This window comes from Cupriavidus sp. Met-2, assembly GCF_049843575.1.
GTDB classification, from domain to species: Bacteria; Pseudomonadota; Gammaproteobacteria; order Burkholderiales; family Burkholderiaceae; genus Cupriavidus; species Cupriavidus metallidurans.
In genome coordinates this window covers 343,285-456,285 of record NZ_JBBHZL010000003.1, presented here as the reverse complement: position 1 = coordinate 456,285, position 113,001 = coordinate 343,285, and the positions used below count along the sequence as shown (strand labels likewise).

108 protein-coding genes and 4 pseudogenes (2 of these 112 cut by a window edge) are annotated in these 113,001 nt (G+C 63.2%); 79 read left to right on the top strand and 33 right to left on the bottom strand.

Going from position 1 to position 113,001, the window contains the following annotated elements:
• A protein-coding gene (locus WD006_RS10475) for an efflux RND transporter permease subunit (protein WP_011229391.1) crosses the window boundary here: on the top strand, positions 1–838 show its final stretch. It extends 2,333 nt beyond the left edge of the window; 838 of the gene's 3,171 nt are visible here — the last part of the coding sequence; its start codon lies off the left edge, out of view; it ends in the stop codon at positions 836–838.
• Positions 839–1,574: 736 nt separating this feature from the next.
• On the opposite strand, the gene WD006_RS10470 is transcribed toward WD006_RS10475, so the two are convergent.
• Positions 1,575–2,417, bottom strand: coding sequence for a class I SAM-dependent methyltransferase (locus WD006_RS10470; protein WP_223277385.1), 843 nt, complete (start codon positions 2,415–2,417; stop codon positions 1,575–1,577).
• 513 nt (positions 2,418–2,930) lie between these two features.
• Here WD006_RS10470 and WD006_RS10465 point away from each other — a divergent pair.
• Entirely contained in the window at positions 2,931–4,211 is a 1,281-nt protein-coding gene (locus WD006_RS10465; protein ID WP_008642705.1) for an MFS transporter, read from the top strand.
• 96 nt (positions 4,212–4,307) lie between these two features.
• Here the strand turns inward: WD006_RS10465 and WD006_RS10460 are convergent, their stop codons facing one another.
• From WD006_RS10460 to flgB, 3 genes are all read right to left on the bottom strand, one after another.
• Positions 4,308–6,425, bottom strand: coding sequence for a putative bifunctional diguanylate cyclase/phosphodiesterase (locus tag WD006_RS10460; RefSeq protein WP_011229389.1), 2,118 nt, complete (start codon positions 6,423–6,425; stop codon positions 4,308–4,310).
• A 9-nt stretch (positions 6,426–6,434) separates the two neighbouring features.
• The gene (locus WD006_RS10455; RefSeq protein WP_008642702.1) at positions 6,435–6,770 is read right to left on the bottom strand and encodes a hypothetical protein; all 336 of its coding nucleotides are present in this window, start codon (positions 6,768–6,770) and stop codon (positions 6,435–6,437) included.
• 194 nt (positions 6,771–6,964) lie between these two features.
• The gene (gene flgB / locus WD006_RS10450; RefSeq protein ID WP_008642701.1) at positions 6,965–7,387 is read right to left on the bottom strand and encodes a flagellar basal body rod protein FlgB; all 423 of its coding nucleotides are present in this window, start codon (positions 7,385–7,387) and stop codon (positions 6,965–6,967) included.
• 272 nt (positions 7,388–7,659) lie between these two features.
• Here flgB and WD006_RS10445 point away from each other — a divergent pair, with 272 nt between their 5' ends.
• Positions 7,660–7,905 carry a hypothetical protein gene (locus tag WD006_RS10445; RefSeq protein WP_008642700.1) on the top strand — a complete coding sequence of 82 codons (246 nt, stop codon included), beginning with the start codon at positions 7,660–7,662 and terminating at the stop codon, positions 7,903–7,905.
• Between the two features lie 652 nt (positions 7,906–8,557).
• Here the strand turns inward: WD006_RS10445 and WD006_RS10440 are convergent.
• The 6 genes and pseudogenes from WD006_RS10440 to WD006_RS10415 all read right to left on the bottom strand — a co-directional run bounded on the left by WD006_RS10440 (position 8,558) and on the right by WD006_RS10415 (position 16,450).
• A complete protein-coding gene (locus tag WD006_RS10440; protein ID WP_008642699.1) occupies positions 8,558–9,784 on the bottom strand; it encodes an MFS transporter in 1,227 nt (408 codons plus the stop codon).
• Positions 9,785–9,792: 8 nt separating this feature from the next.
• The gene (locus WD006_RS10435) at positions 9,793–13,023 is read right to left on the bottom strand and encodes a CusA/CzcA family heavy metal efflux RND transporter (protein WP_008642698.1); all 3,231 of its coding nucleotides are present in this window, start codon (positions 13,021–13,023) and stop codon (positions 9,793–9,795) included.
• A pseudogene (locus WD006_RS10430) lies at positions 13,020–13,910 on the bottom strand (efflux RND transporter periplasmic adaptor subunit); the annotation flags it as partial. The pseudogene WD006_RS10430 and the gene WD006_RS10435, both read right to left, overlap by 4 nt.
• Positions 13,911–13,931: 21 nt before the next feature.
• Positions 13,932–14,213, bottom strand: coding sequence for a hypothetical protein (locus tag WD006_RS10425; RefSeq protein WP_051069083.1), 282 nt, complete (start codon positions 14,211–14,213; stop codon positions 13,932–13,934).
• Positions 14,210–15,466 carry a TolC family protein gene (locus WD006_RS10420; protein WP_011229386.1) on the bottom strand — a complete coding sequence of 419 codons (1,257 nt, stop codon included), beginning with the start codon at positions 15,464–15,466 and terminating at the stop codon, positions 14,210–14,212. The genes WD006_RS10425 and WD006_RS10420 overlap by 4 nt, the downstream gene beginning before the upstream one ends.
• 120 nt (positions 15,467–15,586) lie before the next feature.
• The gene (locus tag WD006_RS10415) at positions 15,587–16,450 is read right to left on the bottom strand and encodes a tripartite tricarboxylate transporter substrate binding protein (protein ID WP_017514964.1); all 864 of its coding nucleotides are present in this window, start codon (positions 16,448–16,450) and stop codon (positions 15,587–15,589) included.
• A gap of 497 nt (positions 16,451–16,947) precedes the next feature.
• On the opposite strand from WD006_RS10415, the gene WD006_RS10410 reads away from it, so the two are divergent.
• Together WD006_RS10410 and WD006_RS10405 are read left to right on the top strand one after the other, a co-directional pair.
• Entirely contained in the window at positions 16,948–17,826 is an 879-nt protein-coding gene (locus WD006_RS10410; protein WP_011229384.1) for an alpha/beta fold hydrolase, read from the top strand.
• A 1,047-nt stretch (positions 17,827–18,873) separates the two neighbouring features.
• Positions 18,874–20,514 carry a P-loop ATPase, Sll1717 family gene (locus WD006_RS10405; RefSeq protein ID WP_017515034.1) on the top strand — a complete coding sequence of 547 codons (1,641 nt, stop codon included), beginning with the start codon at positions 18,874–18,876 and terminating at the stop codon, positions 20,512–20,514.
• 125 nt (positions 20,515–20,639) lie between these two features.
• Here the strand turns inward: WD006_RS10405 and WD006_RS10400 are convergent, their stop codons facing one another.
• The 3 genes and pseudogenes from WD006_RS10400 to WD006_RS10390 all read right to left on the bottom strand — a co-directional run.
• Positions 20,640–20,957 carry an H-NS histone family protein gene (locus tag WD006_RS10400; RefSeq protein ID WP_017515035.1) on the bottom strand — a complete coding sequence of 106 codons (318 nt, stop codon included), beginning with the start codon at positions 20,955–20,957 and terminating at the stop codon, positions 20,640–20,642.
• Positions 20,958–21,105: 148 nt separating this feature from the next.
• Positions 21,106–21,225 (bottom strand): annotated as a pseudogene (locus WD006_RS10395) (IS3 family transposase); the annotation flags it as partial.
• Positions 21,226–21,291: 66 nt separating this feature from the next.
• Positions 21,292–22,028, bottom strand: a pseudogene (locus WD006_RS10390) (IS3 family transposase); the annotation flags it as partial.
• 311 nt (positions 22,029–22,339) lie between these two features.
• Between WD006_RS10390 and WD006_RS10385 the strand changes: the two are divergent.
• Both WD006_RS10385 and WD006_RS10380 read left to right on the top strand, forming a co-directional pair.
• Positions 22,340–22,744 (top strand): hypothetical protein, encoded by a 405-nt coding sequence (locus tag WD006_RS10385; protein ID WP_227874024.1) that lies wholly within the window; start codon positions 22,340–22,342, stop codon positions 22,742–22,744.
• 120 nt (positions 22,745–22,864) lie between these two features.
• Entirely contained in the window at positions 22,865–23,176 is a 312-nt protein-coding gene (locus tag WD006_RS10380; protein ID WP_017513085.1) for a hypothetical protein, read from the top strand.
• Between the two features lie 444 nt (positions 23,177–23,620).
• Here the strand turns inward: WD006_RS10380 and WD006_RS10375 are convergent, their stop codons facing one another.
• Positions 23,621–23,929 carry a helix-turn-helix domain-containing protein gene (locus WD006_RS10375; RefSeq protein ID WP_104669951.1) on the bottom strand — a complete coding sequence of 103 codons (309 nt, stop codon included), beginning with the start codon at positions 23,927–23,929 and terminating at the stop codon, positions 23,621–23,623.
• 87 nt (positions 23,930–24,016) lie between these two features.
• On the opposite strand from WD006_RS10375, the gene WD006_RS10370 reads away from it, so the two are divergent.
• The 3 genes from WD006_RS10370 (at position 24,017) to WD006_RS10360 (ending at position 26,819) form a co-directional block, all read left to right on the top strand.
• Entirely contained in the window at positions 24,017–24,457 is a 441-nt protein-coding gene (locus WD006_RS10370; protein WP_128646586.1) for a hypothetical protein, read from the top strand.
• Positions 24,458–25,959: 1,502 nt separating this feature from the next.
• Positions 25,960–26,157, top strand: a complete 198-nt coding sequence (locus WD006_RS10365) for a type II toxin-antitoxin system VapB family antitoxin (protein ID WP_011229380.1) — start codon at positions 25,960–25,962, stop codon at positions 26,155–26,157.
• 404 nt (positions 26,158–26,561) lie between these two features.
• Positions 26,562–26,819 (top strand): type II toxin-antitoxin system Phd/YefM family antitoxin, encoded by a 258-nt coding sequence (locus WD006_RS10360; protein ID WP_011229379.1) that lies wholly within the window; start codon positions 26,562–26,564, stop codon positions 26,817–26,819.
• A 185-nt stretch (positions 26,820–27,004) separates the two neighbouring features.
• Here the strand turns inward: WD006_RS10360 and WD006_RS10355 are convergent, their stop codons facing one another.
• Positions 27,005–27,157: a hypothetical protein gene (locus WD006_RS10355; RefSeq protein ID WP_011229378.1), complete on the bottom strand. Its 153-nt coding sequence runs from the start codon at positions 27,155–27,157 to the stop codon at positions 27,005–27,007.
• 476 nt (positions 27,158–27,633) lie between these two features.
• On the opposite strand from WD006_RS10355, the gene WD006_RS10350 reads away from it, so the two are divergent.
• The 13 genes from WD006_RS10350 (at position 27,634) to WD006_RS10290 (ending at position 41,384) form a co-directional block, all read left to right on the top strand.
• Entirely contained in the window at positions 27,634–28,278 is a 645-nt protein-coding gene (locus WD006_RS10350; protein ID WP_029307106.1) for a GbsR/MarR family transcriptional regulator, read from the top strand.
• A 3-nt stretch (positions 28,279–28,281) separates the two neighbouring features.
• On the top strand, positions 28,282–29,643 hold the full coding sequence (locus WD006_RS10345; protein WP_029307105.1) for a cytochrome ubiquinol oxidase subunit I: 1,362 nt from the start codon (positions 28,282–28,284) through the stop codon (positions 29,641–29,643).
• Positions 29,640–30,677, top strand: coding sequence for a cytochrome d ubiquinol oxidase subunit II (locus WD006_RS10340; protein WP_008652469.1), 1,038 nt, complete (start codon positions 29,640–29,642; stop codon positions 30,675–30,677). The genes WD006_RS10345 and WD006_RS10340 overlap by 4 nt, the downstream gene beginning before the upstream one ends.
• A gap of 49 nt (positions 30,678–30,726) precedes the next feature.
• On the top strand, positions 30,727–31,659 hold the full coding sequence (locus tag WD006_RS10335; protein WP_011519639.1) for an oxygenase MpaB family protein: 933 nt from the start codon (positions 30,727–30,729) through the stop codon (positions 31,657–31,659).
• 146 nt (positions 31,660–31,805) lie between these two features.
• Positions 31,806–34,187 carry a tetratricopeptide repeat protein gene (locus tag WD006_RS10330; protein ID WP_029307104.1) on the top strand — a complete coding sequence of 794 codons (2,382 nt, stop codon included), beginning with the start codon at positions 31,806–31,808 and terminating at the stop codon, positions 34,185–34,187.
• Positions 34,188–34,199: 12 nt separating this feature from the next.
• A complete protein-coding gene (locus tag WD006_RS10325; RefSeq protein WP_029307103.1) occupies positions 34,200–35,345 on the top strand; it encodes a DegT/DnrJ/EryC1/StrS family aminotransferase in 1,146 nt (381 codons plus the stop codon).
• 2 nt (positions 35,346–35,347) lie between these two features.
• A complete protein-coding gene (locus WD006_RS10320) occupies positions 35,348–36,049 on the top strand; it encodes a WbqC family protein (RefSeq protein WP_029307102.1) in 702 nt (233 codons plus the stop codon).
• A complete protein-coding gene (locus tag WD006_RS10315; RefSeq protein WP_060784776.1) occupies positions 36,046–37,020 on the top strand; it encodes a hypothetical protein in 975 nt (324 codons plus the stop codon). Before WD006_RS10320 ends, WD006_RS10315 begins: the two co-directional genes overlap by 4 nt.
• Entirely contained in the window at positions 36,983–37,825 is an 843-nt protein-coding gene (locus WD006_RS10310) for a phytanoyl-CoA dioxygenase family protein (protein WP_425648197.1), read from the top strand. The genes WD006_RS10315 and WD006_RS10310 overlap by 38 nt, the downstream gene beginning before the upstream one ends.
• A gap of 4 nt (positions 37,826–37,829) precedes the next feature.
• Complete coding sequence (locus WD006_RS10305) at positions 37,830–38,567, top strand: class I SAM-dependent methyltransferase (protein WP_011519645.1); 738 nt, start codon at positions 37,830–37,832, stop codon at positions 38,565–38,567.
• A 23-nt stretch (positions 38,568–38,590) separates the two neighbouring features.
• On the top strand, positions 38,591–39,868 hold the full coding sequence (locus WD006_RS10300) for an ATP-grasp domain-containing protein (RefSeq protein ID WP_227874023.1): 1,278 nt from the start codon (positions 38,591–38,593) through the stop codon (positions 39,866–39,868).
• A gap of 9 nt (positions 39,869–39,877) precedes the next feature.
• Complete coding sequence (locus WD006_RS10295) at positions 39,878–40,642, top strand: TylF/MycF/NovP-related O-methyltransferase (RefSeq protein ID WP_029307098.1); 765 nt, start codon at positions 39,878–39,880, stop codon at positions 40,640–40,642.
• Positions 40,643–40,688: 46 nt separating this feature from the next.
• Entirely contained in the window at positions 40,689–41,384 is a 696-nt protein-coding gene (locus tag WD006_RS10290) for a class I SAM-dependent methyltransferase (RefSeq protein WP_029307097.1), read from the top strand.
• 28 nt (positions 41,385–41,412) lie between these two features.
• On the opposite strand, the gene WD006_RS10285 is transcribed toward WD006_RS10290, so the two are convergent.
• Together WD006_RS10285 and WD006_RS10280 are read right to left on the bottom strand one after the other, a co-directional pair.
• Positions 41,413–42,954 carry an MDR family MFS transporter gene (locus WD006_RS10285; RefSeq protein WP_035832347.1) on the bottom strand — a complete coding sequence of 514 codons (1,542 nt, stop codon included), beginning with the start codon at positions 42,952–42,954 and terminating at the stop codon, positions 41,413–41,415.
• Positions 42,955–43,118: 164 nt separating this feature from the next.
• Positions 43,119–44,030 carry a LysR family transcriptional regulator gene (locus WD006_RS10280; protein ID WP_029307095.1) on the bottom strand — a complete coding sequence of 304 codons (912 nt, stop codon included), beginning with the start codon at positions 44,028–44,030 and terminating at the stop codon, positions 43,119–43,121.
• Positions 44,031–44,139: 109 nt separating this feature from the next.
• Between WD006_RS10280 and WD006_RS10275 the strand changes: the two genes are divergently transcribed.
• On the top strand, positions 44,140–44,694 hold the full coding sequence (locus tag WD006_RS10275) for a DMT family transporter (RefSeq protein WP_011519651.1): 555 nt from the start codon (positions 44,140–44,142) through the stop codon (positions 44,692–44,694).
• Here WD006_RS10275 and WD006_RS10270 read toward each other — a convergent pair.
• Positions 44,651–45,592, bottom strand: a complete 942-nt coding sequence (locus WD006_RS10270) for a LysR family transcriptional regulator (RefSeq protein WP_035820604.1) — start codon at positions 45,590–45,592, stop codon at positions 44,651–44,653. The genes WD006_RS10275 and WD006_RS10270 overlap by 44 nt on opposite strands.
• Positions 45,593–45,733: 141 nt before the next feature.
• On the opposite strand from WD006_RS10270, the gene WD006_RS10265 reads away from it, so the two are divergent.
• Together WD006_RS10265 and WD006_RS10260 are read left to right on the top strand one after the other, a co-directional pair.
• Entirely contained in the window at positions 45,734–46,735 is a 1,002-nt protein-coding gene (locus WD006_RS10265) for a tripartite tricarboxylate transporter substrate binding protein (RefSeq protein ID WP_029307094.1), read from the top strand.
• Positions 46,736–46,743: 8 nt separating this feature from the next.
• A complete protein-coding gene (locus WD006_RS10260) occupies positions 46,744–47,856 on the top strand; it encodes a CoA transferase (protein ID WP_011519654.1) in 1,113 nt (370 codons plus the stop codon).
• A 47-nt stretch (positions 47,857–47,903) separates the two neighbouring features.
• Here WD006_RS10260 and WD006_RS10255 read toward each other — a convergent pair whose 3' ends face one another.
• Positions 47,904–49,952 carry a methyl-accepting chemotaxis protein gene (locus tag WD006_RS10255; RefSeq protein WP_029307093.1) on the bottom strand — a complete coding sequence of 683 codons (2,049 nt, stop codon included), beginning with the start codon at positions 49,950–49,952 and terminating at the stop codon, positions 47,904–47,906.
• A 911-nt stretch (positions 49,953–50,863) separates the two neighbouring features.
• Here WD006_RS10255 and WD006_RS10250 point away from each other — a divergent pair.
• From WD006_RS10250 to WD006_RS10215, 8 genes are all read left to right on the top strand, one after another.
• Entirely contained in the window at positions 50,864–51,184 is a 321-nt protein-coding gene (locus WD006_RS10250) for an RNA chaperone Hfq (protein WP_011519656.1), read from the top strand.
• A gap of 222 nt (positions 51,185–51,406) precedes the next feature.
• On the top strand, positions 51,407–52,603 hold the full coding sequence (locus WD006_RS10245) for a flagellin FliC (protein ID WP_011519657.1): 1,197 nt from the start codon (positions 51,407–51,409) through the stop codon (positions 52,601–52,603).
• Between the two features lie 115 nt (positions 52,604–52,718).
• A complete protein-coding gene (locus WD006_RS10240) occupies positions 52,719–53,099 on the top strand; it encodes a flagellar protein FlaG (RefSeq protein ID WP_011519658.1) in 381 nt (126 codons plus the stop codon).
• Positions 53,100–53,141: 42 nt separating this feature from the next.
• Positions 53,142–54,614: a flagellar filament capping protein FliD gene (fliD, locus tag WD006_RS10235; protein WP_017511933.1), complete on the top strand. Its 1,473-nt coding sequence runs from the start codon at positions 53,142–53,144 to the stop codon at positions 54,612–54,614.
• Positions 54,615–54,638: 24 nt separating this feature from the next.
• Positions 54,639–55,073, top strand: coding sequence for a flagellar export chaperone FliS (fliS, locus tag WD006_RS10230; RefSeq protein WP_011519660.1), 435 nt, complete (start codon positions 54,639–54,641; stop codon positions 55,071–55,073).
• 21 nt (positions 55,074–55,094) lie between these two features.
• On the top strand, positions 55,095–55,439 hold the full coding sequence (locus tag WD006_RS10225) for a flagellar protein FliT (protein WP_011519661.1): 345 nt from the start codon (positions 55,095–55,097) through the stop codon (positions 55,437–55,439).
• Positions 55,440–55,538: 99 nt separating this feature from the next.
• A complete protein-coding gene (locus tag WD006_RS10220; protein WP_060784775.1) occupies positions 55,539–56,882 on the top strand; it encodes a flagellar hook-length control protein FliK in 1,344 nt (447 codons plus the stop codon).
• Positions 56,879–57,154, top strand: a complete 276-nt coding sequence (locus WD006_RS10215) for an EscU/YscU/HrcU family type III secretion system export apparatus switch protein (RefSeq protein ID WP_011519663.1) — start codon at positions 56,879–56,881, stop codon at positions 57,152–57,154. Before WD006_RS10220 ends, WD006_RS10215 begins: the two co-directional genes overlap by 4 nt.
• Before the next feature lie 70 nt (positions 57,155–57,224).
• Here WD006_RS10215 and fliE read toward each other — a convergent pair whose 3' ends face one another.
• Positions 57,225–57,545 (bottom strand): flagellar hook-basal body complex protein FliE, encoded by a 321-nt coding sequence (gene fliE, locus WD006_RS10210; RefSeq protein ID WP_011519664.1) that lies wholly within the window; start codon positions 57,543–57,545, stop codon positions 57,225–57,227.
• 369 nt (positions 57,546–57,914) lie between these two features.
• Between fliE and fliF the strand changes: the two genes are divergently transcribed.
• From fliF to WD006_RS10165, 9 genes are all read left to right on the top strand, one after another.
• Complete coding sequence (gene fliF, locus WD006_RS10205) at positions 57,915–59,606, top strand: flagellar basal-body MS-ring/collar protein FliF (RefSeq protein WP_029307092.1); 1,692 nt, start codon at positions 57,915–57,917, stop codon at positions 59,604–59,606.
• Positions 59,593–60,606 (top strand): flagellar motor switch protein FliG, encoded by a 1,014-nt coding sequence (gene fliG, locus WD006_RS10200; protein ID WP_011519667.1) that lies wholly within the window; start codon positions 59,593–59,595, stop codon positions 60,604–60,606. The genes fliF and fliG overlap by 14 nt, the downstream gene beginning before the upstream one ends.
• Complete coding sequence (fliH, locus tag WD006_RS10195; RefSeq protein WP_017511938.1) at positions 60,593–61,429, top strand: flagellar assembly protein FliH; 837 nt, start codon at positions 60,593–60,595, stop codon at positions 61,427–61,429. The genes fliG and fliH overlap by 14 nt, the downstream gene beginning before the upstream one ends.
• The gene (gene fliI, locus WD006_RS10190) at positions 61,422–62,882 is read left to right on the top strand and encodes a flagellar protein export ATPase FliI (protein ID WP_029307091.1); all 1,461 of its coding nucleotides are present in this window, start codon (positions 61,422–61,424) and stop codon (positions 62,880–62,882) included. Before fliH ends, fliI begins: the two co-directional genes overlap by 8 nt.
• Positions 62,875–63,327 carry a flagellar export protein FliJ gene (gene fliJ / locus WD006_RS10185; RefSeq protein ID WP_011519670.1) on the top strand — a complete coding sequence of 151 codons (453 nt, stop codon included), beginning with the start codon at positions 62,875–62,877 and terminating at the stop codon, positions 63,325–63,327. The genes fliI and fliJ overlap by 8 nt, the downstream gene beginning before the upstream one ends.
• Positions 63,328–63,342: 15 nt before the next feature.
• Positions 63,343–64,836, top strand: a complete 1,494-nt coding sequence (locus WD006_RS10180; RefSeq protein ID WP_029307090.1) for a flagellar hook-length control protein FliK — start codon at positions 63,343–63,345, stop codon at positions 64,834–64,836.
• A 182-nt stretch (positions 64,837–65,018) separates the two neighbouring features.
• Entirely contained in the window at positions 65,019–66,053 is a 1,035-nt protein-coding gene (locus tag WD006_RS10175) for an alpha/beta fold hydrolase (RefSeq protein WP_029307089.1), read from the top strand.
• 66 nt (positions 66,054–66,119) lie between these two features.
• A complete protein-coding gene (gene alkB / locus WD006_RS10170) occupies positions 66,120–66,782 on the top strand; it encodes a DNA oxidative demethylase AlkB (protein ID WP_029307088.1) in 663 nt (220 codons plus the stop codon).
• 156 nt (positions 66,783–66,938) lie between these two features.
• Positions 66,939–68,408: an SLC13 family permease gene (locus WD006_RS10165; RefSeq protein ID WP_029307087.1), complete on the top strand. Its 1,470-nt coding sequence runs from the start codon at positions 66,939–66,941 to the stop codon at positions 68,406–68,408.
• Between the two features lie 43 nt (positions 68,409–68,451).
• Here the strand turns inward: WD006_RS10165 and WD006_RS10160 are convergent, their stop codons facing one another.
• Positions 68,452–68,742, bottom strand: coding sequence for a helix-turn-helix transcriptional regulator (locus tag WD006_RS10160; RefSeq protein ID WP_324608775.1), 291 nt, complete (start codon positions 68,740–68,742; stop codon positions 68,452–68,454).
• A 248-nt stretch (positions 68,743–68,990) separates the two neighbouring features.
• Between WD006_RS10160 and araD the strand changes: the two genes are divergently transcribed.
• From araD to WD006_RS10125, 7 genes are all read left to right on the top strand, one after another.
• On the top strand, positions 68,991–70,730 hold the full coding sequence (araD, locus tag WD006_RS10155) for an L-arabinonate dehydratase (RefSeq protein WP_029307085.1): 1,740 nt from the start codon (positions 68,991–68,993) through the stop codon (positions 70,728–70,730).
• Positions 70,731–70,737: 7 nt separating this feature from the next.
• Positions 70,738–71,457, top strand: coding sequence for a ribonuclease activity regulator RraA (locus tag WD006_RS10150; RefSeq protein ID WP_017515521.1), 720 nt, complete (start codon positions 70,738–70,740; stop codon positions 71,455–71,457).
• Positions 71,458–71,536: 79 nt separating this feature from the next.
• Entirely contained in the window at positions 71,537–72,505 is a 969-nt protein-coding gene (locus tag WD006_RS10145; protein WP_008647177.1) for a Bug family tripartite tricarboxylate transporter substrate binding protein, read from the top strand.
• Between the two features lie 43 nt (positions 72,506–72,548).
• Positions 72,549–73,487 (top strand): 2-hydroxyacid dehydrogenase, encoded by a 939-nt coding sequence (locus WD006_RS10140; protein WP_029307084.1) that lies wholly within the window; start codon positions 72,549–72,551, stop codon positions 73,485–73,487.
• A 107-nt stretch (positions 73,488–73,594) separates the two neighbouring features.
• The gene (locus tag WD006_RS10135; RefSeq protein WP_029307083.1) at positions 73,595–74,428 is read left to right on the top strand and encodes an intradiol ring-cleavage dioxygenase; all 834 of its coding nucleotides are present in this window, start codon (positions 73,595–73,597) and stop codon (positions 74,426–74,428) included.
• A 285-nt stretch (positions 74,429–74,713) separates the two neighbouring features.
• Positions 74,714–76,303 (top strand): EAL domain-containing protein, encoded by a 1,590-nt coding sequence (locus WD006_RS10130; RefSeq protein WP_011519681.1) that lies wholly within the window; start codon positions 74,714–74,716, stop codon positions 76,301–76,303.
• A 74-nt stretch (positions 76,304–76,377) separates the two neighbouring features.
• Positions 76,378–76,995, top strand: a complete 618-nt coding sequence (locus WD006_RS10125) for a LysE family translocator (protein WP_011519682.1) — start codon at positions 76,378–76,380, stop codon at positions 76,993–76,995.
• Between the two features lie 54 nt (positions 76,996–77,049).
• On the opposite strand, the gene WD006_RS10120 is transcribed toward WD006_RS10125, so the two are convergent.
• From WD006_RS10120 to WD006_RS10110, 3 genes are all read right to left on the bottom strand, one after another.
• Entirely contained in the window at positions 77,050–78,045 is a 996-nt protein-coding gene (locus WD006_RS10120) for a Bug family tripartite tricarboxylate transporter substrate binding protein (protein ID WP_029307082.1), read from the bottom strand.
• A gap of 100 nt (positions 78,046–78,145) precedes the next feature.
• Positions 78,146–79,072 carry a LysR family transcriptional regulator gene (locus WD006_RS10115; RefSeq protein ID WP_011519684.1) on the bottom strand — a complete coding sequence of 309 codons (927 nt, stop codon included), beginning with the start codon at positions 79,070–79,072 and terminating at the stop codon, positions 78,146–78,148.
• An 11-nt stretch (positions 79,073–79,083) separates the two neighbouring features.
• Positions 79,084–79,263 carry a hypothetical protein gene (locus WD006_RS10110; RefSeq protein ID WP_223277374.1) on the bottom strand — a complete coding sequence of 60 codons (180 nt, stop codon included), beginning with the start codon at positions 79,261–79,263 and terminating at the stop codon, positions 79,084–79,086.
• A gap of 27 nt (positions 79,264–79,290) precedes the next feature.
• Between WD006_RS10110 and WD006_RS10105 the strand changes: the two genes are divergently transcribed.
• Positions 79,291–79,770: a polyhydroxyalkanoate granule-associated phasin gene (locus tag WD006_RS10105; protein WP_035832340.1), complete on the top strand. Its 480-nt coding sequence runs from the start codon at positions 79,291–79,293 to the stop codon at positions 79,768–79,770.
• Between the two features lie 164 nt (positions 79,771–79,934).
• The gene (locus WD006_RS10100) at positions 79,935–80,276 is read left to right on the top strand and encodes a hypothetical protein (RefSeq protein WP_029307080.1); all 342 of its coding nucleotides are present in this window, start codon (positions 79,935–79,937) and stop codon (positions 80,274–80,276) included.
• A gap of 156 nt (positions 80,277–80,432) precedes the next feature.
• Here the strand turns inward: WD006_RS10100 and WD006_RS10095 are convergent, their stop codons facing one another.
• Entirely contained in the window at positions 80,433–81,437 is a 1,005-nt protein-coding gene (locus tag WD006_RS10095) for a dienelactone hydrolase family protein (protein ID WP_029307079.1), read from the bottom strand.
• Between the two features lie 266 nt (positions 81,438–81,703).
• On the opposite strand from WD006_RS10095, the gene WD006_RS10090 reads away from it, so the two are divergent.
• A complete protein-coding gene (locus WD006_RS10090) occupies positions 81,704–83,056 on the top strand; it encodes a serine hydrolase domain-containing protein (protein ID WP_029307078.1) in 1,353 nt (450 codons plus the stop codon).
• 162 nt (positions 83,057–83,218) lie between these two features.
• Here WD006_RS10090 and dbpA read toward each other — a convergent pair whose 3' ends face one another.
• Positions 83,219–84,622: an ATP-dependent RNA helicase DbpA gene (gene dbpA / locus WD006_RS10085; RefSeq protein ID WP_029307077.1), complete on the bottom strand. Its 1,404-nt coding sequence runs from the start codon at positions 84,620–84,622 to the stop codon at positions 83,219–83,221.
• Between the two features lie 331 nt (positions 84,623–84,953).
• Here dbpA and WD006_RS10080 point away from each other — a divergent pair, with 331 nt between their 5' ends.
• The 5 genes from WD006_RS10080 to WD006_RS10060 all read left to right on the top strand — a co-directional run bounded on the left by WD006_RS10080 (position 84,954) and on the right by WD006_RS10060 (position 90,520).
• On the top strand, positions 84,954–85,934 hold the full coding sequence (locus tag WD006_RS10080; RefSeq protein WP_017512410.1) for a quinone oxidoreductase family protein: 981 nt from the start codon (positions 84,954–84,956) through the stop codon (positions 85,932–85,934).
• 70 nt (positions 85,935–86,004) lie between these two features.
• Positions 86,005–87,072, top strand: coding sequence for a 3-keto-5-aminohexanoate cleavage protein (locus WD006_RS10075; protein WP_008644170.1), 1,068 nt, complete (start codon positions 86,005–86,007; stop codon positions 87,070–87,072).
• A gap of 132 nt (positions 87,073–87,204) precedes the next feature.
• Positions 87,205–88,197: a Bug family tripartite tricarboxylate transporter substrate binding protein gene (locus tag WD006_RS10070; protein ID WP_011519691.1), complete on the top strand. Its 993-nt coding sequence runs from the start codon at positions 87,205–87,207 to the stop codon at positions 88,195–88,197.
• Positions 88,198–88,506: 309 nt separating this feature from the next.
• The gene (locus WD006_RS10065) at positions 88,507–89,667 is read left to right on the top strand and encodes a porin (RefSeq protein WP_011519692.1); all 1,161 of its coding nucleotides are present in this window, start codon (positions 88,507–88,509) and stop codon (positions 89,665–89,667) included.
• Positions 89,668–89,761: 94 nt separating this feature from the next.
• Positions 89,762–90,520 carry an SDR family NAD(P)-dependent oxidoreductase gene (locus WD006_RS10060; RefSeq protein WP_011519693.1) on the top strand — a complete coding sequence of 253 codons (759 nt, stop codon included), beginning with the start codon at positions 89,762–89,764 and terminating at the stop codon, positions 90,518–90,520.
• Positions 90,521–90,598: 78 nt separating this feature from the next.
• On the opposite strand, the gene WD006_RS10055 is transcribed toward WD006_RS10060, so the two are convergent.
• Complete coding sequence (locus WD006_RS10055; protein WP_029307076.1) at positions 90,599–91,345, bottom strand: SDR family NAD(P)-dependent oxidoreductase; 747 nt, start codon at positions 91,343–91,345, stop codon at positions 90,599–90,601.
• 61 nt (positions 91,346–91,406) lie between these two features.
• A complete protein-coding gene (locus tag WD006_RS10050; protein ID WP_029307075.1) occupies positions 91,407–92,342 on the bottom strand; it encodes a 3-keto-5-aminohexanoate cleavage protein in 936 nt (311 codons plus the stop codon).
• Between the two features lie 200 nt (positions 92,343–92,542).
• Between WD006_RS10050 and WD006_RS10045 the strand changes: the two genes are divergently transcribed.
• Positions 92,543–93,388: a TauD/TfdA dioxygenase family protein gene (locus tag WD006_RS10045; protein WP_011519696.1), complete on the top strand. Its 846-nt coding sequence runs from the start codon at positions 92,543–92,545 to the stop codon at positions 93,386–93,388.
• Positions 93,389–93,415: 27 nt separating this feature from the next.
• A complete protein-coding gene (locus WD006_RS10040; protein ID WP_011519697.1) occupies positions 93,416–93,985 on the top strand; it encodes an RBBP9/YdeN family alpha/beta hydrolase in 570 nt (189 codons plus the stop codon).
• Positions 93,986–94,039: 54 nt separating this feature from the next.
• On the opposite strand, the gene WD006_RS10035 is transcribed toward WD006_RS10040, so the two are convergent.
• Complete coding sequence (locus WD006_RS10035) at positions 94,040–95,032, bottom strand: Bug family tripartite tricarboxylate transporter substrate binding protein (RefSeq protein ID WP_029307074.1); 993 nt, start codon at positions 95,030–95,032, stop codon at positions 94,040–94,042.
• A gap of 285 nt (positions 95,033–95,317) precedes the next feature.
• On the opposite strand from WD006_RS10035, the gene WD006_RS10030 reads away from it, so the two are divergent.
• Positions 95,318–96,361: an AraC family transcriptional regulator gene (locus tag WD006_RS10030; RefSeq protein ID WP_029307073.1), complete on the top strand. Its 1,044-nt coding sequence runs from the start codon at positions 95,318–95,320 to the stop codon at positions 96,359–96,361.
• Between the two features lie 245 nt (positions 96,362–96,606).
• Here WD006_RS10030 and WD006_RS10025 read toward each other — a convergent pair whose 3' ends face one another.
• Positions 96,607–99,198, bottom strand: coding sequence for a bifunctional aconitate hydratase 2/2-methylisocitrate dehydratase (locus WD006_RS10025; protein ID WP_029307072.1), 2,592 nt, complete (start codon positions 99,196–99,198; stop codon positions 96,607–96,609).
• Between the two features lie 448 nt (positions 99,199–99,646).
• Between WD006_RS10025 and fliL the strand changes: the two genes are divergently transcribed.
• The 7 genes from fliL to fliR all read left to right on the top strand — a co-directional run bounded on the left by fliL (position 99,647) and on the right by fliR (position 104,217).
• On the top strand, positions 99,647–100,135 hold the full coding sequence (fliL, locus tag WD006_RS10020) for a flagellar basal body-associated protein FliL (protein WP_017514583.1): 489 nt from the start codon (positions 99,647–99,649) through the stop codon (positions 100,133–100,135).
• Positions 100,136–100,281: 146 nt separating this feature from the next.
• A complete protein-coding gene (fliM, locus tag WD006_RS10015; RefSeq protein WP_011519703.1) occupies positions 100,282–101,292 on the top strand; it encodes a flagellar motor switch protein FliM in 1,011 nt (336 codons plus the stop codon).
• A complete protein-coding gene (gene fliN / locus WD006_RS10010; RefSeq protein ID WP_011519704.1) occupies positions 101,285–101,755 on the top strand; it encodes a flagellar motor switch protein FliN in 471 nt (156 codons plus the stop codon). The genes fliM and fliN overlap by 8 nt, the downstream gene beginning before the upstream one ends.
• Positions 101,752–102,312: a flagellar biosynthetic protein FliO gene (fliO, locus tag WD006_RS10005; RefSeq protein WP_029307071.1), complete on the top strand. Its 561-nt coding sequence runs from the start codon at positions 101,752–101,754 to the stop codon at positions 102,310–102,312. Before fliN ends, fliO begins: the two co-directional genes overlap by 4 nt.
• The gene (fliP, locus tag WD006_RS10000) at positions 102,309–103,103 is read left to right on the top strand and encodes a flagellar type III secretion system pore protein FliP (protein ID WP_011519706.1); all 795 of its coding nucleotides are present in this window, start codon (positions 102,309–102,311) and stop codon (positions 103,101–103,103) included. The genes fliO and fliP overlap by 4 nt, the downstream gene beginning before the upstream one ends.
• 13 nt (positions 103,104–103,116) lie before the next feature.
• Positions 103,117–103,386, top strand: a complete 270-nt coding sequence (gene fliQ, locus WD006_RS09995; RefSeq protein WP_011519707.1) for a flagellar biosynthesis protein FliQ — start codon at positions 103,117–103,119, stop codon at positions 103,384–103,386.
• Positions 103,387–103,431: 45 nt separating this feature from the next.
• Positions 103,432–104,217, top strand: a complete 786-nt coding sequence (gene fliR, locus WD006_RS09990) for a flagellar biosynthetic protein FliR (protein ID WP_029307070.1) — start codon at positions 103,432–103,434, stop codon at positions 104,215–104,217.
• A 28-nt stretch (positions 104,218–104,245) separates the two neighbouring features.
• Here fliR and WD006_RS09985 read toward each other — a convergent pair.
• A pseudogene (locus tag WD006_RS09985) lies at positions 104,246–104,338 on the bottom strand (OXA-1206 family carbapenem-hydrolyzing class D beta-lactamase); the annotation flags it as partial.
• Between the two features lie 230 nt (positions 104,339–104,568).
• Here WD006_RS09985 and WD006_RS09980 point away from each other — a divergent pair.
• The 11 genes from WD006_RS09980 to WD006_RS09930 all read left to right on the top strand — a co-directional run bounded on the left by WD006_RS09980 (position 104,569) and on the right by WD006_RS09930 (position 111,019).
• On the top strand, positions 104,569–105,741 hold the full coding sequence (locus tag WD006_RS09980) for a tyrosine-type recombinase/integrase (RefSeq protein ID WP_029307069.1): 1,173 nt from the start codon (positions 104,569–104,571) through the stop codon (positions 105,739–105,741).
• A gap of 354 nt (positions 105,742–106,095) precedes the next feature.
• Complete coding sequence (locus WD006_RS09975; RefSeq protein ID WP_029307068.1) at positions 106,096–106,521, top strand: hypothetical protein; 426 nt, start codon at positions 106,096–106,098, stop codon at positions 106,519–106,521.
• Positions 106,522–106,524: 3 nt separating this feature from the next.
• The gene (locus WD006_RS09970; protein ID WP_051723003.1) at positions 106,525–106,836 is read left to right on the top strand and encodes a hypothetical protein; all 312 of its coding nucleotides are present in this window, start codon (positions 106,525–106,527) and stop codon (positions 106,834–106,836) included.
• The gene (locus tag WD006_RS09965) at positions 106,837–107,700 is read left to right on the top strand and encodes a hypothetical protein (protein ID WP_051723001.1); all 864 of its coding nucleotides are present in this window, start codon (positions 106,837–106,839) and stop codon (positions 107,698–107,700) included.
• Positions 107,697–108,053, top strand: coding sequence for a hypothetical protein (locus tag WD006_RS09960; RefSeq protein WP_029307065.1), 357 nt, complete (start codon positions 107,697–107,699; stop codon positions 108,051–108,053). The genes WD006_RS09965 and WD006_RS09960 overlap by 4 nt, the downstream gene beginning before the upstream one ends.
• 2 nt (positions 108,054–108,055) lie before the next feature.
• The gene (locus tag WD006_RS09955; RefSeq protein ID WP_029307064.1) at positions 108,056–108,277 is read left to right on the top strand and encodes a hypothetical protein; all 222 of its coding nucleotides are present in this window, start codon (positions 108,056–108,058) and stop codon (positions 108,275–108,277) included.
• Positions 108,270–108,608, top strand: coding sequence for a hypothetical protein (locus tag WD006_RS09950; protein ID WP_029307063.1), 339 nt, complete (start codon positions 108,270–108,272; stop codon positions 108,606–108,608). Before WD006_RS09955 ends, WD006_RS09950 begins: the two co-directional genes overlap by 8 nt.
• Before the next feature lie 11 nt (positions 108,609–108,619).
• The gene (locus tag WD006_RS09945; RefSeq protein ID WP_029307062.1) at positions 108,620–108,934 is read left to right on the top strand and encodes a hypothetical protein; all 315 of its coding nucleotides are present in this window, start codon (positions 108,620–108,622) and stop codon (positions 108,932–108,934) included.
• 63 nt (positions 108,935–108,997) lie between these two features.
• Complete coding sequence (locus WD006_RS09940) at positions 108,998–109,183, top strand: hypothetical protein (RefSeq protein ID WP_141192895.1); 186 nt, start codon at positions 108,998–109,000, stop codon at positions 109,181–109,183.
• A 179-nt stretch (positions 109,184–109,362) separates the two neighbouring features.
• Positions 109,363–109,620: a hypothetical protein gene (locus WD006_RS09935; RefSeq protein WP_029307061.1), complete on the top strand. Its 258-nt coding sequence runs from the start codon at positions 109,363–109,365 to the stop codon at positions 109,618–109,620.
• A 190-nt stretch (positions 109,621–109,810) separates the two neighbouring features.
• Positions 109,811–111,019, top strand: a complete 1,209-nt coding sequence (locus tag WD006_RS09930) for a phage major capsid protein (protein WP_029307060.1) — start codon at positions 109,811–109,813, stop codon at positions 111,017–111,019.
• A 254-nt stretch (positions 111,020–111,273) separates the two neighbouring features.
• On the opposite strand, the gene WD006_RS09925 is transcribed toward WD006_RS09930, so the two are convergent.
• Positions 111,274–112,287, bottom strand: coding sequence for a DUF3800 domain-containing protein (locus WD006_RS09925; protein ID WP_029307059.1), 1,014 nt, complete (start codon positions 112,285–112,287; stop codon positions 111,274–111,276).
• A 105-nt stretch (positions 112,288–112,392) separates the two neighbouring features.
• Positions 112,393–113,001, bottom strand: the 3' portion of a protein-coding gene (locus tag WD006_RS09920) for a hypothetical protein (RefSeq protein ID WP_029307058.1). The gene runs 264 nt beyond the window's last position; the window shows 609 of its 873 coding nt (coding positions 265–873); the start codon falls outside the window, past its right edge; its stop codon occupies positions 112,393–112,395.

The following is a 113,001-nucleotide window of genomic DNA, read 5'->3' as shown; positions in this document are numbered from 1 at the left end:
CTCCATCGATGCACTGCGGCGCCTGCCAATTGTGACCGACAGCGGCTTACAGATTGCGCTGGCCGATGTGGCCCGCATTACTGTCATGCAGGGCCCACCGATGTTGCGCAGTGAGAACGCACGTCTTTCCGGTTGGGTATATGTTGACATTCGCGGCAGAGATCTTCGGTCCACCGTGCGTGACATGCAGGCCGCCGTGGCGAAGGCCGTACCAATGCCCGCCGGGTATGCCCTCAGTTGGTCAGGCCAGTTCGAGTATCTGGAGCGTGCTACGGCCAAACTCAAGGTCGTCGTCCCCTTTACCTTGCTGATCATCTTCGTACTGCTCTATCTAGTTTTCGGCCGGCTGGATGAAGCCATGCTGATCATGGGCACGCTCCCCTTGGCCCTAATAGGCGGCTTCTGGCTGCTGTATCTGTTGCGCTACAACCTCTCTGTGGCTGGGATAGTTGGGTTCATCGCGCTTGCGGGTGTGGCCGCAGAGTTCGGCGTCATCATGCTGCTGTATCTCAAGCACGCGTGGCACGACCGGTTGGCGCGCGGTGAAGATACGCTAGATGCGTTGCTCGACGCCATCCAGGAGGGTGCGGTATTGCGCGTCCGGCCGAAGGCGATGACGGTGGCGGTCATCCTGGCGGGCCTGATTCCGATCATGTGGTCACATGGCACAGGGTCTGAGGTCATGCAACGGATTGCTGCGCCAATGGTGGGTGGCATGGTGACAGCGCCGCTGCTATCGATGTTCGTCGTGCCCGCCGTATATCTGTTGCTGCGCCGGCGCTTGTTGCCCTCGCCCTCCACCACCGCCAAGCAGGCAGAACTGGAGCGGGCCGTGTAGCAACTGTGCCTGGCGAGTCCCGGGGGCCGCCAGGCCAGTCTTCAGTGCATTGGGAACGTTCACCAGTGCGGCGCGCATCCATGAGAGGGCACCCGCCCTACGGCACTTCCCGGGCGTTTGCTCGAGGTGCCGCCACAATATCAAGACACCGCGCTGGTGAGCTCCCGCAACACGTAGGGCACCCTCCGTCGGCAAATCGCCGCGACCCACCTTCTGGACAGCTAGCACACCAGGCCCGAAAATCCCCGTATGCGTCCGCCTCCCATCCTGCATCTGCCGCCCGCGGTCGTCGCGGTAATTCTGGTCGGGCTGGTGACCATCCTCAGCTTGATTGTCCTGCTAGCCCGGCACCTGCATCGCAGCCAACCGCCGCCTCGCAAGCACCGCAGCAAGAGTCCCAAACCAGGGCGCTTGCGCAAATGACCTTGCGGACAGTGCTGCGGCCCAACAGCGGCGACGCCAAGTTGTACGAACGCGGGTAGGCCGCCGTTATTTCCGACGGCCAGAGCGAGGGCTCTTTCGGGGCCGGCCCCGGCGCGGCAGCCGCGGGCGCCCGCGACCATAGGTGCGATTCAGATAGATGACAAATGCCAGGAACGCAATGATGCAGAGCACGGCAACCAGCAATAGCGAGGACAGCACGCCATGCGGCAAATCGAAGACGTAATATCGGTTCAAGTTTCCAATCGCCCTGTGTGGCAGGCCGCCTCTCGTGCGTACTCAGTGAACGCCATCCTCAAGCGAATCGGCGCACGGCGACGATCAGCGCACCATCGCCATTGGCGAACCGCACGCCGCCCTTCTCCAATTGCCTCTCGATCATGCAGAGTCCGCCAAACATGTCATTCAGGATGGGACCACGGCGTCGATGGTCGCCAACCGCCATGGGGAACGGACGCGTCCTTTGCTTGCTCATGCTCAGCGTCATAAGCGGCAATGCCAACGTGCAGAATGTCTGGCTGTGTACGACAGTGAAACCTGCGGCATTGACCTTGCGAATCAGTGCGGGAAGCGTGTAGCGCGCTTCTGGCGCCCTCGGGGCATTGCCGCGCAGTCGTCGCGTTCGTTGATGCGGTACGGTCACGACAATACCGCCACCCTGGCGACAAGCCTTACGCAACTGGTCAAGCACTATCCCGTCTGACGCGGCATGCTGCAGGACGTCGAACGCCCCGATGACGTCAAAGGCGTCCGCGAACGGCAGGTGCATAGGATCCATCTGCAAACAGGAAAAGCCATATTCCCGGCGCACCTCGCGTAGTGCATCCACGCAACGGTCGGCCGCGACCAGCGTGGCGGCCGGATAGCATGTCCGGAAATCATCCAGGAATTTTCCCGCACCGCAGCTCAGATCCAAGAATGACTCAATCTGCGGGAACCACCGAGACAAGGCCTCGATGATCAGTCGGCGGCGATATGCAAACCAGAAGTTCCGGTCTTCAACGTGCGCAAATTCCCGCAACAGCGACGCTTGATTCCCATCGTGATCCCCGATCAGTTCGGGTGCGAGGCACACAATGCCTGATGTCGACGGCGGCTGCCAGTCGCAGGACCAGCAATGCCACCCCTGCGTGGACAATGCATTGCCACATCTCACGCACGATCGCATCGCCGGCCTCAGATTGAAATCGGAGGCCCTCCCGCAAGGGGCCCTCCATCGCTTTGCAGAATCCTCGTACTCACCCAGGCTGGCGTTGAGCCCACGCGCGATGCGGCGGCGTGCTGGCGAAGTCGTCTGGACGCGTATCCGACTCACACATCCATGCGCGCGGTCAGAAGGCTGACATTCGATTTTATGGAGATGACCTGTCGCAAACATGACGGGGAAATTACCAGGCGCCGCACCCGTTGCTATCTGCGGCAACATCGGACAACATGCACGGCGGCGCGGCCTTTTTCCAACAGATGCGAACGATGTCATGGATTCGACGCCGACAATCCACACCGCGCCTGTGGCGACTTGTGATTGCAGACTTTAGGGATTTCCTGGACAGCGCCGCGCCAGACCAGTGCGCTCAGCGTTTTCGTCAGCCCGGCCTTGGCCAACTTTGGTTTCGATCGTCGTGGGCAATGCGCCCGATCGCGAGACAGCATGACAGATTCAAAGGACACCGCACCGCTGTCGAATGACAAGCCCCCGGCAGCCCCCGTGCCGCTGCAGCGAGAATGGCTGAATCGCACCGTTGTCGGTGCCGGGCTCACGAGTGCACTAGGCGATTTCTGCTACGAGACCACCACCGTCATCCTGCCCGGCTTCCTGGCAATACTCGGGATCCCGGCGGCGGTTCTGGGACTTATCGAAGGCCTGGCCGATGCGGTGGCGAGCTTTACCAAGATGATTTCGGGTTACGTCGCCGACAAGCTCGGACATCGAAAGCTTCTGGTGCTGGTCGGCTACGCCCTGACGCCTGCGGGTCAGATCGCAATCGCATTGGCCACGGCGTGGCCAATGCTACTTGTGGGGCGAATCATTTCCTGGTTCGGAAAAGGGCTGCGCGGCCCGCTTCGCGACGCGATTGTCATCCAGGCAATCCCGCCGCGCGCGCGAGGCCGTGCCTTCGGGTTTCATCGGGCTATGGATACGATTGGCGCAGTAGTCGGACCGCTGCTTGGTGTCGCATTGCTTGGCTGGGCCCAAAGCCATCATGGGTGGAACGACCCCATCGGTCCGTTCCGTCTGGTCCTATGGCTAAGTGTCATCCCGGGGGTTCTGGCCGTCCTGGCTTTCCTCGGCTTCGTCAAGGATCCGGCATTTTCCCCAAATCCCGGGCTGCGATTTTTCCGGGCCTTGCGCGGCCTTCCGCCAAAATTCAAGCGCTATCTCGGCGCCGTCGGGTTGTTTGGCATGGGTGATTTCTCCCACAGCCTGTTGATCCTCGGCGCCACGAAATTGCTGACCCCCGCACTCGGCATCGTGCAGGCCGCGCAAATCGCCGGTGGCCTCTACGTCTGGCGAAACGTCGTGCAATCGGCGGCGTCATTTCCAGTCGGCATGCTGGCGGATCGCGTCGGTGCGCTGCGCATTCTCGTGCTTGGCTATGCGCTAGGCGCGATGACCGGCCTGCTCATGGCCATCACGTTCTGGCTCCACGTCAACACCCTCGCACTGCTCGCGGCCGTCTTCCTGCTTGCGGGCCTGTACACGGCCGTCCAGGAAGCCCTGGAGCCGACGGTGATCGCCGAGATGGTGTCGGCTGACACCTTGGCCATGAGCATCGGCGCGCTCGGCACCACGAACGGCACGGCGAAGTTCATCTCGAGCGCCGGCGTCGGTCTCATCTGGTCGGCGCTATCACCTGTCCTCGGCTTCGCATTCGCCACCATCACCATGGCGGCCGGCACAGTCATGCTGGCGAGATTACGGCACATCTAAATCTCGCCACATCGCCCGGAGATCGAGCGCAGTGCGGGAGTCCCCGCCACGAGCCATCCGCGCGGTCGTGCCGACCGTCGGGACGCCAAAGATCGCCTAGCCGTCGGCAAGCATCGCCTGTACGTCGACGGCGGGCGCATCGAGTAGCTTGACCAGCGCGTCAAAGTCGATCGGCCGGCTGAACAGGTAGCCTTGCCCCACCTCGCAGCCAAACTCCCGCAACACCGACACTTGCCAAACGTACTCGACCCCTTCGGCCACGACGCGCAGCCCAAGCATATGCGCCATGCTAATCATGGCCTGCACGATTTGCCTGTCGCTGTGCGAGCCTTGCATGTCATGGATAAAGGCGCGATCAATCTTGAGTTCGGTGACCGGTAAGTGCTTCAGACTGGACAGATTGCTGTATCCAGTCCCGAAATCGTCGATGGCAATTCCGACGCCCGCGGCGCCCAGCTCCCGCACAAATTCTAGCAGCCCTTCCTCGTGCACGAACAACGCGTTCTCCGTCAGCTCAATCTTGAAGCGCCGACAATCAACGCCAAACTGCGCGATAGTCTGCAGCACAGGCTCCTGCCTGTGCCAACTCAGTTGCAAGGGCGAGAAGTTCACCGCCACCCTGAATTCCGGATCGATCGCCAGTGCCTCGAGCTTCGCGACGTATCGACAGGATTCGCGCAATACCCAATCCCCGATCGCGCCGATTACCCCGGTCTCTTCGGCTACCGGAATGAATTCGGCCGGCGAGACGGGAACGCTGCCATCTCGCATCCAGCGGAGCAAGACTTCCGCACCGATGACCTTGCCCGTGGTGAGCGACACCTGGGGTTGCCAGGCCAGCGAAAATTCGTTGGCCTCGAGCGCGCGGTGCAGCGCGTTGGAGATGTCGAGGCGCTTGAGCACCTTCGTATGCAGGCCGCGAGAAAAAAAATGACAAGCGCCGATGCCATCCTCCTTGGCGCGGTACATCGCCGCATCGGCATTCATGATCAGCGCTTCTGCGGTCGTGCCATCGGCGGGAAATCGGCTGACCCCAATGCTCGCGGAGACGTAGCTTTGCGTACCGTTCAGGACAATCGGCTTGGCCAGTTCATCGAAGATCCGCCGCGCGATCGACTCGACCTGAGCAGGATCCGCGGTGTCGTGCAGAATGAATGTGAATTCATCGCCGCCGATACGGCCGACAAAATCCGCTTCCTTCACCAGTCGCTTGAAGCGCTCCCCGACCACCTCGAGTAGCCGATCGCCAAACGAGTGGCCCAGTGTATCGTTCACGTCCTTGAACCGGTTGAGGTCAAGGAAAAGCAGGGAAAATTCCGTACCCTTGTTCGCCGAACGTTCGATCGCATGGCCAAGCCGGTCCTGGAACAAGCGTCGATTTGGCAGACCGGTCAGGCTGTCGTAGTAGGCAAGGTGCATGTACTGGGCGCGCAGGCTTTCGCGCTGCATGATGTCCGCGAACATCGCCACGAAACTGAACACTTCGCCATGCTCGTCGTGAACCGTCTTGATCGTTACCCAGTCGGGCGCGATCGAGCCGTCCGCCCGCAATAGCCAGACCTCCCCTTCCCAGCGTCCGCCATCGCGCAGGGTTGCAAATATCTCCGCGTAGAAGCCCCGTCCATGCCGGCCAGACCGTAAGAATCCGGCCGGCCGCCCGACAATATCCGCGCCGGGATAGCCCGTCGCGGCTGTGAAGGCACGATTGATGTACTGGATGCGCAAGCGAGCGTCCGTTACCAGCACCGCGTCACTAGTTGACTCGAGCACATTGGCCGATATCTTGCGGTTTTCCAGCTCAGTACGCAATTGGCTAACCAGCGCCTCGCGTTCACGACGATTGATGTCACTGCGACAAACGAACTCGGCCAGCAAGGACGCCATGGAGACAATGCCGATGTATCGCCCTTGCGCATCGAAGACGGGTAGGTGCTCACAAGCTTCCTTACGCATGCGCTTGAGCAACTGGATCGCGCTGGCATGCCCCTGCACGGGCTCGGGTGGACGTCGTGCGATCAGATCCGCGAAAATCCGTGCTGGAAAAAGCGTCGCCTGCCGGTCCGTCACGACACCGAGAAACGTGCCGTCGTCATCGAAGACCGAGAAGACGTTCGTCGATGTCTGATTGACCCCGACCAGATCCCGATATCGCTGGTCGAGCGCAACGCGGCGTGCCGTCAGGTCGAGGCACTCCGAAACAAGCAATGTGTCCATCTGCAAGCCTTATCCCAGCTTTTGATCCACGAACAACTCGACTTCCAGCGCCAGGTGAAGGATTTCCTCGGCTCCCATGGCCGGTTTGATCTCATCCAGGATGAACGTCTTGAGCTCTGCGGCGGGGATCTTTCTGAGAATCGCCTTTCGAATGAGGATGTCAGAAATCACGTCGTCGTCGATTTCTATATGCTCGAAGGCCGTGGTTGACAGCAAACTGAGTGCTCGCCCGACCGCAACGTGTCCAATTGGCGAGGCGCGCCCTAGCACGAGCCCATCGGTAATTGGCGGAAGGACAAACTCCTTGATGTGGGCGCGCAATCGCTTCTGACGACGTTTCTCCATTCCGACACTAACCTTTCCGATCCAAGATCGAACGCGCCAAGGAAGCACCGCACGCAAATCCGGCGCAGCACGACATCCTTCGCGGGCCGTTTGTACCAGACATTCCTGCCACCGACTACCCATCAAACGTGGGCCCGCAAGAGTTGCCATGCTTTGAGTTTCTACTCCTACTAGTGAGTATCCGTGGATACCGCCTAGGGACGCATATCCTGGTAGAGCTTGAGCATGTCCTTGTATTCACCCGCCGTCTTCTGAATGGAAAACCGCATACGCACCGCATTCTCCGCAAATGCCACGCGCTCGACGTCCATCTCGACCGTATTGCCATCGATGCCGGACTGCATCGGCACCCGGTAGAGCAATGCCTCCTCCGCCGCTGACGGACGGGACTCCAAATGCCGCCGCGAAGTCGTCGCCATGCCCACAAACGCATTGCCGCTTGCCATCGCCCGTTCCAATTCGGCGCCAAAGTCGATGTCCCGCGCCTTGTAGTTCGGGGTATCCGCGTTGGCGATATTGGCTGCCAGAAACTCCAGCCGGCGAGTGCGCAGCCTGAGCGCCAGTTCATGAGCGTTTTCCGCGCTACGCGCAGCATTCTGGATAAATGCGGTTTCCATCTCGCCTCTCCAACGCATTCGGAAGAGGGCAGACTAGCCTACCCCACTCCGCGTCATTGCGAGGATAAGCGATCAATTTATCAACGTTTCAAATGACCAAGTTGCAATGATCTTGACACCGTTGTGCCGTACAGAATTCGCCTGCTTTGGACGCATTTCCCTCAGATGACCGGTTCGTAATATTCGAGTCATTCGACTGATCGTGTCGGGCCGATAGACTGTGCACACGGTGAGCGAGACAGACTCGCCAACATGACTCCGGAGAACTTTCCATGAAGAAGCTTCACACTGCCATTCTTACCGCCGCACTCTCGATCCTCGCAGGCACTGCCGTGGCCGCTCCCGCCGAGGGGCAGGTCCATCGCCCTCGCGATCCCTTCACGGACGGCGCACGCGCCGGAGCCTCAGCCAGCGACGTGTACGCCGGCGGCGCGCGCATCGACAAGCGTGACGTTTTCACCGACGGAGCACGTATTGGGGCGCGAGACGTCTTCACCGACGGCGCTCACGGGCTCTGACAGGTTGACGCCCATGCCAGTTTGACACTTGCACAAGTGTGAGGGGAGCCAGTCATCCGTCCAGGTTGACTGGCTTCCGGTGCTGCTCTTTTGCCTCTACCGTGGCACGAAGAGCTTGTGGCTTGCCTCCTACGGAGGCAAGCCATTTTCTTGGGTGCGCGTCTGGGCTAGCGCCATGCTAACGGCCATGCGGCGCATCAGAACTTGAACGGAAAGGTGCCCCCACCCACACTGTCCGGAACGACCAGTCCGGTGGAAACGCACTCCGTTCTACCGGAACGAATTTCGTCGGAACCACAGCGGGCGGCGAAGTGCTTTTCCTGGCCCCCCGTAGTGCCCCACGCGGATGCCCAGATGACTGGCTCGCTGTCAATTCTGTCGAGGTAGATTTTCCGGCGTAAGCACCGGCGTGTTGCAACTGGAACGCATCGGCAATGTGCTGCTGCGGAATCACCTGATAGATGACCCGTTTGGCATGGATGGCCGCCAGGCCGCACGAACTCTGGTTGATCATTGCGGCTGCCCCCGACCAGTCCCAGCACGCGCTGCTGACGTACGAAAAGTCTGGCCGTTGGTTCTGGACCTGCGCCACCGGTCAGCACGTCAATCATGGCAATTTTCTCGCCAACCCTTCACGCCGCGAGGGATTGTGTCAGCGCACCGGGACCGTATCCTCATGATTTGCTGCTGGCCACACGCGCCAGGCAGCGAGAAATCCGACAACAGAAACGCACGCAAGCACCACAAATGCTGCACGCATCCCGTATCGCGCCCCCACCTGCCCCGCGAGCGGATAGGCAATCAGCCAGCACGCATGCGAGAGGGAGAATTGCGCAGCAAACACTGCAGGGCGATCGGCTGAAGCCGCCGAGCGTTTCAGCAGACGTCCGCTTGGCGTCAACGTCATCGAGTACCCGATGCCGGTGGCAAACCACGTCAGCAGAAGCATGGGCCATTCGATGACTTGCCCGAACCCGGTCAGTGCTACTCCAAAAGCGAGACTGGCTGACATAAGGATGGCGCCGCCCAGCATGGCTGGACGATCAGGACGATTCGCCAACAGCCTCGGCAGTAACAGTGCCACAAGCATCGATCCGCAGCCGAAGGCCGCCAGAGCGAATGGGACATCAGACGCCGGACGCTGCAGCTTGCTTTGCACATAGACGACCGTGTTCACGATGACCATCGAGCTGGCGGCGGCCGCGGCGAGGTTCAGGGCCAGAAGCCCTCGCAAGCGGTGCGTCCGAAGGTAGATCGACATACCCCGAAACGTTTTGGCATACAGGCTCTCCTTGCGAGCTATCGCCTTGGATTGCGGCAAACGCACCGAAACGACGAACGCAGCCGACACCAGGAAGCCCACGACAGTGCCGCCGAACAGCCAGTGAAAGCCGATGACCGATAGCAACGCGGCGGCCAGCATCGGACTCACCAGACTCTCCATGTCATACGCCAGGCGCGACAGGGATAAGGCATTCGTATAGGCCTTCTCTTCAGGAAGGACGTCCGGGATGGTCGCCTGAAAAGTTGGCGTGAACGCCGCCGATGCCGACTGCAACAGGAAAATCAGGATGTAGATCTGCCAGATCTGCGTCACGAACGGCAGAGAAATTGCCACCAGCGCCCGCACGAGGTCCATCGCAACAAGGAATGCGCGACGCGGAAGCCTGTTGGCGAACGCACCCACAACCGGGGCAATGCCCACATAGGCAACCATCTTGATTGCCAGCGCGGTTCCCAGGACGCTACCCGCGTTCGCACCAGCCAGATCATAGGCGAGCAGACCCAGCGCGACCGTCGCAAGCCCGGTGCCAATCAGCGCGATCACCTGCGCACCGAACAGGTGCCGATAGGTTCGGTTCCGCAATACGTCCAGCATGCAACCTCCTAAGCTTCAGCGAGTTCGTCGCGACCCACGCCCGCGCCCCGTTTCCGGCGCACCACCATGCCGCATATCGCGGGCAACACGAAGAGCGTGAGCACGGTGGCCGTGATCAATCCACCGATCACGACCGTTGCCAGTGGCTTTTGCACCTCCGCACCCGTCCCCGTTGCGAGGGCCATGGGCACGAAGCCCAGAGATGCCACCAAGGCAGTCATGAGCACCGGTCGCACCCGTTCCATCGCGCCATCGATCACGGCCGCGTCCGGCGCCACCCCGTCTTCCAGCCGTTTGCGGATGGCCGATATCAGGACGAGACCATTGAGAACGGCCACGCCCGAGACAGCAATGAAACCCACTGCTGCGGAGATGGAGAACGGGATGCCGCGCAGCAGTAGTGCGAACACGCCTCCCGCCAGCGCCAGGGGCACAGCCGTCAGAACTGTCGCGGTCAGCATTGCATTGCCGATCGCCATATACAGCGCCGCGGCGATCAGCACGAAGCAGGCGGGCACAATCATGGCGAGTCGCTTGGTCGCGGCTTGCAGGTTCTGGAACTGGCCGCCCCATTCGATGTACATGCCGGGAGGCAACTTGACGTCCCGCGCGATCCGCGCAGCAGCATCGTCTACAAAGCTGCCGAGGTCACGCCCGCCCACATTGGCTTCCACGTACACGCGACGCTTGCCGTTGTCGCGGCTCACTTCGTTCAGGCCCTGTGTGAATCGGAACTCGACAAGCTGCCGCAATGGCACGGAAACCCGCGCCTGGTCCGAGGCGGCTGGCAGCATCACGGGCAGCGCGCCAAGCACATCGAGGTTCTCCCGCTGATTGCCTGGCAGGCGGATGACAATATCGTAGCGCCGATCGCCATCGAATATCTGGCCTGCCGGGCGGCCCGCCATCGCTGCCGAGACGGTATCGGCCACTTCCTTCACCGTCAGCCCATACCGCGCGATAGCGGCGCGATCGAATACGATGTCGAAGGTGGGAAACCCGCTGGTCAGCGGTACGCGCACATCCGTTGCTCCGGGTGTCTTGCGCAAGACGGCGGCAATGCGTTGCCCAGTGGCGGTCAGGTCGTCGAGATTCTCGCCATAGATCTTTACGGCGACATCGCTGCGCACGCCACCGATCAGTTCATTGAAGCGCATCTCAATGGGTTGGGTGACGTCGTAATTGTTGCCCACCATCGGTGCCGTCTTCTCCCGGATACGCTCGATCACCTGTTCCTTGGTGGTTACGCCATCCGGCCATTCACTCTTCGGCTTGAGGATGATGTAGTTGTCGGAGGCGTTGGGCGGCATGGGGTCAGCCGCCAGGCTGGCGGTACCCGCCTTGGAGTACACAGTCTTCACCTCAGGGAGCGAGAGCACGGCGCGTTCCAGCGGCAAATCAATCGCCACCGACTGATCGATCGATGTCGATGGAATGCGAACGGAGGACAGGTTAAGGTTCTGTTCGTCAAGCGTTGGCATGAACTCGCGACCGACAAAGGCGAACGCAACTGCAGCCAGTGCCAGCACCAGCAAGCCGGCGCCGACAAACGGAATCGGTCGCGCCACCGCCCGCTCCAGCCACGGGCGGTACCACTGCTTGGTCGCGACGATCACCCGTACTTCCTTTTCGGAAACTTCCTTGCGTAGCAGCACAGCCAGCATCGCAGGCACGAAGGTCAGGGACAGCACGAATGCGGACGCCAGCGCCAGCATGAGCGTCATCACCATCGGCGAGAACATTTTTCCCTCCACGCCCTGGAATGTCAGGCACGGCAGGAATACCAGGAAGATCACGAGTTGCCCATAGATCGTGGGGCGAAGCATTTCCCGTGACGACAGCAACACTTCGTCCAGGCGTTCCCTCAGCGTCAGTAGACGACCTTCCTGATGCTGACGCTGCGCCAATCGCCGCAGGGTATTCTCGACGATGATCACCGCACCATCGATGATCAGGCCGAAGTCCAGCGCACCCAGACTCATCAGGTTGCCGGAGATCCCAAGCTGATTCATGCCGATAGCACTGACCAGCATCGACAATGGGATGACCAGCGCTGCAATGACGGCAGCGCGCCAGTTGCCCAGCAGCAGGAACAGGATTACCACCACCAGCAAGGCGCCTTCCACCAGATTCTTGGCGACTGTCTCGATGGTGGCGGTCACCAGTTGCGATCGGTTAAGCGTAGGAACGATGACTACACCCGGCGGCAGCGTCTTCGAGATTTGTTCCAGCTTGTCGCCAACATCCTGCGCCACGGTACGGCTGTTCGCGCCAACCAGCATCAGCGCGCTGCCTATCACCGTTTCCTGGCCATTGCGGCTGGCCGCACCGGAGCGAAGTTCTCCGCCAATCTTGACGGACGCCACCTGGCCGACCGTGATCGGCACGTTCTGGCGATGGGCGATCACGGCGCGCGAGATCTCGTCCGCCGACTTGATGCGCGCATCGGCACGCACCAGGTACGATTCACCCGAACGGCGCATGAAGTTCGCACCCACCGAAAGATTGGCATCCTCCAGAGCCTGTGCGAGGTCGCCATATGAGATGCCGTAGGCGGCCATTTTTGCAGCATCAGGCTCGACCACGAACTGCTTGACATAGCCACCCAAGGAATCCACGTCGGCCACACCAGCCGTTGTCCTCAACTGAGGGCGAATGATCCAGTCCTGCACGGTTCGCAGGTATGCAAGCTTCGACACACGGTCATCAAGCCGTTCCCCGCGCTCGGTCAAGAAACTTCCATCGCGTTGCCAGCCCGGCGCCCCGTCCTTGAGCGGTGCGCCCTTGCCATCAGGGTATTGATACTCCACGCTGTAGTGGAATACCTCGCCCAGACCAGTGGAAACCGGACCCATCTGCGGCTCGGCGCCTGCGGGCAGGCTGGGACGTGCCTGCACGAGTCGCTCCGATACCTGCTGGCGCATGAAGTAGAGGTTGGCGCTCTCCTTGAAGATGACGGTGACCTGGCTGAACCCGTTGCGGGACATCGACCGCGTGTTCTCGACGCCGTTCAACCCTGAAATAGCGGTTTCGATCGGATACGTCACGCGCTTCTCGACCTCCACGGGGCTTAGGGTTGGCACCACCGTGTTGATCTGCACCTGCTTGTTCGTGATATCGGGCGTGACATCGATCGGCAGCAGCTTGAGCTGCCAGGCGCCGATTGCGGCAATCACGACCGTCAGGAACAGAACAAGCCATCGGTAGTGAATCGATCCACTGAGGACATTGCCAATCATTCGTCGTCCCCAGCTGCCTTGTTCATCTCGGCCTTCACCAGAAAGGCATTACGCGTTGCCACCTGCTCCCCGGCGCGCACACCGGAGAGAATCTGCGCCATGCCGCCACTGCGCGTACCGACCAGAACCGGCTGCGCACGGAATCCATTTTCCGTGCGCACGAATAACGCATCGGTGCCATCAATGTTCTGTACGGCATCTTCGGGAACCGACAACTCGCCATTGTTGTTTGCCTTGGCGCGCAAGCGAACCTGGACACCTTCGCCTACCACCAGGCGGTCCGAAGGTTGCTCCGGTCTCACGACGACCGTGGCCGCGCGTGCACTGCCCGATACGGTTGGCGTGACAGCCTGGATCTTCGCCGGCAACGGCGATCCGTTGGAAAGCAGAATCGCGGCTTGGCCACCCGGTGAAATACGGCCCAGATCCCCTGCAGTGACGGCGGCCTCGACCTGCACGGCGCCCAGGCCAGCCACACGGAACAGATCGGCCTGCTGCGCGACATACGCGCCCAGCGTCACCGATTGGGCAGTAATCTTGCCGGCGATGGGGCTGACCACCGCGACCGCCCGGCCATCGCTTGTCAGGTGCGCAGCCTCGGCAACCGTTGTGGCGCGCTGCGCCTCGGCCTGCGCGACCTCCAGTGCCGCTTTGGCTGATTCCATTTCCTGGCGCGGTGTCACGCCTTGCTGAAACAGACTGGCTTCACGTTCATACGTCCTGCGGGAGAGATCCGCCCTGGCTTGTGCTACCCTGCGTTCCGAAGCCATCGCTGCAGCCTCCGGACTTTCGACGGTGGCCAGCACATCACCGGCGCGCACACCCTCGCCAAGGCGACGTTGAACCCGCAGCACCGTGCCCGCCGCACGGGACACAATCACAGCCTCGCCTCCCGGTACTGCGGCGACTCAGGCAGGCGCCAGAATCTCCGAACCCACCCCAACACTGGCGACCGGCTCGACGGCGATGTTTGCCGCCGCCAGATACTGGGTCGGAATTCGAACCTCTCGTGGGCCTGCCGGTTTGGCTGCCGCTGCTTCCGATGCGGCTTGCGCGTCGGCTGCCTTCGCGGGAACGGGCCCATTCCCCGGCAACAGCACGCGCGCGACGCCGAATCCCATCAACGCTGCTACCGCAGCAACGCCTGCAACCACCGGCCAGCTTGCAGGCTGACGCTTGTTCTTCATCATTTGGTGTCCTCGAATGCCAGGTGGCCGTCCGCCTGGGCAAGCACCGCCAGTGCGCGCACGCGCGCCAGACGCGCGTCAATGGTGAGTTGCCTGGCCTCCAGCAAGGCACGCCGGACGGCAAGCAATTCCATCAGCGGCGTCTTGCCGGCGTTATAACCGACGCGGCCCATTCGATAGGCCTCTGCCGCCGCCCTTTCACCCTCCTCGGCCGCGGTGATCTGGCGATCCGTTGCGCTGACCTGCGAGATGGCGGATCGGCGCGCCGCTACGGCTTCCAGTCGCATGTTGTCGAGCCTGGCCTGCGCGGCCGCGACGCGCTCCACGGCCGCATTGATGCCGCTGCGGTTTTGATCGAACAGGGGAATCGATGCCGTCACCCCGACAACATATCCGCTGGCGTTCGTCCATCCGTATCGACGCACGCCGGCACTTACGCCCACGTCCGGAATCCAGCGCTTTCTTTCCACGCCAACTTGTGCATCCAGCGCATTGCGCTCGGCCTCTGCCGCAGCGACGGTCGGGGCCTCCTGTCCGGGGAGTGCCGCGGTCGGCACGGTGCCTTGTGTCGTTAGCAGGGAACTGGACACCGCGGTGTACGGTTCGGCAGCTCCCGTCATGGCCGACAGCCGCGCCAGTGCATGCGTGGCGTCATTGTCGGCGGCGGCCTGCGCAGCCTGAGCGGCCGCCACACTTGCCTGCGCTTGCGCGCTGCGCAGCGCTGCTTCCTTTCCGGACTGCACTAGCGCACGCGCAGCAGTGAACTCCTCGTTCGCACGTGCCAGGTTTTCCGTCGCCAGCGCCATCCGGGCGGCCATGGCCTCCGCGGCGGCATAGGCAACCGCTAGTTCTGCCGCGTAAGCAACCCGTGCCAGGCGCTCACGCGCTTGCGCTGCGGCATAGTTGCGGTCCCCCACTTCGATTCGTGCGCCCCGCTTGCCACCAACCTCAAATGGCTGGGTAATCGAGTAGGTGTTCTGGCGCTGGCTCGTGCCGTCGCTTGACGGTGCGCCGAGGTTCTCCAGGACCGTATCGATCCGTGGATTCAGCCAGGCACGTGCTTGATTGGCATCGGCATCTGCGGCGCGGACGGTGGCGGCCTGCGCCATCATCGCCGGGGCACTTGCCATCGATTGCTGCAACAGGACACTATAGGGCGGGGCTTCCGCCGCGACCCCTCGCACCGAAGCCAGGAGCCATAAGACGGCACCGATGTAGTGCACTTTGGCTGGCGTGAACAAGGTTACCTGGGTCATCTGAGAGTCGTAAGCTTTGCTACTTCTATCAATACGCGGCGCGAACGGATACACAAGTCGTCGGCACGTCGAAATCGCTCGTCGGCACATGACAGGGGCGCTGCGAGCGCCCTTTCTTCGTCAGTCGACCTTGAGCCGCCCTTTTGCTGCCAGCTTCTTCCATCCCGCCACCTCGCGAGCGATCCGTTCCTGCAGCAAGGAAGGTGTTCCGCCAGCGGCCGAAACACCATCGCGTTGCAGGTGCTCGTTGGCATCAGGCGCTTTCAGAAAGGCATTGACGGCCGAGTTCACCTTTGCGACCACCTCTTGCGAGAGGCCCTTCGGTCCGATCAGACCATGCCAGTGGGGTACGTCGAAACCGGGTATCCCCGACTCGGCAACCGTCGGAACGTTCGGCAGGGCGTTAAGGCGGGTTGGCGTTGTGACCGCTACAGCAACAAGCTTGCCGGCGCGAATGTGCGGCAAGGCAATTGCAACACTGCTGAAGTAGACGTCGCATGTGCCTGCAAGAGTGTCGGACATTGCAGGCGCGGCGCCCTTGTAGGGGATGTGCGTCATTCTGATGCCTACGCGATCCATGAAGAGTTCCGTCGCAGCGTGAGCAACCCCGCCCGCGCCGGAGGTCGCATAGTTGATCTTGTCCGGGTTGGTCTTGGCCTTCTGAATCAGGTCACCGATCGTCTTGATGTTGGTCTTCGGGTTAGCGACGATGAGCAGCGGGCCATTCGAGATCTGGACGATGGGCGTCATGTCTGCCACAGGATCGAACCCAAGGTTGTAGACCGCAGCGTTCACGCTGTAGCTCGAAGCGATGAGGGTCAGCGTGTAGCCATCGGGCGCTGAGTGCAATCCCTGCTCCGTGCCAAGGTTACCGCCTGCTCCTGGCCTGTTGTCGACCACGAACGGCTGCTTCAACGCGGCGTTGAGCCTGGAGGCGGTAAAGCGCGCGATGGCATCCGAGCCGCCTCCGGCCGCAAACGGCACGACGATTCTCACAGGCCTTGACGGCCAAGCACCTTGCGCAGGCGCAGGGAGGGCAGCCGCTGCAACCGCGGCCGCAGCTCCGCGCAGAACTGCTCGCCGGCTCAGGCAAAACTCGCTCCTATCTACTTGCGTCAACGTCGTCTCCTTTGAAAACAAGCAATGGTCCTTCGGCGACGCATGGGCGTCTATCGCAAAATCTTCAGCGATTCTTGATCGTTGTGCATGTATCAGGCTTTGGGCGGCCGACCGTTACCTTTGTCGCAGCGACAGAGCTGATGAACTGCCGAATCTAAGAGTCGAATTCGAAGCGGCCGACAGCACGTGTGAAACTCTCGGTACATTCCCCGAGATGGAGGCCGACAAGGGGCCGGCCTCCATCAAGGCAGCGGGGACTGACCGAGAGCGAGCTTATCGGTGGAGGGCGTCGTCAATCCGTGGTGGTCGCCCGTGGTAGGGTAGGGTGTTTTGACTTTGGAACCCTGGCGTTCCATATCTCCATGTCAACAGCTTGCACGCTTCCCACCGCCGTCGTTACCCTGGCCGATGCGGCGGCGCTCGATGCGGCGTCGAGTCGCTTTGTGGTGCCCTGCGGCGACGGTGACATCCTTGTGCGTGCCTGGGGCCTGCCTGGGGGGCGGCCTACGGTACTGCTGCACGGCGGCTCGGGTAGTTGGGTCCACTGGGCGCGCAACATCAGCGCGCTCGTCAGTGCCGGCCGGCGCGTCTGGGTGCCCGACCTGCCCGGTTTCGGTGACTCTGCGCGGCCGCCTTTGGGCACCGATGCTGACGCGCTGCCTGAACCTGTCGAGCGGGCACTCGACCAACTGCTGGACGGCGCCGCGTACGATCTGGTCGCCTTTTCGTTCGGCACCATGGTCGCCAGCTTCATCGCCGCGCGTTGGCCTCATCGCGTAAGACGGCTGGTGCTGGTCGGTGCGCCTGCGCTCGGCATCGGGCCGGCGAATCCGCTGGGCCTGCGTGCGTGGATGCATCTGTCTCCCGGGCCCGAGCGTGACGATGTCATGCACGCCAATATGCGCGCGCTGATGCTCGCGCGCGAGGCGACGACAGATGACGACAGCCTTGCCTTCCATCTCTACCGCGCTGACCTGCTGCGCGACCGCATGCCCAAGCGTCGTCTGCACCAGACGGACGTCATCCAGCGTACCCTGCCTGCCGTGCGGTGCCCGCTCTTCGGCATCTGGGGCGAACAGGATGCGCTCTATCGGGGGCGCACGGACCTGATCGCCGGTGCGCTGAGCAAGGCACCGGCATTCAGGTGGCTGCGCATCATCCCCAACGCGGGCCACTGGGTGCAGTTCGAGGAAGCCGCGGCATTCGATAAGGTGTTGGACCAGGCTTTGACCGAAAGCTGAACGGTGGTCACCTGAAGCACCTGTTTCGGACTGGCCCGAACGCCTACCGCGCTGACCGCGCGCGCGACAGGTAAGGGAACCGACTCGCGACGCCGTGCGTCCGCTATCTGTCCGACCGACACGAGAACGGCGCTTCCTCGTTAAGCACCATCAGGTGCATTCTGCGCCAGGTGATCGCGTTTCGCGATCGCCCGCCACGACATGATCTGACCGGGGTGCTAGGCCCCGGCGGGACGCCGGGCAAGACAGGTTTCGCAACGCCTGCGTGCCGGCGCCGATGCAGCCAACGGTACAGCGCTGACGACTCGGGGGCCGACCTTGACCGCACTCATTGACCGACATGCTTCCGGGTCTTGCTGAAGATGCGCCATCCCTTGACGCGGCTGATATGCCTGCTGGCCGACTTAGTAAGGCGAACGACTGCTCTACAACTGGGAGCTTCCGCTGATGATGCGTAGGCCCCAGTGGCCGAAATGGGTCGGGAACGGAAGTCCACGGTTCCGGCGGGCCTTGGCGACCGACGAACTTCCGCGTTCGGCCAGGAACGGTCACTGCGAACGTACCCCCCAAAACGGGCATTCAGTTCTCGGGTACTATCGACGTGCCCGATTGCAGGGCTCCCGTTCCCCCGCCGGAAGCCGTTACAGAGGCAGTTCCGCATCCGGTGGTCTTGCAGCTTGCTTGGACTACGACACGCCGGAGGGGGTACGCAAGGTGAAAGTACGGGCTGCAAATGCTGGCTACATGCTAAGACGCTAGAATGTCGACTGCTCACCGGACCACAGTCTACGGGTCCACAATTCGCGCTCTGGCTTGCTGATCCGCTAGCGTTGTATGGCGCCGACAGCGCCCCACTCGCGCCTGGTTACGTAAACCCGAAGGCGGACGGGAAGCAGCGGACAGTGAAGGCAATGTAAGCAGTAATCGCGGATAATTGCACGATCATCCTCGCCTTCATAACTGCCGGCAAAAATACGCATCCCATCGAACAAATAGAACGGGGGTCACATGAAGTATGTTTTTCGCAGAAACAGCTCAGTGGGGGCCATGGACGCCGAGTCCGACGAGCAGTTCTTGCGCGACTGCTTTCTCGACACGGGAGACTTGGAGTCTTTGATTGACTCCGACAACCCCAAACGTATTGTCGTTGGCCGTGTTGGCGCAGGGAAAAGCGCTCTACTTGCGCGGCTCCTGGAGACCCAGTCGAATGCCTTCGAGCTTCGCGCGGAGACACTATCGCTGAGCTATGTGGCGAACTCCGACATCATCCAGTTCTTCGAGTCCGCCGGCGTCAAGCTTGACCTCTTCTACCAGTTACTGTGGAAGCATGTTTTCGTGGTGGAACTACTTCGGCGGCGTTACAAGATTACCGAGCATGAACCCTGGGGCTTTTTGGATAATTTCCGGGATCTCTTCCAGAAAGACCAGGCAAAGAAACGCGCCGTGGAGTATCTCCGCCAGTGGAACGACCAATTCTGGCAGGACACGGAGACACGCGTCAAAGAGTTCACCACCAAACTCGAGCGCAAGCTTGCCGGTACGCTGGATGCAAAGGTTCATGGCTTCTCACTAAATGCTTCAGCGGCGAAAAACCTTACTGACGAGGTAAAGGCAGAAGTCATCCATAAGGCCCAGTCCGTCGTCAACGAGAATCAGGTTCGGGAGCTTGGAGAGATCATTACGCTCTTGGCGGATGAGATCTTCACCGACCCCAAAAATAGGTTTTACATCGTCATCGACAGGCTAGACGAGTCTTGGGTTGACGATCGCATCCGATACAAGCTGATTCGAGCTCTCGTTGAGACAATCAGGGCATTCCAGCGCGTCAGGTCAGTCAAGGTCGTTATAGCGGTTCGGGAAGACCTGCTGCGGACGGTCTTCGAGTCAACTCGCGAGGCAGGCTTCCAGGAAGAAAAATTCGAAAGCCTTATCCTCCGCCTGAGGTGGAGCAAAGCCCAGCTTAGGCAGCTCCTGGACCTTCGTATCGAGAAGCTCATCAGAGAACAGTTCACGCAGAGGAAGGTCACATTCGACGACGTTTTCCGGGGCGCAGTTCGAAACGAATCCGCCATCGACTACCTTCTCAGCAGAACTTTATTCAGACCACGCGACGCCATCTCGTTCGTCAACTGCTGCATTGAGCTTTGCGAGGGAAAGGAGGCGGTCCCACCTTCCGTCGTTCAAGACGCAGAGCGCAAGTACTCTATGGGGCGATTGCGATCTCTCCGTGACGAGTGGAGTGGCCACTATTCTTCGCTCAACGCATGCGCTGAACTCATCCGGGGGAGACAATCCCATTTCAAGTACTCCGAAATCACCGAACAAGACTTGGCTGATTGCGTCCAGGAGCATTGGACTGAAATCGAGGAGACTGACCCTTTAAGGATTGCAGCAAACGACTACATGCAGAGCACGCGCTCTGCCAACTCTTGCATTATTCAGATTTTGAAGGTCCTCTACACGACATCGATAATCGGCATCAAACCAGAGGCCACGGAACGGGTGAGCTGGTCGCATCTCGATGACCGCGGAATCTCCGACGGCCAGTACAAGAAGAGCTCGGCAATCAATGTGCATCCAATGCTTTGGCGCGCCTTGGATATCGTTCAGCCTGTTCGGATAGATAGTCGCCGGCGCGACGACCGGCAGAAGGCTGCCAGCAAGGAACTCAAAACGAAGGTAGCCTAATTAAGTGACACCTCGACCGCAACTCGCGGTTCTAAGTGCCATTCGGTTCGTCCATGATGGATGAACACCGTGCGAACTGCCGGACAATCAGGGGGCCTCAAATGTGGTCCCCATCCATTCGGTGCTTAGGCAGCTTCTTCAATCAGGAACCTGTTCGGATTCCTTCCCAGCCACGCCGGTGCGCGACCGCGGCCCGACCAGGTCGCACCTGTCTTCGGGTCACGATACTTCGGAGGCAGCGGTTCCTTTGCTACCTTGGCGGCTCCGCTACCGGCGGGTCGACCCCGACGGCGCTTGCCTTGAATGTCTTCGCCGGACAGACCGTACTGCTCCATAAGCGTCCGGATGTGATCGATGACCCCTGCCACTTCTGTTGCGCGAACTTCTGCGAGTTGAGCTTCCAGAGCTTCCTTCTGCACCAGCAGTTGCTTGTAGGTTGCCATGCAAAATCCTCAATGGAGCGGTTAGAGAAGTCTAAAATTTTACCGAATCTCGTCCAGTATAGAAGTTCCTAAGCCGGCCCATGCCATTTCAACGCGCTACGCGCTAGCGATTGAGTACTGGGCTGCTGCCGGTCCGGTGGACACCGACCTAAGCTTCTTGCGCCTTTTGGAACTCTATCGGGCTGACATAGCCGAGCGTCGAATGTCGGCGCGTCGGGTTGTAGAACCGCTCGATATAGTCGAACACGTCGGCTCGCGCTTGCTCCCTGGACAGATTACCTTGTGAACCGCCCCGGTTTTCGAGGAGGCCGATTGGTTTAAGTTGAGGCCGCCACAGCGCCTCGCTGGCGAGTTGCCGCCAGTAGTTTGCCTCAGCTTCAGCCGGAGGGATGTACCCGATGGGCTCAAGCAGTCGGATGTGGTTGAGCCAGCGCACCCATTGCAGGGTGGCCAGTTCCACGGATTCCCTGGACTTTCAGGGCGCTCGGCGGTGAATCAATTCGGCTTTGTACAGCCCATTGATGGTCTCGGCCAGCGCGTTGTCGTAGCTGTCGCCACGACTGCCGACCGAGGGTTCGATGCCAGCCTCGGCCAGGCGCTCGGTGTAGCGAATGGACAGGTATTGGGAGCCTCTGTCGGAATGATGAACCAAGGCATCGGAGCTGGCCGGTTGGCGGTCATACAGAGCCTGTTCCAGGGCATCCAGCACGAAGTCCGTACGCATGGTGCTGTTCACGCGCCAGCCTACGATTCGCCGCGCAAATACGTCGATGACGAACGCCACATACAGCCAACCCTGCCAGGTCGAGACATAGGTGAAGTCCGACACCCATAGTTGATTGGGCCGCTCGGCTTGAGGCGTTCGCGCTTGCTGCTGGTCAGGCCCTCGCGTTGCCCGCTGTCGACCTCCTCACGCTTGACCCAGTCCAGCAGCGTCTGCGATACGCAGCCAATCTTGGGCGCGATGGATTCAACGGCTGCCCATAGCGAGGGGTATTCGCCTCGATGCTCCTGCACCATGCGCACGGCACGCTCGCGCACCTCGGGTGAGAACTTGTTCGTCTTGTTCATGGCTCCATTCTCTCAAGAGTTGGAGCCTCCTCAAGCCAAATCCCGGGGCGGTTCAGGGGGATATCGAAGCCCTCGTTATCCAGCAAATACAAGAGGCGCTGAAAACAAAGCGCTGAGGGCATTCTCCCGGTCTAATGGATATCACTCTCTGGCCCATCCCAATGACCGCTCAGCGTCGCGAGCCGCCGATGGAGCCGGGCCTGGCCTGTGACTGGGGCGGACGACGGGGACCGGCCAGAAGCGGCCAGTCAACAACCACCACCACATTGCACACAATACGTAGTCTGGTCCTCAAAGGCATCCACCGCACCATGCAACGACACACCCTGTATGCGTATGTAGATGGGACTGACCTCGACGACGTTGCAGTGGCTATCGAGCGGGAGCTCGTCGCACTTGCAGACTCGTCAGGCTGGGTCGCTTCGCGCCCAATTGTGGTGAACCAGAAGAGCATGCACGCTGGTAGCCGACCAGATGACTTGCCGGACTGGGACCTAGGAGTCAACTTGACCCTGCCCGAGCCTGAATTCGAGCCAACTGATTGGTTTGCTGACATCGAACGAGTTGTGGCGCGCTTGGCCCAACTGCATTCGAAATTCGGGCGCGATTTCGTCATTGGCATTGCGGATAACGCAAGCGGCGTGGCCGACGACCTTTTTCACATCGAATCAGAGACCACAGACTTAGGTAAGCTGCGTATGCTCATCGGGGCTTAGGCTGTCCAACGTCGTGATGGAGAAGTGTTTTGCTGCGGCTACCGCCTATCGGCCAGCACCGGTCGCTCACTAGAGGCTGCTTCGCGTTGCACACGTACGACGACAGAGAATCGGATTTACATGAACCTCGCTTCCCTCATCGCGGACCTGGAGTCGGTCGATAACACACTCACCATCGTCGCAAAACGACCATGGACCGCAAACTCGGACGCACGGTTGGTTTCATTGACCGACGAGTACCGCATTCCTAGCAACGTACTGCAAGAGGGCTTTGAGTATTTTCTTGAGGTGTCAATAGCTCTCGATGAAGTACTAGGCGAACTCGCGAGCCAACTCTCACCGGCTCAACGGGTCGCAGCGATTGTCTACTACGCTGAAAATGACGCTTATCCAGATTGGCTCAATACGATAGCTCGGTCCTTGCGTGGATGACCGCTTCGCGGTGACCAGCGTGGCGAATTGGGTGTCTGCTCAGGGTCGGTAACCGCCGATTGGAGGCGATAGCGGCAGTACTTCTTGCGCATGCGTCACGCCGTGATTTCCTGACTGGCGCATTGGCTTTTGGCTTTTGGCTTTTGGCTTTTGGCTTTTGGCTTTTGGCTTTTGGCTTTTGGCTTTTGGCTTTTGGCTTTTGGCTCTTGGCTCTTGGCTCTTGGCTCTTGGCACGCTGGCGACCTTCGGCAACCTTCGGCAACCGGAGCATTGCGAAGATTGAGTTGCCGCTTCTTCCTGAGCGTTAACATGAGATCGCCGCGTAGCGATGGCTGCGCGGCGATCCTGTCCTACGGTGCAAGTTTCGGGCGGAGGCGCCACACGGCGCCAGCCTACTCCCGAGCGTCGGAATCGCTAGCAAAAGGCATCTACTGCACGCGGACGCTAGGGCTCAGTCCGCTGCTTCTTCTCGAATTTAGACAACTCCTCGAGTTGCGATCGAACCTTCTCTAAGATGGCGCGTTGCTCAGATCGCGTACGCGACCGCAAATATGTGAGTGCCACCAATGTAAGTGGATGTACGTTGAGAGCCTCGGCAAGAGAATCAATTTTGTCCAGTGTCGGACTCTTTAACCCTCGCTCTAGGCTACTGACGTATGTCCGGCTGGAAACCACATCCAGCGCCTCTTGCGGAGCTTTCCGGAACCGCCGCACTGTACGCAACGCACCACCAAAGTTCTCTCTGAGCGTCATGGGAAGAGCTGAAGCAAATCCCATAATCTCGTCTTTATGAACACTATAGAGCTACAATCTATAGTGTTCATTACCTTGGAGAGAGTCGTGTTCTTAACGCAGGAAGCTTGGCGTCATCCCAATCCTTCATTACAAGCCCTGGTTGCACCCGCCCAAGCCTGGCAATGCGTTAGCGTTGACGAAATGCGCCCTAGCCTTCTGTTGGAGGTGAAGCACCTCGACCCCAGCGAACTGCCGAATTGGATTCTGTCCTCGTCAATGGAGGACGTGGTCGATATGCTTATTCATGCGCCAGAGCGAATCGGCGCCGTTCAAGCACTGGTGCCTAGCGGGCTGCACAAATCAGGAACCTGGCATTTGGAGCCAGTGGTCGGCATCGACGAATGGGTTCTGGGCAATCGCTCGGGACTTGAATGCCATACGGAATCGGGCGAGCGGTACGCATTTGTGCCGAGGCCAGCGAACTCGGAAACGCACCGTCAATGGAAACTTCCTGCTGCTGCGCTCTGCGATGGAATGACGACCTGAGCGGCAGTCCTGCCCGGCTGCCTAGCAACTTGTGCGACTGGACGTCAACCAGCTCGCGCCATTTAGTGCACGCGGCCGCGCCTGACTTGGCCGCCATTGTTCGGCAACGACACAGCAATGCATAGGAAATGTGAGGCCCAAACACATGCGAACGGTGAGCCAATTAGATCAGCTTCGAAACCACGTACCGATTGGCCAGGATCGCCTTGGCGCGTTTGTCGCGCTTGCCTCGATTCCACAACCATACATTCGCGAACTGATGCAGTTGATTCAGCGGGAGATGGTCCCCATCTTCCATCACGAATCGGCAGGTGACTGCATATATCCTTGGGATTGGTACGCGTGGCTGGAGAATGCACTCTTTTGCCCATTTTGAACGCGAAAGAAACTGCCACTGCTGATATGGCTAACACAAGCAAGCCGAGTGAAAAGCTGCGGGCAGACGTTGTTGCCCTGCAAAAACGAAGTGTCCAGGTTGGCTGGCCCTGGCAGAGATTTCGGACAACGCCAAGTCGCACAGGCCCGTTCGTAGTGCCTATAAGGGGAAACTTCGCGTATCGCTGACAGGGCTCTAAGCGATCATTGACTGCTGCAACCGGCGCAAACTTCGGAAAGTGCCCAGTCGCGCTGATGGCGCTAATGTTGGCACTCGACCATGCCGGTGCAGCACGCCCGGTTAGCCGCATACCCCGTGATCCCTTGCTTTGGGCGGAAGGCTAATTCTTGCCCTACAACTACTGCGTCCACGTCTCCGCACGCCGGTTAGGGCGCCACAAGCGGGTCGGCCGAGCCACTATCCGAACGCCATGCGCCACAGCCACCACGTGACGGCACCCTCCCCATCCTGAACGACGAGCTGGCCTCTCTACCCCTTCTGACGCGAACTGGAATCAAGTGTGAAGGTTCAGGCGCAATCCGCTGCAAGCTCAGTAATATTAGCCGCGGTGATTCCGAAAAGAGTACAGTTGATCGCATGCCGCGTCCGCACGGCAAACGGTCCGCATCACGCTTTGATGATGTCAGGACTCGAATGCACCAATCTGTGCGAACAATGACAAGTCGAATTTCTGTCATTTTTGTCGTTATCCGTGGCAAATAATCGGCAACAACAAATGGAGAAGGTCGGTACGGCCGCCTCCAGCAAGGCTTTGGGGCGATTGAAAGCCCCGCGTACCGACCTTAATGGCGCGACGTACCGACCTTAATGGCGCGACACAACACAAAATGCCCAAGACTTCTGCTCAAACAAAGTGCATTGATTATCCCAATACTCAGTCCAGCGGCGATACGGCTGTGTGCTAAGGCGAACGTTACCGCAGCCAGGACCTGCACCGCGGGTGTACTCCTAAATGAACGCCGCACGCTCGGTGGCAATTGGCCGGTCTCAAGTTCCACGAACTGTCCTATTGGTGTGACATGCCGCCCGCGTTCCGAATGACAAGACGCACCATTTTAGGCATCAATAGATGCTATAAGTCCTGCTTGTACTCGCGGAGGTTCCCATGCGTACGACTATTGCGCTTGACGACGAATTGTTAGCCAAGGCGCAAGCCTATACGGGCCTGTCGGAGAAAACGGCAATTGTGCGCGAAGCGCTAAAGGCCTTGATCCAGCGTGAAGCGGCCAAACGACTCGCGAACCTTGGCGGAAGCCAACCGGGCATCCAAGGGGCGGCGCGGCGCCGGCAGGACATCGAATGATTCCTGTCGACAGGTCGATGTGGATTGATCACATCAACACACACCCCGCAGAAGGGCAAAGCACCCCTGTGCAGGCGAGAGCGCGTAATGCGCGTCAGGGACGGGGCATCGATCCGAATTGGAGCAAGTCTGCTAGTCGAGAAGCGCCCCGTTCTCCTCCCGGCCTCCTCGTCCTGCACATCCTTCGCAGGGAGCCGCGTCAAGGAGGCGTCAGAGTAAGCTCCATTGCCCTTTTTAATCGGATCCTCGTTGCGCAGATCATGCCGATCGTCGTCGCGCGCCACATCGGAAGCCACATACGGACCGAACTAGAGTTTCAAGGGACTGGAGGAAATTCTTGTTATCGTCTGGACTGGTAGACCACAGCCGGACCGACGCACGCCCACTTGAGCAGGATTGACCCAATGAAATCAATGGCCCTTAGTGTAGTGCGAGCAGATTTTGAGAAGACGATAGTCTCAGTCTGCAAGAACAGCGAGCCACTCGTCATCAAGAGACGGCGTGGCGCACCTGTGGTGCTCATGTCGCTTCAGGCCTACGAGAGCATCCAGGAGACGCTGCACCTGTTGGGGACCGAGAAGAACGCGACCCGGTTGCGTGAGTCCATTACGGAGTTTCGTGCGAGCCAGCCCCGGCGCAAGGGCACCAGACAGTACCCGTAAGCCTCCCCGTTAGACCAGACAATGTCCGCCATTTTGGGAGGGCGGAGCTAGTCCGTTTTGGCCGAATAGCTATTTCGGAGGGCTGAAAATGCAAACGGTACGGGCCCAGCCCTCCTCCCTCTCGGGATGAAGCATAGGTAGCCGTACCAAATTTATTTTAGTTTCGTACCGGTACTATTTTCGCCCTACAAACATCTGCTGAACGGCCCCGCCCCTCGCCTCAGATGCTGAAATAGGTTCATCTCCTGAATCTGCATGAACAATCGCTGCACGCCCTGCAGTGCGGCCCACAGCCGGTCGCATTCGAGGATCGTCAGCGCGTGGTGCAGTTGCTTCATGCGCCCTCTGACGAGCGGGCCACCAACACTGACGACCTTGTTCGCAAACGGAAGGTACCAGTGTCGATCGACTACTTCAGCCCGTTGATCGCGCTCTGCCACGGGAGGCACGCACGGGACTGACCGGCGATCGCTGGGACACCACCTTTGCGCACACGCCAGGAATGCAAAACCACGGTGGGGCGGCAGATCAATCCACCCTACATGGATGTACCGCCACGGAAGCCCCTCGCCGGATATGCGCACGCGGGCCGTACGTCCTCGCCCTCCATGCCTAGGCCCTTCTAGCCAGCACCACGCACGCCCGCCGCTCCCAATTATGAGCACTAAGTCTGAGAATCTTTGCAAGGTACTTTGAGAATTTGGGCCTTACTCTGAGAATGGACACCTGCGGCAAAGCGCCACGCAAACTTCCTTGAGCACGATCAGGCGTTTCGTACTAAACTTTCACAAAATTCTGAAAGTTCGAAACGAACATGCATCTCTCGCCCCTGATCCAGCGCTTTGTTCTCCACTTCGGGGAGATGGGCAGTCGCTGGGGGATTAACCGAACGGTTGGTCAGATTTACGCCCTGCTCTTCACTGCCTCGCGCCCCCTCAACGCCGACGAAATCGCCGAATCTCTTGGATTTTCACGCTCGAATGTCAGCATCGGCCTGAAGGAACTGGAATCCTGGAGCCTGGTGCGGCTGTCCCACCAGCCCGGCGACCGGCGCGAATATTTCTCCGCGCCCGACGACGTCTGGGCCATCTTCCGCACGCTGGCCGAGGAACGCCGCCGGCGCGAGATCGATCCCACGTTGTCGATGCTGCGCGAGGTGCAGCTCGAAACGCCGACATCGCCCGAGGATCTCCATGCGCAGGCGCGCATGAAGGAGATGTACGGGCTGATTTTCCTGGTTACCACGTGGTTCGGCGACATGCAGAAGCTTGACGTCGCCACGCTGGAAAAGCTGATGCGCCTGGGCTCGCGCGTCACCAAGCTGCTCGATGTGAAGGACCGCCTGACCTCCGCCATCGGTATCGGCGGCGCGAAGGCCTCCAACAAGGCATCGAGCAAGCCAGCCCCCCGGGAAGCCGCCAAGGCCCCCGCGAAGTCCGCCCGTTCCCGCAAGGAGTAATTCGTGTTTGCAAGTGTCGATCCGGTGATACTGGCCCGCATCCAGTTCGCCGCGAATATCACGTTCCATATCCTCTTTCCCACCATCAGCATCTCTCTGGCGTGGGTCCTCCTGTTCTTCAAGCTGCGCTACAACAAGACCGGCGACGAAAGCTGGATGGACGCCTATCGCGTCTGGGTGAAGATTTTCGCGCTGACATTCGCGCTGGGCGTGGTCAGCGGCATCACGATGAGCTTCCAGTTCGGCACCAACTGGCCGGGATACATGGAGACCGTCGGCAATATCGCGGGCCCGCTGCTGGCCTATGAAGTCCTGACCGCGTTCTTCCTGGAAGCCACCTTCCTGGGCATCATGCTGTTTGGGATGCGCCGCGTCAGCAACCGGATGCACACCATCGCCACGCTGCTGGTGGCAGGTGGCACCACGCTGTCGGCGTTCTGGATCCTGGCACTGAACTCGTGGATGCAAACCCCGGCCGGCTTCGAGATGATCGACGGCCGCGCGCATGTGACAAGCTGGATCGAGGTCATCTTCAACCCGTCCTTCCCCTACCGTCTGGTCCACATGCTGCTGGCTTCCGGTCTTACCGTTGCCTTCCTGGTGGCCGGTATTTCCGCATACCGCTGGCTGCGCAACGATCGCAGCCGCGAAGTCCTGCATTCGATGCATACGGGCGTGGTGCTGGCGGCGATCCTGATTCCGCTGCAGATCGTGGCCGGCGACCTGCACGGCCTGAACACGCTGCATCACCAGCCGGCCAAGATCGCGGCGATGGAAGGCATATGGAAGACCGAGAAGGGCGCGCCGGCTGTGCTGTTCGGCCTGCCCAACGCCACGACGCAGTCGAACGATTTCGAGATCGCGATTCCGAAGCTGGCATCGATCTACCTTACCCACAAAGTCGACGGCGAAATCAAGGGCATCGACGCATTTGCCGATCGCCACCCGCCCGTGGCCCCGCTGTTCTTCGCGTTCCGCATCATGGTTGGCGTTGGCCTGCTGATGCTGGCGGCCTCGTGGGTCGCTGCGTGGCAGTTCCGCAAGCGCGGCGCGCCCGCGCCGTGGATGGCGCGGCTGCTGGTGGCGATGACATTCTCCGGCTGGGTCGCGCTGGTCGCCGGCTGGTACGTCACCGAGATCGGCCGCCAGCCGTATCTGGTCTACGGCGTACTGACCACGGCGCAGGCCGCCTCCAAGGTGCCCGCGACGATGATCGGCAGCACGCTTGCCATGTACCTGACGCTCTATGCCGTACTGATCGTCGCCTATATCTCGGTGGTATTCCACTTGGCGCGCAAGGCCGGCAAGTCAAAGGACGATTCCTCCCAATCCGTTATCCCAGGTCAGCTCAGGAGCGCGCAATGAACCCGGCCACGATGCACGATCTTTCCCAGCCGGCCGGCTGGATGCCGCTGGTGTTTCTGGCGTTGATGGGCTTGTCGATGCTGATCTACGTGATCCTTGACGGCTACGATCTTGGCGTGGGCGTGCTGCTGCGGCGCGCCGACGACGCCGACAAGGACACCATGATCGCCTCGATCGGCCCGTTCTGGGACGCCAACGAAACGTGGCTAGTGCTCGGCGTGGGCCTGCTGCTGACCGCGTTTCCGATGGCGCACGGCGTCATCCTGACGCAGCTGTACCTGCCCGTGGCGCTGATGCTGGCCGGCCTGATCATCCGTGGCGTGGCATTCGACTTCCGCGTCAAGGCACGGGACCCGCACAAGCCCTGGTGGAACTTCGCGTTCTATGCGGGCTCGCTGCTGGCCAGCTTCTCGCAGGGTCTGATGCTCGGCCTGTACATCACCGGCTTCCGCTACGACCTGCCCAACCTGCTGTTCGCCGTGGCCGTTGGCCTGTGCCTGGTGGCCGGCTACTGCCTGCTGGGCGCAAGCTGGCTGATCATGAAGACCACGGGCAACCTGCAGTTGCGCGCGATCTACTGGGCGCGCCGCAGCCTGTGGCTCACCGCGATTGGCGTGGCCGCCATCTCGATCGTCACGCCGATGGTCAGCGAGCGCATTTTCGAGAAGTGGTTCTCCCTGCCGAACATCATCCTGCTGGCGCCGATTCCGCTGCTGACAATGGTGCTGTTCGTGGTCATCGAGCGACTGCTGCGCCGGATGCGTGACCTGCACGCGAACGGCAACGACCGCTGGTGCTGGGTGCCGTTCGTGGGCACCGCCGTGATCTTCCTGCTGGCGTTCAACGGCCTGGCCTACAGCCTGTTCCCGTACCTCGTGGTCGATCGCATCGACATCTGGCAGGCGGCCAGCGCGCCGGAATCGCTGATGGTGATCCTGATCGGCGCGGTGATCGTGCTGCCCACGATCCTGGGTTACACGGCCTACGCGTACCGTGTATTCTGGGGCAAGGCCACGGACCTGCGTTACGACTGACCCCATCGAACCCGTGGCTTTCTGGCGTCGAGGAGGCGCCCATGCCGCAATGCCGCCAGGACTCCCCCGTTCGTCCGCCCCGTCCACACCTTCCGCCGGCCCGCTGCAGCGTCTGCGCAACCAGGCCGGCGCGCAGGTCCGTGCCCTGACGCGCAGCAACTCCGGGCTGACGCTCGACTACGACAACCCACCCGGAGACCCCGGCCTGTTCGGGCCGGACGCGGTCTGCTGGCGCGTTCATTCCGATTTCCCGGCGATGCTGGCCGGGGGTGTCAGCGCGCTGCTGCTGCAGGCGCTCCATCCGCTGGCATTGGCGGGCGTCTGGGACCACTCCACATTTCGCACCGACATGCAGGGCCGGCTCGGGCGAACGGCGCAGTTCATCGCAGGCACCACGTACGGCAGCCATGCCGACGCCATGGCGCTGATCGAGCGCGTGCGCCGCATCCATGCCTGCATCAAGGGCACCGCGCCCGATGGCCAGCCCTACGCCGCCGACGACCCGGCGCTGCTGACGTGGGTACACGTGGCCGAAGTGTCGAGCTTTCTGACGGGATACCTGCGCTATGTCGGGCCGCTCTCCGCAGCCGAGCAGGATCGTTACTTCGAGGAAGAAGCCAGGGTCGCCGCGCTGCTTGGCGCGCCGGACGTGCCGCGTTCCCGCGCGGAGATCGACGCCTATCTGGAGGCGCAGCGGCCGCTGCTGGTCAATAGCGAGCGCACCCGCGAAGTCGTTCAACTGGTCATGACGATGCCGGTGGCCAATCCGCTGCTGATACCGGCGGTACGGACCATGGCCGATGCGGGTGTGGCGCTGCTGCCGCCCTGGGCGCGCCAGATGCTCGGCCTGCACCGGCCTTCGCTGCGCCGCTCGCTGGCATTGACCGGCATGCGCGCGCTGGCGCCCACGCTGCGCTGGGCGCTTGGCCCAGGGCTGGCGGCGCGCGCGCGTCGACGCGTGGCTAATCTTCCGAAAAAATGATGATTTTCAGTCACTTTTATCGCGACACCGAAGAAGCCTGCTGAACGACCCCAATTCGAATTGACTGATTTTTTGGCTTCTCCTCCGTACTTTAGTCAGTAGAGGCAGGACGCATCATGCTGGCGTAATCCGTCCAGGCGATGCCCATGTCCTTGTCCAGTCCCGAAGTCTCGGAAGTCCTACCTCAGGCGCAGCAGCAGGAGCAGGATGTCCTGCTGATTCTGCAAAGCGCTCTTGAGTTACAGCAAGCCGGCGCTTATGAGGATGCGCGGGCCCTGTACGAGATCATCATCGGCGCCGTGCCAATGCACGCCGATGCCCAATATGGCTACGCGATGCTCAAGGTGCAGATGGGCGAACCGGCGGACTCGCTGCGTAACTTCGAGGTCGCCCTCGGCCTCAGCCCCGACAACCGGCACTATTGGGTCAACTACATCAGCGCGCTGTTCCAGAGCGGCCAGGCATCCGCTGCCTGGATCGCACTCGATCTCGCGCAGCAGCGCGGGGTCAAGGGCCCCGACCTCGATTGGCTGATCACGCAAATGGCGCGGTCGAATGCGTCGCCGGCGCCGGCTGCTGTGGCAATGCCTGCCACCACACCCAATGGCACCACGCCGGCCGCCACGCCTGGCGCCCCGGATCAAGCCGTCGGCAACGCATCCGGCACAGCCACCGCGAGCGGCGACAAGCGCAAGGCGCCATCCTCGAAAGTGAACAAGGTCAACGCCTTGATCCAGGACCGGCAACTTGAGGAAGCGATAGCGTATGCCCGCGGCCTGACGGCCGAGTACCCGTCAGATGGCACGGCATGGGGCGCACTCGGCCTTGCCCTGCATCAGGTAGGACACTTTCAGGATATCGTCGACGCAGCCAGTCGCTCGGTGGAACTGCAGCCCAACGACCTGGTGATCCGCGGACTGCTTGCCAACGCATTACGCGAAATCGGCCGCCTGTCGGAATCCGAAGCACATTGCCGCCACATTCTCTCGACGGCCCCGGACGACGCCAACACACTATGGCACCTCGGGAGCGTACTGCACTGCCAGAAGCGGTATGACGAAGCGGCCGTCGCTGGCCGGCGTGCTGTCGAACTTGCGCCCAATAACGCGCTGGCCCACCTCAGCTTCGGCATGGTGCAGATCGACAGGGGCCAGGTAGCCGAGGCCCTTGGGCATCTGCAAACGGCGATTGAGCTTGACTCGAACAATACCAAGAACAACAGTGCCGTTCTGTTCCGCCTGACCCACTGCGATGCCATTGATACGGCAACCCTGACCGAAGCGCATTTCGCCTATGGCAAGCGGAACGCGATCCGGACCAGCCCGAAGCGGCACGCGAACGTCCCCGACCCCCGTCGAAAGCTCCGGATCGGGCTTGTATCCGGTGATCTCTACAACCATGCTGTCAGTACGTATCTTGGGGCCGTTGTCGAGTATCTGGCGAAGGACCCGAGTGTCTCGCTGCACTTCTACTACAACTTCACGATCGAAGACGAGGTCACCAGTTTCCTGCAAGCGCACGCGGCATCGTGGACGGTCGTGACCAGGATGAACGATGTCGGCTTTGCCGCGACGGTCCGCCGCGATGAGATCGACATCCTGATCGACCTGTCAGGCCATACGAACCACAATCGCTTGCCTGCGTTCGCTCGGAAACCTGCGCCAATCCAGGTGACATGGCTTGGATATCCGGCGACGACCGGACTCGACGCCATGGACTATTTCCTGGCCGACCGCCACAGCACACCACCAGGACTATTTGACGCGCAGTTCAGCGAGAAGATCGTCCTGCTGCCAGCAGTCGCGCCCTATTGCCCGACTGCCGCCTCCCCACCTGTCAACACCCTGCCTGCCCTGCACAAGGGTTACATCACCTACGGCAGCTTCAATCGGCTGAACAAGGTAAGCCGGCAGGTCGTCGCGCTCTGGGCAAGAATCCTGCACGCAGACCCGAGCGCGCGAATGATCATCGGTGCCATCGAGGGCGATGCAGACCAGCAGACCTGTCTCACCAGGTTTGCCGATGAAGGCATCGACGCCGGGCGCCTGTCGTTCCGTACCCGGACCGAGACACCGGTGTACCTCCAGCAGCACCATCACGTCGACATCTGCCTTGACACGTTCCCCTACACCGGGGCAACCACGACAATCAATGCGCTATGGATGGGCGTACCCACGGTAACCATCGCAGGCAACAGCCCGCTGAGCCGCGGCAGCGCTAGCTGGCTCGGTCAGCTAGGACTCCATCAGTACATCGCGAACGACGCAGACGACTTCGTCCAGCGCGCGCTTGCCCTGTCGAAGGACCTGGATGCGTTGAAGCAGCTACGCGCCACCCTGCGCGAGCGTTGCATGCACGCGACGTCGATCCAGCCCGCGAACGTCGCGTCCAGCCTGTCCCTTGCGCTACGCGCGATGTGGGAACGCTGGTGCGCGGGCCAGGCGCCCGATAGCTTCGAAATCGAACCGGTTCAGAACACGGTTGCACCCGCCGCAGCCAGCGAGCACGCGCTCCAGCCCGTCACGTAAGGATCAGCGACCATGACAGCCAGCCTTCCGTCGGAATCCGTGCGCGCCCTGCTCGAGGACCGCATCTACGTCACCCAGCCACACCTGCCTCCGCTCGACGAGTTCCTGCCCTATCTGCAGCAGATCTGGAACTCGCGCGTGTTGACCAATGGCGGGCCGTTTCACCAGCAGTTCGAGCGTGAACTGTGCGAGTACCTTGGCGTCCCTTACCTGTCGCTGTTCGCCAATGGCACGCTCGCGCTCGTGACGGCGCTACAGGCGCTGCGGATCACGGGAGAGGTCATCACGACGCCATACTCCTTTGTGGCGACGGCGCACTCGCTGCTGTGGAACGGCGTCAAGCCCGTCTTCGTCGACATCGACCCGCATACGATGAATCTCGATCCGGCAAAGATCGAGGCCGCGATCACACCGCAGACAACGGCGATCATGCCCGTGCATTGCTACGGCCACCCCTGCGATGTCGACGCGATCCAGAGGATCGCGGACAACTACAACCTCAGGGTGATCTACGATGCCGCCCATGCCTTCGGCGTCCGTAACGAAAGCGGCAGCATCCTGAAGCACGGCGACCTGTCGATTCTCAGCCTGCACGCCACCAAGGTCTTCAACACGTTCGAAGGTGGCGCCATCATCTGCCCCGATGCCAAGACAAAGCAGCGCATCGATCATCTGAAGAACTTCGGTTTTGTCGACGAAGTCACCGTCGTCGCTGCCGGCATCAACGGCAAGATGAGTGAAATCAACGCTGCGTTTGGGCTGCTGCAGTTGCAGCACATCGACGAGGCGCTCGAGCGCCGCAAGGCGATCGATGCACGCTATCGCGAACTGTTGCGCAACATCCCCGGCATTCGTTGCCAGGCGGATGCCGGCGAAACCACAGCCAACTACGCGTACTTCCCTATCCACGTCGAAGCTGACTACCCGATCAGCCGGGATGCCCTGTTTGACAAGTTCCGCGAGCAAGGTATCTTCGCTCGGCGCTACTTCTATCCGCTGATCTCGGATTTCCCGATGTATCGCGGCCTGCCGTCCGCCAGCCGCCATAACTTGCCCATTGCATCGGAGGCGGCGCTGAAGGTGCTGTGCCTGCCGATCTATCCGGCGCTCACTGAAGAGCAAGTTCAGCGCGTCGTGAGCATCATCGCGGAGCATTGAGCATGCGGCTGGCAATCATGCAGCCCTATCTGTTCCCGTACCTCGGCTACTTCCAGCTAGCGGCATCGGTGGACCGTTTCGTGGTCTACGACGATGTCACGTTCATCAAGAATGGCTGGATCAACCGGAACCGCATCCTGCTCGCCGGCGCCCCACACTACCTGACCGTACCACTGGCGGGAGCCAGCTCGTCGCGCCGGATCGACGAGGTCCGCACACAGCCTCGCGAACGTTGGCTGGGGAAGCTGCTCGAGCAACTCCGCCACGCTTATGGGCGCGCGCCGCAATACGCACCGGTCAGCCGGCTGGTCGAGCAGGTGCTCTCCGACAGTACGGATTCGATCGCACGGCTCGCGGCGAAAAGCGTGATCGACACCTGCGCATACCTCGGCCTGGAGACAACGTTCGTGACGACGTCAACCGGCTACGGCAACGAAGCGCTCAGGAGCGAAGCGCGTGTTATCGATATCTGCGCTCGCGAACACGCAGGTACCTATGTGAATCTACCTGGCGGCCGCGCACTCTACGATGCTGGCACCTTCGCCGCTGCCAGCATCGACCTGGAGTTCGTCGATACGGCGCTTCCTGCGTATCCGCAGTTCGGCGCGCCGTTCGTTCCCGGCCTGTCGATCATCGACGTGCTGATGTTCAATCATGTCGAATCCGTCCACGCAATGCTTTCCCGAGAGGCCATCACCGCATGAACACGGACGCGATAGGCGGCTACCTCGGCCTGGAATTGCCGCAGTACGGTCAGGAGTGGTATCCGCAAGCACTGCGCTTCCAATCGGCGCGCGCGGCATTCCTGGCTCTACTTCGCACACACGCACCGGCAGCCGTCTGGGTACCCTGGTATCTGTGCGACAGCATGCTCGAACCACTTCGGAGTGCGGGCTCGATAGTCAAGCGATACGCGCTGCGGCACGACCTCGGTTGCCCCGATATCGCGCTCGCCGATGGCGAGTGGCTGCTATACGTCAACTACTTCGGTGTATGCGATCGCCACGTGGACGATGTGCTCGCGCGCTTTCCGCACGAACAGGTGATCATCGACAATGCCCACGCGTTCTTCTCGGCGGCGCGTGACAATCTGGCGACGATTTACTCACCGCGCAAGTTCGTCGGCGTGCCGGATGGCGGATACCTGACGACACGCGCATCGGTGGAGCTTCCCGAAGTGACCGACGATGGCTCGGTAGCCCGTAGCAGCCACCTGCTGAAGCGACTAGCGGGTGGCGCCGAATCCGGCTATGCGGACTATGCCGCCGCGGAGTGCAGCCTGGAGTGGCAGGAACCGCGCCGTATGTCACCGCTCACGCAGCGCCTGCTCGCAGCGATCGACTATCCGCAAGTCCGTGCGCGGCGTGCGTCCAATTTCTCCTTTCTCCATGAATGCCTGGGCAGGCATAACAGCCTGACGCTTGCTGCCGCTCCCGATTGCGCGCCACTTTGCTACCCATTCCTGGGCGCGCCGCAGGGCCTGCGCGAAGCATGGCGGTCCCAACGCATATACAGCGCAACTTATTGGCCTGACCTCGAGCAAAGCCAGGACATGCCAGAGTTCGAGCGGAGCCTGCCGCGCAACACACTGTTCATTCCCTGCGACCAGCGTCTTTCGCCCGAGCAGTTGGCTCCGCTTGCCCGGCAGGTCCTGGAGTACCGCGACCGTCAATGATGGTCCCGAATTGACAAACATATTCATGAACACGAACCTTGCCAGGCACGAAGCCGAACTCGAATCCCAGGGTTGGACAGTGGTCCCGCGACTGATCCATGAGGAACTCGTCGGCGCGCTGAACCACGCCCTTGTTCCGTCGCTGGACAAGCGTGACGCGATCCGCACGGCAAATGGTCTGATGGAAAACTGTCAGGGCACCGCTCACCACGTGCTTTCCGACGACCGCTGCTATGTCGAACTGCTGGCGAAATTCGAAGCGCTCGATCCCATCGTCAAATGGTTCTTCGGCGGCAACTACATCCTGAACTCGTACGGCGGCTTCATCAACGACGGCAAGACCTACGCCCACGACGTTCACAGGGATATCCGCTTTCATTCGAACGCCAAGCGCTTCATGCTGAATACGCTGGTGATGCTCGACGAGTTCACCGAGCCGAATGGCGCGACCCATATTCTTTCCGGTTCCCAGCATCAGCCCGAGAGGCCGTCCAACGACACGTTCTTTCGTGATGCGGCGCGCGTGACAGGCGAGCGCGGCTCGGTCTTGCTGTTCGACTCCCGAATCTGGCACGCCGCCGGAGAGAACACGACAAATCTTCCCAGAAGGGCGTTGACGCTGACGTTCACCTGCCCCTTCTTCAAACCGCAGCTCGACTATCCGAGGCTCATGGCCAGCTCCGGCGTCTCGACCCTCACGCCATTCCTCCGGCAGGTGATCGGTTTCAACCCCCGGGTGCCCGCGTCCCTCGAGGAGTTCTACGTACCGGTCGAGCAGCGCTTCTATCAACGCGGACAGGACTGACATCATGAGCCGAGATTACAACGCCGAAGCCAAGGACCATCCCGAACACAGCTACGCCTACGCCTTCGACTACCTGATGCATGAGTACATGCTCAAGACGTTCGGGCCATCCATGGTGGCCGGGAACGCGCTCGAGCTTGGTTGCTTCGAAGGACATTTCACGCAGCGCCTGCTCGGGCACTTTGCCACGGTCGACGTCGTCGAGGCGTCTTCCGACTGCATCGAGGTCGCCGCGTCCAAGACAGGCGAGGCGGCAACGTTCTATCACTCGACGTTCGAAACATTCGAACCCAAGAAGAAGTACGACAATATCTTCCTGATCCATACGCTCGAGCATCTCGACGAACCTGTCGAAGTGCTGTCCCGCATCCGCCAATGGTTGTCGGAGCGTGGCCGCCTGTTCGTTGCGACGCCGAACGCGCGGGCCGGGTCGCGCCAGATTGCCGTCAACATGGGATTGATCCGCCATGCGGCGGCCGTCACACCCGCTGAAGCCGCGCACGGTCATCGCGTCACCTATTCGCTGGACACGCTGAAGGCAGACCTGTGCGACGCGCAGCTGCAACCAGTCACTCACGGCGGCATCATCTTCAAGGGCTTGGCGAACTTCCAGATAGACGCCGCACTGAAGGCAGGCATCATCTCCAGGGAGTATCTCGATGGATGCTTTGAGTTGGGACGGGTCTACCCGGATCTGTGCTCGAGCATCTACGTGATCTGCGAGCGCGGCGACACCGCCTGAAGTCAGACGGAATGAATGCGTCCATGAACAAGAAACTGAAGGTCCTGGTTTTCCCCTGCGGCTCGGAGAACGCGGCCGAGATTCACCAGGCGCTCAGGTATTCGTTGCATGTCGAGCTGTTCGGCGCATCCAGCGTGGACGACCACGGCCGCTTTCGCTTCGAACGGTACGTTGGCGGGTTGCCGAAGATCAGCGACGCCGAATTCGACAGCACCTTCTCGCGGCTTCTTGTCGAACTCGACATTGATGTCGTCTTCGCAACGCACGACTCCGTGCTCGACTATCTCGCGCCGCGCGCCCCTGGCATGGGCGTCACGCTGATCAATGGCGACCCGCAGACCGCGGCCATCGCGCGGCGCAAGAGCGCCACCTACGCGTGCTTTCGCGATGCCGACTGGGCGCCGCACATGTTCGAGTCGGTCGAGGCGGTGAAAGCGTGGCCGATCATCGTCAAGCCGGATCTTGGACAGGGCGGCCAGGGCGTGACGCTGGCAAACGATCCGCAACAGGCTCGCGCGGCGATGGACGCGATGCAGTTCCCGGTCCTGGTCGAATACCTTCCGGGCGAAGAGATCACCGTGGATTGCTTCACGGACCGCAAACGGCGGCTCGTCTGGACCGGACCGCGTACCCGCGAACGGGTGCGGGCGGGCATCACCATGCGCTCCCGCTTGCTGGCGCTATCCCCTGAGATCGAAGGCATCGCTCGCGAGATCAATCGACGCCTGCAGCTCCGCGGACCCTGGTTCTTCCAGCTCAAGGAGGACAAGGATGGCCGCTGGAAGCTTCTCGAAATTTCATGCCGCGTTGCCGGCACGATGGTCGCGCAGCGCGCGCGCGGCGTGAACCTGCCGCTGATGGCGGTGCAGGATCACCTCGGCCGCGATCTGGTCGCGCTGGACAATCCGCACGTCAACCTGGTGGAGCGGAGTATCGCCACGCGTACACGTCTGGATTTCGCCTACGACTCTGTCTTCGTCGATCTCGACGACACCCTGGTGCTGAACGGACATGCCGTGCCGCAAACCATGGCGTTCCTGTATCAGTCCAAGGCGGACGGCAAGAAGGTGAACCTGATCACCCGGCACGCGTTCGATGTCGCTCAGACACTCGAGAAGGCCCATATCAGCCGCGGCATCTTCGATCAGATCATCGTGATCACCGACGGCGGCTCAAAGGCCGACCATATCTCGCCTGACTCAATCTTTATCGACAATCATTTTCCCGAGAGACTCGAGGTCGCGAGAAAGCTCGCAATCCCCGTTCTCGATGTGGACATGGTCGAGTTCCTTATCAAGTAGACGGAACCCATGGAAAAGACATCTCCCGATTTTCTGGCTGTGCTGCGCACGGAGCGAAGAGATCTGTTGAACCGGATGCGGCAGACCCGATTCGAATCGCTCAGGGAAGGGTGCAGCCACTCTCAGGTCATCCCCTTTGCCACCTATTCACCGTGGCTCGATGACGAGGCATTCTCCGCCATCTACGAGATCGTCAAGCCGTTCACCATGGTGGACATCTACCGCTGCTACGAGCTTTACAGTCTTGCGCGGCAATGCCGTCGCGTTGCCGGCGAGATCGTCGAAGTCGGTGTATGGCGGGGCGGCACCGGTGCGTTGATGGCTCATGCCTTGAACAACCGGCCGGTGCATCTGTTCGATACCTTCAGCGGCGTCGTCAAGCACGATGCCGAGTTCGATACGCTCTACTCGGGTGGAGAGCACGCCGACACCGACGAAGACATCGTGCGGAGCCTGTTTGCGAAGGCCAACGTGGAATGCCGGATCCACCGCGGCATCTTCCCGGACGACACGTTGCAAGGTCTGCCGGCATCGATCTGCCTCGCGCATATCGACGTCGACACTTACCGCTCCGTCAAGGAGTCGTTCGCGGAAATCTGGCCGCGGGTTCAGCCGGGCGGCATGGTCGTATTCGATGACTTTGCCGTATTCGGCTGCGAAGGCGCGAACCAGGCCGTCAACGAAATCGTCGCGGCCCACGATGACGGGCTGTTCATTCACAACCTCAACGGCCACGCCCTGCTCGTCAAGCAACCCGCGATGGCCCGCTCCTGAGCGGTCTGGTGTACCCGACGAACAGTTCCGCAGCACGACTCCGATCATGAAAAGAATCGCCCACTACCAGTACCTGGAGTATGTCCGCGTCATGTCGCTGATGCGGCAGTATCAGGCCGCAAGCGCAAGGCCGCTACGCGTGCTGGACTTCGGCTGCGGACTCGGGAAATTCCTGAACGTCTTCGCAAGCCTGGGCATGGAGGTCACCGGCGTCGACGCGAATCCGGCCTACGTCGCGGGCGCCCGCGAAAAGGGCTTCCAGGCCTACGAGCCGGAGGCCTTCTTCGCCACGACCCAGGACCCATTCGACGTGGTGTTTCTGAGCCATCTCATCGAGCACGTCACGCCGGACGCACTCGTCGCACTGGTACCCCGCCTCTGCGCGCAACTGGCAAGGAACGGCCGCATGATAATGCTGAGCCCAACGCCCGGTGAGCGCTTCTATCACGATTTCTCGCATATCCGCCCGTACCTGCCGCAGAGCATCCGGCACGCGTTCGGCGCAACCGGCATGCCGATTTCCTATGGCGAAGCCGGCCTGCTTGAAATGGTCGACATTCACTTCTTCAAGGACCCCTATCGCACGCGCCTGTGGCGGTCCTTTTACGTCAACCGTGGCATCAAGGGCGCGTTCACACGCCAGTACAACCGCCTCCTCGATGTACTGTGGAGCGCATCCGGCGGCCGGATCGGCAAGACAGCGTCGTGGCTCGGGGTGTACGAACTGCGCGCACGTAGCTGAATGGCGGACGCGGGCAACCCGCGCCGCATCACTCGGCAGCGGCGGACGCCGCTGCCCCGGCCGGGCTGCCGCGCAGTGTCTTCTCCTTGAGCCGCATGACGAAGAACGGCGCGATCAACGACACGCCCGCGCTCATCAGGAACAGCAGGCGGAAGGCATGCTCCGCCGCCTCGCGCACCGCGGCAGCATCGCCCTGATCCCCCGCATCCATGGCCCGCCGGAACATGCTCATCAGCACATCCTCGCCGCCATGCAGGTCACTGACCGCCATGCCGCTATGGCGTAGCAGCGCGATCAGCACCGTGGTCAGCACCGCCACGCCCACTGCGCCACCAAGCAGGCGCGAGAAGGCGGTCAGCGCGGTGGCGATGCCAACCTGCTGCGGCGGCACCGAGTTCTGCGTGGCCACCAGCCCGCTCGGCAGTTGCAGGCCGATTGACAGGCCCAGGACGATCATCACCAGCGCGGCCGGCACCACCGCCTGCGGCGGCACAAACGCCAGCCCGACGATGGCAATCGGCGCCACCAGACAGCCAGCCAGTTGCAGCGGCTTGTAACGCCCGCTCCACGACATCAGCCGGCCCGACGCATAGGCGCCGAACGGAATGGCCAGCGTCAGCGGCACCAGCCGCAGTGCGGCGGTGTCGGCGCCCGCGCCGCCCACGACCTGGAAGCGCAGCGGCAGCAGCACCGACATCGCGATCAACTGGAAGAAGCACAGGAACAGCGTCAGGCAGCAGATCGCGACGGTCGGCACGGCGAGCATCTTCAGCGGAATCACCGGGTCGACGGCACGCCGCTCCTGCCAGATGAAAAGCACCAGACCGATCAGCCCGGCAGCCAGCAGGCCGATCGTCTGCGGCTCCAGCGGCGAGTGGCCCTGCCCCATCCGCGTCAGGAACACCAGCACGCCGGACAGGCCGCCACCAAACAGCAGCGCGCCGAGGTAGTCGATGCGATGCTTGCGTCCGCTGACCGGCAGATGCCGCAGCGCCCGGCGCACCACGACCAGCGCGATCAGCCCCAGCGGAATGTTGATCCAGAAAATCCAGCGCCATGAAAGGAAGTGCGCAAGGTAGCCGCCAATCACGGGCCCAGCCATGCTGGCCACGGCCCAGACGCCGCTGACGTAGCCCTGGTACTTGCCGCGTTCACGTAGTGGCACCACGTCGGCGATCGTTGCCTGCGATACCGAGATCAGGCCGCCACCGCCAAGGCCCTGCAGAATGCGCGCAACGATCAGCATCGGCATCGTCGTGGCCATCGCGCAGGCGATCGACGCCAGCACGAACAGCACGATCGAGAACGTCAGCACCGAACGGCGCCCGAGCACGTCGGACAGCTTGCCGTAGATCGGCGTAACCACGGTGGACGCCACCAGATAGGCGGAGATCACCCACGCCATGTCCTCGAAACCGTTGAGCTGCAAGGCGATCTCGGGCAGGACCACGGCCACGATCGATTGTTCGAGCGCACCCAGCATGATGGCCAGCATCAGGCCGAAGATAACCTGCATCACGGGCACGTCTGGGGGTGAATGCGGGGCGGAGGGCGCTTGCGGAGCGGACATGGAGGAGCCTGCACGGCAGGCATTGGCCGGACGGCCTGCCTGCTCTTGTTGGTCAAGAAGAGCCGCTATTTTATGCGAGCGCTTCAAACCGTGCTTGTCGGCTTGCTTTCAGCCCGGCGGCGCGTGCTCGCCCCATCACCCGCCACCACCTCGAAACCGCGCGGCTAGGTGCCCTCAGGCTGCTGGCTGCACTCCCACACCGTCTGGCGCAGCCAGCGATGCGCGGGATCGGCCCTGCGCCGCGCGTGCCATGCCTGCTGGAACGGCACTGGCGCCAGCGCGATCGGCGGCGCGAACGCCCGCAGCGCGCGATTTGGCGCCGCGGCAACCGCGCGGGTCGCGACGGTCAGGATCAGGTCGGTGCCGGGCACGAGATCGAGCGCAGCGCCCCAATGGGGCAGCACCAGGGCCACATGCCGCTGCATGCCAGCCTCGGCCAGGGCGAGATCGATCTCACTGGGCGCGTCGGGACGCATCGCCACCAGCACATGCGGCCGCGCCAGCCAGTCCTCCACCGACAGCGGCCCCCGCCGAGGCAGCGTGGCCCGGTCCGCCACGCTCGTGTAGTGGTCTTCGAACAGCGTAGCCACCTCGATATCGCTGGGCAGCCGTGGAAAGACACCGATCGCCAGATCGGTCTCCCCGTCGGCAAGCTGCGCGAGCATCGCCTCGCGGCCAGCCTGGACCACGGCAACGTCGATGCCGGGCGCCTCGCGGCGCAGCCGTCGCATCAGCGCGGGCAACACGCTGCGCGCGCCATAGTCGGACAGAGCCAGCCGGAAACAGCGGCGCGCATGGGCGGCGTCGAACGTGGATTCGCCCACCAGTCCGTTCAATTGACCCAGTGCATCGTCCAGCGGGCCCAGCAAATCGCGCGCGCGTGCGGTGAGCGTCAGGCCGTTCTCGCGACGCACCAGCAGCGGGTCGTCGAAGATATCGCGCAACTGGGCCAGCGCGTGACTGACGGCCGGCTGGCTCTTGTGCAGCCGCACGGCGGCACGCGTCACATGCTGCTCGGTCAGCAAGGCGTGCAATGTCAACAGCAGGTTCAGGTCGATACGGCGCAGGTCATCCATGCGGCGAATGTCTCATGTATGGATTGCGAATTTCCATTGCGGCGGCGGCGCGTGCAACATGCCCGGCAACAGATTGCATTCAGATTGCATTCGAATCGGAGAAATTATCATGACCTCGCCGCTTGCCGCATCCGCTGGCTCGCTCTGGATGCCATTGGGCGTCGCGCTTCTGGCTGGCGCGATGATCCCGTTCCAGGCCGGCAGCAACGCCACGCTGGGCCGCGCGCTCGGGCACCCGCTCTGGGCCACCGTGATCTCGCTCGTGATCAGCCTGGTTGCCGTCGTGCCCGTGCTGCTGGCACTGCGCGCGCCGCCGCCCAATCTCGCAGCGGCCGCGCAGGGACCGTGGTGGCAATGGATCGGGGGGCTGTTCGGCGTGATCTACATCACGGCGGCGCTGTGGCTGGCGCCGCGCATGGGCGCCGCGAACTTCATCGTCGGCGCCGTGGCCGGCCAGTTGCTGGCCTCGATGCTGGTCGATCATTTCGGTTTGGTCGGCCTGCCGGCCCGGCCAGTCACGCTGGCGCGCCTGGCCGGCGTGGTGCTGGTCCTGGCGGGCATCTGCGTCATGCAATGGCAGCCGACGCGGGCCACGGGCAGCGCATTGAGCGAGCGAAATCTCAGGGGACAGTCAGATCAGCCAAGGCATCCCGGATCAGCGTGATGCCGGGCCAGGCCCCCATCTCCGCCATCGTGATGAATACCGTGCGCCCTACCGGGAACGAAAAATCATGGCGTACCGGGTGCACCATTCCCAGTTGCGCATAGTGCGCCACGGCGCTTTCCGGCGCGACGGTCAAGAGATCGCTGCTTGCCACCACGCTCAGATTCGTGTGGAACGAGAACGACTCGACCCTGGGATGGGGCGGCACCAGGCCTGCGGACAGGAAGGTGTCGTCGAACACCTGGCGCGTATACGCCTCGCGTGACGCCACGATCCAACCCAGCTCGCGCAGTTCCGCCAACCCGACGTTGCGCCTGCGGCGCAGCGGGTGGTCCTGTGCGCACGCAATGGCGAGCGGCTCCTGCCACAGCGGCGTCACCGCCAGCCTGCTGGCGGCCTGCTCATCCAGCTCCACGCCGATTCTGCCAATCACGCAGTCGACATCGCCACGGCTCAACATTCGAAGCAGCCCGCCCACCGTCGATTCACGCACGACGAGTCTTGGGCAGTCTGGCCGCGCAGCCATTGCCGCCAGCAATCTCGGCAGGATCACCACGCCAACCAGCGGGAGTACGCCAAGCCTCACCACGGGAGCAGGGGGTGTTTCCGTCGTTGACTGAGCCGCCACCGCCAGCGCGCTGAGCGCGATACGCAGGCGGTCCAGCGCAACCAGTCCCGCAGGGGATAGTGCCGCGCCGCGCGTGGTACGCGCGACCAGTTCCACCCCGAACGCCGATTCCAGCTCCTGCAGCATCTTGGTTGCGGCAGGCTGGCTGAGCGCCAGTTGTGCGGCCGCCGTCGTCAACGAGCCATGCTCGGCCACGAGTTCCAGAAAGCGTAGATGCCGGATGCGCAAGCGATCCAGCCGCTGCGCGCGCGCTGGCCTGTGGAGGCCCATACCGTGTTGCTCAGGCGATACCCGCGTCATAACAAATCGTGATGATGCTATCAAGACATCATAATTTACAGGAAAGAATCCGGCTCGCACAATGCTGTCGAACAAGCTCACTAGAGCAAGACCAGAGCAAGAGGAGACAAAATGCGGCAAATCGCAAGGCGACTGGCATGGCTACCCGGCCTGGCAGTGGCGATCGGCACGACAGGGGTGGCTAGCGCGGCAGCAGCCTCGTCGGAAGCCGGATATCCCGCGCGGCCCGTGCACTTGATCGTTCCCTACGCCGCAGGTGGCGGCCCGGACATCCAGGCCCGCAAGCTGGCCGAAGTCGTCTCGCGCGACCTGGGGCAACCGGTCGTTGTGGAGAACAAGGTTGGCGCAGGGGGCATTCTTGCCGCTGAATTCGTCGCCAAGCAGCCGGCTGACGGCTACACGCTGATGATCGGCGCCTCCACACACCTGGTGCAGAAACTGATGCAGCCGTCGGTCAGGTTCGACCCTGCCAGGGATTTCACCCACATCATCCGTACGGGCTTCAGCCCGCAGGTCATGCTGGTGAAGAGCACCTCGCCCTACCAGTCCGTGGCCGATCTTGTCGCGGCAGCGCGCAAATCGCCGGGCAAGCTCAACTATGCGTCGGGGGGTATCGGCAGCGCCGCCCATCTGTCGGGCGCGGCATTGGCAAGCGCCGCGACGATCGACCTGGTCCATGTGCCGTACAAAGGCTCGGTCGAGGTTGTTCCCGCGTTGATCCGGGGCGATGCAACACTTGGCTTCCCGATTGCATCGACCGCGATTCCACAGATCGAGAACGGCAAGGTGCGTGCATTGGCGGTTACCTCCGCATCCCGCTTGCCCGGCTTGCCCCAGGTGCCAACCCTGAACGAGGCGTTGGGCCGGAACGATCTGGCGCTGGATTCATGGTTCGGCATCTGGGCGCCCGCCGGCGTGCCAAAGCCCGTGGTTGCACGCCTGCAGGCTGCTGTGATCAAGGCCCTGAATGATCCGGGCACACGTGACATGTTCCAAAAGGCGGGTTCGGTGATCGACCCCACACCGAGCCAGGAAGCCTTTGACCGATTCGTTGCCGACGAGATGGTCAAGTACCGCCGGATCATCGAATCGAACCATATTTCGCTGCAATGAGGCCACCCATGACCACCGAAAACCTCTCGTTCTCCCCCCTTGCCGGCGTCCGCGTACTGGATTTCTCGCATGTCATCGCGGGCCCGTTGGCAACGTTCTACCTGTCACAGCTCGGGGCCGATGTGCTGAAGATGGAAAACGCCAATGGCGGCGATGTCATGCGCAGGACCGAAACTGGCCGAAAGGGCTTTCTCGCGCTCAATGCGGGCAAGGACTGTCGTGACATTGACCTGGGCTCCGAAGCGGGCCGCGCCGACGCTCTCGCCCTGGCGGCCACGTGCGATGTCGTCGTCGACAACCTGCGCCCCGGCGTGCTGGAGCGATTCGGCCTCGGCTTCGAAGCGGTGCGGGCGGTGAATCCGCGTGTGGTGTATTGCTCGATTTCGGGCTTTGGTCGCGGCAGTGCCGACTGGTCGGGCCGCCCCGCATACGACCATGTCATTCAGGCGGCGACAGGCATGACCTTTCTGGCGGGCAACGAGAACGACCCGCCGATCAAGACCGGTTTCCCTGTCGTCGACGCCGCAACGGGTATGCAGGCTGCGCTCTCCATTCTGGCCGGCCTGCGCGAGCGCGATCGCTGCGGCTGCGCCATTCAGCTCGACATCTCCATGACCGGCGCAGCGATGCAACTCATGTATGGCTTTGCCTGCGAGGCATTGACGGATGGCACTTCGCCCTCTCGCGTGGGCAACCGGGGCTACTCGGGGAGCCCGACGGCGGACTTCTTCCCCACGACCGACGGCTGGATTGCACTCGGCGCCAACACCCCACGCCAGTTGCTGCGCCTTCTCGAAGTCCTGGAACTGTCCGAGCTTGCCGCCGACCCGGCCTACTTTGCCGAACCACTGGATGCGGAGTCCCCCGCCACCTTCGTGCGCTCACGCGACCCTGCCGCGCTGAAAACGATCATCGCGCAACGCCTGCAAATGCTGCGCGCCGACGAACTCGAGGAACGCCTCGCCACGCGCGGGGTACCCGCAGCGAAGGTACGCAAGCTGGGCGAGTTTGCCGAAGCGGCGCTAGGTCACGGCCGCATATCGACTGTCACACTGCGCGATGGCGACACCGAAGTCATGTCGCCGGGCCTGGGCTTCGGTGCCCGGCGACATCCGGGCTAATCCGGGCTAATCCGCACTAATGCTGGCCTCCTCGCACCGGCGCGCGCTCAGAACGTTTCCCAATCGCCGCCATCGGCCGTCGCGGGCACCGGTGCGGCCGATGGCCTCGCCTTTGCCACGGGCCGACGGCTCGAGGGCGTAGCCAGTACGGGTTCCTTGCGCTGATGGGTGACCGGCTGGCGGGCCTTGGCTGGCGTGGCTGGCTGGCGCGCCAGTACCGGGGCCGCCGAGGTCTTGCGTACCACGGGCGGTCGCACGGCGGCGGGCACTGCGGGCGCGCGCAATTGGTGTGATGGCTGCACCGGGCGCTGCGGGGCAGCGGCGGCCGTCTGGGTCGATACCTTCTGGGTCGATACCTTCTGGGTCGATACCTTCTGGGTCGATACCTTCTGGGTCGATACCTTCTGGGTCAATGCCTTCTGGGGCGATGGCCTCGGCGTCAATGCCTTCGGCGCAGCAGCGGGCAAGCGTGGCGCCGGTTGAACCGGCTGCGCAACGACTGCCACGGGCCCCGGCGCGCGCGGCACTTCGCGCTGCTGTTGCTGGCCCAGATCGAAACGCGCGACTTCCGTCACCAGCCCGCCGGCCTGCTGCATCAGGCTTTCGGCGGCAGCACTGGCTTCTTCCACCAGCGCGGCATTCTGCTGCGTCACGGTTTCCATCTGCGCAATCGCCAGGCCCACCTGCTCGATGCCGGCGCTCTGCTCCTCGCTGGCGGCGGTGATCTCGCCCATGATGTCCGTGACGCGGCGTACCGCGCCGACGATGTCATCCATGGTCTTGCCGGCTACTTCGACCTGGCGCGCGCCCTCCTTTACCTGCCGCACGGAGCCATTGATCAGATCGCCGATTTCCTTGGCCGCCGACGATGAACGCTGCGCCAGGCTGCGCACTTCGGCCGCCACAACGCTGAAGCCACGACCTTGCTCGCCGGCACGCGCCGCTTCCACAGCGGCGTTCAGCGCAAGAATGTTGGTCTGGAATGCGATACCTTCGATGACGCCGATGATCTCGGCCACGCGTGCCGAGGACTGGGTGATGCCGTCCATCGTATCCACCACGCTGCGCACCACGCGGCCGCCTTCGGTGGCGACATCCGATGCGTTCGCGGCAAGCTGGTTGGCTTGTCGCGCGTTCTCGGCGTTCTGGCGCACGGTGGACGTCAACTGCTCCATTGACGCGGCAGTCTGCTCCAGCGATGCCGCTTGCTGCTCGGTACGGCGGGACAGATCGGTATTGCCACTGGAGATCTCGCGCGCGGCGGTGTCGATCGAACCGGCCGCGTGCTGGATGCCGCGAACCAGCGTGCCGAGCTGGCCAAAGGCGCGCTCGAGCGCGCCGAGCATCCGGCCCATCTCATCCTGGCTGCGTACTTCGATGGTGTGCGCAAGCTGGCCCTGCTCCAGCGCCTCGGCAGCATCAAGCGCCTGCCGGGCCGGACGCGTCACCGAGCGTGTCATGCCGATACCCAGCAGCGCGGCAATGATCGCCGCCAGAGCTGCCATGCCGATCAGAAGGTTGCGCGTAAAAGCGTAGCGCGCTGTTGCATCCTCCACCGCCTCCACGGCCAGCTTCTGGCCAAGCTGGGCGATCGCGTCCAGCTTGTCGAAGTACGCGGCCTGCGATGACGGCAGCGTGGCAGTCAGCCCGGCGCGGGCGCCATCGTATTCCCCTGCGCCCAGCTGGCGCATGACCAGGTCGAGCTGACCGTCATAGGTGGCGCGTGCCTGCGTCAGTTGCTCGAACACGGCTTTCCATTCCGCGTTGCCCGACGCCACCAGGGTCTTGCCGATCGGTTCGAGCGTCGCGTCGATTTCCTCGCGGAACCGGGCGATCTTCGCCGCGTTCGTCGTGACCAGCGCGGCATCCTCGGTCAATGCCGCATCGCGCACCATCAGACCGATCGTCAGCACGTGCGCCTTGGCGTGATTCAGATCGATCACCCGCAGCAGCCGCTTCTCCACCGCCATGTGCATGGCATCGTTCATGCTGCCCAGCGCCGACACCCCAACCGCGGCAACCGCGGCGAGCAGTAGCACCACGAGACTGAAAGCAAAGGTCAGCCGCGCCCCGATCCCCATTTTTCGCAAGCCCATCACTTCGTACCTTTCTCTTGTGATCCGATTGTTCGTACGAGCGATATCCGCCCGAAACCGGGCATCGCACGGCCTCCTATCGGCGGCGTCGCGGGCGGACTTAAGCGCAAAAACGAATTGAGGGGGAAATCGGCAGGTATTCGGTGGATTGACTGCACAACAAATGGCATCTAATCCATCTGCGCAACACGCACCGGCACCGGAGACCAGACAGACGGCGTCAGACCATCGTCGGCCCGACCAGCCAGCGCGAAAAAAAAGCCTACGCGCGGGGTGCTCGTAGGCTTTCCAGGACTGCTCAGAAGGACCGGCTGTACCCGGTCCAGCGCTCGAATATAAACCCGCTTACATGAGGTGTAAATCGCGCTTCTATCAGGGATTCCCCTGATGGCGGGTGTAATCCGAAGATCACTTGCTAGCTTCTCAGTAGCGCGAAAGTCACGTGCGGGCTCTTCGTCAGATATCGGCAATTTCCCGCAAAGCATTAGCTGGCGCGGGTTGGCGGCATCTGGCCGGGCGTTCCGATGGCAGCATACCGCATGCGCCTGCCACAACTCGCTCCACGCGACAACATCACAAATAGAGTAATGACTCTAGTCGAAGACAAGCAGCCGCTCAGTCAATGCTTGTAAAACTTTGTTACTCTCCCCGTCTGAAGTATTCCCCTTCTCTCCTGGCTGCGCCGATTGGACGTGATGGCCGGGCAGCGCCCCCGATATTCGCGAATCGTCTGCCCGCCGCGTTCATGCCGGCCAGCTCCTGCGCCACCTCCGGCTCCGAGAGCGAATGTTTCAAAGCGCACCACGATCTGAGCGCACAAAACGTCACCCATAGTGCGTTACAGATCGAATCATGTGGTCATCGGACCGTTGTCAGCCGCCAGATCCCTCGCGGGTTCTTCCGGAGAAGTTGTGAAGAAGGAAAAAAAGGCTCCAAGACCCAGCCGGAAACTGCAGCACCTGCATTACGCAGCCCACGGCGCAAGCCGCAACGCAGTCATCGTCCATCTGTCGAACGGCACGAGGTTGACCGGTGTCGTCCTGGCATCGGACAACTATATGGTGCTGCTTGGGCAGAGCGCCGAAGATCCCACCCCCACGCTGATCTACAAACGCGCGATTACCGTCGTGACCCCCGCCCACGCGCCCGAAACGACGTCGGTGCTGCTCGAGGCCGAAACATCGCCGGACTTCGTGCGCCTCTACACCCCGCGCACGCGCAAGCGCCGCTGAGCGGCGCAGCAAGTCGTGGCGCCCTTCTATATAGATGCGGGCCCACGACCACGCAAACACCAGGTCAAGTTGCGCGCGCAACCCCCGCAAAGATCACTCTAAAGTCTCCCCCTGCCCGGTCGATAACCTTTGCAACGGAGGCACTCTACGCCCTGCAACGCAGGCAGCCAACGTTACGGCACCCGCCGGAATGCCTAAAACATTGCAAATAGGAGTCGTACCATGGCGCAAGTCATTAATACCAACTCGTTGTCTCTGATGACTCAGAACAACCTGAACACGTCGCAATCGGCGCTGAACACCGCCATTCAGCGACTGTCGTCGGGTCTGCGCATCAACAGCGCAAAGGACGATGCAGCCGGCCTGGCCATCGCCAGCCGCTTCACGTCGAACATCAACGGCCTGACCGTTGCCCAGCGTAACGCCAACGACGGCATCTCGCTGGCGCAAACGACGGAAGGCGCGCTGACCGAAGTCACGAACAACCTGCAGCGTATCCGCGACCTGTCGGTGCAAGCCGCCAACGGTTCGAACTCGGCTTCGGACCTGAAGTCGATCCAGGACGAAATCACGCAGCGTATGTCGGAAATCGACCGCCTGTCGGCCCAGACCGACTTCAACGGCGTGAAGGTGCTGTCGTCGACCGCCAAGAGCGTGAACATTCAGGTTGGCGCGCAAGACGGCCAGACCATCGCTGTGAACCTGCAGGAAATCAGCACGAAGACGCTGGGCCTGAACAGCTTCAACGTGAACGGCCCGCAAGGCGCCGTCACCGCCGCCACCGCTGCCAACTTCCAGAAGGTCTTCGGTAGCTCCACCACGTTCACGACGTCGTCGATCACGGAAGCCGTCGGCGGCACGCTGGCCACGACCCTGGGTATCAGCTCGAGCAGCGTGGCCATCGGCAACCAGGCCATGGTTGACGCGAACGGCAACTGGTTCGCACAAGTCACCGTCACGCCGGCGTCGGCCACGGAAGCTCAGGCACTGAAGAACCAGGGCATGACCACCGCAACCAGCGGCTCGGCCATGACCATGTACGTTGCACTGAACCCGAACTCGACGACGAGCACGACGGGCGCGACGGCATCGTTCACGCTGAACACCACTGGCGTGACCGCTTCCACCCTGACGGGCAGCGCCTCGGCCAACCCGCTGGCCACGCTCGACAACGCCCTGCAAACGGTGAACAGCCTGCGCAGCTCGCTGGGTGCTATCCAGAACCGTCTGGATTCGACGATCTCGAACCTGGGCACGACCATCACCAACCTGTCGTCGTCGCGCTCGCGCATTCAGGATGCTGACTACGCAACGGAAGTGTCGAACATGACCCGCGCGAACATCCTGCAACAAGCTGGTACCTCGGTGCTGGCTCAAGCGAACCAGACCACGCAAGGCGTGCTGTCGCTGCTGCGTTAATCGCACCGCGTAAGCAGGAAGGCCGGACCTCGTGTCCGGCTTTCTTGCGCCCGGAGTATTTCCCCAGGGCTTCGGCTCTGGGAAAACATTTCGAGATGACCGAGTCAGGACAATCATGGCAACCCAAACTGCTCCATCGTCCGGCGTAGTGCAAGCGGCAGTCGGCGTGTCCCTGCCACAGCCCGGCCTACGCGCATCCGCAACGCCTGCGGATACATCACAAGCACCGGCGGGCGTCACGTCGGCCACACCGGCGCCTGACCAACCGGCGGTGCGCCCCAGCACGGACGCGGCAGTCAGGAAACTGACCGAGGCCCTGCGCGCTGCATCGGTCAGCGTCCAGTTTGAAATCGACCGCGAGACCAACCGCGTCGTGACCAAGATCGTCGACAAGGCCAACGGCGAAATCATCCGACAGATTCCCACAGAGGAAGTCGTGCGTATCGCCGACGCGCTGGCCCAGTTGCAAGGGCTGTTCGTCAACCAGACCGCCTGACATCGTCGCAGCCCCAACCAGAAGCCCCCTGGAAAACAAGAAATGACTACGATCTCCAACCTCGGCGTCGGCTCCGGTCTCGACCTGAGCAGCCTGCTCGATCAGCTCACCACGGCTGAACAGGCCCCGCTCACCGCGATCAAGACCCAGCAGAGCAGCTACCAGACCAAACTGTCCGCGTACGGCCAGTTGCAGAGCATGCTCGCGGCGTTCCAGGCATCGGCCAACCAGTTGTCGAACCCCACGTTCTTCCAATCCACCACGGCAAGCGCAAGCAACACCTCGGTACTGAGCGCCACCGGCAGCACCACTGCGGTGCCAGGCACCTACTCGGTCAACGTCACGCAACTGGCGCAGTCGCAGTCGGTGGTTTCCACCGGACAGGCATCGCAGACCACCGCCGTCGGCACCGGCACGATCCATATCGATTTCGGTGCGATCACGGGTGGCACGCTGGACAGCAACCCGGCCAGCGCCACCTACGGCAAGTACACCGGCGCCACCTTCACTGCCAATAGCGGCTCCACCGGCGTCGACATCACGATCGACAGCAGCAACAACACGCTGCAGGGCGTTCGCGACGCGATCAACAAGGCCAATGCCGGCGTCACAGCCAGCATCGTCAACGACGGTTCGGGCACGCCCTATCGCCTGGTCATCAGTTCCAACGCCACCGGTGCCACGAACAGCGTGCGCATGTCGGTGAATGAAACCGATGGCGGCACCGGCCTCTCGGATCTGGTGGCATACGATCCAGCCGGCACGCAGAACATGCAGCAGACCATTGCGGCCCAGAACGCCCAGCTCACGGTCAACAACATCGCCGTCCAGAGCAAGGGAAATTCCGTGGCGGACGCGGTGCCAGGCGTGGTCCTTAACCTGACCCAGACCGGTACTAGCAGTGTGACGGTCCAGCGCGACAACAGTTCGATCGTCTCCGGCGTGCAGGCCTTCGTCGCGGCTTACAACAACCTCCAGAACACCGCAGCCTCGCTGTCGGCCTACGACCCGAGCACCAAGACCGGCTCTCCGCTGACGGGCGATTCCACGTTGAGCATCATCCAGTCCCAGATGCGCAGCGTGATGAACACGCCGCAGTCGGGCAACGCGCTCACCACGCTGTCGCAGATCGGCATCTCGTTCCAGAACGACGGCACGCTTGCTCTCGACACCACCAAGCTGACCTCGGCGCTGAACAGCAACCCCGGCGCGGTTGCAGGGCTGTTCGGCAACACCGACGGCGTGAGTGGCTACGGCAACCAGATCAACAAGCTCGTCACGGGCCTGACCAGCAGCAACGGCGCGTTGACGACGGCCACGGCCGGCATCAACAACACGCTCAAGGATCTGAGCAATCAGTACGATGAAACGCAGACCCGCGTCGACGCGGTCATCGCCAACTACAAGACGCAGTTCACGCAACTCGACGTGATCATGTCGCAGATGCAGAACACCAGTTCGTACCTGACGCAGCAGTTCAGCGCCATGAACGGCACAAGCAGTAGCAAGAAGTAACGTCAGCCAACAGCAGGAGTCCACATGTTCGCGCGCCGCAATGCCGTCAATGCCTACGCCCAGGTGGGTGTCGAAACCGGAGCCATGAGTGCCAGTCCGCACCAGCTGATCGTCATGCTCTACGACGGCGCGCGCGCGGCCATCGCACGTGCCAAGTTCCACCTGGCGGCCGGCGACATCGCAGCCAAGGGCAACGCCATCTCCAAGTCGATCGACATCATCGACAACGGCCTGCGCGCCGTGCTCGACCACAATGCCGGCGGCGACGTTGCCGCGGACCTTGAACGGCTGTACGACTATATGTCGCGCCAACTCATGCTGGCCAACCTGCGCAACGACGAAGCGCTGCTCGACCAGGTCGACAGCCTGCTGCAGGACCTCTCCAGCGCCTGGGCACAGATCGGCAATCCAGCCGCCAACGGCGCGCTGGCCGCACAGCCGATCGCTGCCAACTCGTGACTACCTTCCGGAACTGAGACGATGTACTCCAAAATGCCTGCCACCCCGTCGGTCATCCAGATCTACGAGGAACTCGTCCTGCTCTCGGAGCAGATGCTCGAAGCTGCCCGCCATGGCAATTGGGACGCGATGACCGAAGTCCAGCGTGTGTATGTGGCTCAGGTGGAAACACTCCGCGGCAGAGACACACACCCGCCCGCGACGCTTCAGGAACGTATGCAGCGTCAGGCCCTGCTGGCCAAGCTGCTGGCTCACGACGCCGCGATCCGCGATCTGGTGATGCCACAGTTGCAACGCCTCGGGGAACTGCTCGGCAGCGCCCGCCGCCGCCGCGACGTCAACGAGGCCTACGGCGTTTCCGCCTGAGAGATTCGCTGAGAGATACGTTCACAGGGCGCCCCGCGCGGCGCCAATGCGGCGCCTTGAGCTCATGCATCCGTAACGCCCCATGTCACGGCCCGTTCCATGTCGATTCCGATTCATTCCCAGCCTGACGCTGGCCAGCTCGCACGTAACGACCTGCTGACACAGCGCACGGCGCTGGCGGTCGACAAGCTGGCCGCGCTGATGCCGGTCCAGGACACGAACGAGACCAGTTCGCGTGACACCAGCACCGATCTCGGCACCGCTGGCCGCGTGCCCGGTGCGCGGCCCGGCGAAGCATCGGCCGGCAATACCGCCGGCGCCGTCGTCACTTCGACGCGCGAAACGCTGAGCTTCGCAGCGCGCACGATCCTCGACCTGTTCGCGAATGCCGACGAGGCCGCCGCCGCGCTAAAGTCGACCACACCACTCGCCACGCGCACGGAAATGCAATCCGCGCCGCTGCTGGCCACCAAGCTTGCCAGCCTGCTCGACCAGAGCGGCATGTTTTATGAAGCGCATCTCGCCGAATGGGTGAGCGGAGCGCGTACGCTCAAGGACATCGCACGCGAGCCCCAGGCCGTGCTGGCACGCGCCACCGCCAACGGCGCCAACCCGCCCGCTCCTGATGAGCCACTGCGCCAGTTGCTGGCGCTGCCCTATTCACCTCGGGCCGCCGATGCGGCGCGTGCGACGATGCTTGCTGCCGTGGACCTTCCCGACGCACCGGATGGCGACGCCACCGGCCGGGCGGGAAACACCTCACATGGCGCGGGTACTGCCAACGGAACGGGCAGCGCAGGCGGCATGGCCGCGAATCGCGCCGCGGAGGTTTCGTCATTCGGCCGTCACCCGCCGGTCACCCGCACCATCACCGTCGGCGATCCGATTCCCGCACCCGACGGCGCACGCACGCAATCGCTGCAGGCAGCCCAGTCGTATGCCAGCGTTGCCGACGCGGGCAACGCGCCACGCGCGTCTCTGCTGGCCACGCATGCGTCGTCGTCCGAACCGCCCGCCGCACCGCCCCCAGCGCAAGGCCAGATCGTGCACCCGGCGACAGAGGGCCTGATGCGCCAGCAACTCGAACTGCTGGCCGCCCAGCAGTTCCGCTGGCAAGGTGAAGCCTGGTCAGGTACGCAGATGTCATGGGAAGTGTCGCCGAATCCGGTCGACGAGGATGGATCCGGCACGCAGCACCAGGCGCGGAGCTGGACCACACGGCTGGTCGTGCAGATGCCAGGCATGGGCATGGTCGAAGCCAGTGTGACGCTATCGCCATCGATGCTGGACGTGCGAGTCAATGCGCCGCTGGATGACACTGTCGCAAGACTTAGCGCAGCCATTCCCGATCTGCACGGGCGTCTGGCGGCCAGCGGCTTCGTGGTGGGCCAGATCACGGCACGCGCCGATACGGCGCCAACGGAAGCGGGAGTCCCGTCATGAGCGACACGTCGCGCGGCGCCGCGGTGGCGCTGTCATATGAAGAAGGCGAGAAGGCCCCACGCGTGGTGGCCAAGGGCTACGGCGTCACGGCCGAATCAATCATCGCCCGCGCCCAGGAAGCCGGAGTCTATGTCCACAATTCTCCGGCGCTGGTCAACCTGCTGATGCAGGTGGACATGGACTCCCAGATTCCACCCCAGCTCTATCTGGCGGTGGCCCAATTGCTGGCGTGGCTGCATCAGATCGAGGATGCCACGGTCAGCCAGGGTTGATCCGGCGCATCGCCGGATCCTTGCTGAATACGCCCGGCCAATTGATTAGGCCGGGCGATCCTGATCGTCATCACACGGGCATGTTCATCATTTCCTGATACGCGGCGGTCAGGCGGTTACGCACCTGCACGGCGGTCTGGAACGAGATGTTGGCCTTCTGCATGTCGATCATCACGTCGTTGAGCGACACACCAGCCTTGCCCATTTCGAATGCCTCGGCCTTGCCGTAGGCACGGTCCTGCGTGGCATTCAGGCGTTGCAGCGAGCGCTGCAGCTCGCCCGCGAAGCTTTCGGTTGCCGCCGATGCCTCCTGGGGCGCGGCGCCGCCGCCGGCCACCTGCGCGGTGGCGCGCATTTGCTGGAGCATGCCCTCGATGGAAGAAATGGTCATGACGCGTCCGGGTCCTTGAACTTGAAGAGAGAGGCGAACGGACGACGCGCCCAATGAATCACACGTCATCCAGTTCCAGTCCTCGCACTGTACCCATCCGCCCGTGCCGGCCAAAGCACGAAATCGACGGGAAAACCTCCCCTATTCAGCCGATTGTCGTTGGCCCTTCTGCCCGATCATCGCTACCGTGCCGGATCTGGCGGAACAGCCGCGACCATTGCAGCCCGCCCCCGGCCATGAACATCAACTATCGCGGGGAGTGCGCGTGTTTTTTCTGCAGCGTGATTTGAGCCGTGCCGGGAAGATTAACGGCAGCAAAGGCCAGAGTGGCAAGGGCGAATTTTGCCTCGCCAAGCCGGAGACGCGCGCATGAACGCGACCGCAACCCTGCCGAACGGCACGGCCCTGCTCGAAAAGGTCAAGGCCAACCCGCGCCTGCCCATGATGCTGGGCGGCGCCGCGCTGGTCGCCGCTATCGCCGTGGGTGTGATGTGGTCCCGCGCGCCGGACTACAAGGTGCTCTATTCCAATCTGTCGGAGCGTGACGGCGGTGCCGTGATCCAGTCGCTCCAGCAGATGAACGTGCCCTACAAGTTCGCCGAAGGTGGTGGTGCGGTCATGGTGCCGGCCGACAAGGTGGCCGAGACGCGCCTGCGCCTGGCCAGCCAAGGCCTGCCGAAAAGCGGCACGACTGGCATGGAACTGATGGACAACCAGAAGTTCGGCATCAGCCAGTTCGCCGAACAGGTCAACTATCAACGCGGGCTGGAAGGCGAACTGGCCCGTTCGATCGAATCGATCGGCGCGGTGCAGTCGGCCCGCGTGCACCTGGCGATTCCCAAGCCCACGCTGTTCGTACGTGAGCGCCAGAAGCCCACCGCCTCCGTGGTGCTGCAACTCTACCCGGGGCGCGCCGTCGATGAAGGCCAGGTGGCCGCGATCACGCACCTGGTGTCTTCCAGCGTGCCAGAACTGACGCCGAAGTCGATCTCGATCGTCGACCAGCAGGGCAACCTGCTGTCCGGCACCAACGATCGTTCGCTCGATGCCAGCCAGCTCAAGTACGTTCAACAGGTCGAGCAGGGCTACGTCAAGCGCGTGGAGTCGATCCTCGCGCCGATCCTCGGCAAGGACAACATCCACGCCCAGGTCACGGCCGATGTCGATTTCTCGTCGGTCGAACATACCGACGAAAGCTACAAGCCGAACCAGGACCCGACCAAGGCCGCGATCCGCAGCCAGCAGACCAGCGAATCGAACTCGCAGGGTGGCACGCCTGTAGGTGGCGTGCCCGGCGCGCTGTCGAACCAGCCGCCAGCCGCCGCCGCCGCGCCGGTCACCACGGCGCAACCGCCGCGCCAGCCCGGCCAGCCGAATCCGCCCGCACAGGCCAACCAGCCCGCGCAGACGACCCAGACGACCCAGACGGCCGAGAAGACCGGCCCGAGCAACAGCCGCCGCGACGCCACCACCAACTACGAACTCGACCGCGTGGTGCGCCACGTGCAGCAGGCAGCAGGCGGTGTGAAACGTCTGTCGGTGGCCGTGGTGGTGAACTACCGCACCAAGGTCGATGCCAAGGGCAAGCCGGTGACGGAAGCGCTGTCGGCCAAGGAACTGGCCCAGATCGAAAACCTGACCAAGGAAGCGATGGGCTTCTCCGCCGACCGCGGCGACTCGCTGAACGTGGTCAACAGCCCGTTCACGAGCGACATCAAGACGGAGCCGGAAGTGCCGGTGTGGAAGCAGCCGCAGATGATCGACCTGGCCAAGACCGGCGTCGGCTACCTGCTGCTGGCCCTGCTGGCCGTGTTCCTGTGGTTCAAGGTCGCGCGTCCGGTGCTGCGCAAGTACACCGCGCCGCCGTTGCCCGCGCCTACCGAGACGGCAGCCGCCACCGAAGCCGTTCTGCTGCCGCCGGAAGAAGAAACCAATCCGGAAGTGCTGCGCCTGGCCGCGAAATATGAAAGCGATCTCGCCCTGGTGCGCGACGCCGCGCAACGCGACCCGCGCCTGGTCGCCAGCGTAATCAAGACTTGGATGGCAAATGACGAAGGCTAACAAGGGAGTGCCCGAAAAGGGCCTGCAGAAGAGCGCCATCCTGATGATGGCCGTGGGCGAGGATGCAGCCGCCGAAGTCTTCAAGCACCTGTCGCCGCGCGAAGTGCAGCAACTCGGTTCGGCGATGGCCAACCTGTCATCGGTGACGCGCGAGGAAATGTCCGAGGTCCTGTCCGAGTTCCGCAACGAAACCGAGCAGTACCTGGCGCTGGACGTCGATTCGAGCACGTTCATCAAGAGCGTGCTGAACAAGGCGCTGGGCGAGGAGCGCGCGCTGTCCGTGATCGAGGACATCCTCGAATCGCGCGATCCGGGTGGCGGCATCGACTCGCTGAACTGGATGGATTCGACGTCGGTGGCGGAACTGATCAAGGACGAGCATCCGCAGATCATCGCCACGATCCTGATCCATCTGGACCGCCAGAAGTCTTCGGAAGTGCTGGGCTTCTTCACCGAACGTCTGCGCAACGACGTGATCCTGCGTATCGCCACCTTCGGCGGTGTGCAGCCGGGCGCGCTGCAGGAACTGACCGACGTGCTGACCAAGCTGCTGGCCGGCCAGAGCCTGAAGCGCAGCCGCATGGGCGGCGTCCGCACGGCGGCCGAGATCATCAACCTGATGAGCACGGCGCACGAGGAAGCGGTCATCGACGGTGTGCGCACGCACGACGCCGACCTGGCGCAGAAGATCATCGACGAGATGTTCCTGTTCGAGAACCTGCTGGAAATCGAAGACCGGGGCATCCAGCGCGTGCTCAAGGAAGTGGCCACCGAATCGCTCATCGTCGCGCTCAAGGGCGCGCCGCAGGAGCTGCGCGACAAGTTCATCCGCAACATGTCGACGCGTGCCGGCGAGATGCTGCGCGAGGACCTCGAGGCGCTGGGACCGGTGCGCGTGTCGCAGGTCGAGGCCGAGCAGAAGGCCATCCTGCAGGTCGTGAGACGTCTGGCCGAGGCCGGCGAAATCCAGATTGGCGGAGGCGACGATGCCTACGTTTGACCGCGGTTTTTCCGCTGGCCGTGGCCCGGGCCACGGCGATCCAGGGTTCTTCGGCGCGCCCTCCAAGGGCGCAACCGGCGGCCTGACCAACCTGCACGAGAGCGACGACGGCTTCCAGGGCTTCCAGCCCCCTGCCCGTCCACGTTCGCGCGGCGAAAGCTGGCAGCGTTGGCAGATGGAGTCGCTGGATCCACGCGATGTCCTGCGCAAGGCGCTGGCGGCGCAATTGCCTGCCGAGCCGCCACCGCCCCCGGCAATCGATTTCGAAGCGCTGGACGCGATGCGCGACGGCGCCCGCAAGGAAGGCTACGCGCAGGGCTACAACCAGGGCCAGACGCAAGGTTATGGCGATGGCCACCGCGAAGGCTACGCACGCGGGCTCGAAGCGGCACGCAATGAAGCGGCCCGCCTGCAGCAGCTTGCCGCCAACTTCCGCGACGCGCTTGGCCGCGTCGATAACGATATCTCCGACGCGCTGATCGGCCTGGCCCTGGACGTGGCCCGCCAGCTCGTGCGCAAGACCGTCGAGCTCGATCCGGCCGCATTGCTACCGGCTGCGCGGGAACTGCTGACCGCCGAGCCGCCGCTCTCCGGCGCGCCTTGCCTGCTGCTGAACCCGGAAGACATCGCGCTGGTGGAAACACACCTGAGCGGCGAACTCGAAGCCGCCGGCTGGACACTGCGGGCCGACCCGTCGATCGCGCGCGGTGGCTGCATCGCCAGCGCCGCAAGCGGCGAGATGGACGCCAGCCTGTCCACGCGCTGGCAGCGCGTGGTCAAGGCGCTGGGCCGCAACGATCCGTGGGAGCCGCCCCATGCATGACGAGCCAGCGCAGGCCACCGCGCCGGACGCCCCCCCCGCGCACGTCGGCCGCTGGCGCGACGCACTGGCAGCCGCATCGGCCGGCGTCAGCGACATTGACAGCAAGCGCACCTGTGGCCGCCTGACGCGTGCCGCGGGACTCGTGCTGGAAGCCGTGGGGCTGCGTCTGCCCGTGGGGAGCGACTGCCTGATCGAACTGCCCACCGGACAGCATTCGCATGGCGGCCCACGCACGGCAGAAGCCGAAGTGGTCGGCTTTGGCGCGGACCGTCTTTACCTGATGCCGCAATCGGACGTGGCCGGCCTGGTACCGGGCGCGCGCGTCTATCCGCTGGAGCCGTCGCCGCTGCCCAACGGCATCATCGGCGCCGGCGCGCCGCGCGAGCAGGGATCGAAGCGGCTGCCGGTTGGCGATGGCCTGCTCGGCCGTGTGCTCGATGCAGCCGGACGGCCGCTCGATGGCCTCGGCCCAATTACCGCCGCCAGCGAAGTTCCGCTGGCCGGCACGCAGATCAACCCGCTGACACGCGCGCCGATCGAAACCGTGCTCGACACCGGCGTGCGCGCGATCAATGGCATGTTGACCGTCGGTCGCGGCCAACGGATGGGCCTGTTCGCCGGTTCCGGCGTGGGCAAGAGCGTGCTGCTGGGCATGATGGCGCGCTACACCAATGCGGACGTGATCGTGGTCGGCCTGATCGGCGAACGCGGCCGCGAGGTGAAGGAATTCATCGAGAACATCCTCGGCGAGGAAGGCCGCAAGCGTTCGGTGGTGGTGGCCGCGCCGGCCGACACCTCGCCGCTACTGCGCATGCAGGGCGCTGCCTATGCGACGCGTCTGGCCGAATACTTCCGCGACAAGGGCCAGCACGTGCTGCTGATCATGGACTCGCTGACCCGTTACGCGATGGCGCAGCGCGAAATCGCGCTGGCCATCGGCGAGCCGCCCGCCACCAAAGGCTACCCGCCCTCGGTGTTCGCCAAGTTGCCGACGCTGGTGGAACGCACCGGCAACGGCCCCGAAGGCGGCGGCTCGATTACCGCGTTCTATACGGTGCTGACCGAGGGCGACGACCAGCAGGATCCGATCGCCGACTCCGCCCGCGCCATTCTGGACGGCCATATCGTGCTGTCCCGCAGCCTTGCCGAAGCCGGCCACTATCCGGCCATCGACGTGGAAGCTTCGATCAGCCGCGCCATGACTGCGCTGATCGACGCGCCGCAGTTTGCCTCCGTGCGGCGTTTCAAGCAGTTGATGTCGCGCTACCAGCGCAACCGCGACCTGATCAGTGTCGGGGCCTACGTGCCCGGCAGCGATCCGGAGCTCGATCTCGCGATTCGCATGTATCCGCGCATGGAGGCCTTCCTGCAGCAGGACATTCACGAACGCGCCGGCTACGACGCCTCGATCGCCCAGTTGCACGATCTCTTCGAGAGGACGCATCATGGTTAAGCACAATCCGCTGAATACTCTGGCCGATCTGGCCCAGGACGACACGGACAAGGCCGCGCGCGAACTGGGCCGTCTGCAGGGGCTGCGCACCCAGGCCGAGCAACAGCTCAACGCGCTGACACAGTACCGGCAGGAGTACCGGATCCGGATGCAAGCGATCGCCGCCGAAGGCATGTCGTCGAGCCGCTGGCACGACTTCTCTCGCTTCCTCGATTCGCTTGACCACGCCATCCGTCAGCAGACCAATGCGCTGGCCAAGGCCGAGGCCGACCTGCTGGCCGGACGCGCAAACTGGCAGCAGCAGAAGCGCCGCCAGAACTCGTTCGATACGTTGATCACGCGGGCGGAAACACGCGAGCAGCAAGTCTCCGCCCGGCGCGAGCAGCGCGCCAACGACGAATACGCGGCCCGCATCGCCCGCCAGCCGGCGGCCGGCCGAACCTGATCCGACGAAGAGACCATGATCGATATCAGCCAGCTTATCGGTAACACCGCCAACGCCGCCCTCAAGACCCTAACGCAGTCCAACGCCGCCAGCACCGCCGCCGCGGACGCCAAGGCATTCCAGGACGCGCTTTCGCGCGCGCGTGATAGCGCCCCGCAGAGCGCGCAACCGGTCGCCAGCACGCCCAGGGACTCAAGCCAGACCAGCGCGCCGAAGGAAGACGCATCGCAAAACACGCGGCAGCAGACTACGCAGGCCAGTACGTCGGGCGCTTCCAGCACACCGCAGCAGAAAGACAACGGCAAGACCAACGCCACGACCGGCAAGAAAGACGACAGCACGCAAGCCAGCGACGATGGCTCGACACCCTCGAGCGACGCGCAGGCTGCCGCAGCAGCCCTGGCCGCCGCGATGCTGGCACAGCAGGCCGCGCCCGCCACGACGGCACTGACCGGTGGCGCGGCCGCTGACGCAGCCGCCAATGCAGCCGCGGATGCAGCCAGACTAGCCGGAGCCAACGGCCTCCCGCTAGCCGCTAAGGCCACTGCCACCGCGACCACGACCGCTACGCAAGCAAACCCGGCCACCGACGCCGCCACGCTGCTGGCTCAGGCCGCCGACGCGCAATCGGCCACGACTACCGCGGGCACTGCCGCCAAGGGGACCACGCCAAGCCCGGCGGACACGCTGGCCACGATCGCCCAGCAGCGCGCGGCTGCGCAGAACAGCACGCCGACCGCCGCTGACAAGATCGCCGCCGCGCTCAACACCCCGGCACAGACGGGTGCACAGGACGCACGCGGCCAAAACGCTGGCCAGCAACAGACCGGCCTCGGCCACGGCGCGCAACCGACCTTGCAAGCCGACACGACGCAAGCCAGCCAGACGCCCGTCGCCACGCCATATGCCATGGCGCAGGCCAGCGCACGCACCGGTGAAGGCACCGACACCGGCGCCACGAATCCGAGCAGCGCTGCCATGCTGGCATCGGCCCTGTCCGCGCAATCCCAGGCGAACGCCGCACAGGCCACGGCCGCCGCAGCAGCGGCACGCCCGGCAGTCGCACCGAATCTTGGCGACAGCCAGTGGGCGCAAGCACTGGGCCAGCAGATGGTGCGACTCTCCACGCAAGGCAGCCAGACCGCCGAACTCGACCTGAACCCGCCGAACCTCGGCCCGCTCAAGGTCGTGCTCAATGTGGTCAACGATCAGGCCCAGGCCCAGTTCGTCTCTCCGCACCAGGCCGTGCGCGCCGCGGTGGAAGCCGCGCTGCCGCACCTGCGCACGTCGATGGCCGAAGCCGGTATCCAGCTTGGCCAAACGTCTGTCGGCAGCGATGGTTTCGCCCAGGCTGGCAACGGCGGCCAGCAGCAACAACGCCAACCGGGCAGCGGCAGCGCATTCGCGCAGGCCGCCGGGCTGACGCAGGATGCGCCAGTCCAGGCAACGGCGGCAGCGCCTCGCGCACCGCGCGTGCTGGCGCGTGGGGAAGTCGATACGTTTGCCTGATTCGACTGCCTCACGATTTCCCCCTCTCTCCCATTTCATGAGAGAGAGGGGGAACACAACTCGCGCTTGATGCGTGCGCCGGCACGCACGCCTTCGCCCACGAAGGCCGAGGGGCCGCCCAAGCACGACATGGGCATTTGTGCGACGATTCCCCTCCCGATCCGCACGCCCCCTTGCGCACCATGCTCAAAGTCCGTCCGCTGCTGCTCGCAGCCATCGCCCTCTCCGTCCCACTCGCCCAAGCTGCCCACGCTGCCCAGACCGCCGATAGCGGCCCGGCCTACGGTCCCCAACTCGAGGGATTCGATTACCCCTATCCGGTTCAGCAATATCGCTTCAGTTCGCAAGGGCAGCCGCTCGAGATGGCCTACATGGACGTCAAGCCGGAGAAGCCGAACGGCCGCGCCGTGGTACTGCTGCATGGCAAGAATTTTTGCGCTGCCACGTGGCAGGAGAGCATCCAGCAGCTCACCGCCGCCGGCTACCGCGTGATTGCCCCCGATCAGATCGGCTTCTGCAAATCGACCAAACCGCCGCATTACCAGTATTCGTTCCAGCAACTCGCGCGCAATACCCACGATCTGCTGGCCTCGATCGGCGTGCACGACGTCACCGTGATGGGCCATTCCACGGGCGGCATGTTGGCGATGCGCTATGCGTTGATGTATCCAAAGGAAACCGCGCAACTGGTGCTGGTCAATCCGATCGGCCTGGAAGACTGGAAGGCCAAGGGCGTGCCGTCGCTGTCGGTGGACCAGTGGTACGCGCGCGAACTCAACGTGACGGCCGACCGGATCCGCAATTACGAGAAATCGACGTACTACGTGAACCAGTGGAAGCCCGAGTACGAGCCCTGGGTGCAGATGCTGGCCGGCATGAACCGCGGCCCGGGCAAGCAGATCGTTGCGTGGAACTCGGCACTGCTCTACGACATGATCTATACGCAACCCGTGGTCTATGAGATGAGCGCGATCCAGGCCCCGACCCTGCTGATGATCGGAGACCGGGACACCACCGCCATCGCCAAGGACGCCGCGCCGCCAGACGTGCAGGCGAAGCTCGGCCACTACCCCGAACTTGCGAAAGCGACGGCCAAGGCGATTCCGAACACGACACTGGTCGAATTCCCCGACATGGGCCACGCGCCACAGATGCAGGATCCGCAGGCGTTCCACAAGGCATTGCTGGAGGGGTTGGCGAAGGTGGGTGGCAAGTAGGCGTGACGGGCGGGTGAACGGCAACTGCGATCCCGGGTACCATCCCAGGTACCCGAAATGCCCGCCATGACCTTCGACCTCTTCGACGCCCTTCCCGCCGATTCCAACGCCCCGCCTGCCGTGGAGACGCTTGCGCCGGGTGCCGTGGTGTTGCATGGATTCGCGCGGGATGCGGGGCCGGAACTGCTGAACGCCGTGCAGACGATCAGTGCCGAGGCGCCGTTCCGCCATCTGATCACGCCGGGCGGCCTGCGCATGTCGGTGGCCATGACCAATTGCGGCGAGCGTGGCTGGGTGTCCGATCGCACCGGGTATCGCTACGATGCGGTCGATCCGGAGTCAGGACGGCCGTGGCCGGCCATGCCTGCCGTGTTCCGGTCGTTGGCCGAACACGCGGCGGAAGCGGCTGGCTATCCCGGTTTTGCACCCGATGCCTGCCTGATCAACCGCTATCTGCCGGGCACGCGCCTGTCGCTGCATCAGGATCGCGACGAACTCGATCTGCGCGCACCGATCGTTTCTGTCTCACTGGGCCTGCCGGCCGTCTTCCTCTGGGGTGGATTGCGTCGCGCCGACCGGCCGGGCCGATTCCGGCTCGCGCATGGTGACGTGGTGGTCTGGGGTGGACCATCCAGGCTGGTCTTCCACGGCATCGCCCCGCTGGCCGACGGCGATCATGCGTTGACCGGAAGCGAGCGAATCAACCTGACGTTTCGCAAGACCCGCTAAGCAAGACCGCCAAGCAAGACCCAAGACCCGCCAATGACGCGGGAGTGCATGGGCAGTTGCCTGCACAGTAGGACAACCACTACGATAGCGGCACCGCACCATCATCAGAACAAGGCCGGCGCCACGTTGCGCCCGGCAGCCAGCGAGACAACCCCGATGTCAGCCTCTCCCGGCCATACCGGCCAGCCCGACAACACCGCGCCATTGCAGGAAACCCCGCCACCCAAACCTGCGCCACTCGGCGGCCGTCCGGCCGATTCGATCCGCGCGGCATTGCTGATCGCCGCGTGCATCAGCGTGGTATGGATCGCAGGGCAGTGGCTGCAGGCGCCGCCTGCGCTGATCTGGGCCGGCGCGCTGGTGTTGTCGACGGTGTGCTGCTGGGCGGTCGGGGCGCTACCTGAGCCCACCGCCACTCTGCTCTTCTTCCTTGCCGCGGTGGTGTTCCATATTGCCCCGCCAAAGGTGGTGTTCTCGGGGTTCACATCCACCGCGTGGTGGCTGATGTTTGGTGGCGCCGTCACCGGCGTGGCGTTGCGCAACACGGGACTGGCGCTGCGGCTGGCCGACATCATCTTCCACAAGCGCGTTGGCACCTATCCGCAGGTGATCATCACGGTGGCGCTCAGCGCGGTGGGCCTGGCCTTCCTGATGCCCTCCACCACGGGCCGCGTGCTGCTGCTGATGCCGATCGTGCTGGCGCTGGCCGACCGCCTTGGCTTCGCGCCCGGCTCCAACGGCCGCATCGGCATGGTGCTGACCGTGGCGGCCGCGAGCTACATGCCGCCTACGTCGATCCTGCCCGCCAATATTCCGAACAGCGTGCTCTTGGGCGCTGCCAGTTCGCTCTATGGCATCAACCTGAGCTACGGCAGCTATCTGCTGCTGCACTTCCCGGTGCTCGGCGTGCTGAAGACCGTGGTGCTGATCTGGGTAATCTGCCGCATGTTCCCTGAAAGCGGGCCGATCGCGCCGCAAGCCGCCAGCGTCCGCACGCAGATGGGGCCGCAGGAGCGCGCGCTGGCGATCATCCTGGCGCTGGCCGTGGCGGGCTTTGCCACGGATGCCTGGCATGGCGTTTCGCCCGCGTGGATCTCGCTGGCTGCGTGCATCATCTGCCTGCTGCCGGGCATCGGGCTGGTATCGCCAAAGGCCATGACCGAGCAGGTCCATCTGGTACCGCTGATCTACGTGGCTGGCTTCCTGGGGCTGGGCGCGGTGGTCGAATCGACGGGCCTGGGCAGCGCGATCAGCGCGGGGCTGCTGCACTGGCTGCCGATGACGCCCGGCCACACCGCGGCGAATGTCGGCACGATTGGCGCGATGGGCGCCGTCATCGGCATGTTGTCCACGCTGCCGGCCCTGCCGGCCGTGCTGACGCCACTTGCCGCCGATCTGGCGAAGGCCACCGGATTGCCGCTTGAATCCGTGCTGATGCTGCAGGTGCCGGTGTTCTCCACCGTATTCTTCCCGTACCAGTCACCGCCGATCATGATCGCGATGCAACTGGGCGGCGTGGGCCTGCGGCACGGCACGCGCCTGTGCCTGACCATGGCGGCCATCACGATCGTGGCGCTGCTGCCGCTGGACTATCTCTGGTGGCGCCTGCTGGGCTACCTGCCCTGAACCACCCAGCCCCCTGACCTGACAACCGCACAACCGCACGACCTCACCACTCCAGCCTGTCGATCTCCGCGTCGCTCAAGGTGGTGCCCGGCTTGGGGTCCGGCTTGTCGTCCGGCTTGTCATCCAACGCGCGCGGCTCCACGAACAGGTCGAGGTCATAGGCTGCCAGCAGCGCCAGCAGTTGCGCCACGCTGATCGTCTCGGGGTTGAGTTCCAGGTGCGAAATGCGGCTCTGGCTGATGGCCAGCCGGGCTGCGGCATCTGCCTGGGAAAGCCCGGCGATCTTCCGCGCGCCCTGAAGCACCTGGCCGAGCTGCTCGCTGCTCGAAATCACGACTCTCGACATCATTGATTACCGAGAAATGAATATCTGAAATCTATCAATTTCGCGATATTCATGACAAATTTTCACGCCCGATGCGCCATGAATGTGGAGCATAGGGCGAATTTTCTGTCGCGCAATCCCAACCGCCACATATCTGACTTGCATTGACGCCCGGTTGCGTCGGTGAGTACACTGTGCCAGCCAATAGTCGTATGACAACTGACGACTATGACGAATACCAACGTGGAAGAGACAAGATGACGGCTCACAGAAAGACGCCGGACGCACTCCGCAGCGCGCGCTGGTTCGCGCCTGACGATCTGCGCTCATCCGGGCACCGCTCACGGATCATGCAAATGGGCTACTCGCCCGATGAATGGATGGGCAAGCCGCTCATCGCCATCATCAATACGTGGTCCGACATCAACCCGTGCCACGCGCACTTCAAGCAGCGCGTGGAAGACGTCAAGCGCGGCATCCTGCAGGCCGGTGGTTTCCCAGTGGAGCTACCGGCCATTTCTTTGTCCGAGAGCTCGGTCAAGCCGACCACCATGCTCTACCGCAACCTGCTGGCGATCGAGGCCGAGGAGCTGATCCGCTCCCACCCGATCGACGGGGCCGTGCTGATGGGTGGCTGCGACAAGACCACGCCGGGCCTGCTGATGGGCGCCACCAGCGCCGGCGTGCCGGCGATCTACGTGCCGGCCGGGCCAATGCTGCGCGGCAACTACAAGGGCACGGTGCTCGGCTCCGGTTCCGATGGATGGAAGTACTGGGACGAACGCCGCGCCGGCAACATCAGCAAGGCCGAGTGGATCGGCATCGAGGGCGGCATCGCGCGCAGCCACGGCACGTGCATGACGATGGGCACCGCCAGCACGATGACGGCGATCGCCGAAACCATTGGCATGACGCTGCCGGGTGCGTCGTCGATTCCGGCGGCGGACGCCAATCATATCCGCATGTGTTCCGAATCGGGTCGCCGCATCGTGGAGATGGTCTGGGAAGACCTGACGCCCGCACGCATCCAGACGCACCGTGCGTTCGAAAACGCCATCGCGGTGGCCATGGCCATGGGCTGCTCGACCAACGCGATCATCCACGTCATCAGCATGGCGCGCCGCGCGGGCCATAACATCGGTCTCGACGATTTCGACCGCATGAGCCGCCACGTGCCCGTGATCGCCAACATTCGGCCCAGCGGCGACAAGTACCTGATGGAAGACTTCTTCTACGCGGGCGGGCTGCCCGCGCTGATGGGCCGTATCCGGGACAAGCTGCATCTCGACACGCTGACCGTCACCGGCCGCACGCTGGGCGAGAACATCGCCGGGGCCGAGGTCTACAACGACGACGTGATCCGCACGCGCGACAACGCGCTCTACCAGGAAGGCGCGCTGGCCGTCCTGCGCGGCAACATCGCACCGGACGGCTGCGTGATCAAGCCGAGCGCGTGCGAAAAACGGTTCTTCAAACATACCGGTCCGGCGCTCGTGTTCGACGACTACCCGTCGATGAAGGCAGCGGTCGAGGACGAAGACCTCGACGTTACGGCCGATCATGTGCTGATCCTGCGCAATGCGGGGCCGCAGGGCGGGCCAGGCATGCCCGAGTGGGGGATGCTGCCGATTCCGAAGAAGCTCGTGAAGCAGGGCGTGCGCGACATGCTGCGCATGTCCGACGCGCGGATGAGTGGCACGAGCTACGGCGCCTGCATCCTGCACGTGGCGCCGGAAGCGTACATCGGCGGGCCGTTCGCGCTGGTGCAAACCGGTGACCTGATCACGGTCGACATCGACCGGCGCAGCATCCATCTGGAAGTCTCCGACGAAGAGCTCGAACGCCGCCGCGCGGCATGGCAACCGCCGCCGCCCCGCTACTCGCGCGGCTACGGCTGGATGTTCTCTCGCCATATCCGCCAGGCCAACGACGGCTGCGATTTCGATTTCCTGCAAACCGACTTCGGCGAAGCCGCCGGCGAACCAAGCATCTACTGAACCCGCCATGTCCGAGCTCACCCCTGCCCTGCGCGCCGCGCTGAAAACCGTCAGCACCGCCACGCTGTGCACCGCGCTGTTCAAGCGCGGGCTGCGCAACCAGTTCATCCAGGACGTGCGGCCGATCCAGTCCAACCCCGGCACGATGGTCGGCGAAGCGTTCACGCTGCGCTATATCCCGGCGCGCGAGGACCTGAATCCGATCACCGTGTTCCAGGACCCGAACCATCCGCAACGCCAGGCCATCGAGCAATGCCCGCCCGGCGCGGTGCTGGTCATCGACAGCAGGAAAGACGCGCGCGCCGCATCCGCGGGCTCGATCCTGGTGACCCGACTGATGCAACGTGGCGGCGCCGGCATCGTGACCGACGGCGGCTTCCGCGATTCTCCTGAAATCGCGCAGATGGCGATGCCCGCCTATCACCATCGCCCATCTGCCCCGACCAATCTCACCCTCCACCAGGCGCTGGAATTCAACGTGCCGATCGGTTGCGGCGATGTGGCGGTGTTTCCCGGCGATGTGATCGTCGGCGACGCGGAAGGCGTGGTCGTGATCCCGCAGGAAATGGTGGAGGACATCGCCGCCGAAGCGGTGGAGATGACCGCGTTCGAGGACTTCGTGACCGAGGAGGTACGCAAGGGCCGCTCGATCATCGGGCTGTATCCGCCCACCACTGAAAAAGCGCGTGAGGATTTCGCGGTCTGGCGGAAGGAACACAGGCGGTAGCGCGTTCGATCTCCCCTCTCCCACAACGTGGGCGAGGGGAGCGCATCACAAACGATAACGATAAAAATCGGGAGACCCCATGTTGAAGACAGCCCGCCTTGCCGTGGCGCTTTGCGCCGCCACGCTCTCCGTCACCGCCCCCGCGCAGACGAACTGGCCCACACGCGCCGTGACAATCATCGTGCCGTTCACCCCCGGTGGCGGCACTGACATCGGCACGCGCCTTGTAGCCCAGCGCCTGTCGCAGCTCTGGGGACAACCGGTGGTCGTCGACAACCGCCCCGGCGCGGCCGGCAACGTTGGCCTGGAACTCACCGCGCGCGCCAAACCCGATGGCTACACGCTGGTGGCGGGCAACGTCGGCACGCAATCGATCAATCCGTTCCTGTACAAGAAGCTCTCCTACAACCCTGACGGCTTCGTCCCGGTGACGATGATGGCCGAGTTGCCATTTGCGCTCGTGGTCACGCCGGGCCTGCCCGCGAATACGCCGAAGGAACTCGTGGCGCTGGCCAAGGCCAAGCCGGGCAAGCTAACGTTTGCCAGTTCAGGCACCGGCGGCTCGCCGCATCTGTCTGGCGAGATCTTCAAGGCGGCGACCAGCACCGACATGCTCCACGTCCCATACAAGGGCGGCGGTGCGGCGATGACCGACCTGATGGCCGGCAACGTCGACATGCTGTTCGCGTCGATCCTCGAAACTACCGGCCACGTAAAGGCCGGCAAGCTGCGCGCGCTGGCCGTGACCGGCACCGTGCGCTCGCCGTCGATGCCAGATGTGCCGACGCTGGCCGAAGCCGGCATCCAGAACGCGGAGTCGGGCTCATGGGTGGGACTGCTGGCGCCGGCCGGCACGCCGAAAGAGATCGTCGACAAGATCGCCGCCAGCGTGAAGCAGGTGGTGGTCATGCCCGACGTGAAGAAGCAACTGATCGAGCAGGGCGCGATTCCAGTGGGCAATACGCCGCAGCAGTTCGCCGCCATCATCGCCCAGGACCGAAAGCGTTATGCAAAGATCATCGCCGATAATCATCTGAGCGCGGACTGACCCGCACCCAGCCAAAACACCGATAACACAGGACTCTTCTCGCATGAAACCCCGCCTCCTTCAGCATGGCCGACTCCCGGAAAAGACCGAAGCCCAGCTCGCCGAGCAGTTCGATGTCCATCCGTTCTGGGCCGAAACCGATCCCGCCGGCTATCTGGCAAAACACGGTGGCGAGTTCGTGGCGATGACCACGCGCGCCGCGATCGGCGTCGATGCCGCGATGCTGGCCGCGCTGCCGAACCTGCGCGTGATCTCGAGCTTTGGCGTGGGCACCGACAAGCTCGATCTGGAGACAGCCCGCGCGCGCGGCATCGCGGTTGGTTACACGCCGGACGTGCTTAACGACTGCGTGGCGGACACCGCGTTCGCGCTGCTGATGGACGCCGCGCGACAGGTCAGCGCCGCGGACCGCTTCGTGCGGCGCGGCGAATGGCCCAAGGGCCCGTATCCGCTGACCACGCGCGTCAGCGGCAAGCGCCTGGGCATCGTCGGCATGGGCCGTATCGGACGGGTCATCGCCAGGCGTTCGATCGGATTCGACATGGAGGTGCGCTACTTCGGCCGCAAGCCGCAGGACGGTGTCGACTACGGTTTTGAGCCGTCGCTCGAAGCGCTGGCGAGCTGGGCGGACTTCCTGGTGGTAGCGACGTCGGGTGGCCCGTCCACGCGGCACCTGATCTCGGCCAGCGTGCTGGAGGCACTCGGGCCGCAGGGCTATCTGATCAACATCGCACGCGGCACGGTGGTGGACGAAGCCGCGCTCGTCAGCGCGCTGACCGACAAGCGCATCGCGGGCGCAGGGCTCGACGTGTTCGAGCGCGAGCCGCACGTGCCCGAAGCATTGTTCGCGCTCGACAACGTGGTGCTGCTGCCGCACGTGGCCAGCGGCACGCATGAGACCCGTGCCGCCATGGCCGATCTGGTATTCGACAACCTCCAGAGCTTCTTCGCCACCGGCGCGGTGCTGAAATCCGCCGTCTGACTTCGCGATCCGAAGTGTAGCCGGGTCGACACCAGGCAGAAATACTGCGCGCCCCGGCCCGGACTACACTGGCATCCCACATCTTCATCGCCCTAACGGAACGTGTGATGCCCGAAGACTCTCGGCCCCGGCCCTCGGGGCGCCGCCGTCATCTGCTGGCCATGGGGCTTGGCGGCGCCGGCCTGATGGCCGCATCGCGCATGGCCACGGCGCAAACGCCCGCCACGCCTCTGCCCCTCACCGCGCAGACCACCGAGGGGCCGTTCTACTTCGATGCCGGCAAGGTCCGCCAGGACATCACCGAAGGCCAGCCAGGCGTGCCGGTGGAGGTCCGCTTCACGGTGGTCGACATGCATGGCCGGCCGCTCGCGGGCAGGCGCGTCGACCTCTGGCACTGCAATGCCTCGGGGGTCTATTCCGGCTATGCGGGCCAGGTGGATGACCACGGCCAGCGCGTGTCCATGCGGGACCGCACATTCCTGCGCGGAAGCCAGCCGGTGGGCGCCGACGGCGTGGCGGTGTTCCGCACCATCTACCCCGGCTGGTACGCGGGGCGCGCCACGCATCTGCATATGAAGGTAATCGACGGCAGCCGTACATTGCTGACTACGCAGTGTTTCCTGCCCGATGCGCTCAGCGAGTATCTCTATACGCAACTGCCGACATACCGCCGCAAGGGCGTGCGCGAAGTCCTCAACCGCAATGACGGCATCGCGCTGATGGCCGGCGATACCGTGCTGGGCGCCGTGCGCGAAGCCCGCGACCGGTATGTGATCGCGCTGACCTTGGTGGTTGATCCCACCGCCACGGCGCCGCGCGAGCCAGGCCATCCGCCGGGGCCACCACCCGGCGCACCCGGCGGCTTCGGCAAATCCATGGTGCCTGCCGAAGGCATGGCCCGCGTCGAGGCGATCGTTCCCGGCCAGCATCTCCAGAAGTAGCATCCCGCCCCACCGCCCCGGTTCCGTCTCACCCGCATGACGGATATACCGGGTGCAGTCAAATCCCCTACGCTGTACGGATTGCCGCCGCCAAACCCATGGTAGCGGCGTCCGGGCGCTTGCCGCCGCCGAAAAAAGTATCAGACATGATCGGCAATTGTTCGCTATGCTCCCCACAACGGCAATGATTTCCCTGTTGCAGCTCACCTCCGCTCAGTACTAGTTGGTCAATGGATGGCGCCCACCGAAGGCGCCGCGTGCAGCGTAGTCTCGTGAGGGCCCCCGATGCAGCGAAGCTGGTTCCTGGTGGTGACGATCGTGCTGACGACGTTGGCCACGCTGTTTCCCGTGGGAATCGGTGTGTTCATGGCGCAGCTCGAGGCGAACCGGCGCGAGGCGGACCAACTAAGCGTGTTTGCCGATGCCGCGACCCGGCGGGCCGAACTGGTCATGACGCAGGCAATCAATGCGCTGCAGGATATGGAAATGCTCCGGGAGGAGCCATGCACACCCGCCAACCTGGTCCAGCTTCGCCGCATCACCTACACCTATTCCTATATTCAGGACGCCGGCATCTATCGCGCCGGCAAACGGCTTTGCTCGGCGCTGCTTGGCCCCATCGAGCCTGGACAGCTCCCCTTGCCGCCGCCCGACTGGCGCACGCCTGACGGGCTGGACTACTGGTTCGACCAGCCCGTCCCGTTCAATGCCCAGCGCCACGTGGTGCTGATCGGCCGCAACGGCAACAACGTCGGGCTCGACTCGCAGGTCTTCGTCGATGTCGTCGATCGCGAATCGCGAATGCTGGCCGTGGTGCAGACCGACGCCGGCCGTATCTTCTCGGCAACGCAGGGCGCGAACCTGACGCGGCTGCAGCAGGCCTACTCGGAACACTCATATGGGTCAGGCGCCGACGCCGCGCAGGAAGACGACGCCTCGATCGTCCTGCGTAAATCACGCAACATGCCGCTGGCGGTCGTGGTGCTTGCCCCGCGCGCGGCGTTGCTGGCCAACTGGAAATCGCTGCTGATCGGCGGGCTGGTGGTGGGACTGTCCGCCGGCGTGCCGCTCGGCATCCTGGTCTGGCGACGGGCCACACGGCGCTTCAGCCTGGAAGGCGAACTGCGCAGCGCCGTGCGCCGCCACGAGATGGCAGTGCATTACCAGCCGATTGCCTCGCTGGCGGACAACCACTGGGTGGGCGTGGAGGCGCTGGTCCGCTGGCGCCGCAACGGCAGGCTCGTGCGGCCCAACCTGTTTATTCCGATGGCGGAGAACGCTGGTCTGATCCAGCAGATCACCGACCAGGTGCTGGACATTATCCTGTCGGAACTCGGCACGCTGCTGCGCCGGTTCCCGTCGTTCTACGTGTCGATCAACGTCGGCGTGGAAGACCTCAAGAGCCGGCGCTTTCTGAGCGTGCTCAATGCGCGGCTGCGCGGCTCAGGCATCGCGCCCCAGCAGATCCGCATCGAGGCCACCGAGCGCGGCTTTCTGGAGCCCGACGTGGCCCGCGACACGATCCAGGCATTTCGCGATGCCGGACATCCGGTCTATATCGACGACTTCGGCACCGGCTATTCGAGCCTGTCGTACTTGCAGAGCTTCAAGGTCGATGCGCTCAAGATCGACAAGTCGTTCGTCGACACGATCGGCCAGGAGGCCGCGTCGAGTACCGTGGCGCCGCACATCATCGCGATGGCGCAGTCGCTCGGCCTGCAGGTCATCGCCGAGGGCATCGAGGACAAGATGCAGGCCGACTTCCTGCGCGAGCAGGGCGTCGACTACGGCCAGGGCTGGCTGTTCGGGCGACCCATGCCCGCTGTGGAACTGGCGCAACTGATGACGCGGGCCACGCCGCAAGCGGTGGCCTGACGGCTAGAATCGACCAACCCACCGGTGATACGCCGCCGAATCATTTCCCAACGTATTGACCCCGGAGCCCCCGCATGTCGCTACCTGCCCTGTTCCTGACCGCTGCCGGCGTGGGTCTGGCCGTGGCCGCCCCTGTCGGCCCGATGGGAATGCTCTGCATCCGGCGGACGCTGACCGACGGGCCCCGCGCCGGGCTGGCCATCGGCTTCGGCATTGCCTGCGGCGATGCGATCTACGGACTGGTGGCGGCGCTGGGGCTGGTAGGCGTCTCGCAATTCATGCTGGCCTACGACAAGCCACTGCATCTGGCCGCCGGGCTGTTCCTGGTCTACCTGGGGCTGCGCACGTTCCTGCAGAAGCCGACCGACCAGGCGGCTACGCTGAACAGCAATGGCTACGGCGCGCGGGCCTTTGGCAGCGCGCTGCTGCTGACGCTCACCAACCCGCAGACGATCATCATGTTCGCCGCGTTGTTCGCCACACTGGCGCCGCGTGGCGCGTTCTCGACCCCGATCGCGATGACAACGGTGCTCGGCGTGTTCTGCGGCTCGATCCTGTGGTGGTGCGTGCTGGTGACGATCGTCAGTGGCGCCCGTCATGCGCTGGGGATGCGCGTGCGCCAGTGGATCGATCGCGCGGCCGGCGTGGCGCTGGCCGCGTTCGGCGTGTCGGAGATCCGGCGCGCCCTGTAGCCCTATACCCCTGGCGGCACCGGGGATATGACCACCCCGATGCCGTACCGCTGATTACTCGGCCTTCGCGCCCGAATCCTTCGCCACCTTGGTCCACTTGGTGGTTTCCGTCTTGATGAAGGCGGCAAGCTGCGGCGGCGTCATGTCGCCAGCCGTCACGCCCTGATCGTCGAAGCGCTTCTGCACGTCCGACTGCTTCAGCACCTTGGCAAGTTCTGCGCTCATGCGCTGGCGAATCGGCTCCGGGGTGCCACGCGGCGCCATCAGCGCATACCACGTGGTCACCTCGTAGCCGGGCACGCCGCTTTCCGCCACCGTCGGCACGCCAGGATAGGCGGGCGAACGCTTGGCCGACGTGACGGCCAGCGCCTTGACCTTGCCGCTCTTCACGTGCGGATTCGCCGACGGGCTGGTCTCGATCGCCATCTGGATCTGGCCCGCGATCAGGTCGGTCATCATCGGCGCGCCGCCTTTGTAGGGCACGTGCGAGATATCGGTGCCCGTGGCCGAGCGGAACAGCTCGCCGGACAGGTGCTCGGTACTGCCGATGCCCGCCGAACCGTAGTTCACCTTGCCCGGATTGGCCTTGATGTAGGCGATCAGTTCCTGCACGTTCCTGGCGGGAATCGACGTGTTCACCAGCACGACGTTGGGCGTCAGCGCCACCATGCCGATCGGTTCCAGATCCTTCTGGAAATCGTACGGCAGCGTCTTGTAGATGCCGGGGGCCATGGTGTGAGCCACGGTCGCCAGCAGGAACGTGTAGCCGTCCGGATTCGCACGCGCTACCAGCGCGCCGCCGATGGTGCCACCCGCGCCGGGACGGTTATCGACCACCACGGGCTGACCCAGCGCCTCGCCCAGCCGTTGTCCGACCGCACGGCCGATGATGTCCGTGGTGCCGCCCGACGCGAACGGCACAACGAGCGTGATCGGTTTCGACGGCCAGTGGTCGGCGGCAAATGCGGAGCCGGTCGGGACGGCGGCCATGGCAATGGCCGCCCCCGCCAGCATCCTGAGCGCCGTGCGGCGCGCCATGCATGGGGTCATGGGAGTCTCCTCGGGGAACTATGGAATTCTGAAATGCCTGATCCCTGAGACTTTACGAAGGTGGCGAAGCCTGCACCAGCCCCGTGCCGGCGGGAGGTGTTCAGGATTTGTGAAGGGTGGCGCCGGGCCAGCGTTCGGCCGTGACCAGTTGACGGGCCACCGATTCGAGCACGCCTCGCGCTGCCAGGCCAGCCGGCGACAGTTCGTCGTCCGACAGGCTGACCAGCAGGTTCGGACGCCTGACGCTGGCATCGGCGATCTCGATCAGCGCCAGCGGGTCGCCCAGATGGCGCGCCACGGCGGCGCCAGGCTGAATCGTCGCGCCAATGCCGGCGCGCACGGCGTCCATCAGTACGGCCAGCCCGTCGATTTCGGCCACCACGTTCAGCGCACGCTGGTGACGGGCCGCGGCCGCGTTCAGCACGGCGCGCAGGCCGTGCGCGCTGCTGGGCAGAATCAGCGGGATGTCGCCTATGTCCTCGAGCCGCACCGCATTCGCCGCTGGCAACCCGGGCTGATCGGGGCGCGCGATCAGGAAAAGCCGCTCTTCGAGCAATGGCGTGGTGCTCCAGCGCTGACCCGCTTCGAGCTGGAACAGCACGGCCAGGTCAAGCTGGCGCGCGCCAATCATCGAAGCCAGGTTGCCGGAGAGGCTTTCGACCAGATGAAGACGGATATCGGGATAACGCTCGCGCATCGCGACCATGAACGGAGGCCCCAACACCGCCAGCGTGCTCGGTGCCATGCCCACGCTGACGTGGCCCGACAGCCGCGCCGTCCGCGCCGCGCGCGCGGCATCGTCCGCGTGGCGCAGCGCCAGTTGCGCCTGACGCCAGAAGGCCAGGCCCGCGTCGGTCGGCACCACGCCGCTCGACGTGCGCTGCAGCAGTCGCGTGGATAGCTCGCTCTCAAGGCGGCTGATCTGCTGGCTCAACGCAGACGTGACGACGCCCAGTCGCTGGGCCGCCTGCCCCATGCTGCCAAGCTCCACCACGTGCACGAAGTAGCGCAACTGCCGCAGTTCCATTTCCTCTCCTGTCACAAGCCCCCGGTATTGTGCCTTGTGCGCGGGTTGACCGGGCGGACACGATGGCCGAGCATGTTGACATCGCCCTCGCCGTGCAGCGCGGTGACGCTACCGTCACCGCGCTGCACCGTCACCCGCCAGATGACCGGCAGATGGCAGGCACAGTCCTCGCTTGCCACGCTATTGATCACCACGTGTATCCAAACGGAGCTTCCACCATGCAAAGCACTCCACCGGCTGCCGCAACGTTGTGGCCGATGCCGACATTCTCGTTCCAGGCCTTGAAGTCGTTCGATCACACCGCGATGGACGGCTGGCACAAGTTCATGGGCCTCAATGCCGACTTCACGCGTTCGATGTTCGAGGAAGTCCAGTTCGACTGGGCATCGTGCTTCGTGCCGCAGGACCCCGAGGACTTTTACGTGCGCGAATGGTCGTGCCAGATCCCGCTCCTGTCGATCCCGCTGCGCTACGCCACGGCCATGATCGAACTGACGGCTTCCACGCAGCGCGCATGGATGGATGCCTGGGGTCACATGTTCGGGCTGCCGGTGCTGCCAACACCGTTGTCACTGATGCCAGCGGCCGTCACCGATATGCCTGCCGCAGCACCAAGCGGCGAGGTCGAAGACGTTCCCGCAGCGTCTATCCGCGAGACGCCACATCCGCGCAAGGGTAAAGCCGCGTCGTCGACGTAACCAACGGTTGCAGATTCGTTCTGGCGGCATCACGCGGAGATCGTCGTTCTTCGTTGTAACGACTATGCTGCAAGGGACTGACCTCCGCGTCATGCCGCCTGCCCGATGACATTCTGGGCGCACCCGGCCAGGCAAGTGATTCGCGCCCATCTCGCGAGGCGACTATGCGCAAGATCCTCCTCACCAGCCTGATTGTTGCCACGGCGGCCGTGGTGGCCGCGCCGATGGCACATGCCCAGGACAAGAAGCAGTTCGACCCCTACACGCAAGGCGCGAAGTCGGACCAGTACAACCCGTACACCGACGGCGCCAGGACCGGCGACAAGTTCGATCCCTACACCCAGGGCGCGAACACGTCGGCGCAATCCAATCTGGTGCCGGACCAGAAGGCCGACCCGTACACCGAGGGCGCGAAGGCGGGCAAGTATGACCCGTACACCGACGGCGCGCGCACCGGCAAGTTCGACCCCTTCGTGGACGGCGCCAAGTCCGACTCCGACAAGTAGCCCTCATCCCTCGTTTGACGCCATGAACCCGCCCGGTGCCGCCGCAAGGCCGCGCCGGGCTTTCTGCTTCGGGTGACGGGCCGTCGACAGCCGCACTACTTCAGCGCGTCCGCGCCGTCTGGGCAACCGCGGGCGCCTTGGCAACTACCACAACGATCACGGGCGCGTTACGGTTGCGACGGCACCCGGCTTTAGCACCGCGATCACCAACTCGTGAAGGGCCTGCCTCGCCTCCCTTGCTGCCTGCTCGTCATAGGCGACGGTCACGCCCCGCTCGACGCACGGGTCATCGTAGGTAAAAGGCTTGCTGGTTTGGGCGTTGACCAGCAACCCATTCTCCAACTCCACCGTCCTGCAATGCCGCGTTGTTTGCGCGCGCGGAAGCTGCACGGCAGACGCGAGCGCCCGCGAATCGAAGGCATGATTGGCCTTCGGATACTCGATCAACATCGCATCGTTACCCTTCGCCTTTAGCCGATCGACATATGCGCGGCACGGGCCAACCGGGTCGTAGTTGTCTGCGCTGCCCTGGAGAATTCTTAACGGCTTTGCAACAAGGTCATCGTCTTCGCGATACGTATAGGAGCAGTCGGGATAAAAGGCGACATAGGCCGCGAACTCGGTTCCGGGCGATGCGTGCAATCGGTGAAACCGTTTCAGGCTTGCATAAAGCGCATTCTGCCCGCCTCGCGAAAACCCCACGAGCATGATTCTCGTCGGGTCGATACGCGGGTGTCTTGAAAGAATCGCGAGCGCGCGAAAGGCGTCTTCCATTTGCGCCAGGCGAGGTAGCTGAGTCTGGTCGTTGATCGTGCTGGTGATGCCACGGGCAGAAAAGCTGTCAAGGACAAACGTCGCGACGCCCATCCCCAGAAGATCCTGCTCCCAGTCGGTCACCGAACTACCGATGCCGCCTGAGCCATGCAGCAGAATCACCAGTGGGAGCCGGTCCGCCCCGGCCTTGGGGAGCCGAAGTTCGCCCGCAATCGTTGCAGGCCGCCCGCCCTCGACTCCGGCCAGAAATTCCTGGTCCGACATGGTGACAGTCGGTACGGGAATGACTTCGGTCCGGGCGACCTGCGCCAGTCCGTCGGGTGACAGACACCCGAGTGTGAAGAGCAAGCAGAATTGCGCAGCCAGATAGGAAATTGCGGATTTCATGGCACCCCCTTCTTGTGTCTTCTTGTGCCTTGCTGTGAGCACATACTCACACGCGGAGTATTGCCCCCCAGATAGTCTAGGTAGCACCATGCCCATCCGCTAAATGATGCTTCCAGCGTGGCGAACGGGGCATTTCCTGAAAAGAGATGACACTTGAATCCGCACCGCAGGGGATTCCCATCAGTTATGACTCGATGCCCCTCGGTTTCTTGTTAGGCAGAATCCTCGCTTTCATACTCCGGAGCATGCTTTGCAAAGGAGAAAGAATGGACACCGTGCCTCGCCACCGCATTCATTGGCAGCGCAAGTGCAGGGCAATCGCCACGATAGCGCTCCTCGCCGTGACGGGCGGGGTCGCGGCACAGTCGCTGGGCCAGAGCAACGACCGGAAGGACGTCGATGTCATGGAGGGCTTTCCGCCGTCTCCAGCCATGCGTGTGACCAAGACCAACGCATTCCAGCCACCATATATGCGCTGGGCCTTCCGTCATGCGCGCGAGACCTCGCCGACGGCGGGAGTTCGGCACGCTTCAACGCCAATGACTCTGCCGGAGCGGCCGGCAGCAAGTCTCGATGACGTGCAGTTCAATGTGGAAGGACAGTCAGTCAAATTGTCCGATTACCTTCGGGACACCCACACCGATGGCTTCATCGTGCTGCACAAAGGCCAGATTGTCTTTGAACGGTACCTGGATGGCTTCGGACCTGCGCAGCCGCACATCTGGGCGTCGATGACCAAATCGCTCACGGGCCTGATGGCGGCCATGCTGATCGTCGATGGCAGGCTTAACCCCGAAGCAAGGCTGGCCACCTATGTGCCTGAGTTGGTGGGCAATCCATTCGGCGACGCCACGGTCGCGCAGAACCTCGACATGGAAGTGCCCGTCGCGTATTCGCCAGAGCTTCCGCCCGATCTGGGATTGTTCGGCGCGGTCGGAATCATCCCGCGTCGCGCGGGTGCGCCGGACAATATCTATGACTTCCTCAAGACCGTCTCCACCGACAAGAGGGCTGTTACGGGAGATTACTGGTTCTACCAGAACGGATCGCCGGAAGCTGTTGCATGGGCGATGCGCAGAATCTCTGGCAAATCGTGGGCGGAACTGGCGCAGGAAACGGTCTGGTCGAAGCTGGCCCAGGACGACGCTTACATTCAGGTCGACTCACTCGGAACAGAAATGGCAAGCGGTGGCCTGAGCACGACCTTGCGCGATGCGGCCCGTTTTGCCGACGCAGTCCGGCGCGCGCAGGCCGGGGATGCCGACGCGGGCATTCCTGTTCAAGCTGTCCGTGCCGCATTGCACCCGCGCGGAAACCAGGCCGGGTTCGCCACGGGCCGCCTCGCGGCTGGCCGGCCGGGCTACGCATATGGTGACTACTGGTATCAGGTGAACGATGGCGATGGCTCCGTGGAGGCGAGCGGCCGGTTCGGGCAGAAGATCTACATCAATCCGAAAAAAGAACTGAGCGTAGTGAAGTTCTCTTCGAGTCCTGATTCGGCGCCTCGCGGCGCTTCGGCAGAGGCGGGCAAGACTGTGGCGGCACGCAATGGATCGCTGGAATCATCGACAGCTTTTATCGCCGCAATCCGGGCCGTCTACGGGGCCATACCGCACTAAGCCCACCGGATCACGGGGTCAGGTGCAGCAAGACCGGCGCTCGAACCCCTGCGTGTCGACCTTATGGTGACGGTAGAGCCGGCGACCTGGCGTTTGCGATCGGATCAGTCGCACATATCCTGATCACCGCTGCGCCAGGCTCGCTGGTATGGCTCAGCCGAGTTACCGCTGATCGGTCGTCAGCATTCTCACTCTCACCTTGCGGCCCTTCACCTTGCCTTCGTTCAGCCGTTTCACCGCCTCGCGTCCGATGGCGCGGTCCACGGCGATATAGGTCGACATCTCCATCACGCTGATCTTGCCGATCTGCTCCTTTGTGAAGCCAGCCTCTCCGGTCAGCGCGCCGAGGATGTCGCCGGGCCGGATCTTCTCCTTGCGCCCGCCCAGCATCTGCAGCGTGACCATTGGCGGCAGCAGACGCCCGCCGCCTGACGGCGTCAGTTCGTCAAGCGCGTGCCATTCGAACTCACCGCCCTGGTGCTGCTCGATGTTGCCGACGCGACCCATTTCATCCAGGCTGACAAGGCTGAAGGCCGAGCCTGCCTCGCCCGCGCGCCCGGTACGGCCGACGCGGTGGACATGGACCTCGGGGTCGGGTGTCACGTCCACGTTGATCACGGCTTCCAGCTGCGCGATGTCGAGCCCGCGTGCGGCCACGTCGGTGGCGACCAGCACCGAGCAGCTCCGGTTGGCAAACTGCACCAGCACCTGGTCGCGATCGCGCTGTTCGAGGTCGCCGTGCAGTTCAAGCGCGGCATAGCCCTGCGCGCGCAGCAGGTCGGCCAGATCGCGGCAGCGCGCCTTCGTATTGCAGAAGGCCAGAGTGGTAGCCGGGCGGAAATGGTCGAGCAATCGGCCGACAGCGTTGAGCCGATCGCCCTCCTCCACCTCGTAGAAGCGTTGGGTGATGGTGGCCGCGTCGTGCGCCTCTTCCACCTTCACCGTCTTCGGCTGGCGCAGGAAGCGATGGGCGAGCTTGTCGATGGCAGCCGGATAGGTGGCCGAGAACAGCAGCGTCTGCCGGTCCTTCGGGGCGTGGCTGGCGATAAATGCGATGTCGTCGTGAAAGCCCATGTCGAGCATGCGATCGGCTTCATCGAGCACCAGCGTGTTGATCGCATCGATATTCAGGCTTCCGCGATCGAGGTGATCGATGATGCGACCCGGCGTGCCTACGACAACGTGCGCGCCGTGAACAAGGCTCTCCACCTGCGGCCGGATCGGCGAGCCGCCGCTGAGCGTCAGCACCTTGACGTTGTCCTCCGCGCGGGCGAGACGACGGATCTCCTGTGTGACCTGATCGGCCAGTTCACGCGTGGGACAGAGCACCAGCGCCTGAACGTCGAGCGGACGCGGATCGAGACGATGCAGCAGGGAGAGCGCGAACGCCGCAGTCTTGCCGCTGCCGGTGCGGGCCTGGGCGATGAGGTCGTGACCAGCCAGCGCGAGCGGCAGGCTGGCTGCCTGGATCGGCGTCATGGCGTCGTAGCCGAGCTGGACGAGGGTAGCCTGCATGGCCGCGGACAGCGGCAGCGTGGCGAATGAGGTAGGGGCTGAAGAAGTCATGCCGGATTATAGATGCGCGGCCGCGTCTTGCACGCCTTACCTGCCCTGCGGCCTGACGGCATGACGAAATCAGCACACGCTGGGCCATCGCCGCGACCGGCACGCTCAACATTGACGGGTGCGAATGCGGCGGCAGCGCGCCCACGAGCCGATTACCCCAACGTGACCGCGCCAGCCATATCCCTGTCGCAAAAGGGAAAGTTCAAGACATGCACGGAAAAGCGGAAAGTTTGGCCAGATCAGATGATTCACCACACAGGTTGTCCATCTGACGCGCTCGATCCGCACGCCGCAGGTGGACCTCCATATTCGACAGCAGACAGGAGACCACATGGCGAAAGTCGTCAGGATTTATGAAACGGGCGGGCCCGACGTCCTTCGTTTTGAGAACGCCACGGTTGGTGAGCCGGGACCGGGCGAGGTCCGTGTCCGTCACGTGGCGGTCGGTCTGAACTTTGCCGACACCTACTTTCGCAGCGGCCTCTACAAGGTTCCCCTGCCCAGCAGCATTGGCAACGAAGCCGCCGGCGTGATCGAGGCCGTAGGTAGCGGCGTCACGCATCTTGCCGTCGGCGACCGCGTGACCTATACGGGCTTTACACCCACGCTGGGCGCCTACAGCACCGACCGATTGATCTCCGCCGACCCGCTGATCAAGCTGCCGGAAGCCATCAGTTGCGAAGTCGCGGCGGCCATGACCATGCGGGGATTGTCAGCCGCGTACCTGATGCGCCGGATCTACCCCTTCAAGGCGGGCGACACCATCCTGCTCCATGCGGCCGCGGGTGGTGCCGGCCTGATCCTCTCGCAATGGGCCAAATTGCTGGGGCTGACCGTCATCGGAACGGTTTCCACCGACGCCAAGGCCGAAGTGGCGCGCGCCCATGGCTGTGACCACACCATCAACTACAGCCATGAGGACGTGGCCAAGCGCGTGCGGGAACTGACGGATGGCGTAGGCGTGTCCGTGGTCTTCGACAGCGTGGGCAAGGACACCTTTATGTCGTCGCTGGACTCACTCAAGCGCCGTGGCCTGCTGGTCTGCGTGGGCTTCGCCTCCGGAGCCGTCCCGGCATTTGACCCCGCAATTCTGGCCCGCAAGGGCTCCGCGTATCTGACGCGACCGGGCCTTGCCGACTACATCGCCGATCCCGCCGAAAAGGCGGAGCTGGTCGATGAGCTGTTCGGCCACGTGGCCGCAGGCCGCATTCGCATCGACATCAATCGCCGCTACGCGCTGGAGGATGCCGTGCAGGCGCATCGCGACCTTGAGGCTCGCAAGATCGTCGGTTCGTCCATTTTCGCAATCTGACGGTTGCCCTTCCCTGGGGAGCATCCCGTTCGCCATCCCCGCTATTCATCATTCATCCGGAGACCCATCCATGCATTTCCTTGACGGCCACCTGTACCCCGAGAACCAGCAACCGCTGATCATCACCGCCGCACCGTATGCGCCGGGCTGGATTCCCGAAGATTTCCCGGAAGACATTCCGGTCACCATGGAAGAACAGATCCAGAAGGCGGTGGACTGCTACGAAGCCGGCGCCAGAGTGCTGCATCTGCACGTGCGCGAGGCCAACGGCAAGGGCAGCAAGCGTCTGTCGATGTTCAATGAGCTGATTGCGGGCGTGCGCGCCGCCGTGCCGGATATGGTGATCCAGGTGGGCGGCTCCATCAGCTTCGCGCCGGAAGAGGGCCAGGACGCCAAATGGCTCAGCGATGACACGCGACACATGCTCGCCGAACTCGATCCGAAACCCGACCAGGTGACGGTCACCGTCAACACTTCACAGATGAACGTGACGGAACATGCCGGTCTCGACGACTTCAAGGGTGTCTCGCGCGGCTTCCCGCACCTCTACAAGACCTACAAGGACATGGTCGTGCCCTCGAACCCGAGCTGGGCCGAGGAACACATCCGGCGTCTGACCGCTGCCGGCATCCAGAGCGAGTTCCAGTGCTACAACATCAATAGCTTCGAAACGATCGAGCGAATGATTCGCCGCGGCGTCTACAAGGGGCCGCTGGTGATGAACTGGGTGGCCATCAGTGGTGGCATGGATCAGGCGAACATCTTCAACCTGGCAAATATGCTGCGTGCCGTGCCGGACGGCGCCGTGGTAACGGTGGAGAGTTCGGTGTTGAACGTGCTGCCCATCAACATGATCGGCATCGCGCTGGGCCTGCACGTTCGGTGCGGCATCGAGGACGTGCTCTGGAACCAGTCCCGCACTGGAAAGATGAGCTCCGTCGAGCAAATCAAGCAGTTGGTGCGCATCTCCCGCGAATTCGGTCGCCCCATCGCCACAGCCAAGCAGACACGGGAAATCCTCAAGCTTGGGGTCTTCTACGACACCGTGGAAGAGACGCTTCAGGCCAATGGCTTCTCGCCGAATCGTAACGGCGCCAACCAGGGTTTCCTGCGCAAGCAAGAGAACTTGCCGTCCTGAAGTCAGCCCGCCGGGCCAGACGCCAGCCCCTGCCCCCCCAGGGTTGGCGTCGACCTCACGCATCGACCTCAAGCATCGATCTCACGCATCGGTTGAGCGACCGTCAAAAGACCAAGTACATGGAGGTAGACAATGGCATTACGCATGCAAAAGCCGACTGCGGTCGTGCTGGGTGCTGCGGCGCTTCTGGCGCTGTGCGCTTCAGCGCAGGCACTGGCTGAGGACGTCTGGCCCTCGCGCCCGATTCAGATGGTCGTGGCGTCGTCGGCAGGGTCCGGAGTCGATGCGCTGGCGCGCCTGATGGCGCAGCGTCTGTCGATCGCGCTGAAGCAACCTGTCGTTGTCGATAACCGGCCCGGCGGCAGTGGCGTCATCGGGACCAACGCTGTCGTCAAGGCGCCTGCTGACGGATACACGATCCTTTACACCACGGCATCGAACATGGTCGTTGCCCCGGCCGTACTGAAGACCATCCCCTACAACCCCAAGAAAAGCCTTGTACCCATCGCCGAGACGGCCTCGGGTGGCGTGGTACTGCTGGTGAGCAACGACCTGCCGGTCCATAGCCTGCCGGAACTCATCCAGCTGCTCAAGGCGAACCCGGACAAGTACGGCTACGCAACCTGGGCCACGGGATCGTCAGGCCAGTTGATGATGGAATGGCTCAAGAAGCAGACCGGCATGAAGACCGATCACGTCCCGTATCGGACTTCGACCCAGTTGCTGACCGACCTGTCCTCGGGAATCGTGAAGATCGGTTGGACAGACCCGGGCGCGCCAGTCCCATTCCTGCGCTCCGGGAAGGTCCGCGCCATTGCCATTGCCGGCAACGTTCGCGCGCCGCAGCTACCGGAGGTCAAGACCATGGGTGAACAGGGCTACGCGTTCGATGCGGTGGGCTGGTTCGGCATGTTCGCACCGGCAGGAACCAACCCGGCGATCGTGAAGCGGTTGTCCGATGAGGTCAACAAGGCCCAGGCATCCCCGGATCTCGCTGCCACGATGAAGGCCATGAACTTTGGTCCCCCGCCTGTGAAGACAGCGGTGCAATTCGGCGAGACGGTCAGCCACGACCTCGATGTCTGGTCGAAGATCGCCACCGATGCGGGGATTCAGATCGACTAGTGGAAAAACGACCGCCAGGCGCCCACGGTGCCCGGCGTCTTGCGTCGACGGCGAGTGGAATTCGCGACGCAAAGCGGAGCAAGCCGTTGATCTGCCTTGCCCGTAGCCCTACTGCAAATCCAAGCGCAAGACAGGACGAACGCCATCGCTCACACAAAGGGCGAGAGCCGTGCTCGCCCATGGATAAACGCGCGGGTTCTGCGCAAGAAAGGGAACCGGACTTCGATTCGGACCTGGCAACGTTCCAGGCCGGTGGCGCCCGCGCGTTACCAGCCTGGAAACCAAAACAATGAACGTGGAGGAGTGCTGGTGAACAAGAGACTTTTTGCCCTGGCCGCCGCTTGCGCGTGTGGCGCGGCCAACGCGCAATCGAGCGTGACCTTGTACGGTGTGGTCGATGTGAACGTGGAATACGTCAACCACGTCGGGGCCGTGCCGCAGGCAGGTAACGGCTACAACCCCGGTCCACCCCAGACGGTGTTTCGCGAGAATTCTGGCGGCTACTCTGGATCGCGTTGGGGTCTTCGCGGCGTCGAAGACCTCGGGGGCGGCCTGAAGTCGATCTTCGTGCTGGAAAACGGCTTCAATGCCGATACCGGCACGCTGCAACAGGGTGGACGCATGTTTGGGCGCCAGGCCTTCGTGGGCCTCGACACACGCTTCGGTGTGTTCACGTTCGGCCGACAGTACCAATCGATTTTCTCCACCATGGCCAACTTCGTCCCAGCGCGATATGCCACGCAGTATGAGCCGACGGGTGTGGTGGCAGGGGCCAATTTCCGCCAGGACAACACGGTCAAGTACTCAGGGACGTTCGGCCCCTTCACCGCGCAGGCGGACTGGTCGTTCGGGGTTGGCACGACGCTGCCGTCCACCTACCCCACGGTGCCGACGGCGGGTGGTGCCGGTGAAGTACCGGGCCAGTTCCGCCGCGATTCGGCCTATGGTGTCGCCTTGAGCTATCTGGCTGGGCCGGTCGGGCTGGGTATTGGCTATGACCAGTGGAATCCGACCATCGGCACGGGCAATGGCACATTCAAGAAGGCCGTTGTCATGGCCAGCTACGCGTTCAACGATACGGCGAAGCTGATGGGTGGTTACCGATGGGGGCAGAACAAGGATCCGGGCGGCACGACGATCCTGCGCGATGACTTCTACTGGATTGGTGGCCAATACCGCTTCTCGTCGGCGCTGGACTTCACGCTCGAGTATGACTATCAGAACGTGAAGAACCTGGGTGGAAACAACGGCGTGGCCAACCCCTGGCAGATTGCCCTGATCGCAGACTATGCTTTCTCCAAGCGAACCGACGTGTACCTGACCACGGCATACAGCAGGAACGCCGGCCTGGCGATGGAATCGGCAGCGAGCGGCTTCGCGACCAGCCTGGCGTTGGGCAATTCCTATGCGCTGGCCAACGGACAGAAATCCATGTTCGGCGCGGCATTGGGGATTCGACACGTGTTCTGAGCGTTCGGCCGGAAGCGCCTTGATGCGACTTGAGGCGACTCGAGGCGACTTCCGGCTTCACTGACGTTGTCCGCATACTGCGGGAGAGCGAACCATGGATCTTGGTCTGAAGGACAAACGAGCGATAGTCACCGGCGGCAGCCGGGGTATCGGCAAGGCGATTGCGCTCCAGCTCGCGCAAGAAGGCGTCGACGTGGTGGTGGCAGCCCGTGGACGCGCGGCGTTGGAAGCGACGGCTGCGGAGCTGGCGACGCTGACAGGAAGACGGATCGTGCCACTCGCCGTCGACACTTCCAGCAAGGCTTCCGTGGACAGCATGGTGAACCAGGCCATCGCCGCATTGGGCGGCATCGATATACTGGTCAACGCCGCTGCATTGCCCGGTGGAATCTCATCGGCGTCCCGGCTCGATGAAATCGACGATGCGCAAGCCATTGAAGACATCGACATCAAGGTGATTGGCTATCTGCGCACCGCGCGGGCGCTCGCGCCACACCTGATTGCCAATGGCTGGGGACGGATCGTGAACATTGGTGGCTTGGCGATCTATCGCACCGGCCGCCCCATTGCCACGCTGCGCAACGTCGGCGTGGCTGCGATCACCAAGAATCTGGCGGATGAACTCGGGCCGAAGGGCATCAATGTCACGGCGGTCCATCCCGGAGCGACACGGACGGAGACAACCGACGCGGCATTCGAGGCCTGGGCCGCGGCAAGGACCTCGCTGGGCCGCATTGTGGAAGCCCGCGAGGTTGCAGCCGTCGTGGCATTCCTTGCATCGCCAGTGAGCGTGGCGATCAATGGCGATGCCATTTCTGTCGCTGGCGGGAGCCCCGGCACCATCAGGTACTGATCGCTACTGATCGCTGCGGTGCGTGCCGAAGCCCCGGCATTCCCGGGGCCCTTGACCGCGCCCCGGGACACCGCCGACTTACCCGGCGGTCTTCCCGCCGTTCACATGAAGGATCTGCCCTGTGATGTACGTCGATTGATCGGATGCCAGGAACAGAATTGCATCGGCGACCTCTTCCGGCGTGCCAACGCGCCCGGCAGGGATCGTCGCAGCGACGGAGGCAAGCCGATCCGCGCCACCGGCAATGCGCCCGAGCATGGCCGTTTCAATCGGGCCCGGCGCCACGGCGTTGACGCGGACATTCGCCTGGATGACGTCAAGGGCCGCGGACTTGGTCAGGCCCTCGATCGCGTGCTTGCTCGCCACATACATCGGATTGCGCGGATTGCCACGACTGCCCATCGTAGACGACAGATTGACAACGACTCCGCGCTGTTGCCCGATCATCGCCTTCAGCTCGTGCTTCATGCAAAGGAACGTCCCAAGGACGTTCGCATCGAACGTCGTCGCGTACGACTGGACGGTCTGCTCGACGATCGATCCCGGTGTGCCTTCCGTCCCGGCACTGTTCACTGCGATATCGAGGCAACCAAAGCGCTCGACGGCATGACTGACAAGACGCATGACATCGTCCTCACGGCTGACATCGGCCGCCAGGAAGTCTGCTTCCGCGCCCATCTCCCGAAGTTCGGAGATGAGGGCGTCTCCGGCTGCGGCATTCCGCCCGGAACAGACCAGCCGCGCGCCCTTGGCTGCAAAGGCAAGCGCCGTCGCACGGCCGATGCCGGCGGTCGCGCCGGTAATCAAGACAACAGGATGAGACATAAGCGTTTCCTTGGATAAGTCAGGCGAGACTGTTCGTGAGCCCTTGGGGAAGATCGGCCGGTCAGAACGCGACGGCATCGCGGCCCTTTAGCTGCAGCATGTCGCGGGCCTCGTCCGGCGATGCCACGTCAAGGTTCAGCGACTTCAGAATGCCAACCACGCGTTTGACCTGGTCGGCGTTGCTGGTGGACAGCTTGCCGCGGTCTTCCCAGAGTGAATCCTCCAGGCCAACGCGGACGTTTCCGCCCATCGCCGCCGCCATCGATGCAATCGGCATCTGGCTGCGACCGGCGCCGAGCACGGACCAGTAGTAGTCCTTGCCGAACAGGCGCTCCGCGGTGCGGCGCATGTGCATGACATCGTCGGCGTGCGTGCCGATGCCGCCCAACAGGCCGAACACGGATTGGATGAAGAAAGGCGGCTTGAGGATGCCGCGATCAATGAAGTGCGCGGCCGTGTAAAGGTGGCTCGTGTCGTAGCACTCGATCTCGAAGCGTGTGCCGTTGTCGGCGCAGGATTCGAGGATGTAGCGGATCTCCTTGAACGTGTTGCGGAACACACGGTCCTCGGAGCCTTCGAGGTAAGGACGTTCCCAGTCGTGCTTGAACGTCGCGTGCCGGGCGAGCATCGGATAGAGACCGAAGTTCATGGACCCCATGTTCAACGAGGCAACCTCGGGCTTGAGTTGAAGTGCCGGCTGCAAGCGTTCTTCCACCGACATGTTGGGGGCGCCACCAGTCGTGAGATTGATCACGACGTCCGAACGGGCCGCGATCCGTGGGAGAAACGCACGAAAGAGGGCCGGGTCTTGCGATGGCTGGCCATTCTCCGGGTTTCGCGCATGGAGATGGACAATGGCCGCGCCAGCCTCCGCCGCGGCAACGGCCTCGTCTTCGATCTCCCTGGCGGTGATGGGGAGATAAGGCGACATTGTGGGGGTGTGAATACTGCCGGTCACGGCGCAGGTGACGATCACCTTGCTCTGTGGTGCTGCCATGGTGGATGCCCTCCGTTACTTCGCTCGAAAATGAACTGCCCGGTGCGATGTCGCATGCTACGGAACTTGACCTTCGCAGGCCGCTGCTACGGCCGGAATGTCGCGAATTGGAAAGTGAATGTCCTGCCGAAGTAAGCATGGATGCCTAGAACACCAGATACTCGTTGCCAGGCACTTACAAGACAGCAGGAGACATGGAAATGAAGATCAGGCAAATCACCCCTGCCATCGGGGCCGAGATTTCCGGCGTCAACATCGGCGAGGCGGCACGCGATCCGGCAGTCTTCGCCGAGATCCGCGCGGCGCTGCTCAAGCACCGGGTCCTCTTCTTTCGCAAGCAGGAAATCACGCGTGCCGACCACGTGGCCTTCGCCAGCGGCTTCGGCAAGCTGGAAGACCATCCCGTGGTTGGCAGTGTTCCGGACTACCCGGGTCTGGTGAAGGTCTACCGTAGCGACAACCCGCACAGCTTCGAGAACAGCTATCACTGCGACGGTCTGTGGCGTCCCAATCCGGCCATGGGGGCTGTCCTGCGCTGCCTCGAATGTCCCGAGATCGGCGGTGACACCATCTGGGTGAACATGGTGAAGGCGTACGAGGAACTCCCCGATGAGATCAAGTCGAAGATCGACGGCCTGCGCGCCAGGGCCAGCATCGAACACAGTTTCGGGGCGGTAATGACGCCGGAGAACCGCGCGAAGCTGGCGCAGGATCATCCACCGGTGGAGCATCCTGTGGTGCGCATCCACCCGGAAACCGGCGAGAAGATCCTGTTCGTCGGTGCCTCGTTCACGACGCACTTCACCAACTACAGCACGCCGGCCAACGTGCGCCATGGCATCGACAAATCGCCTGGCGCCTCGCTGCTGCTCAACTATCTGACCAGCCGCGCCACCATTCCGGAGTACCAGGTGCGCTGGGCCTGGCAGGAGGGAGATGTCGCGGTGTGGGACAACCGCAGCACGCAGCACTACGCCGTCAACGACTACTATCCGGCGCCGCGCAAGATGGAGCGCGCCGGCATCGTCGGTGATATCCCGTACTGAGCTGAAAGACAGAGGAGAGTGCATTCCATGACATCCGGAAACCAGCCAACGGTCGTAATCGTTCCCGGCTTTCGCGATCACATGCCTGAGCACTGGCAGTCACTGCTTGCGGAGCGCCTGCAGCAGCAGGGGCGAGCGGTGCGCATCGTGCCGCAGATCGATCACGACAAGAGGTTGCGCCGCGCGAGAGTGGAGAACCTCGAGCGTGTCGTCAGCGGCATCCCAGGGCCGGTCATCCTCGTCGCGCATAGCGTGGGCTGCCTGATTACCGTTCACTGGGCACAGGAGACGAAGTGCGCGGTGCAGGGCGCGCTGCTTGCTGCGCCGGCCGACTTTGACAACCCCTTGCCGCCCGGATACACCGATCTGCCGACGCTGGCAAAGGAAGGCTGGACGCCGATTCCACGTCGACAGTTGAAATTCCCGAGCATCGTGGTCGCAAGCCGCAATGATCCGCTCGGAAAATTCGAGCGAATCCAGGAACTGGCGCAGGCGTGGGGCAGTCGTTGCATCGACGCCGGGGAAGTCGGGCATCTCGGACCTGTGGATGGCTTTGGCACATGGCCGCTGGCGGAAGAACTGGTTCAGCAACTCTGAGTCAACGCATCGCGGCGCTGGCAACCAGCGCCGCGATTCACCATCGATTCACCATCAGTCCGGCTTGAAGTGGATGGAGCGCAGCAACGCGCCCTGACGCTCGTACGACTCGCGCACATCCTTGAGAAGCGCATCGGTGGTAGCCGGCGAACCGGGCTCCATACCCATGTCCTCGAGCCTTGGCCGGAGCGTCGGAGATTGCGTCACCTTGAGCGTCGCGTCGCGCATTTTCGTAATCACGGCTGGCGGCACGCCCTGGGCGGACCAGATCCCCATCCAGCTCACGTCCTGCAGGTCTGGATATCCCGCCTCGGTAAAGGTCGGAACGTCAGGCAGTGCGGCCATTCGCCTGGGCGATGCCACCGCATAGGCCCTGAGCTTCCCCGACTTGATGAACGGCAGCGAAGTCGCCGGACCGTCGAACATGAGCGGCACCTGCCCACCCATCACATCCTGCAGTGCGGCCGGTGAGCCCTTGTAGCTCACAGTGCCGGCATCGAGCCCGGCAACGCGATTGAACTGCACACCCATCGTCTGACCGCGCGTGCCGACGCCGAAGTTCGCATAGTCGAACTTGCCCGGCTTCGACTTCACGTACCTGACCAACTCACCGAGGTCCTTCGCGGGCAGATTGGGATTCCCGACGAGAACGAGACCATATTGCGTAAGCTGAGCAATCGGGACGATGTCCTTGAAAGGGTCGTAGGACACCTTGATGGCATGAGGCACTTCCGATGCGATCCCCTTCTGGATCAAGAGGAACGTGTAGCCGTCTCGCGGCGAAGCCAGCATGGTCTGGACGGCGATGGTGCCCCCCGCGCCCGCCTTGTAGTCGACGATGACCGGTTGGCCAAGCGATGCCTGCAACTCACGGGCAACGAGGCGTGCCACGATATCCGCCGTACCACCCGGGGGAGCGCCTACGAGTATCCGCACGGGCCTGGTGGGCCAGTCGGCGGCCCGGGCCGCCTCCATGGCCGGCAGCGCAGAACCAAGGACGAGTGCGAGCGCCATGGCCTGGCGGGCACCGTGAGTGATCCATGTCATCGGGGGCTCCTTTCTATCGGACGGGGGTCATCATCGCCATCGATGTGACGATTGCTCAGGGACTCCCGATTCGGATCATCCCGCCCTACCCCCCTTCCCGCTTTGCCTATCGCGTCGTGATTTGGCTTTTGGCGACAGCGATTCCAACGCGGAAAGCCGGGGATCGCCGATGAGGCGAATGCAGCGCAAACAACCTTACCTTCGCGCCTGAAGCTCGGGATTCCTCCCGCTTGACAACCCATTGCCGCTCTCTATCATGGGCTTTCATTCTTTAGTCAGTTCCCGATGTCGTTACTTGTCCGGGCCGCAGCCCTCACCAACTACAGCGAGGTCGCTCGTGCCGCCGGGCTCGATCCGGTGCGGATGATGATGGACGCAGGAATCAGCCCGAGCGTGCTGCGCGAACCAGATCTCATGATTCCCGTCGAGCGTTACGGTCGCCTGCTGCAGACCTCTGCAACCATGTCGGGCAATGAGAGCTTCGGGTTGGCCATGGCCGAGTCGCGCCTGCTGTCCAATCTCGGGGCGGTCGGCATGCTGATCCGCGACCAGGCGACGCTGCGTGATTCCCTCACCTTGCTGATGCGCTATCAACCGTTGCTCAACGGCGCACAGTCACTGGCGGTCGAGGATTGCGGCGGACGGGTCATCATTCGCGAGGTGCTGATCGCCGGCAACGCCCATCAGCCAACTCGCCAACGAGTTGAATTGGCGCTTGGGGTCATGGTGCGGTTGATACGTCAGCTCATCAAGGCCGACTGGCAGCCGCAACGCGTGTGCCTGGAACATCCCGCGCCGCGCGACCTGAGCACGCACCACCGGTTCTTCGGTCCTCACGTCGAATTTGATTGTGACTTCAACGGCATCATCTGCGCGAAGGCCGATCTCGATGCGCGCAACCCGTGGGCCGATCCGGCCATGGCGCGCTACGCACAGCAACTGATAGACGAGTCGGCCGTCATGCAACAGGCGACGATGCTCGAGGACGTACGGCGCACCATCCTCCTGCTGTTGCCCAGTGGCCGCTGCAGCGCCGAGCAGGTCGCCGATCACCTGGGCGTCGTGTGCCGCACGGTCCAGCGCCGGCTGGCCGACCGGGGGCAGAGCTTCTCGTCGATGGTCAATGAAATCCGTACGGAACTCGCGACGCGTCATGTCATCGAGAGCGATCGTCCATTGACCGAGGTGGCGACCCTCCTCGGCTTTTCCGCGCCGAGCGGATTCTCGCGCTGGTATCACGCGCAGTTCGGTTGCAGCCCCAAGGAGAGCCGGGCCGCGCATGGCACCACACGCCGACAGACCGCATCCGCACCAGCGAGCAATGCGTGATGCTGGCCGCAGCTGATCACGCGTAAGCGGCGACCGGAGAATCAGCCACTAGCCAGCACGATCCGGCCGATCTCCTTCACGCTGGTCCATCCCCCCAATGACAGTCACACGCGGCAGCCATCAGGCAATCCTGATCGGGCTTGCGCAATCACCCATGAAAAAAACCCCGCGTGCGCTTCACACGCACGCGGGGTTCATCGGACTTCGGTTCGTTCCTCGGCGTGGCCGCCGAGGAACATCGACACTTAGATCGACACCGTGTCCGCGACTTCCTTGAAGTCTTCGATCTGGTCGAAGTTCATGTACTTGTAGATCTTGTCGCCGTTGGCGTTCAGCACGCCCATGTCGGCCATGTACTCTTCCTTGTTCGGGATACGACCCAGGCGCGAGCAGATGGCAGCCAGTTCGGCGGAGCCGAGATACACGTTCGTGTTCTTGCCCAGACGGTTCGGGAAGTTACGCGTCGAGGTCGACATCACCGTCGCGCCTTCGCGCACCTGTGCCTGGTTACCCATGCACAGCGAGCAGCCCGGCATTTCAGTACGCGCGCCAGCGGTGCCGAACACGCCATAGTGGCCTTCCTCGGTCAGCTGCTTCTGGTCCATCTTGGTCGGCGGGGCGACCCACAGCTTCACGGGGATGTCGCGCTTGCCTTCCAGCAGCTTCGAAGCGGCACGGAAGTGGCCGATGTTGGTCATGCACGAACCGATGAACACTTCGTCGATCTTGGCGCCGGCCACGTCGGACAGCGTCTTCACGTCGTCCGGGTCGTTCGGGCAGGCCACGATCGGCTCGTGCACGTCGGCCAGATCGATTTCGATCACGGCGGCGTACTCGGCGTCGGTGTCCGGCTCCAGCAGCTTCGGATCGGCCAGCCATGCTTCCATGGCCTTGATACGGCGCTGCAGGCTGCGCGGGTCCTGGTAGCCTTCGGCGATCATCCACTTCAGCAGCGTGATGTTGCTGTTGATGTATTCGATGATCGGTTCCTTGTTCAGGCGCACCGAGCAACCGGCGGCCGAACGCTCTGCGGAGGCGTCGGACAGTTCAAAGGCCTGTTCCACCTTCAGGTCGGGCAGACCTTCGATTTCGAGGATACGGCCCGAGAAGATGTTCTGCTTGCCTTGCTTGGCCACGGTCAGCAGACCCTGCTTGATCGCGTACAGCGGAATGGCATTGACCAGGTCACGCAGCGTCACGCCAGGCTGCATCTTGCCCTTGAAGCGGACCAGCACCGATTCCGGCATGTCCAGCGGCATCACGCCAGTGGCGGCGGCAAAGGCAACCAGGCCCGAACCGGCCGGGAAGCTGATACCGATCGGGAAGCGGGTGTGCGAGTCGCCGCCGGTGCCCACGGTGTCGGGCAGCAGCATGCGGTTCAGCCACGAGTGAATCACGCCGTCGCCCGGACGCAGCGAGATACCGCCACGGGTGCTGATGAACTGCGGCAGCGTGTGGTGCGTCTTCACGTCCACCGGCTTCGGATAAGCGGCGGTGTGGCAGAACGACTGCATCACGAGGTCGGCCGAGAAGCCCAGGCAAGCCAGATCCTTCAGCTCGTCACGGGTCATCGGGCCAGTGGTGTCCTGCGAGCCCACCGAGGTCATCTTCGGTTCGCAGTACGTGCCCGGGCGGATGCCCTTGCCTTCGGCCAGGCCGCATGCGCGGCCGACCATCTTCTGGGCCAGCGTGAAACCCTTGCCGGTGTCGACCGGGTTCTGCGGCAGGCGGAACAGCGTCGACGGGGCCAGGCCCAGCGACTCGCGGGCCTTGGCGGTCAGGCCACGGCCGATGATCAGCGGAATGCGGCCACCGGCGCGCACTTCGTCGAACAGCACGTCCGACTTCACCTTGAATTCAGCGATGACCTCGCCATTCTTCAGGGCCTTGCCTTCGTAGGGACGCAGTTCCACCACGTCGCCCATTTCCATCTTCGACACGTCGAGTTCGATCGGCAGCGCGCCGGCGTCTTCCATCGTGTTGTAGAAGATCGGAGCAATCTTGCTGCCCAGGCACACGCCACCGAAACGCTTGTTCGGCACGAACGGGATGTCTTCGCCAGTGAACCACAGCACCGAGTTGGTGGCCGACTTGCGGCTGGAGCCGGTACCGACCACGTCGCCAACGTAGGCCACCAGGTGGCCCTTGTCCTTCAGCGACTCGATGAACTTGACCGGGCCACGCTTGCCATCCTCTTCCGGCTGGAACGCGGCGCCTTCGCGCTTGTTCTTCAGCATGGCCAGCGCGTGCATCGGGATGTCCGGGCGCGTGGTGGCGTCAGGGGCCGGCGACAGGTCATCGGTGTTGGTCTCGCCCGGCACCTTGAACACGGTGATCGTCAGCGATTGCGGCAGTTCCGGACGGCTCGTGAACCATTCGGCGTCGGCCCAGCTTTGCAGCACGGCCTTGGCATTGGCGTTGCCCTTGTCCGCCTTTTCCTTCACGTCGTGGAAGGCGTCGAACATCAGCAGCGTCTTCTTCAGCGCCTCGGCGGCCACGGTGCCCACTTCGGCATCGTCCAGCAGCTCGATCAGCGGCGAGATGTTGTAGCCGCCCAGCATCGTGCCGAGCAGTTCGGTAGCGCGGGCGCGCGAGATCAGCTGGGTCTTTTCCGAACCCAGGGCCACGGCGGCCAGGTACGAGGCCTTGACCTTGGCGGCGTCATCCACGCCTGCGGGCACGCGATAGGTAATCAGGTCCAGCAGCGCCTGCTCCTCGCCCGCCGGCGGGTTCTTGATCAGTTCGATCAGGTCGGCGGTCTGCTTGGCGGTCAGAGGCAGAGGGGGAATGCCAAGCGCAGCGCGTTCGGCGACATGGGCGCGATAGGTATCAAGCATAGGAACCTGCTGGTAATAGGGTTGTAACGGTACTGCCGTCTCTGTGAGGACTGGTGCGCAAGGCGGCCAGTTGCGCGTGATTGTAGACCGAAGTCCCCGCCAGATCAAATGTCTTATATCTTATATAAGAGTCGATACAAGCAAACCCTTACAAATCAATCGCTTACCGAAACACGATTCATCTGCCCCCGCAAGCACTTTGCCGGAGCCCCACTTGGCCGCACGGTGCCGCGCGGACGGACCTGGTGACTCGCCCGCCGTGCCGGTCTTAAGTTCCGCTCTTCACATTCGTTAACCAGCAAGGAGGCGCAAATGGCGCTCCTATGCACCCGTGCGCCCGACGTCCGCCCAGCTCAAACGGCCAAGCTGAGCGGGATTCCCCCTTTTTATCGGCCCTTTGCTTGCCTGCAATTCGGGAAGAATGCAGGCATTCCGACACAGGCATCTCATGGCGAACACGCTTTCCCCCTCCCAGACCGGTGGCACCCCGAGCAAGCGCGGCCGGCTCCTGCTGATCGGCGGCGGTGTGCTGGTGGTGGCGCTGGGCGTTGGCGGCTTCGTGCTGGGCAACATCATCGGTGGCAGCCGTCAACCGGCGGCTCCTGCTGCCCCGGTGGTGCCACCGCCGATCTTCGTGCCGCTGGATGCGTTCACCGTGAACCTCAAGAGCGAGGATGGCGACCGTTTCCTGCACACCGGCCTGTCTCTGAAGGTGGCGGACAGCGACACCCAGGCACGGCTGTCGCAGTACCTGCCCGAAGCGCGCAGCCGCATCCTGCTGCTGCTTTCGGCACGCCAGCCAGCCGATCTCGCCACCGTCGAGGGCAAGCAGAAGCTCGCGCGCGACATCCAGGCGACCATCAGCCAGCCGTTTGCCGCAGGTCTGCCGCCGCAGAAGATCCTGGACGTCTTGTTTACATCGTTCGTGGTGCAGTAAGCCGTGTGCCTGCCTCGCGAACCCTGAACCAAATCCGATATGAAACTGCCCGCCGAACTTCACCTCTGCCGCCGCATCGCGCGCGGCGCCTGAAGCCGGCCATGGACCGTTTCATCCTTAAAGCCGTTCACGGGGCAGGACACTAGATGGCCTACGACAAGTTCCTCTCGCAGGACGAGGTAGATGAACTACTGAAAGGCGTATCGGGCGAATCCGATGCGCCCGTGGCAAGCGCGCCGGTCGCCGACGATGGCGGCGTGCGTCCGTACAACCTGGCCAACCAGGAGCGCATCGTCCGCGGCCGCCTGCACACGCTCGAGATCATCAACGAGCGTTTTGCCCGCGCCCTGCGCACCGCGCTGTTCAACTTCATCCGCCGCGGCGCCGACATCTCGGTAGGCACCGTGCGGATCGAGAAGTACGGCGATTTCGTGCGCAACCTGCCCGTCCCGACCAACCTGAACCTGGTCCACATGAAGCCGCTGCGGGGCACCGCGCTATTCGTGTACGACCCGAACCTGGTGTTTCTCGTCGTCGACAACCTGTTCGGCGGCGATGGCCGTTTCCACACCCGCGTGGAAGGCCGCGACTTTACCCAGACCGAGCAGCGCATCATCCGCCGCATGCTTGACCTCACGCTTTCCAGCTACGGCCAGGCCTGGCGCACCGTGCATCCGATCGAGTTCGACTATGTCCGCTCGGAGATGCACACGAAGTTCGCCAACGTCGCCGGCCCGAACGATGCCGTGGTCACCACCGCGTTCCACATCGAACTGGGCGCCGTGGGCGGGCAGCTTCATATCTGCATCCCGTTCTCGATGATCGAGCCACTGCGCGATCTGCTGATGAACCCGCTGCAGGACGAGGTCGAGGTGGACAAGCGCTGGCTCGGCCAGCTCTCCAACCAGCTACGTGCCGCCGAAGTGGAACTGGTGGCCGAATTCACGCACCTGCGCAGCACCGTGGCCGAGGTCCTGGCCATGCGCGAAGGCGACGTGCTGCCGATCGAACTGCCGGAACACATCTTCGGCAAGGTGAACGGCGTGCCCGTCATGCAGTGCGGCTTCGGCACCATGAACGGCCAGTACGCGCTGCGCGTGGAACGGATGCTCAATTACCAAGACAGCGATTCCAACAAGGAAACCGATCATGACTGACGGCACCCAGGACAAGCCGGTCGATCCGATGGACGACTGGGCCAGCGCCCTCGCGGAGCAGACCAGCGCCGAGCAGGCAACGTCCACTGCCGCGCCGGCGCCCAGCGCTGCCGCACCGGCGGCGCAAGCCATGCCTGCCGCCACGCCGGCAGCTTCCACGGTATTCCCGCCGCTGGCGCAGGAAGCGCCGCCGGGGTTCCACAACGATATCGGGATGATTCTCGATATTCCCGTGCAGCTCACGGTGGAACTCGGCCGCACCAAGGTACCCATCAAGAACCTGCTGCAACTGGCGCAAGGTTCGGTCGTGGAACTCGACGGCCTGGCCGGCGAACCGATGGACGTGCTTGTCAACGGCTACCTGATCGCCCAGGGCGAAGTGGTGGTGGTCAATGACAAGTTCGGCATCCGCCTGACGGACATCATCACGCCGTCGGAACGTATCCGGAAGCTCAACAAATGATGGTTGCCGCGCGCCGGCTTGCCGCGGGCATTGCCCTTGCGGGCGTTGCCGCTTCCGGCGCGCAGGCTGCCGACGTCGTGCTCAGCACGGCCCAGGCGGGCACGCCCACCGGCGGCGCCGCGACCAACACCACTACCAGCGCCACTACTAGCAACACCGGCGCCAACGCTCCCGTCATCAGCAGTGGGGCCAGCCTGGCGCAAGCCGGTCTGGGCCTGTTCGCCGTCATCGCGCTGATCCTGGCGATGGCATGGGTGGCCCGGCGCGTCGGCCTGGTGCGCCAGGGCTCGGGCAATGCGTCGATGAAGGTGGTCGGCAGCCTGATGCTTGGTCCGCGCCAGCGGGTGGTCACGGTGGAAGTGGGCGGTACCTGGCTGGTGCTTGGTGTGTCGCCCAATGAAATCCGTCCGCTTCACACACTGGAAGCACAACCGCACACCAGTTCTCCGGACGATTCGCGGCCCGGCTCCCAGGCGGACTCAGGAGTGCCCCGGAACATGCAGGGCGGATTCGGCGAGCGACTGATGCGCGCCATGCAGGAAAACCTCAAGAAATGAACTCGCTGCGTGCCGACGTCGCACGGCATCCCGCGCGCCTGCCGCGCGTGGCCGCCACCCTGCTGGCATTGCTGCCGCTCGTGCTGTGGCTCGCGCCCGAATCGGCGCTGGCCCAGTCGCTGCCCGGCGTAACCAGCCGGCCGGGACCCGGCGGCGGCCAGACCTGGTCGCTGTCGATCCAGACGCTGGTCCTGTTGACATCGCTGTCGTTCCTGCCGGCGGCCATGCTGATGATGACGGGCTTCACTCGCATCATCATCGTGCTGGGCCTGTTGCGCAACGCGCTGGGTACGGCATCGTCGCCGCCCAACCAGGTACTCGTGGGCCTGTCGCTGTTCCTGACGTTCTTCGTCATGTCGCCGGTGTTCGACAAGGTCTACACCGACGCCTACCAGCCGCTCTCCGAAAACAAGATCAGCCTCGAGACCGCCGCCCAGCGCGCCGCCGTGCCGCTGCGCGCGTTCATGCTGCGTCAGACTCGCGAGAAGGACCTGGCGATGTTCGCGCAGATGGCCAAAACGCCCGAACTGCAGGGCCCCGAGGACGTGCCGTTCACGGTGCTGGTGCCGGCGTTCGTCACCAGCGAACTGAAGACCGCGTTCCAGATCGGCTTTACGATCTTCATCCCGTTCCTCATCATCGACCTCGTCGTGGCCAGCGTGCTGATGGCAATGGGCATGATGATGGTGCCACCCGCCACCATTTCGCTGCCGTTCAAGCTGATGCTGTTCGTGCTGGTCGATGGCTGGCAACTGCTGCTGGGCTCCCTGGCGCAGAGCTTCATGAACTGACCGGAGGCCCGCCATGACACCGGAAATGGTGATGACCATCGCCACGCAGGCGATGAAGATGACGCTGATGCTGGCCGCACCGCTTCTGCTGGTGGCGCTGGCGGCGGGTCTGGTGGTGAGCCTGTTCCAGGCCGCGACGCAGATCAACGAAATGACGCTGACCTTCATCCCCAAGCTCATCGCGCTGTTCGCGACGATGGTGCTGGTCGGCCCGTGGATGATCAACACCTTCGTGGACTACATGCGCCAGGTGTTCCAGAGCATCCCCGCCCTGGCCCACTGATCCGGCCGCCGTACCCTTTTCCCTTTTCCTTCCCAATAGCCCGCCGTGATCGAGGTCACCACCGCCCAGATGTACGGCTGGATCGCCACCTTCCTGTGGCCGATGTTCCGGATGCTGGGGCTGATCTCTTCCGCGCCGCTGCTCAGCGAATCGACGATTCCCCGGCGTCTCAAGATCCTGCTGGCGGCGGCCCTGTCGGTAGTCATCTCCCCCACGATCGGCAATATCCCCACCGTGCCGGTCTACTCGCTCGATGGCCTGCTGATCGTCCTCAACGAAGTCGGCATCGGCTTGTCGATGGGCTTCGCAATGCGCCTGGTATTCGCCGCGGTGCAGATGGCAGGTGAAGTCATCGGCCTGCAGATGGGTCTGTCGTTCGCGTCGTTCTACGATCGCGCGGCCGGCGGCCAGACCATGGTGCTGTCACGCTTCCTGAACATGGTGGCCATGCTGCTGTTCCTGGCGCTCGACGGTCATCTGATGATGCTGGCCGCGCTGATCGACAGCTTCCAGGGCCTGCCCATCTCCGGCGTGCCGCTCTCCGGGCACGGCTGGGGCGTGCTGGCTCGCGCAGGATCGATGATCTTCTCCGCCGGTACCCTGCTTTCGCTGCCGATGATCGCGGCACTGCTGACGATGAACCTGGCCATGGGCATCCTGAACCGTGCCTCGCCGCAGCTTTCGATCTTCGCTGTGGGCTTCCCCGTCACGCTGCTGGGCGGCATGCTGGTCCTGGCGCTGGTGATGCCGCACATGGGCGCCTACGTGCAGCACCTGATCGAAAGCGGTCTGCAGACCGCCGCCACCGTGCTCGACCAGCTCGCGCCCTAGCGATCAGACAGAGACCCGGGCCGTCGCTCAGGACAGCGCGCGCAATCTCCTGGCGCTTCGGCGCGACGCCCGGGCTCGGCATATCCAGGTTGATCGCGAACACGTACGTATCGTTGCCGCGCTTTCGGGCTTATACCTCAGCGTGAGCACAGGCCGTCATATTTATTACACACTCGGCCTGTACGGTTGCGCCCCTAACAGGGTAGCATTGGCCGCTTTTCCTGATTTTTCTTAGGGACCAAAAACTCTAAAACCCCCTATTTTTACGGGATTTCCGCTTCTACGGGGTACTCTTGGTTTCCACGTCATTTCCGTACAGTTTACGTCGCCAACCTGCCTACTTCGTCACCCATGACCAAACCCGCCTTCCGCATCGACATCAAGACCGCGCGGGCCGCGCTGCCTGCTCGCCGCGAACCCTACTTTGTCCGCCTCAGTCCTGGGGTGTACCTGGGCTACCGCGTCCTGCCTGATGGCGCTGGCACCTGGATCGGCCGTCGCCGCGACCCGGACTCTGGCCGGCAGCAGTACCGGACGGAGGGGGCGCTGGCCGACGTCCTGGACGACGAACGGTATGAAGCCGCCAAGAAGCGCGTTGAGCAGTGGGCTGCTGGACTGGAGGCCGGCGTTCAACACAAGGCTGGCACCGTGGCCGACGCGGTGGATCTGTACGTGGCGCACCTAGCGCGGAAGAACAGCCAAAGCTCGGCCGATACCAATGCCGCCCGCTTCCGCACACTGATTGGCAAGAACCCGATCGCCCGTGTCATGCTGGACCAGCTCAAGGCGCAGCAGGTACAGCGGTGGTTCGATGCGCTTGTGCGAGTCGAGGACGCGCGGGACGCCGAGCACCTGCGTCGCATGAAGAGTTCCGCCAACCGCGATCTGTCGCGCCTGAAGGCCGCGCTTAACAATGCATTCCGCTTGCACCTGGTGTCCTCCGATATCGCGTGGCGCAGGGTCCAGAAGTACAAGGACGTTGAGGGCCGGCGCGAGGTGGTGCTCGACGCCAAGGCGCGGGCCGCGCTGCTCAAGGGCGCGTCGACCGAGATTCGGCCGTTTCTGCAGGCGCTGCTGCTCACCGGTGCCCGTCCGGGTGAGGTCGCCAAACTGACTGTCGCCATGTTCGATCGGAAAGCCGGGACGCTCGCGATTCCGAAGGGGAAGACCAAGGCGCGTCTCGTGACTCTGTCGACGCAGGCGATCGCGTTCTTTGCCGCCCAGGCCAAGGGCAAGACGCCGGCCGCGCCGCTCATCGCCCGAGCCGACGGGAGTGCCTGGCGCAGCGCGAACGACTGGGGACCGCTTGTCAAGGATGCCGCTGCCGCTGCTGGCCTGCCCCCCGGGACGGTGGCCTACTGCTTGCGCCACACGACCGTCAGCGAATGGATTCTGGCCGGCGTGGACCTACTCGTGGTGGCGCGTTCCGTGGGCACGTCGTTGACCATGATCGACAAACACTACGGGCACCTGATCAACGCGAAAACGGTACGCGAGAAGCTCGACCGCATTGCCATGTGCTGACACTATCGATATCCTGCTGTTGGGGAACACCTTTACCCGCCGCCCATCGAGGCGGCTTTTTTTTCGCCTTAGGGAAACTCAGTAATTCGATACACAGGGTTTGCAATCGCTCGCTCATTCGCAAACCCGTTTTTCCTTTGCCCCACCTTTGCCCCACCTTTGCCCCTACTTTGGATTCCACAGAATTTTCGCGGTTTCGAATCGGCATGGCGGCTCGCGACGGCCACGCTGGAAGGACTTCTGTAGGCGCGTAGAAGGTACTTCTATTTTCCGAATTCGATCGCTATAAAACGCAAATAGGTTTTCCCGCCAGGCGGCACGACCAAGACCGAAAAAATACTTGGAGTGCAAGCAATGAACGAATTCACCGAAGGTCAGCGCGACGAGCTGCTGGCCTTGCTCAAGCTCATCCAGGATGGGCATCTGAACGTCATTCGATCCGCGCTCACTCTGGGCGCGCTGTCCTTTCGCGAGTTCCAGGCGCGTTACAACATCTCGAAACCGTTGCATGCCAAGCTGGACCGGCAGGGCATGGGGCCACCGACCATCCGCGCCGGCGCGCGCCGTCTGGTGTTGATCTCCGGCCTGCCCGAGTGGGAGAAGGCGATGCTCGCGCTGGACGCCGCTGAACGCGAGCATCGCAAGGCGCTGGAACCCGAGCCGCCTGCCGTCGATCCCCTTCAACCACCGAAGCGAAAGCCGGGCCGCCCCAAGGGCAGCAAGGACTCGTATCGCCGCGTTCGCCCGCAGATTGTCGCTCGCCCTGCCAGCCAGGAGTGAGCCATGTCCGGACTTCTTTTTGCTCTGCTCGAGCGCCTCGACTACGTGCTCGAGGACGGTGTCGCGCGATATCGCGCTCGATGCCCAGCCTGTGAGCAACGGCGTCGCTCGCTGCTGATCCGCGTCCACAGCGACGGCGTCATCCTGATGCACTGTTTGAACGGCTGTTCGACCGCGCACGTGCTGGCCTCGATCGGCCTGAACTGGCGCGCGCTGTTTCCGCACGGCCGGCGCCGCTGGCATCGCACGCCGTATGGCTGGTGGCGTGAGCGTCCGCGTCACGAGAGCAACCCTGGCTCACAGGAGGAGAGGTAAATGGCGAAGAAGCCTGCCCCCCATGAGCCTTACAGCAAGTTGCCGCACTTCATCCAGACGTCACCGGCATATGTCGGAGCGTCGGCCGCCGCTCGCGCGCTGCTGCTCGACGTCATCTACTTCGAACGCGGCTTCAACAACGGCAGCCTGCTGGTGACCATCTCGAAGTTCAGGCCGCTCGGGTGGACGTCGCACCAGAAGTTCTACCGCGCTCTCGATGAGCTGGTGCAGCGCGGCCTGCTGATGCGAACCACCGAAGCGCGCACCGGTGTCGCGGCACTCTATGCCCTGTCTTGGATGGCCACCATGAAATCTCCCATCGATCGCCAGGCGAAGCGAAAGGGACGAAGCAGCACAAAAACCTTTCCCGAAACGGGTAAGGGTCAGGCAAACACCTTTCCCGAAACGGGTACGGTTGCTTTCCCGAATCGGGAAAGGTTGCTTACCCGAAACGGGAAAGGTACCCCTTCCGCCTTACCCGAATCGGGTAAGGAAAACGCCAAAAACGAGGCTCAACCTTTCCCGATTCGGGTAACTGATGCATGTTGCCAAGGGGGTGAGGAGAAAAACGGGTTTGCCGGTGGGGCGTCGCGAGTGCCTGGTGAAGGCCAGCCCATGACGATCTACGTGGCCGAATCCAACGGCGCGTTCTCACTGGCGGTACGTCCCACGATCCAGCGAGAGTCCACCATCCTGTGCACCGATGCCCGCGAGCCAGACATCGTGATGGCCGCTACTCGCCGCGCTCTCGCGATCGCCACGCAGCACAAGGCTGTCCTGCGGCTGGTGGGGACGACCGAGGCGCTGGCTGCATTCGATCCTATTCTGGTCGCCGCCAAGGCAAGCGAAGGGGCGAAGTCATGACCTCGACGCCCCTTCGCGAGCACCTGGCGCTGTTGCGCCGGCAGGGCCGCTCCTGGATCGAGCGCCTGGCCGAACTCGAGCACTGGCTCGATGCCCGCGAGGCCGACGAACTCGCTGCTCTGCAAGCCACTCCTGCGCATCAACTCGCCGCCCACGTCGAATCGCTGCGAGGGCGCCTGTGGACCAGCATGGAACGGCACGGCGCACTGCCGCGATTCACACGCACTGTCGCCGGCCAGCCGATCCAGCCGCCTGCACCACGGCCGCACAAGCCACGCGGTATCGCTCGGCACCTGAAGCCGACGCCCATCGCGACAGCAGGCCAGCGCGATCTGTTCGGCAAAGGGGGCTGACCATGCACGAAGATGATCCTTTCCGCATTGCCTGCTGCGAAAGCTGCTGCTCGTTCCGTTGCCGCGATGACGGCTGGCCGATCTGCATGTTGCCGATGCCCGACGCCGCGGAAAGGGCCGAGCGCGATCGCGCGTTGAAGGGCACTAACGCTTTGAACCGCTGCACACGATTCGTGCCGCTGACCGACGCCGACAAACCCACCGAAGGAGAACGTCATGCATAAGAAGCCGAACTATCCGCCTCTAACGCTGCAAGCGATCGACCACTGCGCTTCGGAGGACGAAGTGCGCGCCTCAATTGCTGGAGCTACTTTTCGACGTAAGGGCGGCTCCCTGATTTCCGCCAGATTCGGTAGTCGGGCAGACCTTGAGGCGCTCCTTCGTCAGCATGTGAGGGGGTGTCGTTATCGCAAGCACCCAGGCTTTCCCGCCTACATCCGGGCCGTAGAGGCGTATCTCGACGCAGTCCTGCCGCACATCGACGCCGGCGCTACGCATGAAGAGGCACGGCTTGCTGTTTGGCGTGAGCGTAAGGGCCTACTGGTTCTGAACTGAGGAGAGCGACGATGAATGAAGCATCGAAGTGCCGCACGATCGCAGTGCGTTTCCGCGCCACGCCGTCAGCCACTGCGCGAGGCTGGTACGACGTGGTGGTGAAGGCAAACGGCATTGCACCGGTCGTCCTCGAGTGCGAAGGCCTGGAGGGCATGTTGACCGCTGCGCGCGATATCGGCCGCACCTGTGCTGGCTCTCACGTCCCTGGCACGGTGCGTTGGGTATTCCTGGCGGACGTCGAGCGCGGCGCCTGGGCGGACAGCATCGAGCGGACGATGAGCAGCGCGTTCGATCAGGCCGTGTGCACGAAGCTCGGCCATGCGTGACGCTTGTAAACGCTACGGCGGCGCATTAGGCTCTCGTCGATCAATCCGCCATGAGTGCCGACCGTGCCCGATGCTGTTGCTGCCGAAGTGTTTCGCCGATTGGCCGTCGCCTGCCTGGCCGGCATCAGCCTGGCACCGAGGTTCGCTCCCGAGCGCCCCGCCTGGGCCAGCCTCTCGCCCAACGAGCGACGCGAGCGCGAGCGAGTGGACAGAGCCATGCGTCGCGAGAAGGCGCGAGGCGCGCGCTGACCGACCCCGGGGGGGGTCAAAGTAGGCGGCGATGGGTCCGTAACCCGGCTGGAAGAGTTGCTTATCGCGGCGCAGTTATTCGATTCGGGGGTCCGATTGATGCGCCTTTCACAACGATCGGGGCGCCCTGGTTGTAAACGCGCGAAGCGGCGCCGACAATTCATCCGAGGAGGCCTGCCATGTCCGATGCGACGTCTGAACCCTGCGAAACCTGCCGCACCAACCTGCGCCTGCGTGCCGCACTGCTCGGCTCGGGCCAGCTCACCGGCTTCTGTCGGCATGCCGGCCTGCTGGTGACCGTGGACGTCGCGGGCCAGGAGGTCACCGGCTGGACCTGGCGTCCGGCGAGCAAGCAGGAGGCCGCTGGCGCGATCTTGCACGAGCTGCAGGTCGTCGACGCGGTGGCCGAGCGCGCGAACGTCTCGACGTTGCAGTAGCGGTACCGGCCGTGCCTCGGGATGAGGTGCATATGGCCGCAGCGAGTTTGATAGTCGGTGGGGCCGGTGACGTGGCCTGGCCGAGCGGCCTCGGGATGAGGCAGCGAACGCGATGGGTACCGGGATGGTGGCCTGGCGCGGACGTCCAACCGGGGAATTTCCCCAGTTGCCACCCATCCTGGAGGACACCATGAATCGTCCCATCATCATCGACGCCGCCGATCGTGCGCGCGTCATCAAGGAAGCCGGCGATCCGCGCGACGGCAATGCGAAGTTCACCGAGCTGCTCGCCGCGATCAAGCGCCGCGACGAAGAAATCAAGGAGATGTGCGGCAAGGCGCTGGAGGAAATCGCTAGCGGCAAGGCCGACATGGCGCGCTTCTCGTCGCGCCTGGTGGAGATCGAACAGCGGCACGCCGTGCGCTCCGGCCTGCCGCTCGGGCCGATGGGCAGCGCAGCGCAGTCCCTGGGCAGCATCTTGACGAAGAACGAGGCCTTCCTCGAGGGCATGAAGCGTGGCCGGCTCGAGCGCACCGAGATCGAGATCCCGAACCTGAAGACCGTCGTCACCACGCAAGCAGACGCCGCCAATGGTTATCCGGTGCCGCCGCAGCAGATTGGGCCGGTGACTGGCGCGCCGGTCGATCCGGTGATGTGGACCAGCCTCTCGTCGATGCCGGTCACCAGCAACGCGATCGAGATCGTGCGCGGCACGCTCGATGACCAGAGTGCGCCGGTCGCGGAAACTGCGCAGAAACCGCAGAGCGACATGACGTTCACGCCGGACGATCTGTCGGTGAGGACCATCGCCACCTGGGTGAAGGCAAGCAACCAGGTGCTCTCCGACGTGCCGGCGATGGCGGCGTTCATCGACGCGCAACTGCGCATGGCGATCAACAAGCGCCTGGATCTGCAGCTGCTGTACGGCAATGGCGTGAGTCCGAACGTCAAGGGCTTCACGACGCAGGGCACGGCTTATGTGCCGGGTGCAACGGATACGCTGATCGATTCCCTGGTGAGAGTCGCGGCCACGCTCCTCGCGCGCGGCGCTTCGGGCAGTGTCATCGGCATCAACGCGATGACGTTTGCGGACCTGATCTTGTCGAAGGACTCCAACGGCGACTACGTGGTGAACCCGTTCACGCTCATCACGCAGATCCTCGGCGCTCGCCTGGTGCCGTCTGCCGCGATCGCGCAGGGCGACTTCGTTGGGATCGGTGGTCCGTTGGGCGGTACCGTCGGCATGCGCCAGGCCATCACCATCGAGATGAGCACGGAGGACACGGACAACTTCCAGAAGAACCTGACCACGATCCGCGCCGAATGCCGCGCGGTGGCCATCACGCAGACGCCGCTGCTGTGCCTGTACGGGCCGCTGCTCGCGCCAGTCGGGCCGTGATCCGGGTTTGATTGCTCGCTGCCTGGCCTCGCTTCCAGGCCGCGACGAGGGCTCGCCGGTGACTCCCTCGATGCAGAAAAAGGCCGGCCGCCTGCCATACGTCTTCCAACGTCACGACGCCTTCGCGTAGGGGCTGGCCGGGAGCGCCACCAGATTTCCTCGAGTCTGGTGGCGCTTTTTGTGGTTGTTGAGTCGAATTTGCTGCCACATAAGCAGGGTTGGGGCTTGAAAGATCTTTGCTGGCGTCGACTCGACTACTTCGCCAACATTGGTCGAGCGTATCTGCCCATGAGTCGAATAACCGTGGCTGCCTTCTCATCGACTCGCCCAGCCTGGTCAAGCGATAGCAAACGAACCGTTGTCCCGCCCTTCGGAGCTTGGAGCATGTTCATGCCCAATGCCAGCGCAACTCTCTCAGGAGAGTCGAAGTTTGATCGAAGGACGCGCCGAACGCCCGATGCGATCATGTCCGCAACCTGAACGCCTGAGAACTTCTGGGAGTCTACGTAGCTGAAGTCATCGTTAATGATTCGCCCAACATTTACGCAGTTCCCATCGCTCACCTCGACGTCCAATCCATAAGTTTCTTTGAGATAGGTCGGTGCAGTACCGGGTTCATACTCGAATCGCTTGAAGTGACGGTAATCTTCACCTTTAAGAAAGATCATGGGATCTCGTAAAGACATGGTCTGCAACAGTCCGGGCAAGATCTTCTTAAACGCCTTCTCGTATCGATTGGGTACTCGATCTTTCTGATCTACGCGCCACCGAAAGTGCGCCAAAGCGACCGGCTCCCGTTGCACATAGTAGAGGGGCGCGTATTGCAGGACGGTGTGCACGAGCTCAGCTTGCAGAACGAGTTGCGTGTAAAGCTGCAACGGCAGCGCACTGATCTCGTCCGCAAGGTCCGCGACCGCTCGCCGACCTCCCTCGTACTTCATTCGGTCTATGTTCTGCCTGATTTTGTCGACCTGCATCTCGTGATGATGCTGAATCTCGTCACGACGATGCATGCTGACATTGACGGCCAGCGCAAAGGCCACGCCCCCCAACTTTTCCAAATCGGTCAGGAACTTGATGAAATCGCCTTCAGGGATGGCTCCAAGCTTAACCTCGCGACCGGCACCGTGCTTGAAGCGCAAGTCGGAGACGAGCGCCTCCAATGGACGCCGCTTCGATTCAGGTAGAACGAAGGCGGCGATCGTACACCAAGCGTTCTCTTTATCGGTAAGCGTGAATGTTCCTGATTCGTCAACGAAGATATACATGTGTCATGTGAGCTAGGATGGCGCATGCGTTGAGTCTGGGTGCGAAGTTAAGCGTTCTCACGCGCCGCGCAGGCTACTCGTAGTGCAAGCTTCGATCGATCGCGCCTAAATTCTCCAGCTGTCCTGGGATTCTCTGCGTGCCTGCTCATTGCGGGCGACGGCGCGCCGGTAATCGTCATCGGATTGGGCCTGCAATTGCGCGCTGTGGATCTCCGACTTGCATGCGGGACATAGCAAGTTCACCCGGCCGCCGAATTGCATCACGGCCTTCTTGCCTTCATTGTCGAAGCAAGTCTGGCAAAGGTAATGCCGCTGCTGCCCGTCTGGAGGCGCGTCCTTGAGCGTGTAGGCGAATGAGTTATTCCCCACCTGGACAAGGTGGTACTTGTCACGCTCATCGGCTTTCGTCTGCAGCTCGCGCACTTCGGCCTCCAGCTCTGTGATGCGCTGATCGGCTTTGCGCGCTTCCTTAACGCCTGTCAGGGCTTCTTGCGAAGCCTCTAGCGCGGCCATGTTGACGTTGCGCAGTTGATCGACCATGTCGGCAATGGCCTTGTCCATCAAATTCTGGTCGCGGATCTTCAGCGCGGTCTTGAGAAGGTCGAGGGCTGTGCTGGCACTGGCAACTGCAGTCGTGAGGTCCATCGGGAGATCTCCTGGCGGGTAGATGCCGCTGATGGTAGCAGGGGTTTGTATGGCGCCGTGAAGATCACC

What these genes read in the sequence shown, in the direction of transcription:
- WD006_RS10060 (WP_011519693.1), top strand. Translation starts at nt 89,762, where the DNA reads ATGGATCTTGGTCTGAAGGACAAACGAGCGATAGTCACCGGCGGCAGC.
- WD006_RS10285 (WP_035832347.1), bottom strand. Translation starts at nt 42,954, where the DNA reads ATGTCCGCTCCGCAAGCGCCCTCCGCCCCGCATTCACCCCCAGACGTG.
- WD006_RS09950 (WP_029307063.1), top strand. Translation starts at nt 108,270, where the DNA reads ATGCATAAGAAGCCGAACTATCCGCCTCTAACGCTGCAAGCGATCGAC.
- araD (WP_029307085.1), top strand. Translation starts at nt 68,991, where the DNA reads ATGACGGCTCACAGAAAGACGCCGGACGCACTCCGCAGCGCGCGCTGG.
- WD006_RS09935 (WP_029307061.1), top strand. Translation starts at nt 109,363, where the DNA reads ATGTCCGATGCGACGTCTGAACCCTGCGAAACCTGCCGCACCAACCTG.
- WD006_RS10100 (WP_029307080.1), top strand. Translation starts at nt 79,935, where the DNA reads ATGCGCAAGATCCTCCTCACCAGCCTGATTGTTGCCACGGCGGCCGTG.
- WD006_RS10385 (WP_227874024.1), top strand. Translation starts at nt 22,340, where the DNA reads ATGCAACGACACACCCTGTATGCGTATGTAGATGGGACTGACCTCGAC.
- WD006_RS10215 (WP_011519663.1), top strand. Translation starts at nt 56,879, where the DNA reads ATGAGCGACACGTCGCGCGGCGCCGCGGTGGCGCTGTCATATGAAGAA.
- WD006_RS10070 (WP_011519691.1), top strand. Translation starts at nt 87,205, where the DNA reads ATGGCATTACGCATGCAAAAGCCGACTGCGGTCGTGCTGGGTGCTGCG.
- WD006_RS10290 (WP_029307097.1), top strand. Translation starts at nt 40,689, where the DNA reads ATGAAAAGAATCGCCCACTACCAGTACCTGGAGTATGTCCGCGTCATG.
- WD006_RS10245 (WP_011519657.1), top strand. Translation starts at nt 51,407, where the DNA reads ATGGCGCAAGTCATTAATACCAACTCGTTGTCTCTGATGACTCAGAAC.
- WD006_RS10380 (WP_017513085.1), top strand. Translation starts at nt 22,865, where the DNA reads ATGAACCTCGCTTCCCTCATCGCGGACCTGGAGTCGGTCGATAACACA.
- WD006_RS10280 (WP_029307095.1), bottom strand. Translation starts at nt 44,030, where the DNA reads ATGGATGACCTGCGCCGTATCGACCTGAACCTGCTGTTGACATTGCAC.
- WD006_RS10040 (WP_011519697.1), top strand. Translation starts at nt 93,416, where the DNA reads ATGACATCCGGAAACCAGCCAACGGTCGTAATCGTTCCCGGCTTTCGC.
- WD006_RS10270 (WP_035820604.1), bottom strand. Translation starts at nt 45,592, where the DNA reads ATGGGCCTCCACAGGCCAGCGCGCGCGCAGCGGCTGGATCGCTTGCGC.
- WD006_RS10340 (WP_008652469.1), top strand. Translation starts at nt 29,640, where the DNA reads ATGAACCCGGCCACGATGCACGATCTTTCCCAGCCGGCCGGCTGGATG.
- WD006_RS10330 (WP_029307104.1), top strand. Translation starts at nt 31,806, where the DNA reads ATGTCCTTGTCCAGTCCCGAAGTCTCGGAAGTCCTACCTCAGGCGCAG.
- WD006_RS10180 (WP_029307090.1), top strand. Translation starts at nt 63,343, where the DNA reads ATGATCGATATCAGCCAGCTTATCGGTAACACCGCCAACGCCGCCCTC.
- fliL (WP_017514583.1), top strand. Translation starts at nt 99,647, where the DNA reads ATGGCGAACACGCTTTCCCCCTCCCAGACCGGTGGCACCCCGAGCAAG.
- WD006_RS10240 (WP_011519658.1), top strand. Translation starts at nt 52,719, where the DNA reads ATGGCAACCCAAACTGCTCCATCGTCCGGCGTAGTGCAAGCGGCAGTC.
- WD006_RS10105 (WP_035832340.1), top strand. Translation starts at nt 79,291, where the DNA reads ATGCAAAGCACTCCACCGGCTGCCGCAACGTTGTGGCCGATGCCGACA.
- WD006_RS09960 (WP_029307065.1), top strand. Translation starts at nt 107,697, where the DNA reads ATGACCTCGACGCCCCTTCGCGAGCACCTGGCGCTGTTGCGCCGGCAG.
- WD006_RS10150 (WP_017515521.1), top strand. Translation starts at nt 70,738, where the DNA reads ATGTCCGAGCTCACCCCTGCCCTGCGCGCCGCGCTGAAAACCGTCAGC.
- WD006_RS10125 (WP_011519682.1), top strand. Translation starts at nt 76,378, where the DNA reads ATGTCGCTACCTGCCCTGTTCCTGACCGCTGCCGGCGTGGGTCTGGCC.
- WD006_RS10030 (WP_029307073.1), top strand. Translation starts at nt 95,318, where the DNA reads ATGTCGTTACTTGTCCGGGCCGCAGCCCTCACCAACTACAGCGAGGTC.
- WD006_RS10320 (WP_029307102.1), top strand. Translation starts at nt 35,348, where the DNA reads ATGCGGCTGGCAATCATGCAGCCCTATCTGTTCCCGTACCTCGGCTAC.
- fliN (WP_011519704.1), top strand. Translation starts at nt 101,285, where the DNA reads ATGACTGACGGCACCCAGGACAAGCCGGTCGATCCGATGGACGACTGG.
- fliF (WP_029307092.1), top strand. Translation starts at nt 57,915, where the DNA reads ATGAACGCGACCGCAACCCTGCCGAACGGCACGGCCCTGCTCGAAAAG.
- fliP (WP_011519706.1), top strand. Translation starts at nt 102,309, where the DNA reads ATGAACTCGCTGCGTGCCGACGTCGCACGGCATCCCGCGCGCCTGCCG.
- WD006_RS10420 (WP_011229386.1), bottom strand. Translation starts at nt 15,466, where the DNA reads ATGACCCAGGTAACCTTGTTCACGCCAGCCAAAGTGCACTACATCGGT.
- WD006_RS09945 (WP_029307062.1), top strand. Translation starts at nt 108,620, where the DNA reads ATGAATGAAGCATCGAAGTGCCGCACGATCGCAGTGCGTTTCCGCGCC.
- WD006_RS10350 (WP_029307106.1), top strand. Translation starts at nt 27,634, where the DNA reads ATGCATCTCTCGCCCCTGATCCAGCGCTTTGTTCTCCACTTCGGGGAG.
- fliG (WP_011519667.1), top strand. Translation starts at nt 59,593, where the DNA reads ATGACGAAGGCTAACAAGGGAGTGCCCGAAAAGGGCCTGCAGAAGAGC.
- WD006_RS10275 (WP_011519651.1), top strand. Translation starts at nt 44,140, where the DNA reads ATGACCTCGCCGCTTGCCGCATCCGCTGGCTCGCTCTGGATGCCATTG.
- WD006_RS10140 (WP_029307084.1), top strand. Translation starts at nt 72,549, where the DNA reads ATGAAACCCCGCCTCCTTCAGCATGGCCGACTCCCGGAAAAGACCGAA.
- WD006_RS10445 (WP_008642700.1), top strand. Translation starts at nt 7,660, where the DNA reads ATGAAGAAGCTTCACACTGCCATTCTTACCGCCGCACTCTCGATCCTC.
- WD006_RS10260 (WP_011519654.1), top strand. Translation starts at nt 46,744, where the DNA reads ATGACCACCGAAAACCTCTCGTTCTCCCCCCTTGCCGGCGTCCGCGTA.
- WD006_RS10325 (WP_029307103.1), top strand. Translation starts at nt 34,200, where the DNA reads ATGACAGCCAGCCTTCCGTCGGAATCCGTGCGCGCCCTGCTCGAGGAC.
- WD006_RS10255 (WP_029307093.1), bottom strand. Translation starts at nt 49,952, where the DNA reads ATGGGCTTGCGAAAAATGGGGATCGGGGCGCGGCTGACCTTTGCTTTC.
- fliO (WP_029307071.1), top strand. Translation starts at nt 101,752, where the DNA reads ATGATGGTTGCCGCGCGCCGGCTTGCCGCGGGCATTGCCCTTGCGGGC.
- WD006_RS09970 (WP_051723003.1), top strand. Translation starts at nt 106,525, where the DNA reads ATGTCCGGACTTCTTTTTGCTCTGCTCGAGCGCCTCGACTACGTGCTC.
- alkB (WP_029307088.1), top strand. Translation starts at nt 66,120, where the DNA reads ATGACCTTCGACCTCTTCGACGCCCTTCCCGCCGATTCCAACGCCCCG.
- fliJ (WP_011519670.1), top strand. Translation starts at nt 62,875, where the DNA reads ATGGTTAAGCACAATCCGCTGAATACTCTGGCCGATCTGGCCCAGGAC.
- WD006_RS10405 (WP_017515034.1), top strand. Translation starts at nt 18,874, where the DNA reads ATGGACGCCGAGTCCGACGAGCAGTTCTTGCGCGACTGCTTTCTCGAC.
- WD006_RS10075 (WP_008644170.1), top strand. Translation starts at nt 86,005, where the DNA reads ATGCATTTCCTTGACGGCCACCTGTACCCCGAGAACCAGCAACCGCTG.
- WD006_RS10435 (WP_008642698.1), bottom strand. Translation starts at nt 13,023, where the DNA reads ATGATTGGCAATGTCCTCAGTGGATCGATTCACTACCGATGGCTTGTT.
- WD006_RS09975 (WP_029307068.1), top strand. Translation starts at nt 106,096, where the DNA reads ATGAACGAATTCACCGAAGGTCAGCGCGACGAGCTGCTGGCCTTGCTC.
- fliM (WP_011519703.1), top strand. Translation starts at nt 100,282, where the DNA reads ATGGCCTACGACAAGTTCCTCTCGCAGGACGAGGTAGATGAACTACTG.
- WD006_RS10225 (WP_011519661.1), top strand. Translation starts at nt 55,095, where the DNA reads ATGTACTCCAAAATGCCTGCCACCCCGTCGGTCATCCAGATCTACGAG.
- WD006_RS10130 (WP_011519681.1), top strand. Translation starts at nt 74,714, where the DNA reads ATGCAGCGAAGCTGGTTCCTGGTGGTGACGATCGTGCTGACGACGTTG.
- WD006_RS10165 (WP_029307087.1), top strand. Translation starts at nt 66,939, where the DNA reads ATGTCAGCCTCTCCCGGCCATACCGGCCAGCCCGACAACACCGCGCCA.
- WD006_RS10135 (WP_029307083.1), top strand. Translation starts at nt 73,595, where the DNA reads ATGCCCGAAGACTCTCGGCCCCGGCCCTCGGGGCGCCGCCGTCATCTG.
- fliQ (WP_011519707.1), top strand. Translation starts at nt 103,117, where the DNA reads ATGACACCGGAAATGGTGATGACCATCGCCACGCAGGCGATGAAGATG.
- WD006_RS10080 (WP_017512410.1), top strand. Translation starts at nt 84,954, where the DNA reads ATGGCGAAAGTCGTCAGGATTTATGAAACGGGCGGGCCCGACGTCCTT.
- WD006_RS10335 (WP_011519639.1), top strand. Translation starts at nt 30,727, where the DNA reads ATGCCGCCAGGACTCCCCCGTTCGTCCGCCCCGTCCACACCTTCCGCC.
- fliD (WP_017511933.1), top strand. Translation starts at nt 53,142, where the DNA reads ATGACTACGATCTCCAACCTCGGCGTCGGCTCCGGTCTCGACCTGAGC.
- WD006_RS10360 (WP_011229379.1), top strand. Translation starts at nt 26,562, where the DNA reads ATGAAATCAATGGCCCTTAGTGTAGTGCGAGCAGATTTTGAGAAGACG.
- WD006_RS10305 (WP_011519645.1), top strand. Translation starts at nt 37,830, where the DNA reads ATGAGCCGAGATTACAACGCCGAAGCCAAGGACCATCCCGAACACAGC.
- WD006_RS10400 (WP_017515035.1), bottom strand. Translation starts at nt 20,957, where the DNA reads ATGGCAACCTACAAGCAACTGCTGGTGCAGAAGGAAGCTCTGGAAGCT.
- WD006_RS09955 (WP_029307064.1), top strand. Translation starts at nt 108,056, where the DNA reads ATGCACGAAGATGATCCTTTCCGCATTGCCTGCTGCGAAAGCTGCTGC.
- WD006_RS10295 (WP_029307098.1), top strand. Translation starts at nt 39,878, where the DNA reads ATGGAAAAGACATCTCCCGATTTTCTGGCTGTGCTGCGCACGGAGCGA.
- WD006_RS10145 (WP_008647177.1), top strand. Translation starts at nt 71,537, where the DNA reads ATGTTGAAGACAGCCCGCCTTGCCGTGGCGCTTTGCGCCGCCACGCTC.
- fliH (WP_017511938.1), top strand. Translation starts at nt 60,593, where the DNA reads ATGCCTACGTTTGACCGCGGTTTTTCCGCTGGCCGTGGCCCGGGCCAC.
- WD006_RS10315 (WP_060784776.1), top strand. Translation starts at nt 36,046, where the DNA reads ATGAACACGGACGCGATAGGCGGCTACCTCGGCCTGGAATTGCCGCAG.
- fliS (WP_011519660.1), top strand. Translation starts at nt 54,639, where the DNA reads ATGTTCGCGCGCCGCAATGCCGTCAATGCCTACGCCCAGGTGGGTGTC.
- WD006_RS10465 (WP_008642705.1), top strand. Translation starts at nt 2,931, where the DNA reads ATGACAGATTCAAAGGACACCGCACCGCTGTCGAATGACAAGCCCCCG.
- WD006_RS10035 (WP_029307074.1), bottom strand. Translation starts at nt 95,032, where the DNA reads ATGACATGGATCACTCACGGTGCCCGCCAGGCCATGGCGCTCGCACTC.
- flgB (WP_008642701.1), bottom strand. Translation starts at nt 7,387, where the DNA reads ATGGAAACCGCATTTATCCAGAATGCTGCGCGTAGCGCGGAAAACGCT.
- fliE (WP_011519664.1), bottom strand. Translation starts at nt 57,545, where the DNA reads ATGACCATTTCTTCCATCGAGGGCATGCTCCAGCAAATGCGCGCCACC.
- WD006_RS10115 (WP_011519684.1), bottom strand. Translation starts at nt 79,072, where the DNA reads ATGGAACTGCGGCAGTTGCGCTACTTCGTGCACGTGGTGGAGCTTGGC.
- WD006_RS10095 (WP_029307079.1), bottom strand. Translation starts at nt 81,437, where the DNA reads ATGAAATCCGCAATTTCCTATCTGGCTGCGCAATTCTGCTTGCTCTTC.
- dbpA (WP_029307077.1), bottom strand. Translation starts at nt 84,622, where the DNA reads ATGACTTCTTCAGCCCCTACCTCATTCGCCACGCTGCCGCTGTCCGCG.
- WD006_RS10090 (WP_029307078.1), top strand. Translation starts at nt 81,704, where the DNA reads ATGGACACCGTGCCTCGCCACCGCATTCATTGGCAGCGCAAGTGCAGG.
- WD006_RS10375 (WP_104669951.1), bottom strand. Translation starts at nt 23,929, where the DNA reads ATGACGCTCAGAGAGAACTTTGGTGGTGCGTTGCGTACAGTGCGGCGG.
- WD006_RS10045 (WP_011519696.1), top strand. Translation starts at nt 92,543, where the DNA reads ATGAAGATCAGGCAAATCACCCCTGCCATCGGGGCCGAGATTTCCGGC.
- WD006_RS10055 (WP_029307076.1), bottom strand. Translation starts at nt 91,345, where the DNA reads ATGTCTCATCCTGTTGTCTTGATTACCGGCGCGACCGCCGGCATCGGC.
- WD006_RS10425 (WP_051069083.1), bottom strand. Translation starts at nt 14,213, where the DNA reads ATGATGAAGAACAAGCGTCAGCCTGCAAGCTGGCCGGTGGTTGCAGGC.
- WD006_RS10410 (WP_011229384.1), top strand. Translation starts at nt 16,948, where the DNA reads ATGTCAACAGCTTGCACGCTTCCCACCGCCGTCGTTACCCTGGCCGAT.
- WD006_RS09965 (WP_051723001.1), top strand. Translation starts at nt 106,837, where the DNA reads ATGGCGAAGAAGCCTGCCCCCCATGAGCCTTACAGCAAGTTGCCGCAC.
- WD006_RS10220 (WP_060784775.1), top strand. Translation starts at nt 55,539, where the DNA reads ATGTCGATTCCGATTCATTCCCAGCCTGACGCTGGCCAGCTCGCACGT.
- WD006_RS10050 (WP_029307075.1), bottom strand. Translation starts at nt 92,342, where the DNA reads ATGGCAGCACCACAGAGCAAGGTGATCGTCACCTGCGCCGTGACCGGC.
- WD006_RS10175 (WP_029307089.1), top strand. Translation starts at nt 65,019, where the DNA reads ATGCTCAAAGTCCGTCCGCTGCTGCTCGCAGCCATCGCCCTCTCCGTC.
- WD006_RS10455 (WP_008642702.1), bottom strand. Translation starts at nt 6,770, where the DNA reads ATGGAGAAACGTCGTCAGAAGCGATTGCGCGCCCACATCAAGGAGTTT.
- WD006_RS09930 (WP_029307060.1), top strand. Translation starts at nt 109,811, where the DNA reads ATGAATCGTCCCATCATCATCGACGCCGCCGATCGTGCGCGCGTCATC.
- WD006_RS09980 (WP_029307069.1), top strand. Translation starts at nt 104,569, where the DNA reads ATGACCAAACCCGCCTTCCGCATCGACATCAAGACCGCGCGGGCCGCG.
- WD006_RS10355 (WP_011229378.1), bottom strand. Translation starts at nt 27,157, where the DNA reads ATGAAGCAACTGCACCACGCGCTGACGATCCTCGAATGCGACCGGCTG.
- WD006_RS10365 (WP_011229380.1), top strand. Translation starts at nt 25,960, where the DNA reads ATGCGTACGACTATTGCGCTTGACGACGAATTGTTAGCCAAGGCGCAA.
- WD006_RS10265 (WP_029307094.1), top strand. Translation starts at nt 45,734, where the DNA reads ATGCGGCAAATCGCAAGGCGACTGGCATGGCTACCCGGCCTGGCAGTG.
- WD006_RS10440 (WP_008642699.1), bottom strand. Translation starts at nt 9,784, where the DNA reads ATGCTGGACGTATTGCGGAACCGAACCTATCGGCACCTGTTCGGTGCG.
- WD006_RS10120 (WP_029307082.1), bottom strand. Translation starts at nt 78,045, where the DNA reads ATGACCCCATGCATGGCGCGCCGCACGGCGCTCAGGATGCTGGCGGGG.
- WD006_RS10300 (WP_227874023.1), top strand. Translation starts at nt 38,591, where the DNA reads ATGAACAAGAAACTGAAGGTCCTGGTTTTCCCCTGCGGCTCGGAGAAC.
- WD006_RS09925 (WP_029307059.1), bottom strand. Translation starts at nt 112,287, where the DNA reads ATGTATATCTTCGTTGACGAATCAGGAACATTCACGCTTACCGATAAA.
- WD006_RS10460 (WP_011229389.1), bottom strand. Translation starts at nt 6,425, where the DNA reads ATGGACACATTGCTTGTTTCGGAGTGCCTCGACCTGACGGCACGCCGC.
- WD006_RS10025 (WP_029307072.1), bottom strand. Translation starts at nt 99,198, where the DNA reads ATGCTTGATACCTATCGCGCCCATGTCGCCGAACGCGCTGCGCTTGGC.
- fliI (WP_029307091.1), top strand. Translation starts at nt 61,422, where the DNA reads ATGCATGACGAGCCAGCGCAGGCCACCGCGCCGGACGCCCCCCCCGCG.